This is a genomic window from Polaribacter sp. KT25b (assembly GCF_900105145.1).
GTDB lineage: Bacteria > Bacteroidota > Bacteroidia > Flavobacteriales > Flavobacteriaceae > Polaribacter.
Genome location: NZ_LT629752.1, coordinates 3,318,871 through 3,434,213, shown reverse-complemented (window position 1 = coordinate 3,434,213; position 115,343 = coordinate 3,318,871). Strand labels below are relative to the sequence as shown.

Annotated in this window: 102 protein-coding genes, 1 tRNA gene and 1 pseudogene (2 of these 104 only partly in view); 61 read left to right on the top strand and 43 right to left on the bottom strand. The window is 29.7% G+C overall.

Features of this window, described 5'->3' with window-relative positions; all coding sequences use genetic code 11:
- The 6 genes from BLT70_RS14830 to truB form a co-directional block, all read left to right on the top strand.
- Positions 1 to 2,503, top strand: the 3' portion of a protein-coding gene (locus tag BLT70_RS14830; protein ID WP_091896054.1) for a carboxypeptidase-like regulatory domain-containing protein. It extends 248 nt beyond the left edge of the window; the window shows 2,503 of its 2,751 coding nt (coding positions 249-2,751); its start codon lies beyond the left edge, outside the window; it ends in the stop codon at positions 2,501 to 2,503.
- A gap of 13 nt (positions 2,504 to 2,516) precedes the next feature.
- A complete protein-coding gene (locus tag BLT70_RS14825) occupies positions 2,517 to 3,941 on the top strand; it encodes a DUF5689 domain-containing protein (protein WP_231962743.1) in 1,425 nt (474 codons plus the stop codon).
- 169 nt (positions 3,942 to 4,110) lie between these two features.
- Positions 4,111 to 4,989 (top strand): ABC transporter permease, encoded by an 879-nt coding sequence (locus BLT70_RS14820; RefSeq protein WP_091896048.1) that lies wholly within the window; start codon positions 4,111 to 4,113, stop codon positions 4,987 to 4,989.
- Positions 4,990 to 4,993: 4 nt separating this feature from the next.
- Entirely contained in the window at positions 4,994 to 5,233 is a 240-nt protein-coding gene (locus tag BLT70_RS14815) for a DUF3098 domain-containing protein (RefSeq protein WP_091896046.1), read from the top strand.
- A 3-nt stretch (positions 5,234 to 5,236) separates the two neighbouring features.
- On the top strand, positions 5,237 to 6,031 hold the full coding sequence (locus tag BLT70_RS14810) for an undecaprenyl-diphosphate phosphatase (RefSeq protein ID WP_091896043.1): 795 nt from the start codon (positions 5,237 to 5,239) through the stop codon (positions 6,029 to 6,031).
- A gap of 15 nt (positions 6,032 to 6,046) precedes the next feature.
- Positions 6,047 to 6,745, top strand: a complete 699-nt coding sequence (gene truB / locus BLT70_RS14805) for a tRNA pseudouridine(55) synthase TruB (RefSeq protein ID WP_091896040.1) — start codon at positions 6,047 to 6,049, stop codon at positions 6,743 to 6,745.
- Here truB and BLT70_RS14800 read toward each other — a convergent pair.
- Complete coding sequence (locus tag BLT70_RS14800) at positions 6,742 to 7,572, bottom strand: universal stress protein (RefSeq protein WP_091896037.1); 831 nt, start codon at positions 7,570 to 7,572, stop codon at positions 6,742 to 6,744. The genes truB and BLT70_RS14800 overlap by 4 nt on opposite strands.
- Before the next feature lie 176 nt (positions 7,573 to 7,748).
- Between BLT70_RS14800 and rimP the strand changes: the two genes are divergently transcribed.
- From rimP to infB, 3 genes are all read left to right on the top strand, one after another.
- Complete coding sequence (gene rimP / locus BLT70_RS14795) at positions 7,749 to 8,210, top strand: ribosome assembly cofactor RimP (protein ID WP_091896035.1); 462 nt, start codon at positions 7,749 to 7,751, stop codon at positions 8,208 to 8,210.
- Positions 8,211 to 8,222: 12 nt separating this feature from the next.
- Positions 8,223 to 9,476, top strand: coding sequence for a transcription termination factor NusA (gene nusA, locus BLT70_RS14790; protein WP_091896032.1), 1,254 nt, complete (start codon positions 8,223 to 8,225; stop codon positions 9,474 to 9,476).
- A 67-nt stretch (positions 9,477 to 9,543) separates the two neighbouring features.
- On the top strand, positions 9,544 to 12,411 hold the full coding sequence (gene infB, locus BLT70_RS14785; protein ID WP_091896029.1) for a translation initiation factor IF-2: 2,868 nt from the start codon (positions 9,544 to 9,546) through the stop codon (positions 12,409 to 12,411).
- Positions 12,412 to 12,485: 74 nt separating this feature from the next.
- Here infB and BLT70_RS14780 read toward each other — a convergent pair whose 3' ends face one another.
- Positions 12,486 to 12,854: an SPOR domain-containing protein gene (locus tag BLT70_RS14780; RefSeq protein WP_091896026.1), complete on the bottom strand. Its 369-nt coding sequence runs from the start codon at positions 12,852 to 12,854 to the stop codon at positions 12,486 to 12,488.
- Between the two features lie 200 nt (positions 12,855 to 13,054).
- Between BLT70_RS14780 and BLT70_RS14775 the strand changes: the two genes are divergently transcribed.
- The 13 genes from BLT70_RS14775 to BLT70_RS14715 all read left to right on the top strand — a co-directional run bounded on the left by BLT70_RS14775 (position 13,055) and on the right by BLT70_RS14715 (position 29,432).
- Positions 13,055 to 14,344 carry a c-type cytochrome gene (locus tag BLT70_RS14775; protein ID WP_091896024.1) on the top strand — a complete coding sequence of 430 codons (1,290 nt, stop codon included), beginning with the start codon at positions 13,055 to 13,057 and terminating at the stop codon, positions 14,342 to 14,344.
- A 73-nt stretch (positions 14,345 to 14,417) separates the two neighbouring features.
- Positions 14,418 to 17,480 (top strand): TAT-variant-translocated molybdopterin oxidoreductase, encoded by a 3,063-nt coding sequence (locus tag BLT70_RS14770; protein WP_091896022.1) that lies wholly within the window; start codon positions 14,418 to 14,420, stop codon positions 17,478 to 17,480.
- 22 nt (positions 17,481 to 17,502) lie between these two features.
- On the top strand, positions 17,503 to 18,957 hold the full coding sequence (nrfD, locus tag BLT70_RS14765; RefSeq protein ID WP_091896019.1) for an NrfD/PsrC family molybdoenzyme membrane anchor subunit: 1,455 nt from the start codon (positions 17,503 to 17,505) through the stop codon (positions 18,955 to 18,957).
- Between the two features lie 2 nt (positions 18,958 to 18,959).
- On the top strand, positions 18,960 to 19,487 hold the full coding sequence (locus BLT70_RS14760; RefSeq protein ID WP_091896016.1) for a DUF3341 domain-containing protein: 528 nt from the start codon (positions 18,960 to 18,962) through the stop codon (positions 19,485 to 19,487).
- 9 nt (positions 19,488 to 19,496) lie between these two features.
- Entirely contained in the window at positions 19,497 to 20,045 is a 549-nt protein-coding gene (locus BLT70_RS14755; RefSeq protein WP_172824422.1) for a cytochrome c, read from the top strand.
- Positions 20,046 to 20,071: 26 nt separating this feature from the next.
- A complete protein-coding gene (locus BLT70_RS14750; RefSeq protein ID WP_091896013.1) occupies positions 20,072 to 21,532 on the top strand; it encodes a quinol:cytochrome C oxidoreductase in 1,461 nt (486 codons plus the stop codon).
- 37 nt (positions 21,533 to 21,569) lie between these two features.
- Complete coding sequence (locus tag BLT70_RS14745; protein ID WP_091896011.1) at positions 21,570 to 22,577, top strand: cytochrome c oxidase subunit II; 1,008 nt, start codon at positions 21,570 to 21,572, stop codon at positions 22,575 to 22,577.
- 33 nt (positions 22,578 to 22,610) lie between these two features.
- The gene (locus BLT70_RS14740) at positions 22,611 to 24,392 is read left to right on the top strand and encodes a cbb3-type cytochrome c oxidase subunit I (RefSeq protein ID WP_091896008.1); all 1,782 of its coding nucleotides are present in this window, start codon (positions 22,611 to 22,613) and stop codon (positions 24,390 to 24,392) included.
- A 107-nt stretch (positions 24,393 to 24,499) separates the two neighbouring features.
- The gene (gene ruvB, locus BLT70_RS14735; protein ID WP_091896005.1) at positions 24,500 to 25,522 is read left to right on the top strand and encodes a Holliday junction branch migration DNA helicase RuvB; all 1,023 of its coding nucleotides are present in this window, start codon (positions 24,500 to 24,502) and stop codon (positions 25,520 to 25,522) included.
- Between the two features lie 46 nt (positions 25,523 to 25,568).
- A complete protein-coding gene (locus BLT70_RS14730; RefSeq protein ID WP_091896002.1) occupies positions 25,569 to 27,296 on the top strand; it encodes a SulP family inorganic anion transporter in 1,728 nt (575 codons plus the stop codon).
- Positions 27,297 to 27,381: 85 nt separating this feature from the next.
- Positions 27,382 to 28,788, top strand: a complete 1,407-nt coding sequence (locus BLT70_RS14725; RefSeq protein WP_091895999.1) for a rhodanese-like domain-containing protein — start codon at positions 27,382 to 27,384, stop codon at positions 28,786 to 28,788.
- Between the two features lie 5 nt (positions 28,789 to 28,793).
- On the top strand, positions 28,794 to 29,159 hold the full coding sequence (locus BLT70_RS14720; protein WP_231962742.1) for a rhodanese-like domain-containing protein: 366 nt from the start codon (positions 28,794 to 28,796) through the stop codon (positions 29,157 to 29,159).
- A gap of 6 nt (positions 29,160 to 29,165) precedes the next feature.
- A complete protein-coding gene (locus BLT70_RS14715; protein WP_091895993.1) occupies positions 29,166 to 29,432 on the top strand; it encodes a heavy-metal-associated domain-containing protein in 267 nt (88 codons plus the stop codon).
- 53 nt (positions 29,433 to 29,485) lie between these two features.
- On the opposite strand, the gene BLT70_RS14710 is transcribed toward BLT70_RS14715, so the two are convergent.
- The 8 genes from BLT70_RS14710 to BLT70_RS14675 form a co-directional block, all read right to left on the bottom strand.
- Positions 29,486 to 29,923, bottom strand: a complete 438-nt coding sequence (locus BLT70_RS14710; protein ID WP_091895990.1) for a hypothetical protein — start codon at positions 29,921 to 29,923, stop codon at positions 29,486 to 29,488.
- A gap of 278 nt (positions 29,924 to 30,201) precedes the next feature.
- Positions 30,202 to 31,065: an RNA polymerase sigma factor RpoD/SigA gene (locus BLT70_RS14705; protein ID WP_091895988.1), complete on the bottom strand. Its 864-nt coding sequence runs from the start codon at positions 31,063 to 31,065 to the stop codon at positions 30,202 to 30,204.
- A gap of 288 nt (positions 31,066 to 31,353) precedes the next feature.
- Positions 31,354 to 33,675, bottom strand: coding sequence for a TonB-dependent receptor (locus BLT70_RS14700; protein ID WP_091895985.1), 2,322 nt, complete (start codon positions 33,673 to 33,675; stop codon positions 31,354 to 31,356).
- A gap of 524 nt (positions 33,676 to 34,199) precedes the next feature.
- Entirely contained in the window at positions 34,200 to 34,604 is a 405-nt protein-coding gene (gene arfB, locus BLT70_RS14695) for an alternative ribosome rescue aminoacyl-tRNA hydrolase ArfB (protein ID WP_091895983.1), read from the bottom strand.
- A 69-nt stretch (positions 34,605 to 34,673) separates the two neighbouring features.
- Complete coding sequence (locus BLT70_RS14690) at positions 34,674 to 35,330, bottom strand: AAA family ATPase (RefSeq protein WP_091895980.1); 657 nt, start codon at positions 35,328 to 35,330, stop codon at positions 34,674 to 34,676.
- The gene (gene pnuC, locus BLT70_RS14685; RefSeq protein WP_091895977.1) at positions 35,291 to 35,923 is read right to left on the bottom strand and encodes a nicotinamide riboside transporter PnuC; all 633 of its coding nucleotides are present in this window, start codon (positions 35,921 to 35,923) and stop codon (positions 35,291 to 35,293) included. The genes BLT70_RS14690 and pnuC overlap by 40 nt, the downstream gene beginning before the upstream one ends.
- A gap of 80 nt (positions 35,924 to 36,003) precedes the next feature.
- Positions 36,004 to 36,987: a hypothetical protein gene (locus BLT70_RS14680; RefSeq protein WP_091895973.1), complete on the bottom strand. Its 984-nt coding sequence runs from the start codon at positions 36,985 to 36,987 to the stop codon at positions 36,004 to 36,006.
- Between the two features lie 51 nt (positions 36,988 to 37,038).
- On the bottom strand, positions 37,039 to 37,665 hold the full coding sequence (locus BLT70_RS14675; protein ID WP_091895970.1) for a 4'-phosphopantetheinyl transferase superfamily protein: 627 nt from the start codon (positions 37,663 to 37,665) through the stop codon (positions 37,039 to 37,041).
- Positions 37,666 to 37,727: 62 nt separating this feature from the next.
- Here BLT70_RS14675 and ahcY point away from each other — a divergent pair, with 62 nt between their 5' ends.
- A complete protein-coding gene (gene ahcY, locus BLT70_RS14670) occupies positions 37,728 to 39,044 on the top strand; it encodes an adenosylhomocysteinase (protein WP_091895968.1) in 1,317 nt (438 codons plus the stop codon).
- 497 nt (positions 39,045 to 39,541) lie between these two features.
- On the opposite strand, the gene BLT70_RS14665 is transcribed toward ahcY, so the two are convergent.
- The 13 genes from BLT70_RS14665 to lpdA all read right to left on the bottom strand — a co-directional run bounded on the left by BLT70_RS14665 (position 39,542) and on the right by lpdA (position 55,853).
- On the bottom strand, positions 39,542 to 40,684 hold the full coding sequence (locus BLT70_RS14665) for a permease (RefSeq protein WP_091895966.1): 1,143 nt from the start codon (positions 40,682 to 40,684) through the stop codon (positions 39,542 to 39,544).
- Positions 40,685 to 40,687: 3 nt separating this feature from the next.
- The gene (locus BLT70_RS14660) at positions 40,688 to 41,878 is read right to left on the bottom strand and encodes a histidinol-phosphate transaminase (RefSeq protein WP_091895963.1); all 1,191 of its coding nucleotides are present in this window, start codon (positions 41,876 to 41,878) and stop codon (positions 40,688 to 40,690) included.
- A gap of 192 nt (positions 41,879 to 42,070) precedes the next feature.
- On the bottom strand, positions 42,071 to 43,606 hold the full coding sequence (locus BLT70_RS14655) for a YifB family Mg chelatase-like AAA ATPase (protein WP_091895960.1): 1,536 nt from the start codon (positions 43,604 to 43,606) through the stop codon (positions 42,071 to 42,073).
- Positions 43,607 to 43,732: 126 nt separating this feature from the next.
- The gene (locus BLT70_RS14650) at positions 43,733 to 46,333 is read right to left on the bottom strand and encodes a phosphoenolpyruvate carboxylase (protein ID WP_091895957.1); all 2,601 of its coding nucleotides are present in this window, start codon (positions 46,331 to 46,333) and stop codon (positions 43,733 to 43,735) included.
- 169 nt (positions 46,334 to 46,502) lie between these two features.
- A complete protein-coding gene (locus BLT70_RS14645; protein ID WP_091895955.1) occupies positions 46,503 to 46,880 on the bottom strand; it encodes a hypothetical protein in 378 nt (125 codons plus the stop codon).
- A gap of 47 nt (positions 46,881 to 46,927) precedes the next feature.
- The gene (locus tag BLT70_RS14640) at positions 46,928 to 48,895 is read right to left on the bottom strand and encodes a protein-disulfide reductase DsbD (RefSeq protein WP_091895952.1); all 1,968 of its coding nucleotides are present in this window, start codon (positions 48,893 to 48,895) and stop codon (positions 46,928 to 46,930) included.
- Positions 48,896 to 48,917: 22 nt separating this feature from the next.
- Positions 48,918 to 50,297, bottom strand: coding sequence for a TlpA disulfide reductase family protein (locus BLT70_RS14635; RefSeq protein WP_091895949.1), 1,380 nt, complete (start codon positions 50,295 to 50,297; stop codon positions 48,918 to 48,920).
- Positions 50,298 to 50,319: 22 nt separating this feature from the next.
- A complete protein-coding gene (gene tilS, locus BLT70_RS14630) occupies positions 50,320 to 51,642 on the bottom strand; it encodes a tRNA lysidine(34) synthetase TilS (RefSeq protein WP_091895946.1) in 1,323 nt (440 codons plus the stop codon).
- Positions 51,643 to 51,664: 22 nt separating this feature from the next.
- Positions 51,665 to 52,483 (bottom strand): alpha/beta hydrolase, encoded by an 819-nt coding sequence (locus tag BLT70_RS14625; protein WP_091895943.1) that lies wholly within the window; start codon positions 52,481 to 52,483, stop codon positions 51,665 to 51,667.
- 4 nt (positions 52,484 to 52,487) lie between these two features.
- Complete coding sequence (locus BLT70_RS17180; RefSeq protein WP_157691915.1) at positions 52,488 to 52,664, bottom strand: hypothetical protein; 177 nt, start codon at positions 52,662 to 52,664, stop codon at positions 52,488 to 52,490.
- 107 nt (positions 52,665 to 52,771) lie between these two features.
- Positions 52,772 to 53,005 (bottom strand): hypothetical protein, encoded by a 234-nt coding sequence (locus BLT70_RS14620; protein WP_091895940.1) that lies wholly within the window; start codon positions 53,003 to 53,005, stop codon positions 52,772 to 52,774.
- A 55-nt stretch (positions 53,006 to 53,060) separates the two neighbouring features.
- On the bottom strand, positions 53,061 to 54,362 hold the full coding sequence (locus BLT70_RS14615; protein WP_091895937.1) for an anthranilate synthase component I family protein: 1,302 nt from the start codon (positions 54,360 to 54,362) through the stop codon (positions 53,061 to 53,063).
- 90 nt (positions 54,363 to 54,452) lie between these two features.
- On the bottom strand, positions 54,453 to 55,853 hold the full coding sequence (lpdA, locus tag BLT70_RS14610) for a dihydrolipoyl dehydrogenase (protein ID WP_091895935.1): 1,401 nt from the start codon (positions 55,851 to 55,853) through the stop codon (positions 54,453 to 54,455).
- 136 nt (positions 55,854 to 55,989) lie between these two features.
- Here lpdA and BLT70_RS14605 point away from each other — a divergent pair, with 136 nt between their 5' ends.
- Positions 55,990 to 56,463 (top strand): heme-binding domain-containing protein, encoded by a 474-nt coding sequence (locus BLT70_RS14605; RefSeq protein WP_091895932.1) that lies wholly within the window; start codon positions 55,990 to 55,992, stop codon positions 56,461 to 56,463.
- Entirely contained in the window at positions 56,464 to 57,702 is a 1,239-nt protein-coding gene (locus BLT70_RS14600; protein WP_091895929.1) for a glycosyltransferase, read from the top strand.
- 30 nt (positions 57,703 to 57,732) lie between these two features.
- Here the strand turns inward: BLT70_RS14600 and BLT70_RS14595 are convergent, their stop codons facing one another.
- The 5 genes from BLT70_RS14595 to BLT70_RS14575 all read right to left on the bottom strand — a co-directional run bounded on the left by BLT70_RS14595 (position 57,733) and on the right by BLT70_RS14575 (position 63,244).
- Complete coding sequence (locus BLT70_RS14595) at positions 57,733 to 58,947, bottom strand: carboxypeptidase-like regulatory domain-containing protein (RefSeq protein ID WP_091895926.1); 1,215 nt, start codon at positions 58,945 to 58,947, stop codon at positions 57,733 to 57,735.
- Positions 58,948 to 59,008: 61 nt separating this feature from the next.
- Complete coding sequence (locus BLT70_RS14590) at positions 59,009 to 61,024, bottom strand: M3 family metallopeptidase (RefSeq protein WP_091895923.1); 2,016 nt, start codon at positions 61,022 to 61,024, stop codon at positions 59,009 to 59,011.
- A 56-nt stretch (positions 61,025 to 61,080) separates the two neighbouring features.
- On the bottom strand, positions 61,081 to 61,560 hold the full coding sequence (gene purE, locus BLT70_RS14585) for a 5-(carboxyamino)imidazole ribonucleotide mutase (protein ID WP_091895921.1): 480 nt from the start codon (positions 61,558 to 61,560) through the stop codon (positions 61,081 to 61,083).
- A 54-nt stretch (positions 61,561 to 61,614) separates the two neighbouring features.
- On the bottom strand, positions 61,615 to 62,778 hold the full coding sequence (locus tag BLT70_RS14580; protein WP_091895918.1) for a 5-(carboxyamino)imidazole ribonucleotide synthase: 1,164 nt from the start codon (positions 62,776 to 62,778) through the stop codon (positions 61,615 to 61,617).
- A gap of 58 nt (positions 62,779 to 62,836) precedes the next feature.
- Positions 62,837 to 63,244: a hypothetical protein gene (locus BLT70_RS14575; RefSeq protein ID WP_091895915.1), complete on the bottom strand. Its 408-nt coding sequence runs from the start codon at positions 63,242 to 63,244 to the stop codon at positions 62,837 to 62,839.
- A gap of 112 nt (positions 63,245 to 63,356) precedes the next feature.
- Between BLT70_RS14575 and greA the strand changes: the two genes are divergently transcribed.
- The 3 genes from greA (at position 63,357) to BLT70_RS14560 (ending at position 64,527) form a co-directional block, all read left to right on the top strand.
- Positions 63,357 to 63,833, top strand: coding sequence for a transcription elongation factor GreA (greA, locus tag BLT70_RS14570; protein ID WP_091895912.1), 477 nt, complete (start codon positions 63,357 to 63,359; stop codon positions 63,831 to 63,833).
- Positions 63,834 to 63,934: 101 nt separating this feature from the next.
- Entirely contained in the window at positions 63,935 to 64,324 is a 390-nt protein-coding gene (locus BLT70_RS14565) for an HIT family protein (RefSeq protein ID WP_091895909.1), read from the top strand.
- A gap of 2 nt (positions 64,325 to 64,326) precedes the next feature.
- A complete protein-coding gene (locus tag BLT70_RS14560; protein ID WP_091895907.1) occupies positions 64,327 to 64,527 on the top strand; it encodes a hypothetical protein in 201 nt (66 codons plus the stop codon).
- A 32-nt stretch (positions 64,528 to 64,559) separates the two neighbouring features.
- On the opposite strand, the gene BLT70_RS14555 is transcribed toward BLT70_RS14560, so the two are convergent.
- Complete coding sequence (locus tag BLT70_RS14555) at positions 64,560 to 65,717, bottom strand: HAMP domain-containing sensor histidine kinase (RefSeq protein WP_091895904.1); 1,158 nt, start codon at positions 65,715 to 65,717, stop codon at positions 64,560 to 64,562.
- A 79-nt stretch (positions 65,718 to 65,796) separates the two neighbouring features.
- Between BLT70_RS14555 and BLT70_RS14550 the strand changes: the two genes are divergently transcribed.
- Both BLT70_RS14550 and BLT70_RS14545 read left to right on the top strand, forming a co-directional pair.
- Entirely contained in the window at positions 65,797 to 66,657 is an 861-nt protein-coding gene (locus BLT70_RS14550) for a flavin reductase family protein (protein ID WP_091895901.1), read from the top strand.
- A 5-nt stretch (positions 66,658 to 66,662) separates the two neighbouring features.
- Positions 66,663 to 67,031, top strand: coding sequence for a DUF3127 domain-containing protein (locus tag BLT70_RS14545; protein WP_091897739.1), 369 nt, complete (start codon positions 66,663 to 66,665; stop codon positions 67,029 to 67,031).
- 124 nt (positions 67,032 to 67,155) lie between these two features.
- Here the strand turns inward: BLT70_RS14545 and BLT70_RS14540 are convergent, their stop codons facing one another.
- Together BLT70_RS14540 and BLT70_RS14535 are read right to left on the bottom strand one after the other, a co-directional pair.
- Positions 67,156 to 67,407 carry a DUF1456 family protein gene (locus tag BLT70_RS14540; protein WP_091895899.1) on the bottom strand — a complete coding sequence of 84 codons (252 nt, stop codon included), beginning with the start codon at positions 67,405 to 67,407 and terminating at the stop codon, positions 67,156 to 67,158.
- An 18-nt stretch (positions 67,408 to 67,425) separates the two neighbouring features.
- Entirely contained in the window at positions 67,426 to 68,058 is a 633-nt protein-coding gene (locus BLT70_RS14535) for a YqaA family protein (protein ID WP_091895897.1), read from the bottom strand.
- 84 nt (positions 68,059 to 68,142) lie between these two features.
- On the opposite strand from BLT70_RS14535, the gene aat reads away from it, so the two are divergent.
- Complete coding sequence (gene aat, locus BLT70_RS14530; protein ID WP_091895894.1) at positions 68,143 to 68,769, top strand: leucyl/phenylalanyl-tRNA--protein transferase; 627 nt, start codon at positions 68,143 to 68,145, stop codon at positions 68,767 to 68,769.
- A gap of 68 nt (positions 68,770 to 68,837) precedes the next feature.
- On the opposite strand, the gene tsf is transcribed toward aat, so the two are convergent.
- From tsf to rplM, 4 genes are all read right to left on the bottom strand, one after another.
- On the bottom strand, positions 68,838 to 69,809 hold the full coding sequence (gene tsf / locus BLT70_RS14525; protein ID WP_091895891.1) for a translation elongation factor Ts: 972 nt from the start codon (positions 69,807 to 69,809) through the stop codon (positions 68,838 to 68,840).
- A gap of 34 nt (positions 69,810 to 69,843) precedes the next feature.
- Positions 69,844 to 70,635, bottom strand: a complete 792-nt coding sequence (rpsB, locus tag BLT70_RS14520; RefSeq protein WP_091895888.1) for a 30S ribosomal protein S2 — start codon at positions 70,633 to 70,635, stop codon at positions 69,844 to 69,846.
- 169 nt (positions 70,636 to 70,804) lie between these two features.
- On the bottom strand, positions 70,805 to 71,191 hold the full coding sequence (rpsI, locus tag BLT70_RS14515; RefSeq protein ID WP_091895885.1) for a 30S ribosomal protein S9: 387 nt from the start codon (positions 71,189 to 71,191) through the stop codon (positions 70,805 to 70,807).
- Positions 71,191 to 71,646, bottom strand: coding sequence for a 50S ribosomal protein L13 (gene rplM, locus BLT70_RS14510; RefSeq protein ID WP_091895882.1), 456 nt, complete (start codon positions 71,644 to 71,646; stop codon positions 71,191 to 71,193). The genes rpsI and rplM overlap by 1 nt, the downstream gene beginning before the upstream one ends.
- Before the next feature lie 423 nt (positions 71,647 to 72,069).
- Between rplM and BLT70_RS14505 the strand changes: the two genes are divergently transcribed.
- The gene (locus BLT70_RS14505) at positions 72,070 to 72,276 is read left to right on the top strand and encodes a DUF2007 domain-containing protein (protein WP_091895879.1); all 207 of its coding nucleotides are present in this window, start codon (positions 72,070 to 72,072) and stop codon (positions 72,274 to 72,276) included.
- 125 nt (positions 72,277 to 72,401) lie between these two features.
- On the opposite strand, the gene BLT70_RS17450 is transcribed toward BLT70_RS14505, so the two are convergent.
- A complete protein-coding gene (locus tag BLT70_RS17450) occupies positions 72,402 to 72,608 on the bottom strand; it encodes a DUF6370 family protein (RefSeq protein ID WP_231962859.1) in 207 nt (68 codons plus the stop codon).
- Between the two features lie 6 nt (positions 72,609 to 72,614).
- Positions 72,615 to 74,300 (bottom strand): glutamine--tRNA ligase/YqeY domain fusion protein, encoded by a 1,686-nt coding sequence (locus BLT70_RS14500; protein ID WP_091895876.1) that lies wholly within the window; start codon positions 74,298 to 74,300, stop codon positions 72,615 to 72,617.
- A gap of 110 nt (positions 74,301 to 74,410) precedes the next feature.
- Here BLT70_RS14500 and BLT70_RS14495 point away from each other — a divergent pair, with 110 nt between their 5' ends.
- The 9 genes from BLT70_RS14495 (at position 74,411) to BLT70_RS14455 (ending at position 88,461) form a co-directional block, all read left to right on the top strand.
- Entirely contained in the window at positions 74,411 to 74,626 is a 216-nt protein-coding gene (locus BLT70_RS14495) for a zinc ribbon domain-containing protein (protein WP_091895873.1), read from the top strand.
- Positions 74,627 to 74,798: 172 nt separating this feature from the next.
- Entirely contained in the window at positions 74,799 to 75,155 is a 357-nt protein-coding gene (gene folB / locus BLT70_RS14490) for a dihydroneopterin aldolase (RefSeq protein WP_091895870.1), read from the top strand.
- 95 nt (positions 75,156 to 75,250) lie between these two features.
- Positions 75,251 to 75,321, top strand: a tRNA-Cys gene (locus BLT70_RS14485).
- Positions 75,322 to 75,431: 110 nt separating this feature from the next.
- A complete protein-coding gene (locus tag BLT70_RS14480; RefSeq protein WP_091895867.1) occupies positions 75,432 to 75,620 on the top strand; it encodes a hypothetical protein in 189 nt (62 codons plus the stop codon).
- 152 nt (positions 75,621 to 75,772) lie between these two features.
- Positions 75,773 to 81,316 carry an alpha-2-macroglobulin gene (locus BLT70_RS14475; RefSeq protein WP_091895864.1) on the top strand — a complete coding sequence of 1,848 codons (5,544 nt, stop codon included), beginning with the start codon at positions 75,773 to 75,775 and terminating at the stop codon, positions 81,314 to 81,316.
- Between the two features lie 94 nt (positions 81,317 to 81,410).
- Positions 81,411 to 83,759, top strand: coding sequence for a penicillin-binding protein 1C (gene pbpC, locus BLT70_RS14470; protein WP_091895860.1), 2,349 nt, complete (start codon positions 81,411 to 81,413; stop codon positions 83,757 to 83,759).
- Between the two features lie 352 nt (positions 83,760 to 84,111).
- The gene (locus tag BLT70_RS14465; RefSeq protein ID WP_091895857.1) at positions 84,112 to 84,954 is read left to right on the top strand and encodes an MBL fold metallo-hydrolase; all 843 of its coding nucleotides are present in this window, start codon (positions 84,112 to 84,114) and stop codon (positions 84,952 to 84,954) included.
- 5 nt (positions 84,955 to 84,959) lie between these two features.
- Positions 84,960 to 86,597, top strand: coding sequence for a S8 family peptidase (locus BLT70_RS14460; RefSeq protein WP_091895854.1), 1,638 nt, complete (start codon positions 84,960 to 84,962; stop codon positions 86,595 to 86,597).
- 22 nt (positions 86,598 to 86,619) lie between these two features.
- Positions 86,620 to 88,461: a M1 family metallopeptidase gene (locus BLT70_RS14455; protein WP_091897736.1), complete on the top strand. Its 1,842-nt coding sequence runs from the start codon at positions 86,620 to 86,622 to the stop codon at positions 88,459 to 88,461.
- Between the two features lie 55 nt (positions 88,462 to 88,516).
- On the opposite strand, the gene BLT70_RS14450 is transcribed toward BLT70_RS14455, so the two are convergent.
- The 6 genes from BLT70_RS14450 to pflB form a co-directional block, all read right to left on the bottom strand.
- Complete coding sequence (locus BLT70_RS14450) at positions 88,517 to 89,185, bottom strand: LysE family translocator (protein WP_091895850.1); 669 nt, start codon at positions 89,183 to 89,185, stop codon at positions 88,517 to 88,519.
- 147 nt (positions 89,186 to 89,332) lie between these two features.
- A complete protein-coding gene (locus BLT70_RS14445) occupies positions 89,333 to 90,379 on the bottom strand; it encodes a ferredoxin--NADP reductase (protein WP_091895848.1) in 1,047 nt (348 codons plus the stop codon).
- A 10-nt stretch (positions 90,380 to 90,389) separates the two neighbouring features.
- Positions 90,390 to 91,379 (bottom strand): aspartate-semialdehyde dehydrogenase, encoded by a 990-nt coding sequence (locus BLT70_RS14440; RefSeq protein ID WP_091895845.1) that lies wholly within the window; start codon positions 91,377 to 91,379, stop codon positions 90,390 to 90,392.
- 316 nt (positions 91,380 to 91,695) lie between these two features.
- Positions 91,696 to 92,475: a formate/nitrite transporter family protein gene (locus BLT70_RS14435; RefSeq protein WP_091895841.1), complete on the bottom strand. Its 780-nt coding sequence runs from the start codon at positions 92,473 to 92,475 to the stop codon at positions 91,696 to 91,698.
- A gap of 36 nt (positions 92,476 to 92,511) precedes the next feature.
- A complete protein-coding gene (gene pflA / locus BLT70_RS14430; RefSeq protein ID WP_302847814.1) occupies positions 92,512 to 93,225 on the bottom strand; it encodes a pyruvate formate-lyase-activating protein in 714 nt (237 codons plus the stop codon).
- A gap of 160 nt (positions 93,226 to 93,385) precedes the next feature.
- On the bottom strand, positions 93,386 to 95,641 hold the full coding sequence (gene pflB / locus BLT70_RS14425) for a formate C-acetyltransferase (protein ID WP_091895837.1): 2,256 nt from the start codon (positions 95,639 to 95,641) through the stop codon (positions 93,386 to 93,388).
- Positions 95,642 to 95,868: 227 nt separating this feature from the next.
- Here pflB and BLT70_RS14420 point away from each other — a divergent pair, with 227 nt between their 5' ends.
- The 20 genes and pseudogenes from BLT70_RS14420 to BLT70_RS14325 form a co-directional block, all read left to right on the top strand.
- Positions 95,869 to 96,900, top strand: a complete 1,032-nt coding sequence (locus BLT70_RS14420; RefSeq protein ID WP_091895834.1) for a rhodanese-related sulfurtransferase — start codon at positions 95,869 to 95,871, stop codon at positions 96,898 to 96,900.
- A gap of 4 nt (positions 96,901 to 96,904) precedes the next feature.
- Positions 96,905 to 98,152: a peptidase U32 family protein gene (locus BLT70_RS14415; RefSeq protein WP_091895832.1), complete on the top strand. Its 1,248-nt coding sequence runs from the start codon at positions 96,905 to 96,907 to the stop codon at positions 98,150 to 98,152.
- Complete coding sequence (locus BLT70_RS14410) at positions 98,152 to 98,382, top strand: ferredoxin (protein WP_091895829.1); 231 nt, start codon at positions 98,152 to 98,154, stop codon at positions 98,380 to 98,382. The genes BLT70_RS14415 and BLT70_RS14410 overlap by 1 nt, the downstream gene beginning before the upstream one ends.
- Before the next feature lie 161 nt (positions 98,383 to 98,543).
- Positions 98,544 to 99,590 carry a hypothetical protein gene (locus BLT70_RS14405; RefSeq protein ID WP_091895826.1) on the top strand — a complete coding sequence of 349 codons (1,047 nt, stop codon included), beginning with the start codon at positions 98,544 to 98,546 and terminating at the stop codon, positions 99,588 to 99,590.
- A gap of 119 nt (positions 99,591 to 99,709) precedes the next feature.
- A complete protein-coding gene (locus tag BLT70_RS14400; RefSeq protein WP_157691914.1) occupies positions 99,710 to 100,279 on the top strand; it encodes a sensor histidine kinase in 570 nt (189 codons plus the stop codon).
- Between the two features lie 3 nt (positions 100,280 to 100,282).
- Positions 100,283 to 100,981, top strand: coding sequence for a response regulator transcription factor (locus BLT70_RS14395; RefSeq protein ID WP_091895822.1), 699 nt, complete (start codon positions 100,283 to 100,285; stop codon positions 100,979 to 100,981).
- Between the two features lie 133 nt (positions 100,982 to 101,114).
- Positions 101,115 to 101,900 (top strand): hypothetical protein, encoded by a 786-nt coding sequence (locus BLT70_RS14390; protein WP_091895819.1) that lies wholly within the window; start codon positions 101,115 to 101,117, stop codon positions 101,898 to 101,900.
- 189 nt (positions 101,901 to 102,089) lie between these two features.
- Positions 102,090 to 102,404 (top strand): annotated as a pseudogene (locus BLT70_RS17610) (choice-of-anchor D domain-containing protein); the annotation flags it as partial.
- Between the two features lie 171 nt (positions 102,405 to 102,575).
- Positions 102,576 to 104,219 carry an FG-GAP-like repeat-containing protein gene (locus BLT70_RS14380; RefSeq protein ID WP_091895817.1) on the top strand — a complete coding sequence of 548 codons (1,644 nt, stop codon included), beginning with the start codon at positions 102,576 to 102,578 and terminating at the stop codon, positions 104,217 to 104,219.
- 60 nt (positions 104,220 to 104,279) lie between these two features.
- Complete coding sequence (locus BLT70_RS14375; RefSeq protein ID WP_157691913.1) at positions 104,280 to 104,882, top strand: T9SS type A sorting domain-containing protein; 603 nt, start codon at positions 104,280 to 104,282, stop codon at positions 104,880 to 104,882.
- 407 nt (positions 104,883 to 105,289) lie between these two features.
- The gene (locus BLT70_RS14370) at positions 105,290 to 106,897 is read left to right on the top strand and encodes a regulatory iron-sulfur-containing complex subunit RicT (RefSeq protein ID WP_091895811.1); all 1,608 of its coding nucleotides are present in this window, start codon (positions 105,290 to 105,292) and stop codon (positions 106,895 to 106,897) included.
- The gene (locus tag BLT70_RS14365) at positions 106,872 to 107,372 is read left to right on the top strand and encodes a gliding motility lipoprotein GldH (RefSeq protein WP_091895808.1); all 501 of its coding nucleotides are present in this window, start codon (positions 106,872 to 106,874) and stop codon (positions 107,370 to 107,372) included. Before BLT70_RS14370 ends, BLT70_RS14365 begins: the two co-directional genes overlap by 26 nt.
- A gap of 2 nt (positions 107,373 to 107,374) precedes the next feature.
- On the top strand, positions 107,375 to 109,645 hold the full coding sequence (locus BLT70_RS14360) for a penicillin-binding protein 1A (RefSeq protein ID WP_091895805.1): 2,271 nt from the start codon (positions 107,375 to 107,377) through the stop codon (positions 109,643 to 109,645).
- A gap of 55 nt (positions 109,646 to 109,700) precedes the next feature.
- Positions 109,701 to 110,402 carry a CoA transferase subunit A gene (locus tag BLT70_RS14355; RefSeq protein WP_091895802.1) on the top strand — a complete coding sequence of 234 codons (702 nt, stop codon included), beginning with the start codon at positions 109,701 to 109,703 and terminating at the stop codon, positions 110,400 to 110,402.
- Positions 110,403 to 110,598: 196 nt separating this feature from the next.
- Positions 110,599 to 111,252, top strand: coding sequence for a 3-oxoacid CoA-transferase subunit B (locus BLT70_RS14350; RefSeq protein WP_091897733.1), 654 nt, complete (start codon positions 110,599 to 110,601; stop codon positions 111,250 to 111,252).
- Position 111,253: 1 nt separating this feature from the next.
- Positions 111,254 to 111,481: a hypothetical protein gene (locus BLT70_RS14345; RefSeq protein ID WP_091895799.1), complete on the top strand. Its 228-nt coding sequence runs from the start codon at positions 111,254 to 111,256 to the stop codon at positions 111,479 to 111,481.
- Between the two features lie 49 nt (positions 111,482 to 111,530).
- Complete coding sequence (locus tag BLT70_RS14340; RefSeq protein WP_091895796.1) at positions 111,531 to 112,292, top strand: exodeoxyribonuclease III; 762 nt, start codon at positions 111,531 to 111,533, stop codon at positions 112,290 to 112,292.
- Positions 112,293 to 112,297: 5 nt separating this feature from the next.
- A complete protein-coding gene (locus BLT70_RS14335) occupies positions 112,298 to 113,830 on the top strand; it encodes a lytic transglycosylase domain-containing protein (protein WP_091895793.1) in 1,533 nt (510 codons plus the stop codon).
- 4 nt (positions 113,831 to 113,834) lie between these two features.
- Positions 113,835 to 114,818, top strand: coding sequence for a DUF4837 family protein (locus tag BLT70_RS14330; protein ID WP_091895790.1), 984 nt, complete (start codon positions 113,835 to 113,837; stop codon positions 114,816 to 114,818).
- Positions 114,819 to 114,931: 113 nt separating this feature from the next.
- Positions 114,932 to 115,343 carry the 5' portion of a DUF1761 domain-containing protein gene (locus tag BLT70_RS14325; protein ID WP_091895787.1) on the top strand. It continues 83 nt past the right edge of the window, so 412 of the gene's 495 nt are visible here — the first part of the coding sequence; its start codon is at positions 114,932 to 114,934; its stop codon lies beyond the right edge, outside the window.

Here is a 115,343-nt window from a genome sequence, read left to right as displayed (position 1 = left end):
TCCTTTAGATTTAAATGGCAAGCCAATAGACCTTGGCACAATTTATTTATACAAAGATTTTACCGAAGAATTAGATGCAAGTATTATTACAATTACAGACGATGAGTTAAGTGATGACACAAGTTCTGCAGATAATATTTCTGGACTTTTACAAGCGTCTAAAGATATTTTTTTAAGAACGGCTGCTTTTGAATTTAGTAGTTCGTTTTTTAAAATAAAAGGATTAGATTCTGGAAATGGTAAAGTTTTGATTAACGGAATTGAAATGAATAAAATCTACGATGGTAGAGCGCAATGGAGTAATTGGGGTGGTTTAAATGATGTTTTAAGAAATCAAGAATTTAGCAATGGTTTATCTCCTTCGGATTTTACTTTTGGAGGTGTTTTAGGTTCTACAAATATGAACACAAGAGCTTCTTTGCAAAGACAAGGAACAAGAATTTCGTATTCTTCATCAAACAGAAGTTATGAACACAGAGTAATGGCAACACATGCTACGGGTGTTTCTAAAAGTGGTTGGTCTATGACTTTTTCTGGCAGTAGAAGAGCCGGAAATGAAGGTTTTAATGATGGTACTTCTTATAATGCATATTCTGTATTTACATCCGTAGAAAAGAAAATTAACGAAAAACATAGCGTTAATTTTACTGGAATTTTTACACCAAATAGAAGAGGAAAATCGTCTCCTAACACTCAAGAAGTTTTCGATTTAAAGGGAATTGAATACAATGAATATTGGGGGTATTTAAACGGAAAAAAATTAAATTCTAGAATAAAAGAAGTGGTAGAACCTATTTTAATGCTTAGTCATTATTTTGATGTATCAGAAAATACAACTGTACAAACAAATGTATCTTATCAGTTTGGAAAAATAGGAAATAGTCGTTTAGATTTTAATGGTGGTTCTAATCCGAGTCCTACGTATTATCAAACATTGCCAAGTTATTTTTTAAGATATAATGATTTATCAGATGCTTATACTGCGCAAGAAAATTTTGTAAATAGTGGTCAACTTGACTGGAATAGAATTTATGACGCAAATGTTACTAACGCAAATAATGGTCAAAATAATGCTTATGTTTTATATGAAGATAGAAATGATGACAAACAAATAACAATAAATACTATTTTCGATTCATATTTAAATAACAATATTTCTATTAATGGAAAATTAGAATATAAGCGTTTACGTTCTCAAAACTTTGCAGAAGTTATCGATTTATTAGGCGGAAATGGGTATTTAGATATCAATAATTTTGCAGATTCAGAAGCGCAAATGCAAAATGATGTATTAAATCCGAATAGAGTTGTTGGTGTTGGCGATAAATTTAGATATAACTTTAATTTAAGTTCAGATTTCATGAACGCTTTTTTACAAGGGCAATTTACCTATAATAAAGTAGATTTTTATGCGGCGGTAAACGTTTCTCAAATATCAAATCAAAGAGAAGGTTTATATAAAAATGGACGTTTTGAAAATAGTTCTTTAGGAACATCAGATAAATTAAGTTTTACAAATTATGGTGTAAAAACAGGTGTAACTTATAAAGTTAATGGGCGTAATCTAATAGATGTAAATGTTGCTTATTTAACACAAGCGCCAACAATTAGAAACTCTTTTTCTAATTCTAGAGAAAATAATAATATTGTAGATAATTTACAAAGCGAGAAAGTGTTTTCTGCAGATGTAAGTTATATTAGAAGAAGGCCAATTATTACCTCTAGACTTACAGGTTATTACACATCTATAAAAGATGCAACAGAAATTTCTTTTTATTTTGCTGATGGAGTTGGTGGCGATAATACTGCTTTTGTTCAAGAAATTTTATCTGGAATAGAAAAGCAGCATTTAGGACTAGAATTTGGTTTAGAAGCACAAGTTACATCAACCATAAAATTAAAAAGTGCTGCTTCTGTTGGTAGTTTTATTTATGCTAATAATCCTGATTTGTATCTTACTTCTGATGTTACAAATGAAGGTATTTTTGACGAAAATGGACGTTCAGGAAATTACATATCCAACTTAAAGAATTATAAAATTTCTGCGGGTCCACACAATGCATATTCAATTGGTTTTGAATATCGTGACCCAGATTATTGGTGGTTTGGTGCAACTGCAAATTTTTTTAGTAACACTTATGTAGATATTGCGCCATTAACGAGGTCTAGTAATTTTTACACAGATGCAGATGGTTTAACTTTCCCAAATTATAATATTAATGTTGCAAGAGAATTATTACAGCAAGAAAAGTTTAATAACTATAAAGTTATAAATATTGTTGGTGGTAAATCTTGGAAAATTTCTCGTTATTATGTTAGTTTTTTTGCAACGGTAAATAACTTGTTAAATGCAGAATACAAATCTGGTGGATTTGAGCAAGGTAGAAACGCAAATTATAATGAATTAAAAATAGATAAATCAATAGAAAAACCAGTTTTTGGCAACAAATATTGGTACGGAAGAGGTACAACCTACTTTGTAAATGTAAATATTAGTTTTTAAAAAATAAATTGAAATGAAAAGAAATCAAACAATTATCATGCTATTTGCTATTAGTATGAGTATGTTTTTTACCGCATGTGTAGAAGATAATAATTTTAAGGTTCCAGAAAATTTAGGAGTTGAAGAGAACCTAAGTTTAAATGCATTATTAGATAGCATTCAAAATAATCAAGTAGAATTAAAATCGATAAAAGATTTAAAAAGTTTATACAATTCGGGTAACGATCCTTTAAAAATAGTTTCTGATATTGTTATAAAAGGATATGTAGTTTCTTCGGATGCAAAAGGGAATTATTTTAGAGAGTTTTACATGCAAGATGCGCCAGAAAATCCATCAGCAGGAATTAAAATTGCCATTAATTTAACCAATAGTTACAATAAATTTAGCTTCGGACGTGAAGTTTATATAAGGCTTAAAAACCTTTATTTGGGAGAAACAAATTCTGGTGATGGCGTAATTTCTATTGGAGGAAAAGTAAATTTAACAGATATAAGAGAGGTTGAAAGTATAACTCAAAATCAGATAGAAAATCATTTATTTAGATCTATAACAACAGAAACAATTGTTCCTAAAATAGTAACATTAGGCGGATTAGATGATATTTCTAATATTGGAACTTTTGTAGCGATAGAAAACGCTTTTTTTTCTTCGGATTTAAAAGGGAAAACATTTGTAAATCCTGTTGAAGATTTTGATACGAAACGTAAAATAGAAACTTGTCAAGGTCCAGGTTTTGTTTCGTCATTTGTAGAAACGAGTTCATTTGCTAGTTTTGCAAATAACGCTTTACCAGAAGGTGGCGGAACAATAAAAGCTGTTGTTTCTAGAGATTTTGGAGGGGATTTTACAGTTTTGGTTTTAAACACTGCAGATGATGTTTTTATGGCTGATTCAAGATGTACGCCATCAGAATTAACAGATTTTTCTACCATTTTGTTACAACAAGATTTTGAGGCAACTTCTGGTGAAATTGATATTCCGAATTGGACAAACTTTATAGAAGTTGGTTCTAAAAAATGGAGATCTTATACAGATGTAAATTCTTTAAGTATAGCAGCAAATATTGGTTCTTATAGATCTGGAGATGAAAGTACAATTTCTTGGTTAATTACAGAGGATGTAAATTTAGATGCAACTTTAGAAGAATATTTATCTTTTGAAACTTCAACTTCTTTTGCAGATGGAAGTACTTTGGAGGTTTTAATTTCTGATAATTGGAATGGAAATGAAGCAACAATTACAACTGCAAATTGGATGGCTTTACCAGCAAAAATAGCAGCAAATAATGATGATTATAATAGTTTTATAAATTCAACTTTTATAGATTTGTCTAATTATTCTGGTACAATTTATATTGCTTTTAAATATACTGGAAATGGCAACGATATTTTTGATGGAACATATGAATTAGATAATATTAATATTATTGCAAAATAATATTTTGATCAAAAGAAAAAAACAGAATACATTGGTATCGCATTATAAAATATAATTGATATCAATTATTTTTTATAATGTTTAATTTCTATACGTTAAAATACTGCTAACAGTTACTGTCAACTGGTTTCTAATTATTATCTTGCACCGATTTTAAAAGTGAAAAATAATGTCATCTAAGTTTGATTCTTATCAGAAAAGGCGCTTGCAATCTTCTTACATTTCTGTTGTAATTAGCATAGCTTTAGTGCTTTTTATGGTTGGTGTCTTAGGTTTAATCCTTTTAAAATCTACTAAAGTTGCTAATCATGTTAAAGAAAAAGTAGCAATTACGCTCTTTATAAAAGATAAAGTAACTCAGAAACAAATAAAGACTTTTAGAGAATCTCTTTTAGAAGAAGAATTTACTAAAAAAGCAGTTTATACAAGCAAAGAACAAGCTGCAAAAAAATATAGTAAAGAAATAGGAGAAGATTTCTTGCAGTTTTTAGGAGAAAATCCTCTTAAAAACGGAATTGATATTTACCTAAAAGCAGATTTTGTAACTCCAGAAAAAATGCAAGAATTAGAAACTCGTTTTCAAAAAAACGCATTTGTAGCTGATGTTTCTTACGATAAACCTTTAATTAATTTATTAACAAAAAATATTAAAAGAGTTAGTTTTTGGTTGTTAGTTTTTAGTGGCTTTTTTGCGTTGGTTTCTATGATTTTAATAAATAGTTCTATTAGGTTATCTATTTATTCTAAACGATTTAATATAAAAACCATGCAAATGGTTGGTGCAACAAAGAGTTTTATTAGAAAACCATTTATTTGGCGAAGTATAAAACTAGGTTTCTTTGGTGCTTTTTTAGCTTTAACAGGCTTAGCTTTTGTAATCTATTATGTAGATAAATATATACCAAGTTTAGCGCTTTTAGAAGATTACCTTACCTTAGGGTATTTGGTTGGTGGTGTGTTTTTATCAGCATTTATAATTACTTGGATTAGTACTTTCTTTGCTACTCAGCGCTTTTTAAATTTACAAACAGACGAACTTCATTATTAAAATTATGGAAAAAGAAAATATACAAGAAAAAGAATTTTTATTCGGCAAAAAGAATTACACAATAATGCTAATTGGTATTGTTTTTATAGTCTTAGGATTTGTTTTTATGGCAGGCGGAGGTAGTGATAATCCAGAAGTTTTTAACGAAGAAATATATAATTGGCAAAGAATTCGTTTAGCACCTACTTTAGTAATTATTGGGTTGGCAATAGAATTTTATGCTATTTTTGCAGAAAAAAAATAAACTATGGATTTATTAGAAGCAATTATACTTGGAGTTATACAAGGTTTAACAGAGTTTTTACCTGTTTCCTCTAGTGGACATTTAGAGTTGGCAAAAGCTATTTTAGGAGACACCTCTGTACCTGAAGAAAGTTTAACATTTACAGTGGTTTTACATTTTGCAACTGCATTAAGTACGTTGGTTATATTTAGAAAAGAAGTAGCAGAAATTTTTAAAGGATTATTTCAGTTTAAATGGAATGATGAATTAAAGTTTTCTTTAAAAATTATTATTTCAATGATTCCTGCTGTAGTTGTAGGGTTACTTTTCGAAGAAGAGTTAGAATCTTTTTTTGGCGGAAAAATATTGTTAGTAGGTATAATGTTGTTGGTTACTGCAGGTTTATTGTTACTTGCAGATAAAGCAAAAAGCACAAATAAAGAAGTGTCATTTTCTAATTCAGTATTAATTGGTGTTTCTCAAGCAATTGCAATGTTACCAGGTATTTCTAGATCTGGAGCAACAATTTCTACATCTGTTTTGTTGGGAATTGATAGAACTAGAGCGGCACGTTTTTCTTTTTTAATGGTTGTTCCTTTGATTTTTGGAAAAATAGGAAAAGATTTATTAGGAGGAGATATTAGTTTTGAATCTTCAGAAATTATACCTATTTCTGTAGGTTTTATTGCAGCTTTTGTTTCTGGTTTAGTAGCCTGTAAATGGATGATTGCTTTGGTTAAAAAGAGCAAATTATCATATTTTTCTATTTATTGTGCTGTAGTAGGTGTTATTGCAATAGGATATTCGCTTTTAAGTTAATATAAGATTAATTAAATGACAGAAGAAGACTTTAAAAATGGTCAAGTTTTATTAATTGATAAACCTTTAAAATGGACTTCTTTTCAGGTAGTTAATAAGCTTCGTTGGGAAATAAAGCAACGTTTTAAAATTAAAAACATTAAAGTTGGTCACGCTGGTACTTTAGATCCTTTAGCAACAGGTTTACTAATTATTTGTACAGGTAAACAAACTAAAAAGATTGGAACTTATCAAGGTCAAATTAAAGAATATACAGGTACAATTACATTAGGTGCAACAACACCGAGCTACGATTTAGAAACAGAAATCAATGAAACTTTTTCTATTGATCATATTTCTGAAGAATTATTAAAAGAAACTACAAAACAATTTATTGGCGAAATTCAGCAAAAACCGCCTATTTTTTCAGCAATTAAAAAAGATGGAAAACGCTTATATGAGTTAGCAAGAAAAGGTGAAACTACAGAAATTAAATCTAGAACTGTAACAATATCAGAATTTGAAATTACAAATATTAATTTACCAGAAGTAGATTTTAAAGTAGTTTGTAGTAAAGGTACTTACATTCGTTCTTTAGCTTTTGATTTTGGAAATGTACTAAATTCTGGCGCACATTTATCAGCCTTAAGAAGAACAAAAATTGGCAATTTTTCTGTTGATAAAAGTCTTTCTGTTGATGGATTTATTGATACATTAAAATTAGATGCTATCTAAACCCTTATAGTTAATATTGGTTTTAAAGCTTTATTTGATAGTTTTCTAGTAACACTCGCGTTAATTAAGTGAGATAAACCACTTCTGCCATGTGTGCTTAAGCTAATTAAATCGGCATTTACATCTCTAGAAAAGTTTAAAATCCCTTTTTCTATAGAAACATCATTATAAATATTTATAGAGTATTTAGGTAGTTGATATTCTTTTATAAACTCTGTAATTTTTTCTTTAGCATCATGAGTGCTTTCAAAGTTAGAAGCCGTATTTACTTTAAGTAAATGTATTTTACTATTAAATATATTTGCAAAATAAAGAAATTTTCTAAAAACTTCTTTTTTGTCTTCATTTTTAAAACTTGAAGCGAATACTAAATTCTTTAGTTTAAACTTTTTACTATCTTTTTTTACAACAATAACAGGTGTTGTAGAGGTTCTTACTACTTTTTCTGTATTAGAGCCAATTCGTATTTCTTTAAAATTAGAATGCCCTTTAGTGCCCATTACTATTAAATCTGCATCAATTTTATCAGCATATTTTATAATTCCTTCAAAAGGATTGTTTAGTTTTATAAAGTATTCAACTTGAATGTCTTTGTTGAAAAAATTTTCTTTAAATTCTAATACTTTTTCCCTAACTTTTCTAAGATAAAGCATGCTTTCTGGAATGCTAAATCTGCTAGCAAAACCCATATCTATTACTCCTTTCGGAAGTTCAATTAAATGAATAAGATAAACAGTTGCATCCATTTTTAATGCAATTTTTGCGGCCATTTTTGCAGCATATTCAGATGATTTAGAAAAATCTATTGGTACTAAAATAGTTTTCATATTCGATTAAGTTTTAATGATAATATCATGATTCTAAAGATATAAAAAAATAATTGAATGGAACTCTATTTGGTAAATCATAAACATTTAGTATATTTGCAGCGAAAATCATAATAAATGTGGAGATGAAGGGGACTAAAAAGTCCCCTCTTTTTATATTTTATGTTAAGGTTTATATGGATCAAAAACAGATAAAAGACTTAGTAGACGAGGCTTTAGCGCTAAATGAATCTTTGTATTTAGTAGATTTAATAATTTCTACTAATAACAAAATTCAGATTATTATTGATGGAGATAATGGGGTTCCTTTAAGTGAATGCATTAGAATTAGTAAAAGTGTTGATAGTAATTTAGATAGAGAAGTAGAAGATTTTTCGCTAGAAGTTTCTACACCAGACATTGCACATCCATTAAAATTAAATAGACAATACATAAAAAATATCAATAGAATATTAAAAGTAAAAACTGCTGAAGAAGAAATAGAGGGTACTTTATTGGAAGCAGATGATGATAAAATTGTTTTAGCTTGGAAAGCTAGAGAACCAAAACTAGTAGGTAAAGGAAAAGTTACTGTGCAAAAAACGGCAACTTTAGAGTATAAAGATATTAAAGAGGCAAGAGTAAAAATTTTATTTTAAGCAAAAAACTTAATGGAAAATATAGCATTAATTGATTCGTTTTCAGAATTTAAAGATAATAAAAGTATAGACAGAGTAACATTAATGTCTATTTTAGAAGAGGTATTTAGGGCAGCGTTAAAACGTAAGTTTGGTTCTGATGATAATTTTGATATTATTATTAATCCTGATAAAGGAGATTTAGAAATCTGGAGAAATAGAATTGTTGTTGCAGATGGTTTTTCTGAAGATGATAATGAAGAAATAGAATTAGCTGAAGCAAGATTGATTGAGCCAGATTTTGAAATTGGTGAAGATGTATCCGAAGAAGTAAAATTAATAGATTTAGGAAGAAGAGCAATTTTAGCTTTACGTCAAAATTTAATTTCTAAAATTTACGAACACGATAGTACAAACATCTTTAAACATTTTAAAGATTTAGAAGGAGAATTATATTCTGCAGAAGTTCATCACATTCGCCATAATGCAATTATTTTGTTAGATGATGATGGTAATGAAATTGTATTACCAAAAAGTGAGCAAATTCGTTCAGATTTCTTTAGAAAAGGAGATTCTGTAAGAGGTGTTATTAAAGCTGTTGAGTTAAGAGGAAATAAACCAGCTATTATTTTATCTAGAACTTCACCATCTTTTTTAAATAAATTGTTTGAACAAGAAATTCCTGAGGTTTTTGACGGTTTAATAACTGTTGAAGGCGTTGCAAGAATTCCTGGTGAAAAAGCAAAAGTTGCTGTAGATTCTTATGATGATAGAATAGATCCTGTAGGAGCTTGTGTTGGTGTTAAAGGTTCAAGAATTCATGGTATTGTTCGTGAATTAGGAAATGAAAACATAGATGTTATTAACTATACCAAAAACGAACAATTATATATCTCTAGAGCATTGAGTCCTGCAAAAGTGACTTCAATGGAAATAGAAATGTATGATGAAGTTAGAAATGGTAAAAAAGGACGCGTAAAAGTACTTTTAAAACCAGAAGAAGTTTCTAAAGCAATTGGTAGAGGTGGTGTAAATATACGTTTAGCAAGTGAGTTAACAGGTTATGAAATAGACGTTCAAAGAGAAGGTTTAGAAGAAGAAGATGTAGAGTTAACAGAATTTATGGACGAGATTGAAGATTGGGTTATTACAGAATTCAAAAAGATTGGTTTAGATACAGCAAGAAGCGTATTGGAAGCTAGTGTGGCAGAACTTGTAAAAAGAACCGATTTAGAAGAAGAAACTATATTAGATGTTCAGAGAATCTTGAAAGAGGAGTTCGAGTAATATTTAATTGTAATAAAATTAAAGTAAAAAGCATATTTTTACAGAATTAAAGGCTAAAAAATAATATATGTCTGAAGGCAAAACAATGAGGCTTAATAAAGTTTTAAGAGAATTAAATATTTCTCTTGATAGAGCGGTAGAATATTTAGCAAAAAAAGGTCATGAAATAGATTCAAGGCCAACTACTAAAATTTCTAGTGATGTCTATCGAGTTTTACAAGATGGCTTTGAAAAAGATGCAAATAAAAAAGCTGCATCTAAAGAAGTTGGTGAAGAAAAACGTAAAGAGAAAGAAGCAATTCGTTTAGAAATTGAGGCTAAGTTAGAAAAGAAAAGAGCAGAAGAAACTAAGAAGGAGGAGATCTTAATAAAAGCCAAAGCAGAAAAATTAGAATTTAAAACTGTTGGTAAAATAGATATCAATAATTTAGGTAAAAAATCTGTTGATGCAACAGAAGAAGTAGCAGAGACGCCAAAAGTTCAAGAACCTGAAAAAGTTCAAGAAGTAGAGGTTGTTAAAAAATCTGAAATTGTAGAGGAAGCTAAAGAGGTAAAAGAAGAACCTAAAAAAGTTGTTGTTGAACCTAAATTAGAAGAAGTTGTAGCTGAAAAGCAAACTGTTAAAAAAACTGTTTCTGAAATAGAAAAAGAAGCTTCTAAAGTTGATGCTAAAAACGAATCTAAAAAGGACTCTTCTAAGAAAGAAGAGAAACCCGAAGAAGTGACTGCAGAAAATGCTGAGGCAATTAAAACTCAGTATAAAAAATTAGATGGCCCTAATTTTACAGGTAAGAAAATTGATTTAAAACAATTTGAAAGACCTAAAAAGAAAAAACCAGAAGTTAAAAAGGACACTAATGCAGATGCGAAAAAGAAACGTAAACGTATAAATAAACCTACAACAGGTGGTAATGCAAACACTAGAACTGGTGGTGCTAAAAGAGGAACTTCTGGAAATACTAGAGGAGGAGTTGGTAGACCAGGTTTTAGAGGTAAAGCTAATCAAAGAACACCTATTAAGAAAGAAGAGCCTACAGAAGCAGATATTCAGAAGCAAGTTAGAGAAACTTTAGAAAAACTTCAAGGTAAATCTTCTAGAGGTAAAGGAGCGAAATATCGTAGAAATAAAAGAGAAGCTCACAGAGAACATACTGAGGCAGAATTAGAAGCACAAGCATTAGGTAATAAAGTCTTAAAAGTAACAGAGTTTGTTACTGTAAGTGAAGTTGCTACAATGATGGATGTTCCTGTAACTCAAATTATTTCTTCTTGTATGATGCTTGGTATGATGGTAACAATGAATCAGCGTTTAGATGCAGAAACATTAGTTATTGTTGCAGAAGAGTTTAATCATAAAGTAGAGTTTGTTGGTGCAGAAGTCGAAGAATCAATTGAAGAAGTAGAAGATAAACCAGAAGATTTAATTACTCGTGCACCAATTATTACTGTAATGGGTCACGTAGATCATGGTAAAACTTCTTTGCTAGATTATATTAGAAAAGCTAATGTTATAGAAGGAGAAAGTGGTGGAATTACGCAGCATATCGGAGCTTATTCTGTAAATGTTGGTGATCAGAAAATAGCATTTTTAGATACTCCAGGTCACGAAGCTTTTACAGCAATGCGTGCACGAGGAGCACAAGTAACAGATTTAGTAATTATTGTTGCAGCCGCAGATGATGATATAATGCCGCAAACAAAAGAGGCAATTTCTCATGCTCAGGCAGCAGGAGTACCTATCATATTTGCAATTAATAAAATTGATAAACCAAATGCAAATCCAGATAATGTAAAAACTCAATTATCTTCAATGAATTTATTAATTGAAGAATGGGGTGGAAGTATTCAATCTCAAGATATTTCAGCAAAAACAGGTGAAGGAATAGATGGTTTATTAGAGAAGGTGTTGTTAGAAGCAGAGATCTTAGAGCTAAAAGCAAATCCTAATAAAAATGCAATTGGTACTGTTGTAGAAGCACAATTAGATAAAGGTAGAGGTTATGTAACAACTATCTTGGTTCAAGCAGGAACCCTTAATATTGGTGATTATTTACTTGCAGGTAAACATAGTGGTAAAGTAAAAGCTATGTTTGATGATAAAGGTAATAAAATGAAAAAAGCTGGACCATCAACTCCAGTTTCAATTTTAGGATTAGACGGTGCGCCACAAGCAGGTGATAAATTTAATGTATTTGATGATGAAAGAGAAGCCAAACAAATTGCATCTAAACGTTCTCAATTACAACGTGAGCAATCTGTAAGAACTCAGAAAACGCTTACTCTTGCAGAAATTGGACGTAGAATTGCACTTGGAGATTTTAAAGAATTAAATATTATCTTAAAAGGAGATGTAGATGGTTCTGTAGAAGCTTTAACAGATTCGTTCCAAAAATTATCAACAGAAGAAATTCAAGTTAATATTTTACATAAAGGAGTTGGTGCAATCACAGAAAGTGATGTTTTATTAGCAACTGCTTCTGATGCAATTATAGTTGGATTTAATGTACGTCCTCAAGGAAATGCAAGAATGATTGCAGACAGAGAGGAAGTAGATATTAGAACTTACTCAATTATTTATGACGCAATCAATGACTTGAAAGACGCCATGGAAGGAATGTTATCTCCAGAAATGAAAGAAGAAGTTAGTGGTAATGTAGAAATCAGAGAAGTATATAAAATATCTAAAGTTGGTAATATTGCAGGTTGTATGGTAATGTCTGGTAAAATATTTAGAGATTCTAATATTAGAATTATTAGAGACGGAATTGTTGTTCATGACGGAATCTTATCATCTTTAAAACGATTTAAAGACGATGTTAAAGAAGTTGCTAAAGGATATGATTGTGGTTTACAAGTTAAGAACTACAATGATATTGTTGAAGGCGACATTATAGAAGCATATAAAGAAATAGCAGTAAAAAAGAAGTTGAAATAAATTTATTTTTAGTACATAAAAAAGCGTCAAAATTATTTTAATTTTGACGCTTTTTTTTATGATATTTTAGAATTTTACTTTCCCAAAGGAATAACTATTAGTCCAGAAAATTTTTCTGAAAAACCTACCATAGCTTTATCAGCTTCTAATCTTGTTTTATAATTTCCAACTTGAACTTTCCAATAAGGTTGATCATAATCAAGTTTTGTATAAACATCAGGAAAATTAAGCTTAAACTTATTTTGTAAACTTCTAGCTTCAGTTTCATTTCCATAAAAAATTTGAACCCTAAAACCAAAACCAAATTTACTATTAAATGCTCTTTTTTTTGCAATTAAGTTTTTTATCTGATTGCTGCTATTAGTAGTATTTTGGGCAGAAATAGAGTTACTACTAGCTAGTAATAAAAGGATAAAAGTTCCTAAATAAAGTTTGTTTTTCATGTAAAAAATATTTATACAAAAGTAACGAGAACCATTAGAATAAATTTCATAATAATGTTATTTAGAATTAGTATAAATTATTGTTTAACGTTCTTTTCCTTTTTTTAAACTTAGCAATATGTAGTACTTTTGTCAAACTGTTCAAAAAAAATGATTTTTTTGAACCATTTTATACACGATACTAAAAATAGTTTGTAAATATGAAAAGTGTAGCATTGCACAATAAACTAACCGGAGTACTATTTAAGGGTTTTGCAGTCATTCTGTTTTTTGCATTTAGCTTATCGTCTTATTCTCAAGATGTAGATGAAGCGCGTCAAAAAGAAGGAAGATCATTATTTAAATCTTTGTGTGCTTCTTGTCACAAATTAGATAAAAAGTTAGTTGGTCCTGCCTTAGCAGGAGTAGAAGAACGTAGAGAGAACGTTTGGTTAAAGGCTTGGATTAAAAACAATGCTGAGTTAAGAGCTTCTGGAGATAGAGATGCAAATTCAATTTTTGAGGAATATAAAGGTTCTCCAATGACCGCGTTTCCTCAATTAGGAGATCAGCAAATTGATGATATTTTATATTATACAACTGTTGGTGATCCTAAACCTACTGTTGTAGCGGGAGAAGAAGGTGTTGTTAGGAATTCTGCGGATGCTCCAGGTTGGTTAATTTATATCTTAGCTGCTGCAATTATAGTTGCATTTCTTATAATAGCAGGATTACTTAAAACAATTAGCGAATTAAAAGGAGCGCCAAAAACTAAAGGAGCTGTTGCAAGTTTAAAAGATGTTTGGATAGGTTATAAACAAAACACATTTTTAGTAGTATTGACTGTTATATTTTTTATGTTGATGGGTGCTTATGTGTTTTTTGGAACTTTATTTAAAGTTGGTGTTGATGAAGGATATTCTCCTTTGCAGCCAATTGCATTTTCGCATAAAATACATGCAGGAGATAATAAAATTGATTGTCAATATTGTCATACTTCCGCTAAGCATAGTAAAACATCAGGAATTCCTTCTGTTAATGTATGTATGAATTGTCATAAAAATATTTCTGAAGTAGCAGAAGATACTAAAGTTGAATGGGATGGAGTAACTTATGGTAAGCCAGAATTAGATAAAGAAATCGCTAAAATTTATGAAGCAGTTGGTTGGGATAATGATATTTTAGAATATACAGGAAATACGAAACCTGTTAAATGGGTTAGAATTCATAATTTGCCAGATTTTGTATATTACAATCACTCACAACACGTAACTGTTGCAGGTTTAGAATGTCAAAAATGTCATGGTCCTGTAGAAGAAATGGATGAAATGCGTCAGTTTTCTCCATTAACAATGGGTTGGTGTATCGATTGTCATAAGGAAACTAAAGTAGATTTAAAAGGTAATGATTATTACGAAAAAATCCACGAAGAGTTAGCGAAAAAATATAATGTAGATCAAGTTACCATTGCTCAATTAGGAGGTAAAGAATGTGGTAAATGTCACTATTAATAATGAAGAATGATAGTTTTGGCTATGGTGAAAACTAATAACTAACAACTAACAATTAATAACTAATAAATAAATGGCTTCAAACAAAAAATACTGGAAAAGTGTTGAAGAACTTAAAGGAAGTTCTATTGTTGAAACGCTGAGCAAAAATGAGTTTGTAGAAGAAATTCCTTCAGACGAATTTTTAGGTGATAAAGAAACATTAGAAAGTTCTTCTACTTCACGTAGAGACTTTTTAAAATATGTGGGCTTTACTACTGCTGCAGCTTCATTAGCTGCGTGCGAGGGTCCAGTTAGAAAATCCATACCTTTTGTTGTAAAACCTAATGATGTAACTCCTGGAATTGCAGATTGGTACGCTACTTCTATGGCAGATGGTTACGACTTTGCAAATGTTTTGGTAAAAACACGAGAAGGTCGTCCTATTCAAATAATGCCTAATAAAGATGCAAACGGAACAACTAGTGCAAGAGTACAAGCTGCTGTTTTATCTTTATATGATGAAAAATTACGTTTAAAAGAACCTACTAAAGGAGGTGAAGTAATTTCTTGGGCTGATGCAGATAGAGAAATTTTAGCGAAATTAAATGCTTTTAAAGAAGCAAATAAATCAGTCGTTTTATTAACAGGTACAATGGCGAGTCCTTCTACATCTAAAATTGTAGATGAATTTAATGTTGCTTATCCAAATGTAAAGCATGTTGTTTATGATGCGGTTTCAGAATCTGGTGCTGCAGATGCAATGTTGTCAATGTATGGTAAACGTGTTTTGCCAAATTATCATTTAGACAAAGCAAAAACTATTGTTTCTTTTGGTGCAGATTTTCTTGGAGATTTTCATGGAGGATTTGAAAAGCAATTTATAGCTGGTAGAAAACCAGAAACAGGACACATGTCTTATCATGTTCAGATAGAAAGCAATATGTCTTTAACAGGAGCTAATTCTGATAAAAGAATTGTTGTAAAACCTTCTGATCAAGTTTTTGCATTATTAAATTTATATAAAGCAATTACTGGAGATACTATTTCATCAAAAACTACAGCAATTGATGATACAGTTAAAAAATTAGCATCAGAATTAAAGAAAGCAGGTTCTAAAGGAGTTGTTTTAACTGGTTTAAATGATGAAAATGCACAATTAATTGCATTTGCAATTAACAAAGCAATAGGGAGTGAAATATTTGATGCGGTAAATACATTAAATATCCGTCAAGGAAATGATACAGAAGTTGCTCAATTAGTTTCTGATATGAAAGCTGGTAAAATTGCAGGATTAATTTCTTACAATGTAGATCCAATATATTCATTATCAAATTCATCAGATTTTTCTCAAGGATTAAAGAAACTAGAACTTTCAGTAGCATTATCAATAGAAAATAATGAAACTGTAAACGCTTCTAATTATGCGTTGCCAACTCCACATTTCTTAGAATCTTGGGGAGATACACAGTTTAATTCTGTAACATATGGTTTAGTACAGCCAACTATACAGCCTTTATTTAATACACGTCAAATTCAAGATACGTTATTAAGTTGGTCTGGAAATACAACAAAATATTACGATTATTTAAAAGCTTTTGCAACTGCAAATGTTTTAAATGGTTCTTCTTGGAATACAGCTTTACATAATGGTTTTTATAATATAGAAACTCTAGAAGATATTCAAAGTTTAGAGTCAACTGTAGTTATTTCTGATGTAGCAAGTCAATTATCAAATTCAGCAAAAAAAGCTACAGGTTTTGAGTTAAACTTATATACTAAAACTGGTTTAGGTGATGGTAAACAAGCAAATAATCCTTGGTTACAAGAATTTCCTGATCCAATTACAAGAGCTTCATGGGATAATTATTTAATGATGTCTATTGCAGATGCCAGAGAATTAGGTTTTTCAAATCCTGTAAAAGATAATGGAGCAATTGATGGAGATTATGCTAAAGTTTCTGTTAATGGAGTAGAAGTTGTTGTTCCTGTAATGGTGCAACCAGGTCAGGCAAAAGGTTCTGTTGGTTTAGCATTAGGTTATGGAAGAACTTTTGGCTTAAAAGAAGAAATGCAAGTCGGTGTTAATGGATATCCATTATATACTAAAGGAAACAATATTCAATACGGAGTTAAAATAGATAAAGTTTCAGGAACGCATCAATTTGCTTGTACGCAAGTACAAAAAACAATTGCAGGACGTCATGATATATTAAAAGTAGCTTCTTTAAAAGAGTACAATACTGTTGCTCCTAAAGATCACCATCATGGATGGAATAAGCCTTCAATGGTTTCTTATGATCATCAAGAAGTAGAAGCTAATACTATTGATTTATGGGATGAGCATAACAGAGAAGTTGGTCATCACTTTAATTTATCTATAGATTTAACCTCTTGTACTGGTTGTGGTGCTTGTGTTGTTGCATGTCATGCAGAAAACAATGTGCCAGTAGTTGGAAAAAACGAAGTAAGAGTTGGTAGAGATATGCACTGGTTGCGTATTGATAGATATTATTCTTCTGAAGTAGAAACTAGAGAAGAAGCTAAAGAGTTAGGTTTAAGTAGAGGTGAAATGTATGAAGCACTAGAAACTGAAGCTGAAAACCCAGAAGTTACTTTTCAACCAATGATGTGTCAACATTGTAATCATGCTCCTTGTGAGACCGTTTGTCCAGTTGCAGCAACATCACATGGTCGTCAAGGTCAAAACCAAATGGCATATAACAGATGTGTAGGTACAAGATATTGTGCAAACAACTGTCCTTATAGAGTTCGTCGTTTTAACTGGTTTAATTATGCAGATAATAACGAGTTTGACTTTAATATGAACAACGAATATGGTAAAATGGTTTTAAACCCAGATGTTGTAGTTCGTTCTAGAGGAGTTATGGAAAAATGTTCTATGTGTATTCAAATGACACAAGCAACAATTTTAAAAGCTAAGAAAGAAGGAAGAGCTGTAGATACAGATGAATTCGAAACAGCTTGTTCTTCTGCATGTACTACAGGAGCTATGGTTTTTGGAGATTTGAACAATAAAAAAGACAATGTTGCTGCATTAGCAATTGATAAAAGAGCTTATAACGTATTAGATTACTTACAGACAAAACCGAATGTAATCTATCAAGTGAAAGTTAAAAATACAAACGAAGCGTAATTTAAAATTAAGATATAAAAATATGTCTCATTACGAAGCACCCATAAGGGAACCTTTAGTATTAGGTGATAAAAGTTATCACGATATTACCGAAGACATTGCTAAACCTATAGAAGGTATAGCAAACAAGAATTGGTATATAGCATTTTATATTTCTTTAGCAGCAATGCTTTGGGGATTTGGATGTATTTTTTACACAGTTGGAACTGGTATTGGAGTTTGGGGATTAAGCAAGAACATTGGTTGGGCTTGGGATATAACAAACTTTGTATGGTGGGTTGGTATTGGTCACGCAGGGACTTTAATATCTGCAGTACTTTTATTGTTCCGTCAAAAATGGAGAATGGCAATTAACCGTTCTGCAGAAGCAATGACAATTTTTGCTGTTTTTCAAGCAGGATTGTTTCCAATTATTCACATGGGTAGACCTTGGAACGGTTATTGGGTTTTACCAATGCCAAATCAATTTGGGTCATTGTGGGTAAACTTTAACTCACCATTATTATGGGACGTTTTTGCAATCTCAACATATTTATCTGTATCATTAGTTTTCTGGTGGACAGGTTTATTGCCAGATTTTGCAATGATTAGAGATAGAGCTGTGAAACCTTTTCAAAAGAAAATATATGCTTTATTATCTTTTGGATGGTCTGGAAGAGCAAAAGATTGGCAACGTTTTGAAGAGGTCTCTTTAGTACTTGCAGGTTTAGCAACACCATTAGTGCTTTCTGTGCACACAATTGTATCTATGGATTTTGCTACATCAATCAATCCAGGATGGCACTCAACTATTTTTCCACCTTATTTCGTAGCTGGAGCAATCTTCTCTGGATTCGCAATGGTACAAACCTTATTAGGTATTATGAGAAAAGTAACTAATTTAGAAGATTACATTACTCGTATGCATGTTGAATATATGAATATAGTAATTATCTTAACAGGAGGTATTGTTGCCGTTGCTTATGCAACAGAGTTTTTTATTGCTTGGTATACAGGATCACCTTATGAAAATTATACATACTTATCTGTAGGTGCTGCTACAGGACCATATGCTTGGGCATTTTGGTCATTAATAATATTTAATATTATTACACCACAATTACTTTGGTTTAAGAAAATTAGAAGGAGTTTTATATGGACTTTTATAATTTCGATTGCTATTAATATTGGTATGTGGTTTGAGCGTTTTGATATTATTGCAATTGTATTAAGTAAGGGGCATCTACCATCTACATGGTGGCGTTTTGAACCAACGTTTGTAGATGTAGGTATATTTGTTGGAACGATAGGATTCTTCTTTGTATTGTTCTTATTATATGCAAGAACATTCCCTGTTATCGCGCAAGCTGAAGTAAAAACGATATTAAAATCTTCTGGAGAGTTTTATAAAAAGAGGAGTGAACAAGGTATACCAACTAAACCAGTAATTAATGTTGCTAAAGTAGCAGGTATATCAGATAAATCAGAAAAAGAATAATTATGGAATCATCAAAAGTTATTCACGCGTTTTATAATGATGACGAAGTTGTGTTAGATGCAGTTAAAACTGTAAAAGCAGATGGTCATCATATTGAAGAAGTATTTTGCCCTTTTCCAGTTCATGGTTTAGACAAAGCAATGGGATTAGCTCCAACTAGGTTAGCAATTACTGCATTCTTTTATGGAATTACAGGTTTATCATTTGCTATATGGATGACTAATTACATGATGATACAGGATTGGCCTCAAGATATTGGAGGTAAACCTAGTTTTTCTTGGTTTGATAATATGCCAGCATTTGTACCAATTATGTTTGAATTGACGGTGTTTTTTGCAGCGCATTTAATGGTAATTACTTTTTATATGAGAAGTAGAATTTGGCCATTTAAAGAAGCAGAAAATCCAGATCCAAGAACTACGGATGATCATTTTTTAATGGAAATTCCTGTTCATAATAATGTAGATGAGTTAAAAGCTTTGTTATCTAAAACAGGCGCTGTAGAAATTAATGTAGTAGACAAGCACTAATCAATAATAATGAAGAAATTAAAATTAATTATCGCTTTAGTTACTCTTACAAGTATTGTTTCTTGTAACGATAAACGTACACCTCAAGTACAATATATGCCAGATATGTATGTATCTGTTCCCTATGATCCCAATGGTGTTGATGGTATAAAAGGTGAACCTGTAAATCTAGAACCAGTTGCTGGTACTATCCCTAGAGGTGGTCATCCTGCTTATGATATCCCAAATACTAATGAAGGATATGAGAAAGCAAAGAATGAATTAAGGAATCCTTATGAGGCTTCTGAAGAAAATTTAGAAAACGGAAAAGCAATGTATACAATATACTGTATATCTTGTCATGGAAGTAAAGGAGATGGAAATGGTTATTTATCTCAAGCAGACAAGTTTGCTGGGATTCCTAACTATAAAGATAGAGATATTAATGCAGGTAGTATTTATCATGTAATTATGCATGGTAAAAACTTAATGGGGTCTCACGCATCTCAATTAACTTATAAAGAACGTTGGCAAATTGTACACTATGTTGAAAAACTACGTACTGATTTAATTCAATAATTACAAAAAGATAGAATACGAAAGATATGTATCAATTCTCCGGTAAATTAAAAACATTCTCAATTGCATTAATAATTATTGGTGCATTGGGTATTGGTTTAAGCTTTATGAATGTACCAAGTTCTTTAGATGAAGCTAAAGAAATTATTGCAAATCAAGCTTCACATGATGGTGGCTATGCAACTTCTCATGAAGAAGTTAAAAAAGACATTCATCAAATGGATGTTAAAGAGGAAGCTTTTTCTCATTCTGATGAAGCGCATCATGAAGTAACAAAAGAAAATCATGAAGTAGCAGATACTCATGGTGATAATCATGATGATGCACATGCAGAACATGTTTATCATCAACTAAAGAATAAACCTTGGTCTGCATTATACGTTTCTTTATTTTTCTTTTTAGGAATCACTTTGTTAGTTTTAGCTTTTTATGCTTCACAAAGAGTTGCTCAATCTGCTTGGTCTGTTGTTTTATTTAGAGTAATGGAAGCAATTACTGCTAATTTAGTTCCTACATCGATTGTAATGCTTGGAGTTATTATAGCTGCAGTTTTACATATAAACCATATGTTTCCTTGGATGGCAGAAGGTGTTTTTGATCCTACAAGCCCAAATTATGATGCAATAATTGATGGTAAATCTTGGTGGATGAATCTGCCTGGATGGGCAATTAGAAGTGTTTTGTATTTAGCTATATGGAATACATACAGATGGTTTATCCGTAAAAATTCTATTAAAGAAGATACTGCAAATGATGGTTATAAAACATTTAAATTAAACTATAATGTTTCTGTTGGATTCATATTTTTATTTATGATTTCAGAATCTATGATGTCTTGGGATTGGATTATGGGGTTAGATCCTCACTGGTTCTCTACATTATTTGGATGGTATGTTTTAGCAAGTTTATTAGTAAGTGCTTTAACAGTAATTGCATTTGTAACAATTTATTTACGTTCAAAAGGAGCTTTACCTGCTGTTAATGATAGTCATATTCATGATTTAGCTAAATTTATGTTTGGTTTCTCTGTATTTTGGACCTACTTGTGGTTTGCTCAATTTATGTTAATCTGGTATGCAGATATTCCTGAAGAAACTACATATTTTGCATTAAGATTTAATGAATATAAATTACCATTCTTAGCAATGTTAGGTATGAATTTTGTATTCCCAATATTGTTATTATTAAATAGTGATTTTAAGAGTATTCCATGGTTTGTCGTTATTGGAGGTGTTGTAATTTTAGCTGGACATTATGTTGATGTTTTTGTTATGATTATGCCTGCAACAGTTGGTGCACAATGGTCTTTTGGTATTCCAGAATTTAGTGCGCTATTGTTTTTCTTAGGTGTTTTCATTTACACTGTATTCAGCGCCTTTGCAAAAGCTAATCCAATACCAAAAGGGAATCCTTTCTTAGAAGAAAGTAAGCATTTTCACTATTACAATATAGAACACAGAGGAGAGGGTTCTGCAGATCATCATTAATAAATAAAGGAATTAAATAAATTAAGAAAAGATAAATATGTTAGCTCTATTTTATATTTTTATAGGTGTTGCAATAGGTGTAAGCTTATGGCAAATTACTAGAATCATGAATTTTAGAAGTGTTCTTGCTACGGATGAAGATAACACTAGACAAGGTAGAAATGCATTGTTATTTTTGGTGTTTTTCTATGCAATAATGATTTACTGTTTAATCTTTATGAATGTAATAATGTTACCTGAATCTGCTTCTATAGAAGGAGAACATGATGATAACTTATTTAATATTACATTTTGGTTAATTGGAATTGTACAGTTTGCAATGCAATTTTTAATTTTTTATTTTACTTTTAAATATAAAGGAAGTAAGGATAGAAAAGCTAAATTTTATGCAGATAGTCACCAATTAGAATTAATATGGACTGTTACCCCAGCAATTGTTTTAGTTGTTTTAATTGGATATGGTTTATGGCAATGGAACAATATTATGGATTTATCAGATGCTGAAGATCCGGTAGTAATTGAAGTTTATTCACAACAGTTTAGATGGGATGCTCGTTATGCTGGTGAAGACAATGCTTTAGGATTAGGTAATGTTAATTATATTAAAGGCCTAAATACAATGGGGGTTGATATGTCTGATAAAAATTCTTTAGACGATAAACAAGTTACAGAATTATATTTACCAAAAGGAAGAAAGGTCCATTTTAAATTCCGTTCTCAAGATGTATTACACTCAGCTTATATGCCTCATTTTAGAGCTCAAATGAACTGTGTACCTGGTATGGTTACCCAATTTGGTTTCACACCTAAATTTACTACAGAAGAAATGAGACAACAGTCTGAAGTAGTTGAAAAAACTGCAAACATTAATAAAATTAGAAAAGCTAAAGGAGAAGATCCTTATGAGTTTGATTATTTGCTATTATGTAATAAAATTTGTGGTGCTTCTCATTATAGTATGCAAATGAAAATTACTGTTGTAGAGCAAGATGAATATGATAAGTGGATTGCAGAACAACCAACTTTAGCAACAGTTATTCAATAATTATAATTTAAAAGATACAATACAAATAATATTATGTCAGAACATCATCATAAAGAAACATTTGTAACAAAATATATTTTTAGTCAAGATCACAAAATGATTTCTAAGCAATTCCTTGTAACAGGAATGTTTATGGGTATCATTGGTGTATTTATGTCTATGTTATTCCGTTTACAAATTGCATGGCCAGAAAAATCTTTTTCAATTATTGAAGCTTTTTTAGGACCTCACCAAACAGACGGGGTGATGAACCCAGATATTTATTTGGCGATAGTAACTATTCATGGTACTATTATGGTTTTCTTTGTACTAACTGCTGGTTTAAGTGGAACATTTTCAAACTTATTAATTCCTTTGCAGATTGGTGCTAGAGACATGGCTTCTGGTTTTTTAAATATGGTTTCATATTGGTTATTCTTTTTATCAAGTATAATCATGGTTATTTCATTATTTGTTGAAGCTGGACCAGCGTCTGCGGGATGGACGGTTTACCCACCTTTAAGTGCATTACCACAAGCAATTCCAGGTTCTGGAACAGGTATGACACTTTGGTTAGTTTCTATGGCTATATTTATTGCTTCTTCTTTAATTGGTTCTTTAAATTATATCGTTACAGTTTTTAATTTAAGAACAAAAGGAATGAAAATGACAAGATTGCCTTTAACTATATGGGCTTTTTTTATTACAGCTATTATTGGTGTGGTTTCATTTCCAGTTTTATTATCAGCTGCATTATTATTAGTTTTTGATAGAAGTTTTGGAACATCATTTTATTTATCAGATATCTTTATATCTGGAGAAGTTCTACACTATCAAGGAGGTTCGCCCGTACTTTATGAACACTTATTTTGGTTCTTAGGTCACCCTGAAGTTTATATTGTGTTATTACCAGCATTAGGTATTACATCAGAAATTATATCTACTAATTCTAGAAAACCAATTTTTGGATATAGAGCAATGGTAATGTCTATAATGGCAATTGCATTTTTATCTACAATTGTTTGGGGTCACCACATGTTTGTTTCTGGTATGAATCCTTTCTTAGGATCTGTATTTACATTTACAACATTATTAATAGCAATTCCATCTGCAGTAAAAGCATTTAATTATATTACCACTTTATGGAAAGGTAATTTACAATTAAACCCTGCAATGTTATTTTCTATCGGATTAGTTTCAACATTTGTAACAGGTGGATTAACAGGATTAGTTTTAGGAGATTCTGCATTAGATATTGCAATTCATGATACTTATTTTGTAGTTGCACACTTTCACTTAGTAATGGGTGTATCTGCAATTTTTGGAATGTTTGCTGGTGTATATCATTGGTTTCCAAAAATGTATGGTAGAATGATGAATAAAACTATGGGTTATTGGCATTTTTGGCTAAGTATTATTTGTGCTTATGGTGTTTTTTGGCCAATGCACTTTATAGGTTTAGCTGGTTTACCAAGAAGATATTATTCAAATACAGCTTTTCCATTGTTTGATGATTTAGCTGATATCAATAAAGTAATTACAATTTTTGCTTTAGTTGGTGGATTAGCACAAATTATATTTATTGCAAACTTCTTTATATCTATTTATAGAGGGCAAAAAGCAACACAGAATCCTTGGAATTCTAATACGTTAGAGTGGACAACTCCTGTAGAGCATGTTCATGGAAACTGGCCAGGAAAATTACCAGAAGTTCATAGATGGGCTTATGATTATAGTAAAAGAGTAGATGCAAATGATGATGATAGTGATTATTTACACGGTCAAGATTTTGTACTACAAACAACACCTTTATTAGATGGTGAAGAACCATCTTAGTAAAATATAAAATTTATAAAAAAACCTTTCCTATATCTGGAAAGGTTTTTTTGTTTTGTAACAAAAGGTACATTTAACCTGTTTTAAAATCTCTTATCTTTGTAGTTATGAACGAAAACTTAAATCCTGATAATAGCAATCTATCAAATGAAGATTTAGATGTAGAAAAAAAATTGCGTCCACTTACTTTTGATGATTTTACTGGGCAAGACCAAGCATTAGACAATCTCAAAATATTTGTTGAAGCAGCCAATCAGAGAGGAGAAGCTTTAGATCATACCTTATTTCATGGGCCTCCAGGATTAGGGAAAACAACTTTAGCTCATATTTTAGCAAATGAATTACAAGTTGGTATAAAAGTTACTTCTGGACCCGTTTTAGATAAACCTGGAGATTTAGCAGGTTTGTTAACAAATCTTGATGAACGAGATGTTTTGTTTATTGATGAAATTCACAGATTAAGTCCTATTGTAGAAGAGTATTTATATTCAGCAATGGAAGATTATAAAATTGATATTATGATTGAATCTGGTCCAAATGCCAGAACAGTTCAAATCAATTTAGAACCTTTTACTTTAATAGGAGCAACAACTCGATCTGGATTGTTAACAGCGCCAATGAGAGCACGTTTTGGTATTAGTAGTAGATTACAATACTATTCAACAGAATTACTAACAACAATTATTCAAAGAAGTTCTCATATTTTGGGAGTTCCTATTTCTATGGAAGCCGCCATAGAAATAGCTGGTAGAAGTAGAGGAACACCAAGAATAGCAAATGCATTATTAAGAAGAGTTAGAGATTTTGCACAAATAAAAGGAGACGGAACTATAACTATACAAATAGCAAAATATGCTCTAAAAGCCTTAAATGTTGATGCTCATGGTTTGGATGAAATGGATAATAAAATCTTAGAAACTATTATAGATAAATTCAAAGGAGGGCCAGTTGGTCTAAGTACAATTGCAACTGCGGTTTCTGAAAATACCGAAACTATTGAAGAAGTTTACGAACCATTTTTGATTCAGCAAGGATTTATTATGAGAACTCCAAGAGGTAGAGAGGTAACTGATTTAGCTTATAAACACCTAGGAAGAGTTAAAGGTAGAAATCAGGGAGAGTTATTTTAATAGAGTTCAAAGTTTTAAAGTAAAAAAAGTAGCAAAGTTTAAGAAAATGAACATAAAAAAAATAATACCAATTTTAGACTGGTTACCTAACTACAATAGATCTTTATTTAAAGGAGATTTAGTTGCAGGTTTGACTGTTGGTATTATTTTAATTCCACAAGGAATTGCTTATGCACTAATTGCAGGGTTGCCACCAATTTATGGTTTGTATTGTGCTTTAGTTCCGCAAGTAATGTATGCCATTTTTGGTTCATCAAGACAAGTGGCAATTGGTCCTGTAGCAATGGATTCTTTAATAGTTGCAACTGGTGTTTCTACTTTGGCTTTAGCAGGATCTGAAAGTTATATTTCTATTGCCATTTTATTAGCGTTAATGGTTGGTGCTATTCAATTTTTATTAGGAGTTTTTAGTTTAGGATTTATTGTAAACTTTTTATCAAAACCTGTAATAACAGGTTTTACATCAGCAGTGGCTTTAATAATTGGCTTTAATCAATTTAGAAATTTATTAGGAGCTGATTTTATCCAAAGTGATCAAATTCAATATATTTTAGAAGATGTTTGGTTAAAAATAGCCACTTTTAATAAGCATACAACAATTATCGGAATCATTTCTGTAGCAATAATTCTAATCTTTAGAAAGATTAATAAAAAACTTCCTAATGCACTAATTGTTGTAGTTCTTGGAATTATAATTATGAAATATTTTGGAAAAAGTTTTAATGATGTTTCTATTGTAAAAGATATTCCTTCTGGATTACCAGGTTTTGGTATTCCAGAATTCGATTTAGATCAAATTAAAGAGTTGTTACCAATAGCATTTACATTGGTTATGGTTGGTTATTTAGAAACGATTTCTATAGGTAAATCTTTAGAAGCAAAACAAGATGAATACAGAATTAGAGCCAATCAAGAATTAATAGCGTTAGGGTTAAGTAATATGGTAGGTTCTTTTTTTAAAGCTTATCCTGTGGCATCAAGTTTTTCTCGTTCGGCAATTAATCAAGAAAGTGGTGCAAAAACAGGAATGGCTGCATTAATTTCTGTAATTATGGTTGTAATTACACTTTTATTTTTAACACCTTTATTTTATCATTTACCTAAAACAGTTTTAGCTGCAATTATAATTGTTGCAGTTTTTGGATTGATAAATTTTAAAGAAGCGGCCTTTTTATGGAGAGCTAATAATTTAGATTTCTGGTTGATGTTATCAACTTTTTTAGCAACTTTATTATTAGGAATTGAATACGGAATAATGGTAGGTGTTGGTTTATCTCTAATAGTTTTAATTTATAGAACTTCTAGACCTTATGTTACTGAATTAGGAAAAGTGCCAGGTTCTAATTTTTACAGAAATAAAAATCGTTTTGAAGAAGTAATTATTGATGATGATATTTTAATTTTTAGGTTTGATGCACAGATATTTTATGCGAATTCTAATTATTTTAGAGATAATTTAGACAAAATGGCAGCCAAAAAAGGAAAGGCTTTAAAATTGATTGTTATTGATGCAGAAAGCATTAATAGAGTTGATAGTACAGGTGTAGAAATGTTAAAAGAACGAATAAAATTTTATCAGAAAAAAGGAATAATGTTTTATTTTGCAGGTGTTAAAGGACCTGTTAGAGATGATTTGTTTAGAAGTGGAGTATTACAAATTATAGGTATCAATCATTTTTTTATGCGCGCAAATGAAGCTGTAAAATTTTATAAAACAGGAGACAGACAACATCAAGAAAAATATGCAAAATATATACATCAAGCATATAAATAAAACTAATTAAAAAGCTGACATAGATCATTTAGAATAGATTGCTTTTAAAGTAATTTAATAATTTAAAATCTTAAGAATAAAGATTATGATAATAGAACAAATTTACACAGGTTGTTTAGCACAAGGTGCTTATTATATAGAAAGTAAAGGTGAAGTTGCAATTATAGATCCGTTAAGAGAAGTACAAGATTATATAGATAGCGCAGCAAAAAATAATGCAAAAATTAAATATATTTTCGAAACCCATTTTCATGCAGATTTTGTAAGTGGTCATGTAACTTTAGCGGAAAAAACAGGAGCAAAAATTGTATACGGACCAACAGCAAAAACAAATTTTGATGCAATTATTGCTAAAGATAATCAGGTTTTTAAAGTTGGTGATATTTCAATTACGGTTTTACACACACCAGGTCATACAATGGAAAGTTCATGCTATTTATTAAAAGATGAAAAAGGTAAAGATTATGCTCTTTTTAGTGGTGATACTTTATTTTTAGGAGATGTTGGTAGACCAGATTTAGCACAAAAAGGAGACATTACAGAAAAAGATTTAGCGGGTTTTTTGTTTGATAGTTTACGAAATAAAGTAATGACTTTAGCTGATGATGTTATGGTATATCCTGCGCATGGAGCGGGTTCTGCTTGTGGTAAAAATCTAAGCAAAGAAACTGTAGGTACAATTGGTAATCAAAAAGAAACCAATTATGCTTTAAGAGCAGATATGACAAAAGAGGAATTTATAAAAGAAGTTACAGATGGTTTATTGCCACCGCCAGCATATTTTCCTTTAAATGTTAAGTTGAACAAAGAAGGATATCAAGATATAGATGAAGTTATAGAAAATAGCGTAAAACCGTTTTCTGTAGAAGCATTTGAAATTCATGCAAATGAAACAGATGCATTAATTTTAGACGTTCGTCATCAATCAGAATTTATAAAAGGGTTTATACCAAATTCTATTTTTATAGGTTTAGGTGGCACATTTGCACCTTGGGTTGGCGCTTTAATAAAAGATATTAGACAACCAATTTTGTTGGTAACACCAGAAGGTGAGGAAGAAGGTACAATTATACGTTTGTCTAGAGTTGGTTTTGATAATGTGTTAGGGTATTTAGAAGGAAGTTTCGATTCTTGGCAAAAAGCAGGAAAGGAAATAGATACAATTACGTCTATTACTGCAGATACATTAGCAAAAAAAATGGACGAAAACCCATTAATTTTTGATGTTAGAAAACCAGGGGAATATGCAAGCGAACATATTAAAATAGCAGAAAATACACCTTTAGATTTCTTAAATAATTATATTTCTGAATTCCCTAAAAAAGGTAATTTTTACGTGCATTGTGCAGGAGGATATCGGTCTGTAATTGCTGCTTCTATTTTAAAAGCACGCGGATTTCATAATGTTATTGATGTTGATGGTGGTTATGACGCAATTAAAAATACAACTATAGAAAGAACAGCAGCCGTTTGCCCATCAACTTTAAAATAAATAAAATGAAAAATGTTTTTTGCCTTTTACTGATGAGTTTCTTTTTTATCAATTGTAATTCTCAAGATGAAATAAAATCTATTTCAACAAGTGAATTAAAAGTATTGTTAGATAAAGGAGAAATTCAATTATTGGATGTAAGAACTCCACAAGAAATTAAACAAGGTTTTATAGAAACAGCAAAATTTGCTAATTTTTTTGATACTGATTTTAATACAAAAGCAACATCAAAATTAGATAAAAATAAACCAGTTTATTTGTACTGCAGAAGTGGAAATAGAAGTGATAAATCAGCAAAAAGATTACAAAAAGAAGGTTATGAAGTCTATAATATTTTAGGCGGATATAATAAATGGAAACAAGAAAATTAAAAAATTATGACAACAGATATTCAAATAGAAAATTTAAAATGTGGTGGTTGTGCAGCAACTATTAAAAAAGGATTATTAAGTTTAGAAAATATAGAAGACATTACAGTTGATGTTGAAAAATCAATAGTTTCTGTAACGTCAAACAAAGATGTTTTAGAAAGTGTAAAAGAAAAATTATCTAAACTTGGTTATCCAGAAGTTGGTGATAAAAATACTGTTTTACACAAAGCAAAATCGTTTGTTAGTTGCGCCGTTGGTAGAATGGATTCTTAAAAATAAAAGGGAGCAATTTTGCTCCCTTTTTTATGCTTTATTGTAAATTATTACTACTGTTTAAAGGTTTTTAAATCTGTTGAATAGCCTTTGTATATAGAAAAATCTATATTATCTGGTTGTGTTATTTTTAAGGCTAACAAACTGCCATCACTGTCAATTTTTATTTCGTAAAAATATTTATTACCAGAAATTCCTGATAGAGCTTCGAATTTGTAAATAGTGTTTCCGTCATTAATTAAAGTTTTATCATTTTCAATTTGATAAACTTGAGAATTATTAATGCTTCCATCTGAGAAAATTAAATGCGTAAAAATTTTATCCGAAAAAGATACTGCAAAAACTTGGTCTGTGTCTCTACTTTTTGGCTCATCATTTTCTATATATAATATTTTATTAGCATGTACAGTTATTCCTTTAAGATTAGAATTTTGGGCGTTTGTATTAATTCCGAAGATTACTAGCAGCGTTGTTAGAAAGATTAGTTTCATGTTTTTATTGATTTAATTAGGCATGCGATATTCTATTTTCAACTCTCTCAATTAAATTTCTTTTTTAGATAAAGCGTATTAATTTTACTATTGATATAACTTTTATGATAACAACTAATATCAATAAGCTATCAAATCTATAATATATTTAAAAAGTATACAATACCTAATAATAGGTATGTCTAAATTTTAATTTGTTAACTACTTTAATTTCTTTAAATTTATATATAAATTAGATAAAATGTTTTCTTAGGTTAGTATTTTCTTATAAATGAATTTTATCCTAAGTAAGATTTTAAAAGATGAGCTCTAGATTTAGATTGCAAGGTTTTAATTGCTTTCTGTTTTACTTGGCGAACTCGTTCTCTAGATAAGTCAATTACTTCACCAATTTCTGCTAAACTAGAAGCAGAAGGTAGATTTATACCGTAAAACATTTTTATTACTTTAGCCTCTTTGTTAGAAAGGGTTTCTAAAGCCCTATCAATTTCTATGCTAAGAGATTGTTGCATTAGGTTTTTATCTGGTCTTGGAGATTCATCAGACTGTAAAACATTGTATAAGTTAGATTCTTCGCCTTCTTTAAAAGGCGCATCCATAGAAAGGTGTCTCCCAGAATTTTTTAAAGATTGTGCAACTTCCGTTTCTGTCATATCTAACTGTTTTGCAATTTCTTTATTTGTTGGCATACGTTGCTCATTTTGTTCTAAACGAGCATATATTTTTTTGATTTTATTAATACTTCCAATTTTATTTAAAGGCAAACGAACAATTCTAGACTGTTCTGCTAAAGCTTGCATAATCGATTGACGAATCCACCAAACGGCGTATGAAATAAACTTAAAACCTCGTGTTTCGTCAAAGCGTTTTGCAGCTTTTACCAAACCTAAATTGCCTTCGTTTATTAAATCGGATAATTTTAAACCTTGACCTTGATATTGTTTTGCAACAGAAACCACAAATCTTAAATTTGCTTTTACAAGTTTATCTAATGCTTTATCATCTCCTTTTTTTATTTTCAAAGCCAATTCTACTTCTTCATCTGCAGTAATAAGCCCAATTTTACTAATTTCTTGAAAATATTTTTCTAAAGATTTTGCATCACGATTGGTTACCTGTTTTACAATTTTAAGTTGTCTCATATGTTTATTTTGTGTTTTTAGATTTAAATGAAAGTAAAAAGTTTAAAAGCGATAAATTCTTTTAAAATAATAGGAAAGTATTAGCTGATGTGAAAAAAATTAGAAATCAGGAAGTTTAAAGTTGTTCAATCTATTAGGAGTTGTAAGATTAATTGGAGTAACTTTTGTGGGAAAAATAGGAGTGTTTTGCATCGATTTTTAATATACGAAAAAACGAGCGATTTTTCAAAGAAAATGCTCGTTTTGTGCTAATTTTAATCAAAAATGATTAAAAAATGGTGTTTTTTACTAAAATTTCATAGTAACCCCAACTAAAAAATTTCTTGTTGCTTGCGGAAAATATCCTTGAACTTCAAAAGATGTTGGTCCTGACCAATAATCTAAATAGGTATAACCTCTATCTTCATATTCTTTATTAAAGATGTTATTTACAACACCCGTAAATGTTATAGATTTAAAAATAGATGATGTTTTAATTTCATATACGAAATTTAAATCACTTGTAAAATAACTATCTAATTTAGAGGCTTCAGTATCTGTGTTACTTAAATATTGTTCTCCAACAAATTTAGATAATAATGAAACTTGAAAATTTTCTGTTGGATAATAAACAAGAGCATTACTTGCAATAACATCTGGAGAAAAAGCAATATTAGTTGTGCCAATATTTGTTATTGTTCCATCTCTATCTAGCATAAAATTGTTAATTTTATTACTACTTAAGGTTAGGTTTTGATTTATACTAAATTGGCCTGATACTTTAACATTTGCATCAATTTCTAAACCTAAACGATAACTATCTTTTACATTTTCACGTAAATAATCTCCAACATCATTTAAACCACCAGTTTGTATCAATTGATTATTATAAGACATATAGTATAGATTGGTGTTTAATTGTATCGTATTATTTTTTAAACGCCAACCAAGTTCATAATCATTTAAAGATTCGTATTTTACATCTTCTCCATTTTTATAATCATTTCTATTAGGCTCTTTATTTGCTTTTGCATAAGAAATATACAAACTATTATTTTTGTTAATTGTATGTGTTAATCCAATCTTCGGATTAAAGAAGTTAAATTTCTCTTCAACATTTAATGTGTTTCTATCAGAAGTTAAACCATCTGTTTTATAATTTACAAAACGTCCTTGTAAATCAACAAAAGCTTTAAATTCATCAGAAATATTAAAAGTAGCTTTTGAAAAAACGCTAAAGTCTTTTTTAGAGGCATCACTAAAATAATATTGATCTCTAATATTTGCAGTTGGAGCAAATTCTTTAGCCCAAATTACTTCTCCAAAATGGTCTCCTTTATAGTTACTGTAAGAAAAACCAGATACAATTTCTAGTTGTTCTTTTTTGTACGTTGTATTTCCATTAAATACATAAAAATGATTGTCTAACCAACGACGAACAATAACGTCTGTTGCAGGTTTTTCATCCCAAGTTACTGTTGTTGGGCTTACAATATTATTATATTTAGATACAGCACTTTCGCCTTTAAATTGTTCAAAATATCCTTTTCCACTTGTATAATTTAAACCAATATTAGTAGACCAATTATCATTTAATTTTTCATTCCAATGTAATTGATAATGATCTTGCCAATAGTTATCAGTTTCATTATCGTAAGTATATGGATTTTGACGTCTGTTTTCTTCTAATTGATCTGCTTCTAAACCGTACCAAGCTTGATAAGTTTTTTCGCTTCCACCAAATGCAAGTGCTTTTATTAATGTGTTTTCATCAGAATAACTTCCTTGTAAAAAGTAAGATTTTAAATCTGCAAAGGCTCTATCTACATAACCATCAGAATAAATATTAGATAAACGTCCTGCAAACTCAAAATGATCGTTTACTTTTCCTGTAGTAAATTTTACCGTATGCTTTCTAGTTCCGTAAGAACCAAAAGAATTAGAGATTTCTCCACCAGCTTCTTCAGAAATAGCATCAGTTAAAATATTTAAACTTGCTCCAAATGCACCAGAACCGTTAGTAGATGTACCAACACCACGTTGTAATTGTAAACTTTGAGTAGAAGAAGCAAAATCGCCCATATTTACCCAAAAAGTACCTTGACTTTCTGCATCGTTATAAGGAATTCCGTTTACAGTAACATTTACACGAGAAGCATCAGAACCACGAACACGAATGTAAGTATAACCAACACCAGCACCAGCATCTGAAGAAGAAATTACAGAAGGCATGTAATTTAATAACACAGGAATATCTTGACCTAAATTACGTTTTGCAATTTCTTTTTTAGATAAATTAGAATGTGTAACAGGTGCATCTGCTTTTACACGAACTGCAGAAACTAAAACTTCTTCTAAAACTGTTGAATTTGGTAATAAAACAATTTCGATTTCATCATTTTTGACCAAAGAAATTTCTTTAGTAATCGTTTTGTAGCCAATAAATGAAACTTTAATTGTGTACTCTCCTTTTATAAGATTTAATTGAAATTTACCATTAAAATCTGTAGAAGTTCCTTGGTTGTTTTCTTTTACCAAAATAGTTGCTCCTGGTAAAGATTCATTGTTTTCATCTACTACTTTTCCTTTAAGTGTAAATGTCTGGGCGTTTGCAAGTATACTTGCAAACAAGAATAAAAAAAGATGTTTTTTTTCATTTTAAAGAATTTAAAACGAATAAAAAGAGGTAATTATTCTTGTAATTAATATTGAATAATTAGTGTGTATAATTACATAAAAAGTAACAAACAAAATACTATTGTTTTACTTTAAATGCAATTATTTGTTTGCAAAATGGCGATTATCGCCTCCCTAAACAGCATTATCTGTTCTAGGTTCATTGGGTATGATCTCAGCCTTTTAAAAGTTAAAAGTTAAAAAGTTAAAAGTTGTAAAGCCTATTAAGACTAAAAACTAAAAACTAAAAACTGTAATTAGCACCCCTTTATGAGAACGCTGCAAATGTATATTGTAAAAATTTAATAGAAAACAAAAAAGTGATTTTATTTTTTTAGAAGCTATTTCCTGCTTTCCACTATATCTTTTTTACTTCTGTTCTCGATACAAATTTTTCATTCTTCAAAATTCACTCGAACTGACAGTAAAAAAGGATGCCGTTTCAATCTGGGCTAAGTCTCTTTACCAGCTTTTTTAATTTACTCGAATTTTGGTTTTTTTCTTAAGTTTTTTTTAAGCGAATTTCTTTTATTCTTTTCTGCATTTTTTAAGATAGAAGATTTACTAGGTTTAGTAGGTCTTCTTTTTTTTGGTCTAATTAAATTTGTTTTTATCAACTCTAAAAAACGTTTAATAACAATATCTTTATTTCTGTGTTGAGAACGAGATTCATCACAAAATAAAATTAATAGACTTTCATTTGTTAATCTTGATGAAAGCTTTGTTTTTAAAAGAATTATTTCATCTTCAGACAAAGAATTAGAGCTTTCTAAATCAAAAGTGAGTTCAATTTTAGAAGACGTTTTATTTACGTGTTGCCCGCCAGCACCAGAACTTCTAATGGCTTTAAAACTAAGTTCTTTTATAATTGTTTCTGAATTCATTTTTTTCTGAAAAGAGTGTAGAAATAGTTCAAATAAAATTGAAGATTCTTTTCTTTAATTTCTTTTTATTTAATAATCTAAATTAGTGCCAAAATCGTTATTTTGATGTAAAAAATGCATGTCTATATCTAATAAAGAATCAGAAAAAGAATGTAAGTTTTCTTTCTCAGAAATAATTTTATCAATAGCTTCAGTTGCATTTTTTAAACGCGTTTCTCTATCTCCTTTTAACAAAATATAAGGTCTGTTATGTGTTTTTAAAGCAGTTTCAAAAGCATTAAACATTTCTAAACGTTGTTCTGGTCTGTCTCGTAAATCATCTTCTTCCCAAGGTGTATCTATATATGTTAAAAGATATAAATCATATTTATTTTCGTTTGCAGCTTTGTTTAACAATTCATCAACAAAACCACCATAAAATTCTTCTGAATATACTTTGGTTTCTAGTAAATCGGTGTCGCAAATTAAAATTTTATCAGCTCTTTTAGCCAATTTATTTTCCAATTTCATTTGCCCAATTGCAATAGGAATTAAATCTTCTGCTTCACAAGTTTTACGTTCGTTATTCCATTTATTTTGTAAATATTCACGTGCATATTCTGGCGCCCAAACAGTGTGGTAATAACGTGCTAATTGACGAGAAAGTGTTGTTTTTCCTGAAGATTCAGGTCCAAATAAAACAACCTTTACAAGGTTGATGGGTTTTTGTTTAAGCTTTTTTTCCATGCTAAATAACCAGATATTGCTATAAATGTAAATATTAAATATTGAAAACTAGTAAAAGTAAATCCTTTATAAAAATATAATGGAGCAGAGATAATGTCTCCAATAATCCAATAAATCCAGTTTTCTATTTTTCGTTTTGCCATTAACCACATTCCTACAAAGAAAATTGCTGTTGTAACTGTGTCTACATAAGCAGTCCAACTTGTCCATTTTTCAAAATAAGAATACACAGCGTACACAAAAATAAGTGTTGCTATAAAAATGAAAACACTTAATTTTTTTTCTTTTGTTGTCGTTGTCGAAATCGGAGTTTCATGTTCGCCATCGCTTTTATATGTCCAAATATACCAACCATAAACGCTCATTATAAAGTAATAACCGTTAATTAACATATCTCCTAAAAGTTCCCATTTTAAAAGTAAGTAAACAAAAATTAAGGTGCTAATCATTCCTGTAGGGAAAACCCAAATTTTATTTTGTTTAGAATACCAAACTGATAAAAATCCAAAGATTACTGCAATAATTTCTAGTACAATGTCTATTGTTTCATAGGTTTTGTATTGTCCAAAAAGTGAATTAAAAATTTCTGACATTTATTTTATGAAGATTTTTTAAAAAATCAAAAGTAAGGAGTTAATTGTAGAATTCTATTATAGCTTGTCAAAAATGAAAACTAATTATTTATAATTGATACTAAATTTTTGATACTAATCTCTTTCATGTTTAAAATGATTTCAGAATTATTTAAGCCTTTTTCGAGTTCAATTTTATCATAATATAAGATACCTTTTTGTTCTCCAATTATAGTGATCCAAGTTTTACCACTTAAAGGAATGTTATCAAATTTTAGGTCATCTTTTAATCGACTATTATAAATAAATGACTTTAATTTATCATAAGTGAAATAGATATTGAAACCTGGAAATTTAACTTTTTTATCAAGTAAACTAAAAGTTATTTTATCCTTGATATTTATTAATTTATCAATATTTATATATCCAAGGTCATCGTTTGCTAAAAGAAAATATGCTGGATACTTAGATTTAATAAAAGAATTATAATTTTTAAACTTCGATAGTTTTTCATTCTGTTTTTTGAAATAATCTACAGAATCTTTCTTTACTATAGTTGAAACCCAAACACCTCCACCTTTGTAAATAGGGAAAATCGTATCAACTTGTTTCAGTAACTCCCATTTAATGTTCTGTAGAGAATCTGTATTTGTTTTGAAAACATCATTGTCAAGTAGCTTTCCTTCAGCTGGATAAACAACAATTTTTTTATTTAACTTTAAGTCAATTTCTTTTTCATCAGATTTAAAAGAAATATATAAAACCCCATTGGTTTCTAAAAGCTCGTTATCTGTAGTTATTGTGTTAATATTTTTATAGATAATTTCGTTAAAATCGTATAACTCAATTAATTCTAAAGATATTTTTTTATTTTTAGAAATAATAAAATCATTTCTATTAAAAGAGATTTTTGTTCCATTTTTACCTATAATCTGTTTAAAGGATAAAGTATCTAAATCAAAAATTTGAATTTTTTCAGTTTGAAACTTTTTAAAGTGATTTTCTGGAATAAAAATATGTTTTTCATCCTTTTGGCAGCCAGTAATAATAGCAACCGTAAATAAGAATATAAATAACTTTTTCATATTGATTGATTTTGTGAATGATTCTAATATCAATTAAGATGCCAGTAGTTACTAATACGCATAAACACAAGTAAAACCTTCAAACTCTAAAAACTCAATAGTATAAGAATCTGTTTTACCATCAAAACGAATTTCACCAATAGTTTTATTATCAGCAAAATTAAAATCATCAACATAAATATGATGCAGAAAACGGATTTTTTTCTTTCCGAAAATTTTGTATAAACTCTCTTTTGCACCCCAAACAATGGTTAATTTACTTATTAAAGCATCAACATTTGCAATGGTTTTGTACTCTTCAATTGGTGTGAATTTATGAGCAATCTTTAATATTTTTTCACGCTGTTTTTCAACATCAATTCCTACAGGTCTTTCATCAGAAAAAATAATTGCAGTAAAATTAAAAGAATGTGTAATAGAAATATAGCTTCCGTTTGTTAAATTAGGTTTTCCAAATTCGTCATAATAAACATCAGCATCGGTTAAATTAAGTTCTTTTAGTAAATGTCTAATGCTTAAAAAACCTTTTTGGTGCAAATTAGACTTCATAGCATCTAATCGTATTTTACTATTTTCAGATAAAGTAATTCCTGTTTTTAATTCATTTATAGTTTCTTCTATCTTCCAAATTAGGACTTTAGTAGTTTTGTTAATCGTTAATGTTTTGTAAAGAGCCATATTTTTAAAAATCTATGTTGTAACTTTGCAGTCGCAAAAAATAGAAATTAAATATACAAAATATGAGCACAAAAACCGCTACTTATATACCTTTTAAAGTAAAAGATATTTCTTTGGCAGATTGGGGAAGAAAAGAAATTAATTTGGCAGAAGCAGAAATGCCAGGATTAATGTCTTTAAGAGAAGAATTTAAAGATAGCCAACCTTTAAAAGGTGCTAGAATTGCTGGATGTTTACACATGACAATTCAAACAGCCGTTTTAATAGAAACTTTACAAGCATTAGGAGCAGAAGTTACTTGGAGTTCTTGTAATATTTTTTCTACACAAGACCAAGCTGCTGCTGCAATTGCTGCAACAGGAACGCAAGTATACGCTTGGAAAGGTTTAAGTGAAGAAGAATTTGACTGGTGTATAGAACAAACTTTATTCTTTGGAGAAGATAAAAAACCATTAAATTTAATTTTAGATGATGGTGGAGATTTAACAAACATGGTTTTAGATAAATATCCAGAATTAGCTGCAGGAATCAATGGTTTATCAGAAGAAACAACAACAGGAGTTCACAGATTGTACGATAGAGTTAAAGCAGGAACTTTACCAATGCCAGCAATTAATGTAAACGATTCTGTTACTAAATCTAAGTTCGATAATAAATATGGTTGTAGAGAATCTGCAGTAGATGCAATTCGTAGAGCAACAGATATTATGTTAGCGGGTAAACGTGTTACTGTTTGTGGTTATGGTGATGTAGGTAAAGGTACAGCTGCTTCTTTTAAAGGTGCAGGTTCTATTGTTACAGTTACAGAAATCGACCCAATTTGTGCATTACAAGCTGCAATGGACGGTTTTGAAGTTAAAAAATTAGAAACTGTTATAGCAAATTCTGATATTATTATTACAACAACAGGTAACAAAGATATTATTCAAGGTCGTCATTTCGAAGCAATGAAAGACAAAGTTATTGTGTGTAATATTGGGCATTTTGATAATGAAATTGATATGGCTTGGTTAAATGAAAACCACGGTAAGACTAAAGATACAATCAAACCACAAGTTGATAGATATAATATTAACGGTAATGATATTATTGTTTTAGCAGAAGGGCGTTTGGTAAATTTAGGTTGCGCAACTGGTCATCCAAGTTTTGTAATGAGTAACTCATTTACAAACCAAACTTTGGCTCAAATAGAATTGTGGACAAATAAAGATGCTTACGAAAACGACGTGTATATGTTGCCAAAACATTTAGATGAAAAAGTAGCAAAATTACACTTAGCAAAAATAGGAGTAGAGCTTACAGAATTAAGACCAGATCAAGCATCTTATATTGGTGTAACTGTAGAAGGTCCTTTTAAACCAGAACATTATAGATACTAAAATAGTTGTTGGTTTTTAGTCGTTAGTTATTAGTGACAACAACTCTAAACAACGTTGTCATTCCGAAATGAGCTTTTTTAAGCGTTTGAGGAATTTCATAAAATAGATAAATCCCTTTCATTCATTTGAAAGGGTTTTTCTTTATCTGTCATTTCAGCTTTTTTCATTTTCTGTCATTCCGAAATTAGCCTTTTTTGGCGATTAAGGAATCTCATTTTTTTGGGCGTTTTAACAGGCTTTCACTACTCGCTTTTTTGTTGAAAAAACAAAAAGAGCTCAAACAGATCGTTCAATCCTTAACGCGAATTTTAGTTTTTTTTTAAAATTTTATTAAGCTAAAATGTAACCAATCAAATAAATGTAAAAAAGACAATTTTATATTAAAATTGATTGATACAAGTACATTTAAAGGAAAAATTGGCTGTAATTTTAAATATTACTTCATTAGTTTATTAATTTTATTTTATCAGTTTGTATTTCTTCTTTTCTTATGATTTTTATTTATCAGCTAAAAACTCAACAGATCTTTTTTTTGAAGTTTTACCATCAATTTTAGAAACAGAAAATCTAGATTTTATTTTTAAAATTATTGGATAAATTATCCCTATAAAAGATAAACATACGCCTAAAATCAAGATATTATTTATGCTTGTAAAAGTATTACCTGCTGTTAAAATTCCTAAAATTAAAATTACAGAAATAGGCAAAGAAAGAGCAAGAATAGATAATGCAAAATTTGGGTCGAAAGTTTTTTCGCAGTTGTTTTCTTTTTGTTCTCTAAAATTTACTGCAGAAATATGAGCAAATGGCCAAAAACTAGCTGAGCTTAATGAAAAAGCAATCATTACTAAGATGTCTTTTTTTATAGAAATATCTGCAAAAAATACAATACCAGCAATTAAAAGTAACGTAAATCCTGCTCTTAAAAGTAATAAAGAAAACAATTGAAAAAATTGTTGTTTTTTAAACTTTACAGCCAAACCAATAAAAAGTAACACCAAAGGCGTCATTATATAACTCAATCTTGTGAGAGTACTTGATAAAAAGTTAGGAATTTTATCTAAAGTAATTCCAAAGGAAACTAGAATTAATGCTACTATTATAAAGATATTAACAGGCTCGTATAACAATGTTTTTGTTAGCGATTTTAGTTTTGTTTTAAGCGAGTTTGCTTCGAAATCTGCATTTTTATAATGCCATTTTAAAGCCACTAAATAAAGTAGAAATAAGACAAAAAACTTGTTTCCTAAATCAGCCATTGCAGCTTTTGCCAAAGAATTATCACCTAAAAATTCTAAAATAAAAGGAAAGCAAGATAAGCCAGGTGCTAAAGAAGGTAGTAATAATCTTGCACTTCTTCCTTTATCAGAATTTCTATTTATGCCAATTAACGAAAGCAAAACAGGTGTAATTGCAAAGAGAATTACATTTAAACCTAAAGCCAATATTGGAAAAAGGATTAAATTTCCATCAATTTTAACCTTTAAAAGCGCTATAAAAATGGTTGCAGGTAAAGCAATAGTTAGAATTAAACTTTTTATTCCATTCGTCTCATCTCCAACAGATATTTTCTTTTTTAAAAGAACTCCTATAAAAATAAACAGCAAAAATGAAATGGATTTTTCTAAAGCTCCATCCATAAATTAGGCAAAAATTTCTGTGATTGCGTTGGTAAAGGTTTTCATTTCATCCATAGTACCAATACTAACTCTACACCAATTTTTATCCCAAAATTTAAAAGCTCTTACAGCAACGTTTTTGCTATAAATTTCTTTTAAAAATTCTTTTCCTTCCATAGGAATTTCAAAGATGATAAAATTGGTTTCTGATGGTAAATAAGAGTATTTATTTTCTTTTAAATAAGACATTGTGTAGTTTCTTGCATTTGCAATTTTTGTTTTACACATATCTAAAAAATCGGTATTTTCTAAACTGGTAGTTGCAGCAGCTATTGATGGCCCAGTTATACCCATTCCACCTCTTGTAATTTTAGAAATAGAATCTAAAGTTTCTTTTTTACCAATTGCGTATCCAATTCTTAAACCAGCCATTCCATGAATTTTAGAAAAAGTTCTAGCAACAATTACGTTTTTACCTTCTGCAACTAAAGAATTCATAGAATCTTTAATTCCGTTTTTAGATAATTCAATATAAGCTTCATCTACAAAAACAGGCACTTTTTCAGAAACTCTACTACAAAATTCTTTCAATTTTTTTGCATCTGTTATAGAGCCAGTTGGGTTATTTGGGTTACAGATATAAACTAGTTTTGTGTCTTCGTCAATACCGGCTTCCATTGCATCTAAATCGTGCTGAGCATCATCTAATAATTTGTAAGATTTCCAATTACCACCAACAGATTTCGCAACCACAATTAAAGACATATAACTTGGGTCTGCACTAACTACATTACCTCCGTTTTGAAATAAAACCATTGCTACTTTTTCTAATAAATCAGAAGAACCAGGTCCCATTAATATTTGATTTGGGTTTATACCTTCGTTTTTAGCAATTTTAGCCTTTAAATCGGTTAAAGTTTTCCAAGAATATCTATTCCCTCCAAATACTTCTTTCTGAAAAGCTTCTGCAGATTTTGGTGGCGGTCCGTAAGGGTTTTCGTTAGCTCTTAAAATAGTTAAAGAATCTGCTTCTTTAATTAAAGGAGGTGTAAACTCGTTAAAATAGTTATTAGAATTGTATAGAAAGGTGCTATTTTCTTTTTGAGAAATTTCTACATTGCTACTCCAAATTTCATGAGGAACTAGTGCTAAAGCACCTAAAGTTAATGTTCCTTTTTTTAACCATTCGCGTCTGCTTAAGTTTGTTGTTTTCATTGTTGGATTTTATTTGAATTTACTCCAACTAAATTATAAAACTATTTCTTTTTATAGGTGTCAAAAATTTAATAATTGAGCTTATATTTATTGATATGATAATAAAAATAGCTATAATTAAAAATATTATATTGATAATTGACTAATATCTTTAAATTGATATGAAAAATGTATTGTGTGTTTTTTTGTGTATTACCCCAACCAACCATCTCTATCTAAACTTCTATATTGTATAGCTTCAGAAATATGATCTGGAGAAATATCGTTAGAATTGCCTAAATCTGCAATGGTTCTAGAAACTTTTAAGATCCTGTCATACGCTCTTGCAGAAAGGTTTAGTTTTTCCATGGCAGTTTTTAAAAGTGATAGACTTTCTGGAGATAATTTACAAAACTCACGAATTTGTTTTACATTCATTTGTGCATTATAATGTACGTTTTCAAAGCCTTTAAAACGTACTGATTGTATTTCTCGAGCTTCTGTAACTCGTTTTCTAATTGCTACAGATGATTCTCCTTTTCGTTTTTCAGTTAATTTTTCGAACGGAACGGGAGTTACTTCTATGTGAATATCAATTCGGTCTAATAAAGGACCAGAAATCTTACTTAAATAGCGCTGCATTTCTTGTGGCGAAGAGGTCATTGGTGAACTAGGATCGTTAAAATATCCAGAAGGACTTGGATTCATACTTGCAACCAACATAAAACTACATGGATAGGTTACTGTAAATTTAGCTCTAGAAATCGTAACATCTCGATCTTCTAAAGGCTGACGCATAACTTCTAAAACAGTGCGTTTAAATTCTGGTAATTCGTCTAAAAATAAAACACCATTATGTGATAAAGATATTTCTCCTGGCTGTGGATATTGTCCGCCGCCAACTAAAGCAACATCAGAAATGGTGTGATGCGGACTTCTAAAAGGTCTTTGAAATAGTAATCCGTTATTTTTTGTTTTACCAACTACAGAATGAATTTTTGTAGTTTCTAATGCTTCATGTAAAGTCATTGGTGGTAAAATACTTGGTAACCTTTTTGCTAACATTGTTTTTCCTGATCCTGGAGGACCAATTAAAATAATATTATGTCCGCCAGCTGCAGCAATTTCCATACAACGTTTTATAGATTCTTGTCCTTTTACATCATAAAAATCAAATTCTGGAAAATCGATGTTTTTATAAAATTCTGCTCTTGTATCTACAATTGTAGGTTCAATCTTTTTATCATCATTAAAATGATTGATAACTTCCATAATATTTTCTACTCCTAAAACTTCTAGATTGTCTACAATTGCAGCCTCTTTAGCATTTTCTTTAGGTAAAATAAAATATTTGTAACCTTCTTCTCTTGCTTTTATGGCAATTGGTAAGGCGCCTTTTATAGGTTGTAAACTTCCATCCAAAGAAAGCTCTCCCATAATAATATATTCGTGAATATTTGTAGATTTTATTTGATTAGAAGCAGTAAGAATTCCCATTGCTAAAGTTAAATCGTAAGCAGCACCTTCTTTTCTAATATCTGCAGGAGCCATATTTATGATGATTTTTTTACCAGGAAGTTTGTAGTTATTGTTGTTAAGTGCAGCAGAAATTCGATAAGAACTTTCGCTCACTGCTTTATCTGGCAAACCAACTAAATGGTATCCAATTCCTTTATCAATATTAACTTCTACAGTAATTGTGGTGGCTTCAATGCCAAAAACGGCTGAGCCATAAACTTTAACAAGCATTTTTTTTCTTTAAAGATAAAGAAACTTAACGAATAAAAAAATGCGAGCAAAATATTTTGCTCGCATTTTATACTAAACTTTTAGTTTTATTTGTTATTTCTACTTTCGAAGAAATGTAATTTTATGTTAAGCAGAGTTTCTACTTGCGTTAATATTACCAAATAAAGAACGCATTACCATTTTTTCGTAAATCTCAATTTCTTTCTCATTTCCTTCTGTTTTTTGAAGTTCTTGAATTTTCTTTAAAGCAAATTGTTGAATTGTTAACAAAGGTAAAACAATGTCTTCTCTAATGGCAATAGATGCTTTTCCTACTGGGTGATTTTCCATCAATTCTGTATGTCCTGCAAGTTTTAATAACAAACGTTTTGTGGTTTTGTATTCTTCATGAATCAATTGCCAGAATTCACCAAAAACAGGGTCATCTGCCATATAAGAAGTTAAGCCAAAGAACGATTTGGTTAAACTCATCATACTATTTTCTAGTAAGGTTTTAAAGAAATCAGACTCGTTGTAAAAGTCAACAATTTCATCAAATCTACCTTCGTCTTCATATTTTTTTAATGCAGTTCCTACACCGTAAAAACCTGGTACATTTTGTTTTAATTGACTCCAACTACCAACAAAAGGAATTGCTCTTAATGCAGAAAAATCTAAAGTATCAGAAGTTGAACGTTTACTAGGTCTACTACCAATATTGGTTTTAGCATAGTATTTTAACGTACTCATTTTTTCTAAATACGGTAAAAATTGTGGATGATTTTTAAAATCGACATAGGTTTTATAACTTAATGAAGCTAAATCTTCAATAATTTTTCTGTCTTTATCATTTAACTGATCTTTAGTAAACATGTCGTTTTTAATACCAGAACTTAATAATTGTTCTAAGTTATATTGCGAAGAATCTAAAGTTCCGAAATTAGAACTAATTGTTTGACCTTGAATTGTTAGCTGAATTTCTTTGTCTTCAATTGTTGGACCTAAAGAAGCATAAAATTTATGTGTTTTTCCTCCTCCTCTTGCTGGTGGTCCTCCACGTCCGTCAAAGAAAATTACATCAATATCAAATTCTCTAGAAACTTTTGTAAGCGCTTCTTTTGCTTTAAAAATTCCCCAGTTTGCCATTAAATATCCACCATCTTTTGTTCCATCAGAAAAACCTAACATAATAGTTTGCTTGTTTTTTCTTTTGGTTAAATGATATCTGTAAGCGTTATTTGTGTATAAAGTGCGCATTACGTCACTAGAGTTTTCTAAATCTTCTACAGTTTCAAAAAGCGGAATTACATCAACCGGTAATTCGTTTTCAAAGCCACATAAATGTAACATTGCAAAGGTTTGCATCACGTTTAATGCACTTTGATTATTACTAATAATATATCTGTTAGCACCACGTTCTCCATTTCTTTGTTGAATGGTTTTTAATGCATAAATAGATTCAATTGTTTTTACAGACATTTCATCTGTTAAAATTTTAGGATCAATATTACCTTTTACTAATGATAAAATTGCAATCTGTTCATCTTCTGATAAACGATGATAATTTTCTGGAAAAGTAGTGTCTCCAGTTGCAATTAAATCTGTTACAATTTGTGTAAATGCTTTATGATGAACTCTGCTATCTTGTCTAATATCTAGTGTTGCAAAGTGAAAACCAAAGATTCTAACTTTGTTTATAAAGTCGTTTAATTCTTCTACAAATAAAGATTGATGTTTGTTAATTACAATTTCTCTTGCAGCATAAAGTTCTTCTAAAAGAATTTTTTGAGAAAAATTAACTTTTGCATAACTTCTAACAACGTGTTTGTACAAACGTTTTTCTAAGCCAGCTAAAATTTCATGAACACCATCAAAAGTAAAACGTCTTTTTAAACGTCTTATATCTCTGTAATAATTTCTTAAAATGGTTTGACGCAATCTTTCTGCAACATCTAACGTAATTTGTGTTGTTACAAAAGGATTACCATCTCTATCGCCACCAGGCCAAAAACCAAGATCTATAATCTCGTTGTTCATTGTGCCGCCATCATATATATTTTGTTGAATATAATTGTATATTTTACTTACAGAGTGATAAAACACATTTTCTAAATACCAAATTAAACTTACCGCTTCATCAAAAGGTGTAGGTTTCGATTTTTTGTAAAATGGTGTTTTTCCTAATTGTGCCAATAATTTTTTAATAAGTAATAAATCATTATTTTGAATGGCTTTGTCTAAATCTGTAATAATACCTAAAACAGAACCAGGATAAAACTGTGTAGGATGCGCAGTTAAAACAATACGTACTTTAAAATCTTCTAAGTGTTTTTTTAAGTCTTCTTTTTTACCATTTAATATTGCCGTTTCTCTAGAGTTACGAAGTGTACCAAAACCATCCATATTATTTACAATAGGAAAAGCTGCATCTTCAACGGCATCAAATAAAACTACTTGTCGCTCGATGTATTGTATAAGTTGAAAGAGTAAATCTATTTTATCATTTTCTGTAGGATTTTGATCGTCTTCTGCAGGATTTTCTAAATATTTCTTAAAAAATTTTTCTACAATTTCTGATGGATTTAATCCTTTTTTAAATCCTTTATTACAAATTTTATGAAAAAGAGGTAATAAAACCCCAGTATTGTTAATGGTATCAAAAGGAAGTGTGATAAAAATACTGTTGTAAATTTGATATTTTGACAGTACATTATCGTTAAATCTTGTTATTTTTGGGAATCCAGACATTTCTTCAAATATTTATGATGTGAATTTACAAAAAAGCAAAAATAAAGAACCTAGGTTTTTGAGAATAATCGTTTAAATAATTGCGAAAACGATATAAATTTAATACGATTTTTTCTAAATGTATAAATTTTGATGAAGCCTCTTGTTTTTTATCTTTTTTAAAATAAATTTACGGTTGTAAATTGTGTTGTTGGTTTTGTAAATTCCAACGAGTTGGATCGTTTTTAAGCAAAAAACCTTTTAATAAATTTCTATCTTGATATCTTTGATAATCATCATAAATAAAAGCCGATGGTGTTTTACCTATATCTTTAAAATCAATAGAAAATTGATTTAAATCTAAATTAATAGCATCAACAAAAACAAAGCTGAAATTGGCTAATTTCAGCTTTTTATTTATTGCAGAGAAACTATTTTTGTCATTAGATAAAGCCGAAAAAGTATAAATACTTGCTGGTTTTTTTAATAAATTTTTATCAGATTTTTGTGCATTTATAGAAATACTAAAAAGAAAAAAGAATGCAATAAAAAAGTGTATATTTCTCATAATATTAGCCGTTTTAAGTTAATTTTAAAACACGACTAAATATACAATTATTTTTTATTAAAAGCCTGTAAACCTTCTTGCAGCCAATTATAAAATGTATCTCTATCGGTATATTGTTGTGTGTTATTTAAAACCTCTAAATCTGGACTTAATAAAACATAAAAAGGTTGTGATGCGTTTTTAAAATTTATTACCTGAAAAGTAGACCATTTATCACCTACAGTTTCTATCTTTTTAACCTTTCCGTTTTTCTTTAAAAAATCGAATTGTTCTTCTTTTGGTAACTCTTTTTCGTTGTCATCAATATATAGAGAAATTAAAATATAATCGTCTTTTAATGTTTGATAAATGTCTGGTTCGCTCCAAACATTTTCTTCCATTTTTCTACAATTTACACAAGCCCAACCTGTAAAATCTAATAAAATTGGTTTGTTAGTTTCTTTAGCAGCAGCAAGACCTTCGTCAAAATCTTTGTAGCAATTTAAGCCTAAAGGACAATTGCTTTCTTGCTCGTAAATACTATAAAATTGTGGAGGTGGAAATCCACTTAATAAGCTTAAATTCCAAGTAGGATTTTTTAAAACTCCAGGAGAAATATAAATAATAAAAGAGATGATTAAAACGCCAAATGAAATTCTAGAAAATGATAATTTTTTGATTGGAGAATCATGCGGGAATTTAATTTTTGCAAATAAATACAAGGCTAAACCTATGAAGATTACAACCCAAATACCTATAAAAACTTCACGTTTTAATAAATCCCAATGTGCCACTAAATCTGCATTTGATAAAAATTTAAATGCCAAAGCTAATTCTAAAAAACCTAAAACAACTTTGGTTGTATTTAACCATCCGCCAGATTTTGGTAAAGAGTTTAACCAACTAGGAAACAGTGCAAATAAAGCAAAAGGTAATGCTAAAGCCAAGCCAAAACCAGTCATTCCTGCGGTTAATTGTGTTGCGCCTCCATCCGAAGTTAAAGAACCTGCAAGCAATGAACCTAAAATTGGTCCTGTACAAGAAAATGAAACAATTGCTAAGGTTAAAGCCATGAAGAAAATTCCAATAATTCCGCCAACAGAAGAAGCCGAATCCATTTTGTTTCCCCAAGAACTTGGTAATGTTATTTCGTAAAATCCGAAGAAAGAAAACGCAAAAAAGACTAAAACCACAAAAAAGAACATATTTAGCCAAACATTTGTAGAAATTGTGTTTAAAATTTCTGGATCTAAATTATCTAAAAAATGAAAAGGGAGACTTAATAAAATGTAAATTAAAACAATAAAAACGCCGTATAAAATGGCATTAAAAACCCCTTTCTTTTTATTTTTTGATTGTTTTGTAAAAAATGAAACCGTTAAAGGAATCATTGGGAAAACACAAGGCGTTAAAAGGGCTAATAAACCACCAACAAATCCTAAGAAAAAGATACTGAATAATCCATTAGAACTTTCAGATTCTTTTTCTGTAGAATTTTTTAAAAGTGATGTGTTTTTTAAATTAAGCTGTAATTTATTGGTAAGATTTTTACTTTTATCATCAATAGAAACTTTCTCTTTTATGGTGTTTCCTGATAAAGAAAAACTAAAATCTTCATCAATATTTATACAAGCAGTTTCACAAACTTGACCAAAGAAATTTAATTTTATCTGTGTAATATCTTTGTTTGTAAGTTCAATTCTTTGTGTAATAAGTGCCTTTTCTTTAAATACAATTTCTACTTTCTCCCAAATATCAGAATATTTTTTAAACGTATCTTTTTCGTCTGCTTTTCCTACTAATTTATAGCCAGTTTCACCTTGTTGAATTGTAATTTCTAAAGGTAAAGAAGCTTCATCAGGATTGTATTGCGAATATAAATACCAACCTTTAAAAAGTGTTGCGCTAAAAACAATATCATATTCGGTTTCTGATATTTTTTTTACAGAAGTCTCTATTTTTATAGGCTCATCTGCCGTTTGACTAAAAGTAGAAAAAGATAAAAATAAAACAAAGATTAAAAAGAATTGTTTCATAAAAGTGAACTAATTTGTGTTATTATATTTTTAATTCGTCAAATAATGCTATTAATTTTTCATTAGAAGGTCTTGGCGCATTTGCAGAAACAATATTTCCTTGCGGATCTAATAAAATAAAACGAGGAATTCCTTTAATTGAATAATCTTCAATAAATTGAGACTCCCAATTATTGTCTGCAAATAATTGAATTCCACCTAATTCTTTATCAACAATCATTTTTTTCCATTTTTCATGATCTGCTTCTTTATCAATAGAAATGCTTACAAACTCAATATTTTTACCGTGATATAACTTTTCGATCTTTTTTAAAAAAGGAATTTCGCCAATACAAGGTCCACACCACGTTGCCCAAATATCCATATACACATATTTCCCTTTTAAATCATCTAACGAAGTTGTGCCGCCAGCATTATTTTCATAATCTGTAAATTTTGGTGAAGCATTTCCTTTCGTTAACGTTTTTAAATTCCTATAAATTTCTGTTATTTTATCATTATTGTATTGATTTGTAGATGCTTTAGAATATAATGAATAATAATCTTCTAAATTTTTTGTAAACGTAATTCCATATTTTGCATCATCAAATAATAGCTTATTTCTAATTTTATCACTTTTAATAGTAGCTAAGGTTTTTAAGTATGCAATATCACGTTCTATAGAATCTGCTTTCACTAAATCTGCAGTTTCATTTTGGTAATTTTTTGTTACTAGACTTCTAAAATTAGAAGAGAACTGAAAATCGTTTTCATTTTCATAAGTAAGATCTTTTAATTTGCTTGTAATTTTGTCTGATGCTTTAAAGCCGCCTTTTATTTTTGCAAAATAAGTATGATAACTTTCGTAATTAGAGATTGTAGCTAAATATTCATAATTAATATTTGAAGTTTCATTTTTTATAAAACTTTCAGGTAAACTAGTAGCATTGTATAAAAAGTCTTCTTGTGCTTTTTTAACCTTTAAAACACTAGTAATAAAGTCGTCTTCGTTAAGAGAATATAAGTCTTCTGTGTTAAGTTTTATATCTTTATTATTGATTTTTTTCTCAACTAAATAAGTACTAATAGCACTATTATTGCCTGTGAAAGTTAAAGTTGAATCAACTTTATTAGCATCATAGCTAAAATTTAATTTATCGCCTTCTGTTAAAAAAAGACTTACATTATTTTTGCCTTGTATTAAATAGAATTGATTACCGTTATTAATTTTTACTGTATCTGTAAATTGACCATTTTCTAAAGTCAATTCTTTTTTGTCACTCCTCTCATAACTATTGTAAAGTGTAATTTTTTCTGATGCCGCATTTTCAATTTTACCAGATAAAATGGCATAATCTACTTTTACCTCTTGTTTACAAGAGAAAATTGTTAATGCAATAAAAAATAAGGCTAATTTTTTCATATTTGTGTTATTTAAGTTGGTTTTAATTTTCTTTTAGGCTGATTTTTAAATTATTTTCATTTACAAATCGTCTATCTTGTCTGTAATTTATTACCCAAATAATTTCATTTTCATTGTTACAAAGCAACCAAGTGTTTTCTTTTTCTAAAAGAGATAATTTCTCATCTTTAAAATATTTGCTTAATTTCTTTTTTCCTTGCATTCCTAACGGATAAAGATAGTCACCATTTTGCCATTTTCTTACGATAAGTGGATATTTTAACAAATCTTTATCAAGGTAAATGGTTTGTTTATTTTCTGTTGATTTTTGCTGAACATCCTCTAAAATCAAATGAATCGGATTTATAATCTCTTTTTCATCTTGATAAATAAAATAATGTTCATCTTGATGATTTTTATCCTCATCTGTTTTACTTAATAATAAAAACGCTCTGTCTTTTAATAACCTGTGGGTTTTAGAAAAAACTTGTTTTCCAGATTGTGCAGAAACTAAGTTGTAAACGTCGTTCCATTCTGTGAAGTTGTATTCTTTTAATAACTGATACAAATATGCTTTCGGACTTGAAAGTTGATTTAATTTATCAATATTTATTTTTGTTACTTCGAGAGCAGTTGAAACATCGGTTTCAATTACTTTTTGTGAAATATCAGCAATTTTATCTTCTATAATTTGTTTGCTTTCCTGTAAATTTTCTACTGTTTTTGCAAATGTTTTTAATAAATTAGGATTTATTTCCTTTAAAACTGGAAGAACTTTATGTCTAATTTTATTTCTGATATATTTTGTAGATGCATTACTTTTATCTTCTCGCCAATCAATATTATTTGCTTTTGCAAAAGCTAAAATTTCTTCTCTAGAAAAAGCTAAAAGCGGACGAACAATATTGCCATTAATTTTCGGAATTCCTGTAAAGCCATCTAAACCAGAACCACGAGTTAAATTAATTAAAAAAGTTTCTAAATTATCATCTGCGTGATGTGCAGTTAAAACATAATCAAAATTGTTTTTTTTGATGATTTTCTGAAACCAATTATAACGCAATTCTCTTGCTGCAATTTGTGTAGAAAGTTTGTTTTTTTGTGCAAATTCTTGAGTATTAAATTTTATTGTAAAAATCTGATTAGACGTTTTTTGTGCTAATGATTTTACAAATTCTTCATCTAAATCACTTTCTTTTTCGCGAAGTTTAAAGTTGCAATGCGCAAGTGAAATATCAAAATTTAAATCAGAAAATAAATGCGTTAAAACAACAGAATCAATTCCGCCAGAAATGGCAATTAATAGTTTTTTGTCCTTTAGAAAAGGAAAATTAAGATTGATATGTTCTTTAAATTTCTGAAGCATTTACGCTTCAAAAATACGGAATTTATAGTTGAGAATTTAGCCAATTAACAACATCTTGTAGCATTTCTTCTTTACATAAATCATTTTGTAATTCATGATAACCACCTTCGTATAATTTAAGAGTTGTTTTATCAGAATTATTGGCAAATTCTTGAGTTCCTTTATAATCAATTATTTTATCGTCCGTTCCATGTAAAAGTAACATTGGTGTTTGTAGTTTGCTAGCATTTTTAATTGCCCATTGTCCTGTTTCAATAAAGGTTAAAGAAAAATTAGGGCTAATTTTATTATGTACTAAAGGATCATGTACATATTTATTAACTTCAATTTTATCTCTAGAAACATCATTTGCATTCAATTCATTTCCCATGGTTATAGATGGCGCAATTTTTTGCAATAATTTGCCAACAATTAACTTAATTTTTGGTGGCTGAAAAGCTAGTTTTAAAAACGGACTTGTAGCAATAATTCCTTTTAAATTATGTTTTTTTCTGATAGAATAATTAATAACAACATTTCCGCCCATAGAATGCCCATATAAAAAAACAGGTTTGTTTGGATACAATTCTTTTGCTTTTTCAATCGTTTTTGAAACACTTTCTAAAACCGCTTCAAAGTTTGGATTATGACCACGTTTACCAGAAGTTTTTCCATGACCAAAATGATCAAAAGCAACAACAGAAAAATCATTTTCATTTAATTTTTTTGCAACATGTTTATAGCGCCCAGAATGTTCTCCCATTCCGTGAACCAAAACAACAACAGCTTTTGTTCTTTTTGCCTCCCAAACTTGGCCGTAAAAAGTGGTCTTGTAAATGTTAAGATTAAATTCTTTGTGCATTTGTTTAATCTGGTTTTTCTAAAACGGATTGTATAGAATTGGCAATGTCTTTTGCGTAAAGAGAAATTTGTTCGCTAGCCGTAGAAATATCATCAGTTTTTTCTATTAAAGCAGGGCTAATTTTTAAGGCAATTTCTATAACTAGTTTTTTGTAATCTTTCTCTGATAATTTAATATTCATCTTGTTTTTTTGCCAAATTACAAGATAAATGCTTTTAAAATTACAAAGAAAAAATAAGAAAACATTAAATTATCGTAAACTTATTTTTACTTTTCATAAAGGATATGCTATTGCTTTTTTAACCAAACCCTAATTTCTTTGCGTAAAGAAACTTCTGGTTTAGGTAACGGAATGGATTTTCCAAATTGTTTACTTCTGTTAAACTTAGAGAACGTTATTTTTAGTTGTTTCCATTCTGCAGGATATACTTCTAAAAACGTATTGAACATATTTTGTTCTGTTTGTTTTTCTTGAATTTTATCAAAAATAAGTTTAAATTTTTCCTCTTGATCTATTATCATTTAGTAAATATATAAAATAGATTTCGCTAATTTAATAAAGTTAAAAAAAGATTTTTTATTTAGAATTTAATAGCACATATTTCATTGCTTTTGCTTTTAATAAACATTCTTCATATTCTTTTTCTACAATAGATTTTGCTGTAATTGCGCCACCAACCGAATATGAAATGTATTTTTTTTCTTCATTGTAAAGAATACTTCTAATAATTACATTAAAATCAAAATCGCCATTTGGTGTAAAATATCCAACAGAACCAGAGTATAAACCACGTTTTGTTTCTTCTAATTCTTCAATAATTTTCATTGCAGAAAATTTTGGTGCTCCTGTCATACTTCCCATCGGGAAAGTGCTTTTAATAATGTCTACAGGATGCGTGTTTTCTTCAACTGTAGAAACTACTGTAGAAATCATTTGATGCACTTGTTTAAAAGTATATACTTTGCAAAGTTCTTCTACTTTTACACTGCCTTTTTTTGCTGATTTAGATAAATCATTTCTAACCAAATCTACAATCATTACATTTTCTGCACGCTCTTTAATGTCTCTAGATAAATCTGATGCAATTTTAGCGTCATCAATCTCACTTAGTAAACGTTTTGCAGTTCCTTTTATAGGTTGCGATATAATTTTTGTTCCTTCTTTTTTAATATATCTTTCAGGTGAAGCAGATAAAATATACTGATGTTCATTTTTAAAAAAAGTTGCAAAAGGAGGCTCAGAAATTTTATTTAAATGATTGTAAACTTCCAACGGATTTATAGTGCTATTTTCTGCGTAAAATTCTTGACAAAAGTTAGCTTCGTAAAGATCCCCTCTTTTAATATCTTGTAGCAGTTTTGTTACTTTTTGATGATATTCATCTTTATGAATTCTTAGTTTTATTTTGATATCATTTTCAGATTTTTGGATTTTTGGATTTTTAGATTTTTGGATTTCTTCAAAATCACTTTCAATCTCATCATCAACCATTTTTAAATAATTGAATTCAATATCATTTCCTTTGATAAGAAAAAGTTTCTGAGGTTGAAAAAAATACAAATCGGCAAAATCTAAACCATCAAAATTTTTGGAAGAAAGTTGTTCAACATCATTTTTAACATCATAAGAAATGTATCCAAAAATATAATCGTTAGTTATAGTTTGATATTCTTTTAGTTTCTCAAAAGCGTTATAATAATCAGTTTTAATTGCTGTAAATTCATCAGCAGCTAAAGCACAATCAAAACTAGAATACTGTTGTTTATAGTTGTTAGAATCTAGCCATAAAACAGTATCAAATTGTTGAGACCAAGCCAATAAATTTTGTTTGAATTTATCAATATCATCAACAGAAAAAGTTTGGATTGTTCTTTGCATAATTGCCGCAAAAATACTTGAAAGTTTTCTAAATAAAAAAGACCTCACAAGTTTTTAAAACCTGTGAGGTCTAATATAAGATAAATAATTTTATGCGTTTAATGGTTTTCCATCCCAAGCAGCTTTTGCAGCTTCTTTAACAGCTTCTGAATATGTTGGATGACCATGACAAATTCTTGCTAAATCTTCTGCCGAAGCTCTATATTCCATAGCAACTGCAGCTTCCATAATTAAATCTGCAACACGCGCACCAACCATATGAACTCCTAAAATTTCATCAGTATTTTTATCTGCTAAAACTTTTACAAAACCATCTATATCTCCACTTGCTCTAGACCTTCCTAAAGCTCTCATAGAAAATTTACCAGATTTATAATCAATTTTAGCGTCTTTTAATTCTTGTTCTGTTTTACCAACTGCAGCAACTTCTGGCCAAGTGTACACAATTCCAGGAATTAAATTATAATCAATATGTGGTTTTTCGCCAGCTAAAAATTCTGCAACAACAACACCTTCTTCTTCTGCTTTATGTGCTAACATTGCGCCTTTAACAACATCTCCAATTGCATAAATATTAGCAATATTTGTTTGTAAATGATCATTTACATCAATTTGTCCTCTTTCTGAAACTTTAACACCTGCTTTTTCTAAGCCTAAACCTTCTGTATACGGTTTTCTACCAACAGCAACTAAACAATAATCTCCAGTAAAAGTAACTTCTTCGCCTTTTTTATTGTTTGCTTTTACAATTACTTCATCACCATTTCTTTCAACAGAAGTAACACCTGTGCTTACGTTAAACTTCATTCCTTGTTTCTTTAAAACTTTTTGAAGTTCTTTAGAAACATCAGCATCCATAGTTGGTGTAATTTTTGGAGCATATTCTACAACGGTAACATCTGCGCCCAAACGTTTGTATACAGAACCTAATTCTAAACCAATAACTCCACCACCAATTACCAATAAATGTTTAGGAACTTCTTTTAATTCTAAAGCTTCTGTAGAGGTAATTATGCGTTCTTTATCAATAGAAATAAAAGGCAAAGTAGATGGTTTTGAGCCAGTTGCTATAATAATATTTATTCCTTCAATTATTTCTGATGAACCATCATTTTTAGTAATTTTAACATGAGTTGCATCTTCAAAAGAACCTAAGCCTTCATAAACATCAACTTTATTTTTGTCCATTAGGTATTTAATTCCGCCTGTTGTTGTTTCTACAACTTTTGCTTTTCTTTCAACCATTTTTGCGAAATCGAAAGAAGGCTTTTCTACTGTAATTCCATGTTCTTCAAAATGATGAACAGCATCATAATAATGGTGAGAAGAATCGAGTAAAGCTTTAGAAGGAATGCATCCAACATTTAAACAAGTTCCTCCTAAAGTTGAATATTTTTCAATAATTGCTACTTTTTTTCCTAATTGAGAAGCTCTAACTGCAGCAATATATCCTCCAGGTCCAGAACCAATAACAATAATATCGTATTTCATGTTTGCGTTTATTTTGCGTATTATGTAACCTTTCGGTTTATTTTATAGTAATAGTTTTCAAAAATACGGATATTTTTACAGAATAAAGTAGGAATTTCTTAGATTTACTGTGAAATCAAATCTAAAAATATATACAATGAAAATTATAAAAAAAATAGCAATTATTTTATTAGTAGCTTTTGTCATTGCGCAGTTTTTTGGGCCAGAAAAAAATGAAGGAGATATTGCTTCTGTTCCGGTTTTTTTAGCAGAAACAAATCCGCCAGAAAATGTAAAAAAGATTTTAACAGAAAGCTGTTATGATTGTCATTCTAACAGTACAAGATATCCTTGGTATAATACAATTACACCCGTAAATTTTTGGTTAGCAGATCATGTAAAAGGCGGTAAAAAGCATTTAAATTTTTCTGATTGGAGTACTTATTCTTTAAAAAAGAAAGAACATAAAATGGATGAATTGTATGAAGAAGTTGAAAAAGGTGAAATGCCATTAGATTCTTATACTTGGACGCATTCTGAAGCAAATTTATCACAAGAACAAATAAACGAAATTGTTACTTGGGGCAAAAAAGTACAAACCAATTATCAGCAACAATTAAACTCTAAATAATTGAGTAAACAACAGGTTTTAATTATTGGGTATGTTTGGGTAGAACCAAATTCTTCTGCGGCAGGAAGTAGAATGTTGCAACTTATTAAACTGTTTTTAAAGCAAGGTTATAATATGACTTTTGCTTCTCCCGCTCAAAAAAGTGAAAAAGCATCTAGTTTAAAATCTTTAGGAATTGATGAAGTTTCTATTGATTTAAATAATGCTTCTTTTGATGATTTTATAAAAGAATTACAACCAACAATTGTGTTATTCGATCGTTTTATGATGGAAGAACAATTTGGTTGGCGTGTTGCAGAAAATAGCCCAAATGCAATCAGAATTTTAGATACAGAAGATTTACATTTTTTAAGAAAAACCAGACATCAACAATTAAAAAAGGGAGAAGAGTTTGCAACAGAAGTGCTATTAAAATCTGATGGTGCAAAAAGAGAAATTGCTTCCATTTTACGTTGTGATATGAGTTTGATTATTTCATCTTTTGAAATGGATTTATTAAAAACAGTTTTTAAGATTGATGAAAAAATCCTTTATTACCTACCTTTTCTGTTGGATAAAATTGATGAATATCAAATAAAAAAATGGAAGTCTTTTGAAGAAAGAGAACACTTTATTTTTATTGGTAATTTCTTTCATAAACCAAATGTTGATGCTGTTTTAACTTTAAAAAAAGATATTTGGAATAAAATTAGAGAACAGCTTTCAAAAGCAGAAATTCATATTTATGGAGCCTATTTAAATCAGCAAATACAAGAATTACACAATAAAAAAGAAGGTTTTATTATTAAAGGTTTTGCAGAAAATGCACAAGAAGTTGTTGAAAATGCAAGAGTAGTTTTAGCCCCTTTACGATTTGGAGCAGGCATAAAAGGGAAATTAACAGAAGCTATGATTTGTGGAACGCCAAGTGTTACAACCTCAATTGGAGCAGAAGGAATGTGCAATAATTTATCTTGGAATGGTTTTATTGAAGATGATTTTTCTAACTTTTCAGAAAAAGCGATTCAATTATATACAGATAAAAAGCTTTGGAAAACTTCACAGGAAAACGGAATTGAAACCATCAATCAAATCTATGATAAAGAACTTTTAGGTTCATCTTTTATCAACCAAATAAAAGAAATTCAACAGAATTTAGAACAGCACAGAACTCAAAATTTTTTAGGCAGTTTGTTACAACATCAAACTTTACAAGCTACAAAATATATGAGTAAATGGATTGAAGCTAAAAATAAGTAGGCTTTTTGTAAAGTTGCTCGCTAAGAACAATTATTCAATAGGAATATAATCTAAAGGCAAAGAATCTGCAAACTTTTCATAAGACCAATAACCTTCGTAAAAAACGTCTAAAGGATTTACTAAAGCTCCGTCTTTGTCTAAAATACTTGGAAATTTTAAAGGAATAATAGCAGAACTTTGTGGCAAAGGGTTTCTTATTTTACTAAATGCATTCCTTGTAATAAAACCTGTTTCTTCTAATTCTTTTGTGTAAACTACACTAATATTATTTTCAAAATCAAGATAAAAAACACCATTTTTTTGAGAAATAATTTCGTTGACAGGAATTTTAGATTTGTATAAATAATCTATAAATTTTGGTAGTTTAACCTTGTTTAAAGTTGATATAGCATTGGTTAAAGCAGTGTTTGATGTATCAATTATTTTAAAAGAATTTATAATTTCTTTATTTAATTGTACAAACTCTCTAGCTTTTTTAATTTCTTCTTCACTTGGTCTTTCTGGGTTGGGAACTCTTTTAAACTGATGCACTAAAAAGCCATCTTTGTACGTAGTATTTTTTACAAGAGATTGATAAAAATGCATTGAAGAACCGTTATATGCTTTTACTCTTTTTTTTCTCCATTTACGATGTTTTCTTTTGCTTCCATCTAAGTTTTTATATCTCGAATAACCCAAATAAGTAACTCGATTTTTGTTAATTGTAAAATCTTCTAATTCATACGTTATTTCGTAACCTAAACCCTTGTTTTTTATTATTAGAGGTTTTCTTGCAATAGCAGTAAGAACATTATTTTTTGCATCATAATCAAAATGTAAAACTTCCGGATTTAAAATTTTGCAATCTTGTGCTAGTTTTGTAGTACCAATAAATTCTTTTTTAAACCTAGAAACATTGTATTTCCAATCTTCATCATAAACTGTTTTTCTGATAATAATTTCGTTTAGTTTATTGTTTTCTTCTTCTAAATTAAAAATAAGTGGTTTTTTATAGGTTGATGTATTTAAGGTGTAGTTTATTTTTTTAAATCCTAAATAAGAGATAATTAAATCATGTTTTCCTTCTTTAATTTTTATAGAAAAATCGCCGTTTAAATCTGTTGTAGTTCCTATAGTTGTATTATTAAAATATACGGCAACACCTTCTAACGGATTATTTTTTTCGTAAACAGTTCCGGTTATTGTAACTTGAGCAATAGAAAAAAATGAAGTAAAAAATAAAAGAAATAAAAATCGATTTTTCATCTGATAAAAATAATCATTGAAAAATCGATTTCATTATAATCTATGTTAATTAGTGTTAACTTTAAACCAAACCCGCTCTTTTTAATAAAGCATCTGGTTTTGGTTCTTTGCCTCTAAAACGTTTGTATAAATCCATCGGTTTTTCTGTTCCACCTTTTGATAAAACGTTTTCTTTAAACTTTGTGGCTACTTCTTTGTTGAAAATTCCTTCTTCTAAAAAGTATTCAAAAGCATCTGCATCTAAAACTTCTGCCCATTTGTAAGAATAATATCCAGCAGAATATCCACCTTGAAAAATATGAGAAAAAGCAGTACTCATGCAATTTTCTGCAACATCTGGATATAATTTTGTATTTGAAAAAGCGTCATTTTCAAATTCTTTTATAGATGTAATTCCTGATGGATTTTGTCCGTGCCATTGCATATCTAACAACCCAAAACTTAATTGACGTAACGTTTGCATTCCCTCGTGAAAACTTGCAGATTCTTTTATTTTTTCAACATATTTCATCGGAATAACTTCGCCAGTTTCATAATGTTTTGCAAACAATTCTAACGCTTCTTTTTCGAAACACCAATTTTCTAAAATCTGACTTGGTAATTCAACAAAATCCCAAGAAACAGATGTTCCAGATAAGCTATTATAGGTTGTGTTTGCTAACATGCCATGAAGCGCGTGACCAAATTCATGAAACAAAGTTGTAACTTCAGTAAAAGTTAATAATGATGGTTTTGTAGCTGTAGGTTTTGTAAAATTACAAACGATTGAAACTTGTGGCCTTTCGTTAATTCCATTTTTAATTTGTTGTGATTTGTAACTTGTCATCCAAGCGCCATTTCTTTTCCCTTTCCTTGGATGAAAATCAGCATAAAAAACAGCAACAAAGTTTCCTTCTGTGTCTGTTACATTATATGTTTTAACATCTTCATGATATTTGTCGATATTAAAAACTTCTTCAAATTTTAAATCATATAAACGATTTGCAATTTCAAAAACACCATCAATTACGTTTTCTAATTTAAAATAAGGTTTTAAGATTTCCTGATCTAAATCAAACAATTCTTTCTTTAATTTTTCTGAATAATAAGAACCGTCCCATTTTTGAAGTTGATCAATTCCGTCTAATTTTTTAGCAAAATTTTCTAAATTTTCAAATTCTTTTAAAGCAGCAGGTTTTGCTTTTTCTAACAAATTATTAGAAAACTCAATTACTTTTTCTGGGGTTTCTGCCATTCTTTCTTCTAAAACAAAATGAGCATGCGTTTTATAGCCTAATAAATTTGCTCTTTGCTGACGAAGATTTACAATATTTAAAACTACGTTTTCATTATTGAATTCATTGTCTTGAAACGCTTTTTTACCAGCAGCAATTGCCATTTTTTTACGCAATTCTCTATTGTCTGCATACGTTAAAAAAGGAATGTAACTTGGATAATCTAAGGTGAAAATATAACCTTCTTTCTCTTTAGATTTTGCAACTTCTTTTGCAGATTCTTTTACGCTTTCTGGTAAACCTGATACGTCATTTTCATCTGTTAAATGCATTTCAAAAGCATGAGTTTCTGCTAAAACATTTTCGCCAAATTGTAAAGATAATTTAGAGAGTTGCGCATCAATTTCACGAAGTTTAATTTTAGCTTCTTCATTTAAATTTGCACCATTTCTAGCAAAACTTTTGTATTGCTTATCTAAAAGCATTTCTTGTTCTGGAGTTAAATCTAAATTTTCTCTAGTATCATAAACAGCTTTTACTCGTTTAAATAGATCTTCGTTTAAAGTAATATCATTGCTAAATTCACTTAGCCAAGGAGAAACTTCTTGAGCAATTTTCTGAATTTCATCATTTGTTTCTGCAGAATTCAAATTGAAGAAAATACTAGTAATTTTATTTAGTTTTTCGCCAGAAAAATCTAAAGCAACTGTTGTGTTTTCAAAAGTTGGAGCATCGGTATTATGTATAATTTCATCAATTTCTGATTTTGCAATTTCAATCCCTTTTTTAATTGCAGGTTTGTAATCTTCATTAGAAATTTTAGAAAAAGGAGGTGTATTAAAATCTTGTAAAAGTGGGTTCATTTTTAAAAAATGTATAATTGTTATTTGTTAAAAAGTGTAATTGTAGAAGAATAATATTATTTTCTAACTCTTTCAGAAGCTTGCTCAACTTTTAATTTTAAACCTTCTTTGTAAGCAATAATTTTATCTAAAACATATTTGTCTGAAGCACCAATAATTTGTGCTGCTAAAATCCCTGCATTTTTTGCGCCATCTAAAGCAACAGTTGCAACAGGAACGCCACCAGGCATTTGTAAAATAGACAAAACAGAATCCCAACCATCAATAGAATTTCTACTTTTTACAGGAACTCCAATTATTGGTAACGGACTCATACTTGCAACCATTCCTGGTAAATGAGCTGCGCCACCAGCACCCGAAATAATTACTTTTATTCCGCGTAAATGTGCGTTTTTAGAATAGTCAAAAAGTTTCTCTGGTGTTCTATGAGCAGAAACGATATCAACTTCTATTTGAATATCAAAACTTTCTAAAATATCTATTGCTTCTTGCATTATTGGAAGATCAGAATCACTTCCCATTATTATTCCTACCATATTTTTTCAATTATCAATTATCAGTTATCATTGATAACTGATAATTGTTTAATGTTAATTGTTTTTACTTATTACTCTAATTGTTTCTTTAACTTGTTGTGCTATTTTTCTAGCTTTATCAATATCAGTATTTACAATTGTAACATGACCCATTTTACGAAAAGGACGCGTTTCTTTCTTACCGTAAATGTGAGGTGTAACTCCGTCAATTTTTAAAATTTCTTCTATATTCTGATAAATTACATTGCCAGAAAATCCTTCTTCACCAACTAAATTTACCATAATTCCGGCAACCTTACTATCAGTATTTCCTAAAGGAAGATTTAAAATTGATCGTAAATGTTGCTCAAATTGATTGGTATAACTTGCTTCAATTGAATAATGCCCAGAATTATGTGGTCTTGGCGCAACTTCATTTACCAAAATATCATTGGTTTCTGTTTGAAACATTTCTACTGCTAATAACCCAACAAAATCTAAATCATTCACAACTTTTAAAGCCAATTCTTGTGCTTTTTTTGCAACAGATTCTTCAATTCTTGCAGGACAAATTACATATTCTACTTGGTTTGCTTCTGGATGAAATTCCATTTCTACAACAGGATATGTTTTAGTTTCTCCATCAGCATTTCTTGCAACAATTACTGCTAATTCGTTTTTAAACGGAATTAATTGCTCTGTAATACACTCAACATTTGGCAAAGATTCTAAATCAGAAAAATTTCTAACAATTTTTACACCATTTCCATCATAACCAAAACGTGCAGCTTTCCAAACAAAAGGAAAATTAATGATATCATTTTCTAAACAGTGATGTAATTCTTCTAAATATGCAAAATGAGAAAAAGGCGCTGTCGGAATTTGATGATCAAAGTAAAAATGTTTTTGTCTGGCTTTACTTTGAATAATGCGTAAATCTTTAGGTTTTGGATAAATCGTTAATCCTTCTGCTTGTAATTTATCTAAAGCATCAATATTTACGTTTTCTATTTCAATTGTTAAAATGTCTACCGTTTTACCAAAGTTGTAAACGGCATCAAAATCTAACAAATCTCCAACTTCAAAATGATTGCAAATTTGCGCACAAGGTGCATTTGGATTGCTATCTAAAATAGAAGTGTAAATATCAAATTTTTGAGTTTCGGTAAGAAGCATTCTTCCTAATTGACCACCGCCTAAAATTCCTAATTTAAAATCAGAAGAAAAATAATTTTTCACGTTTAATGTTGTTGTGTTTAAGCAAAAATAAGCATCTTATTTGGTAGTAAGCATTGTTTTATCTAGTTATTTGAAGTGTGCTGTTATTTGTTTGCATTACATTGTATTCTAAAGCAAAACACCCTTCGCCATCTATTGGAGAACCATTTAAAGAGTTGTATTCTTTTTTACTACAAGGGCAAATTAATTTTAAACCATCAAAAGTCATTTTATCGCTACAGTCTGCCTCTGGGCATTCTAAATCGTATGCTTTGTAAGAAGATGTACTTTTTATAATTAATAAATCTCTACCGTCTATAGTTGCTGATGCGTATCCTAACGGAACTTGTAAATTTAAAAACTGAGGATTGTTTAGGTTTATCGTTCCGCTTATATAAACATTAAGAAAGCAATTATTTATAATTGTTGTATTGTCTACACAGCCCGATAACAGAAGAAAACAAAAAGGGATAATAAGTTTTTTCATAATTTACAAATTATTACAAAATATGTAACGATGCAAATTTACAAATATTTTGTACATTTGTAATCTAATCTCATTCCTGTTAAGGCAATGGGATTTTTAAATTATAGAAATTATGAGTAACATATCTTATTATTCACCAGAGGGATTGAAAAAATTGAAGGACGAATTGCTACAATTAGAGCAAGTTGAGCGCCCTAGAGTTACACAAGAAATTGCTGATGCAAGAGATAAAGGTGATTTGAGTGAAAATGCAGAATATCATGCAGCAAAAGAAGAACAATCTCATTTAGAGTTTAAAATAGCTAAATTAAAAAACGTGGTTTCAAATGCACGTATTTTAGATGAAAGTCAATTAGATACTTCTAAAATATTGATTCATTCTATCGTGAAAATTAAAAATACTACAAACGGAATGGAATTTAGCTATACTTTAGTTGCTGATTCAGAAACTGATGTTAGAAATGGTAAATTATCTGTAAACTCGCCAATTGGTAAAGGTTTATTAGGTAAGAAAGTTGGAGATATTGCGGAAATTCAAGTTCCGAATGGAGTTATGAAATTTGAAATTATGGAGATTTCTAGAAAATAAAAAGTTTTAAACACAAATAAAAGTTTGAAGAAATTCGGGTTTTGGCAATGTCAAAATCCGAATTCTTTTTTATATTTACTATCAATTAATAAAGTTTTAAGATGAGCATATTCACCAAAATTATTACAGGAGAAATACCAAGTTATAAAGTAGCAGAAGACGCTAATTTTATTGCTTTTTTAGATATTAATCCGAATGCAAAAGGACACACTTTAGTAGTTCCTAAAAAAGAGGTAAATAAGCTTTTCGATTTATCAAAAGATGAGTATTTACAATTAATGGATTTTTCTTACAGAGTAGCAAAAGCGTTAGAGAAAACAGTTGCTTGTAACCGAATTGGAATGAGCGTAATTGGTTTAGAAGTACCTCACGTTCATGTTCATTTAATTCCTTTAAACGCAATGTCTGATATACAATTTTCTCAAAAAGTAAAATTGACAAATGAAGAATTTGTTAGTTTAGCAGAAAGTATTTCAGATAATTTTGAGTAATTATGAAAGGTTGGGTTAAAGTTGGATTAGGGTGGGGCGTTTGGATGTTTTTGGCTATGGCATTTATTTGGCCATTAATTGATGGAGAGGGAATTACACTAAAAACAGTCATTATAAAATTAATCTTTTGGATTATAGCAGGGCTTGTATTTGGATATTTATCAGCTAAATACAAAATAGCTAAAACCAAGTTTAGAAAGTAATCTCTTTGTCATTTCTGATGATGCAATAAAAACTAAACGCGATTTAATAAAATCTCAAAAGTAGTTCCTTTATCGATTTCAGATTTTTTTACAAATATTTTTCCATTATGATAATCTTCTACAATTCTTTTTGAGAGCGATAAACCTAATCCCCAACCACGTTTTTTTGTGGTAAAACCAGGTTTAAATATTTGCTTAAACATTTTTTTAGGCATTCCTTTTCCGGTATCAGAAACAGAAATTTTTACCTTTTTGCCAAAACTTTCTATTCGTAAAGTTAATTCGCCTTTTCTTAACATGGCGTCAATGGCATTTTTGATGAGGTTTTCTATAACCCAACCAAATAACTCTGAGTTTAATTTTATTTGAATATCTTCATCCGTAGTAAAAAAAGAAAATGAAATTTGTTTAGAACTTCTAGATTCTAAATAATCGAAAGCCTGTTTAGAAATATCTACAATATTTTCTTCTTTTAATTCTGGAATTGACCCAATTTTCGAAAATCGATTTGCAATAGCGTTCAATCGATGTACATCTTTTTCAATTTCAGTAATATAGGTGTCATTTACTTTTTCCATTTTTAAAATGGCAATCCAGCCAAGTAAAGAAGATAATGGCGTACCAATTTGATGCGCAGTTTCTTTAGCCATTCCAGTCCAAAGTTTATTAGTTTCTGCTGCTTTGTTAGAACTGTAAAACAGATAAATTACGGCTAAGAACAGTACTAAAATCAGTAAAAAAGCAAGAGGATAATAAGTTAGTTTATCTAATAAATCGGAATCTCGATAATAGATATAATCAGTTTTACCCAAATATTCAACCAAAATTGGTTGGTTTTGGCTTTTCATAATTGCCAGCTGTTCTTTTAAATATTCTGGATCTTTTTCTTTAATTGTATCTAAATTATTAGAACCTTTAATATTACCATCAACATCAACTAAAATAAAAGGAATATCTTTTGTTCTACTGATAATTTTTAAAGGTAATTCTGATATATTTTGATCTAATTCTTCAATACTTACGGTTCTTAATTCTTTAATAGCTTCGCCATGAATTTCCATTTTTGCTCTTTCAGCTTTTTTAAATTTCTGAAAAAAAGTATAGGTATTCCAAAGAATTAAAGAGACAATTATAAACGAAGCAGCAATTGTAAATCGTTTAAAAAATAGTGTTTTAGAGTAAACTTTCATCAAAACAAATATAAAGATTTCTAGTATATAACTCATTTCAAGATTTGATAGTATCTTTACATACCTAAAAATTTTTCAAATGCTTACTATAGATCCAAAAGAAATTTCTACAGGCAAATTACATGGTTATTTATTAGGTGCAATTGCGCCAAGACCAATTGCGTTTGCAAGTACAATTGATATAAATGGAAATCCAAATTTATCTCCGTTTAGTTTTTTTAATGTTTTTGGCTCAAATCCGCCAATTTTAATATTTTCTCCAGCAAGAAGAGTTAGAGATAATACTACAAAAGATACTTTAGATAATGTTTTAGAAACGAAAGAAGTGGTTATAAATGTTGTAAATTATGCTATTGTACAGCAAATGTCATTAAGTAGTACAGAATATCCAAAAGGAGTAAATGAGTTTGATAAAGCTGGCTTTACAATGTTGCCTTCGGATAAAATTAAACCCTTTAGAGTGGCAGAATCTCCAGTGCAATTTGAGTGCAAAGTAAAAGACGTGATTTTTACAGGAGATGAAGGTGGAGCAGGAAACTTGATAGTTTGTGAGGTTGTAAAAATTCATATTTCTGAAGCTGTTTTAGCTGATGATGGCAGCATCGATCAACATAAAATTGATTTAGTAGCAAGAGCTGGAGGTAATTATTATACAAGAGCAAAAGATGGTTTTTTCGAAATTTCGAAACCAGTTTCTACTTTAGGTATTGGAGTTGATGTAATTCCCATAGAAATTAGAAATAGTGCTGTCTTAACAGGGAATAATTTAGGCATGTTAGGTAATGTAGAGCAACTACCTACATTAGAAACTGTTAATAACTTTGGGAAAGATCATCCTGAATTTATTGGGATAGAAGTCACAAAAAAACATACATTTGCCAAACGGTATTTAAGTAAAAATGATGTAGAAAGTGCTTGGAAAGTACTTTTATTAAAATAGAAATTATGGAAGTTATTGGTAAAGTAAAAATAATTGGAGATGTTCAAACTTTTGGAACAGGTGGTTTTAGGAAAAGAGATTTGGTTGTAACGACTGATGATCAATATCCTCAAATGATAAGTATTGAATTTCACCAAGACAAAACAGATTTGTTAAACAATTATAAAGTTGGACAAGATGTAAAAGTATCTATTAATTTACGTGGTAGAGAGTGGATTAATCCAGAAGGACAGGCTAGATATTTTAATTCTATTGTTGGTTGGAGAATTGAGAATTTATCTCAAGGAACATCATCACAATCTGTGCCTCCAGTAGATAAATTTGAATCTGCTTCTAGTGTTTCTGATGAAGAACCAGATGATTTACCATTTTAGTAAATAAAATTAAATCATAGAATTTTTGATTTTGTGATAAAATAAAAGAGCGAATTCAGTTATGAATTCGCTCTTTTTTATATAATAAATTTACTTTCTTTATTCTGTTTCTAAAAAAAACATTTTAAGAAGTTGGTTTTTGCTTCTTTGGCGGCATTGGTCCGCGTAAATGAATAATTAATCCATTTAAAAAATTACGTAAAATTTGATCGCCACATTCTACATATTTTTCATGCTCTTCGTTTCTAAACAATGCACCTAATTCTCCTTTTGTAACTTTAAAATCTACTAAGGCACAGATTTTTACAATATCTGTATCTCTTAATTTGTGAGCTACTCTTAATTTTTTTAAAATATCATTATTTGTTAATCCCATAGTACAAATGTAAGTTTTTTAACTGACTACACTAAAAATTGCCCAAGCATAAATTGCAAATCTACCAAATCTAAATAAACCAAAAAGCACCACATTTTTAAAGGGATATTTTATCATTCCGGCAGCAACACATGCAATAGAAAAAGGAAGCGGTAATAAAGCACCCACTAAAATTAGAATTCCACCCCATTTACGAGTATTCTCTAAATTTTTAGCCATTTTAACTTCTAAATATTTTTTTACAGATTGTATTTTTAAAGCTGTTTTTCCTATAAAATAAGATATTAATCCTCCAGAATATGAGAGTGTTGCTAAAATTGCTAAATTTAAAATTGGATCATCTGTTTTTTTAGACCAAGCAATAAAAATTTCTGGTGGAATTAATCCTAATAAAGTTTCAGAAATAAAAAAAGTTATTAAAACGCCTAATCTAGAAAAAGTTTCGGTAAAATGATGTAAGCCATCATTAATATTATATACATATTTGTTAAATAAGAAAATAGCAACTACAATACCAATAATTGGTAGTATTGCTTTTTTTAAATTATTGCCAACAAATTGATAAAACCCCGTTCTAGCATAATAATTATGTATTAACGTTGCTTTTTCTTTTTTTGTTTTTATTCTTTTTTTTCTTTTTAACTTTCGCATTTTATGAGTTCTAACAAAATTAAAACGGATTGCAAAAATAAGAACAAAATCGTTATAAACATTGGTAAAAAATAAATATAAAGTATGATTTGGCTTACAGATAAAATTATTTTTCCTGACTATCAATTTACAACCAAAGACGGCATTATTGCTCTAGGTGGAGATTTATCTGTAAAAAGATTAGAATATGCGTATAAAAATGGCATTTTCCCTTGGTTTTCTGATGATGAACCTATCGTATGGTATTGTCCTTTTAAAAGAATGGTTTTATTTCCTGATGAATTAAAAGTGTCTAAATCCATGCGTAAAATCATCAATAAAAAAGAATTTGTAATTACTGAAAATATTGCTTTTGAAGAGGTGATTTATAATTGTAAAAACATTGATAGAAACGATGGTTTTGGAACTTGGATAACAGATGATATGCAACAAGCTTATATAAATTTACATAAAAAAGGAATTGCTAAATCAATAGAAGTTTGGTTAAATAATGAGTTAGTTGGTGGTTTATATGGCTTAGAAATTAATGGTATTTTCTGCGGAGAAAGTATGTTTAGTAAAGTGTCTAATGCGTCAAAAATTGCATTTATCCATTTAGTTAATAACCATGATTATAAGCTGATTGATTGTCAAGTTTATAATAATCATTTAGCTAGTTTAGGTGCAAGAGAGGTAGAAAGAGATTTGTTTTTAAAAATGTTAAAAGAGTAGTAGTTTTATTTTAAAAATAAAAAAACCTCGCAAATTTGCGAGGTTTTTAATAAGTATAGAATATAATGTTATCCTAAAGTAACTCTCTTAAAAGAACTTACTTCAACATCACCATATGTTTTAACATATTGTGCAACATTTTTCTTTTCATCTTTAATAAAAGCTTGGTCTAAAAGACATTGCTCTGTATCTAGAGTTGTGTTGTCAGAAATGAATCTTTCCATTTTTCCTGGTAAAATTCTATCCCAGATTTTTTCTGGTTTTCCTTCAGCAGCTAATTCAGCTTTAGCAGCTTCTTCAGCTTTAGCTAAAACTTCTTCAGATAATTGAGACATAGAAATAAATTGAGGAACATTTTTTAAAGTTTTTCCTAATCTACCTAATTCAATATTATCTTTTTCTATAACAGCAATTCTAGCTTCAGTTTCTGCAGCTACATAAGCAGGATCAAAATCTTTATAAGATAATGATGTTGCTCCCATAGAAGCAACTTGCATTGCAACATCTTTAGAAAGTGTTTCAGCGTTGTCTACAACAGCAGATAGACCTACTAAAGCAGCAATTTTACCAATGTGAGTATAAGCACCAACATAAGCAGCTTCAATTTTTTCGAAAGCTGTAATTTCTAATTTTTCACCAATAACACCAGTTTGTTCAACTAATTTATCAGCAACAGACATACCTCCAAAATCAGCAGCTAAGAAAGATTCCTTAGTATCATGATTTAAAGCGATATCAGCAAATTGACTACCTAAGGCAACAAAAGCATCGTTTTTACCAACAAAGTCAGTTTCACAAGCTAAAACGATTGCTACACCAGCAGTTTTTTCGTCGTTAATTTTTGTAACTGCAACTCCTTCTGTAGAATCTCTATCAGCTCTTTTTGCAGCAATTTTTTGACCTTTTTTACGTAAAATATCAATTGCTTTGTCAAAATCGTTACCAGCCTCAACTAATGCCTTTTTACAGTCCATCATTCCAGCTCCAGTAGCTTCTCTTAAGTTTTTAACATCAGCAGCACTTACTTTTACTGTTTCCATGTTACTTTATATTTTTAAGATTATAATTTATTGTTTATTCGCTGTCTTTTTCAACACTTTCTGTAGCTTCAGCTTTCGCTTTTACTTTTTTTGGTGCTGATTTTTCTGCTTTTCCTTCTTTTCCTTTTTCTTTATCAGATTTTCTTTCTGATAAACCTTCTGCAATTGCATCAGAAACATAAGATAATACTTTGTTTACAGATTTAGAAGCATCGTCGTTTGCTGGAATTACAAAATCTACTAATCTTGGATCAGAGTTTGTATCAACCATAGCAAAAATAGGAATGTTTAAGTTTCTAGCTTCTGCAACAGCAATGTGTTCTTTTTTGATGTCAATTATAAATAATGCACCAGGTAAACGAGTCATATCAGCAATAGAACCTAAATTCTTTTCTAATTTTTCTCTTTGACGATTAATTTGTAATTTTTCTCTTTTAGATAATGCATCAAAAGAACCATCTTGCTTCATTCTATCAATATGAGCCATTTTTTTAACAGCTTTTCTAATAGTTACAAAGTTAGTTAACATACCACCTGGCCATCTTTCTGTGATGTAAGGCATGTTTACTGCTTTTGCTCTTTCTGCAACAATATCTTTTGCTTGTTTTTTAGTTGCAACAAATAAAATTTTACGTCCAGAGTTTGCAATCTTTTTTAAAGCCTCTGCAGTCTCTTCTATTTTAGCAGCTGTTTTATACAAATCGATGATGTGTACACCATTTCTTTCTGTATAAATATAAGGAGCCATGTTAGGGTTCCATTTTCTAGTTAAATGCCCGAAATGAACACCACTTTCTAATAATTCTTGAATGTTTACGTTTGCCATTTTTTAAATGTGTTTACTTTCTGTTGTTAAATCAATATATAAGTAGTCTTTTAAGAGTCTTATATATTTAGATACTAAACTGTTAATTTTAATTTATAACAGTCTCTTAAGGTTAAAAAAATCTGAATATATGCTAAAAATGAATTCAGCATATATTGCAGTAATAAGATTAACGTTTCGAGAACTGGAATTTTTTACGTGCTTTTTTCTGACCGAATTTCTTACGTTCAACCATTCTTGGATCACGAGTTAATAAACCTTCTGGTTTTAAAATAAGTCTGTGTTCTGGTTCTATAGCAACTAAAGCTCTAGTAATTGCTAAACGAATTGCTTCTGCTTGACCTGTAACACCACCACCATAAACATTTACTTTAATATCGTAAGATGTTAAGTTTTCTGTTAACATTAAAGGTTGTTGTACCTTATATTGTAAAGTTGAAGTTGTAAAATAGCTTTTATAATCTTTTTTATTAACTACAATAGTTCCTGTTCCTTCCGAAAGATAAATACGAGCAACAGCTGTTTTTCTTCTACCGATTTTGTGTACTATATCCATTATTTATAATCGTTAAGGTTAATAGCTTTAGGTTCTTGACCTGCATGTTTGTGCTCTGTACCTGCATATACATACAAGTTTCTAAATAAAGCGCTACCTAAAGTGTTTTTTGGTAACATTCCTTTTACTGCTTTTTCAATAAGTCTTGTAGGATCTTTATCAAACATTTCTGTAGCAGTTAACGATCTTTGTCCTCCTGGATAACCCGTATGACGGATGTAAGACTTTTCAGTCCATTTTTTACCAGTTAGATTAATTTTTTCTGCGTTGATAATAACCACGTTATCTCCACAATCTACGTGAGGAGTAAAGTTTGGTTTGTATTTACCTCTAATTAGCTTTGCTATTTTAGAAGCTAGACGACCCAACGTTTGCCCGTCCGCATCAACTAAAACCCACTCCTTGTTTACGGTAGCGCTGTTTGCTGATACTGTTTTGTAACTTAATGTGTTCATAATTACACTATTAGTTTTTGTCTTATTAATAATATTTAACTTTTCCTTAAAAAAGGAGTGCAAATGTACTATTATTTATTTGATTGACAAATAGTGCTTTAGTTTATTTATTTGCTATTATCATATCTTTAATAATTTACAAGTTTTTAAGCAAAGAAGAAGCTGTTTTTGTAAAATAGCTGAATAATTTTTAGATAAAAATAAATGTAATATCAAGTTGTTTTACTGATAAGGAGAGTAATAATCTTTTAAAAGTAGTTGTAATTCGTAGTTTAGAATAAATAATGTTGGGGGAAATTGTGGGTTCATTATAAAATAAATCAAATTTTAAACTTTAAATCCTTGATATATTTATGTAACTTTAAAAATTAAGATAAGGATTTTTATATTTTACCCAAAATACTAATTTAAACAAATGAAAAGATGAGCTTAATTACAATTAAAAAGTCTAATAATGAATCTGAAATATTTATTTTAAAGGGTAGATTAGAATCAGAAGGAGTTAAGTGCTATTTGCGAAATCAATTTTCAACTCAAATAATGCCACAAATATCTTCAGTTGAACTTCAGATTTCTGAAGTAGATTCCGAAAAGGTTAAAGAAATTTTAAGTCAAATTAATCAAACTTAAACAAATTAAAAACATACATAAAACTGAAAAGTAATCGATATACCGAATTGAAAAAATATAACACAAAAATATAGCTTGCCTTTTTTAAAAAGGCAAGCTATATTTTTATTTTAAAAAGGAGTTGATTAATCAACCAACTTTATATAAGAAGCAACAACTTCACCTTTTTTTATTACTTTGTAAAAACCAGTGTGTTTGTCATATGCATCGCCAAAATCATCAATTTTAAAACCTTCAACAAAATAGACTTTATCATCTATACGAACAGCTAAACTGCATCCGTTTTCTGAATCTAATTCAAACTGACATTGTTCACAAGAAAATTCTGCGATTATTGTTTATTTTTTTGCCCAAGAATCACGTAAACCAACCGTTTTGTTGAATACTAAATTGTCTGTAGTAGAATCATCATCTACATTAAAATAACCTAAACGTTGAAACTGGAAACGTTCTCCAATTGTTGCATTTTGTAAACTTGGTTCTAAATAAGCTTCTATAATTTCTAAAGAATTTGGGTTTACAAATTCCATATAATCTTTGTCTTTATGAGAATCTGGTGCTTCATCTAAAAACAATCTGTCGTAAGCTCTAACTTCTGCTTTAATAGCGTGTTTTACAGAAACCCAGTGCAATGTACCTTTTACTTTACGTTTACTTTCTTCTGTATCCATTCCAGATTTTGTTAACGGATCATACGTACAATGAATTACGGTAATTTCTCCATTTTCATCTTTTTCACAACTTGTAGCTGTAATAAAATATGCATTTTTTAAACGAACTTCTTTACCTAATTTTAAACGGAAGAATTTTTTATTCGCTTCTTCTCTAAAATCTTCTCTTTCAATATAAATTTCTCTAGAAAAAGGAACTTCTCTGCTGCCAAAACCTTCTTCATAATCATTATAGCTAGCATCTAGCATTTCCTCTTTTCCTTCTGGATAATTATCGATAATTACTTTTACAGGATCTAAAACTCCCATAACTCTTTTAGCTGTATTGTTTAAATCTTCTCTAATTTTAAACTCTAAAAGAGCAACATCAATAATGTTTTCACGTTTAGAAACCCCAACAGTTTCTACAAAACTTCTAATAGCAGCAGGCGTGTAACCACGTCTTCTTAAACCAGAAATTGTTGGCATTCTAGGGTCGTCCCAACCAGCAACAATATTTTCTTCTACCAATTTAAGTAACTTACGTTTACTCATAATGGTGTAACTTAAATTTAAACGAGAAAATTCACGTTGTTTTGGTGGATTTGGATATTCCGATTTACTAAAATCAAAAATATGATCTCTAAACCAATTGTATAATTCTCTATGAGGTTTAAACTCTAAAGAACATAAAGAGTGCGAAATTTGTTCAATATAATCACTCTCACCATGTGTCCAATCATACATTGGGTAAATGCACCAATCATCACCAGTTCTATGATGAGATTTGTACATAATTCTGTACATTAAGGGATCACGCATTAACATATTCGGAGATTCCATATCAATCTTTGCACGCAAAGTATGTTCACCTTCTTTAAATTTTCCGTCTTTCATCCCTAGAAATAATTCTAAGTTTTCTGCAACAGAACGAGTTCTAAAAGGGCTATTTGTTCCAACTTCTGTTGGCGTACCTTTTTGAACTCTCATTTCTTCTGAAGATTGAGAATCTACATACGCTTTACCGTCTTTTATCAGTAAAACTGCCCAATCAAACAATTGCTGAAAATAGTCTGATGAATAACATTCATTTGCCCAAGAATATCCTAACCAAGAAATATCTTCCTTAATTGCATCTACATATTCTTGCTCTTCTTTTGCCGGGTTTGTATCATCAAAACGCAAGTTTACTGGCGCATTGTATTTTAATCCCAAACCAAAACTAATTCCAATTGCTTTTGTATGACCAATGTGCAAATATCCATTTGGTTCTGGTGGAAAACGAAAACGTAAATCCTCTTTTGGCATTCCGTTTGCCAAATCCTCTTCAATAATTTGCTCTAAAAAATTGAGCGATTTCTTCTCTTCAGACATCATTTTATTCGAAAAAATTAAGCTGCAAAATTACATAAAATACTTTATAGCAGCGGAATCTTTGTAACAAAATCTTAAATTGAGCTTCTAATAATTAAACACTATAAATTATGAGCAATCAAATAAGAAATTACTCGTGTCCTAAATGCAATAATAAAACCTATAAAATTGGTGAGTTAAGAGCAACAGGCGGAACATTATCTAAAATTTTTGATATTCAAAATCAGAAATACACAAGCGTAACTTGCGAGCGTTGTACTTATACAGAGTTTTATAAGACCAAAACAAGTGCAATAAGTAACGTTTTCGACTTTTTTACGAGTTAATTTTTTTGGGTGTTACTTTATCTAGAAAGCATTCTAGATTAAAGTCGTGCTTTACACTATATCTTTTTATTCGTTCCTCTTAAAAAGGATGCCGTTTCAATCACTAACACAACTGGCTTATAATTAATAAAAATCCGTTAATAAAAGTATATTTGCACTTTTAAAATACAAAATGGGAATAATTAAAGTAAACAATATTAAACTCTATGCAAATCATGGATGTTTAGAAGAGGAAGCAAAAATAGGTTCAGAATATAGAATTGATGTCGAGGTAAAGGCTAGTTTAAGAAAATCGTCTAAAACCGATGATTTAGTAGATACTGTAGATTATGTTCATTTAAATTATATAGTAAAAGAAGAAATGGCAATAAGGTCTAAGTTATTAGAAGAAGTTGCGCAAAGAATTTTAAATCGTTTTTTTAGAGAATTAAGAATGATTAAAAAAGCTACTGTTTCTGTTGCAAAACTAAACCCACCAATTGGCGGAAATGTAGAAGAAGTTGCAATTATTTTAACAAAAAAAAGATAAAATAAAAAAAGTCTTGCAGTACTTGTAAATTTGCGTAAATTTGCAATCCTTAAAACAACTGTCCAATTTATTGGGAACTAGTTTTAAAATAAAAAGGTGTCTTGGCCGAGTGGCTAGGCAATGGTTTGCAAAACCATGTACAGCGGTTCGAATCCGCTAGACACCTCGAAAAACGTTTCAAGAAATTGAAGCGTTTTTTTTATTTTCTTAAAAAATGTTACAATAATAATATTATCTAGTTATATAATCGAAGTACAAATTGGCTTCATTAGTATTATGTATAATAGATTATATAAAGGAATGGAAATTCAAGAAAGTAGAATTTTAAATGAGACAACAACAATTGTCCGCTTTAAAGAAGGTGTTTTACACTTAATACATCAAGAAGGGATCTTTAAAACACATTTTTTTGAAGAAGTGCCAATTTATTTCTTTGAAGGAGATAATATTCCAGATATGAGATAGATTTATTTAGAATTTTTGACGCTTTATGGTTGGGGAGTTAAGAACCATTTTTATTTTCTTCAAATTCTAAAAAAAGCATAACGAATTCTCATTTACTTTATGTTAAGCTATTTAAATGTGTATTTTTGAGTTGTGCTTAAAATGCTTCAACTATGAAAACCCAAAACCTACTCTCAGCTTTCTTAATTCTGTTTCTATTTTTTTCTTGTAAAAATGAAGATGTTAAAACAGATAATATTTATAAATTCAAAGAATATATAAGTTATACAACATCAGGAATCGTTTCTAAAACAGAAAAAATTACTGTAAATCTAACTAAAGAAGTAGAAAATTGGGAAACAGATCAAGATATTTCTTCGGATATAATTTCAATAAAACCTTTTGTAAACGGTAAGATTAAAACACTAAATAAACACGCTTTTGTTTTTATTCCGGATGAAGATTTAGATGCAGATACCGAATATACAGTTACTTTAAAATTAGGTAAACTTTATAAAAATATTCCTCAAGAATTTGAAGATTACACATTTCAGTTTAAAACGATTACACCTAATTTTACGATTAAAACAGGCGCTTTGCAATCGTATTCTAAAGAATATCAATATTTAGAAGGTGTTGTAAATTCTGCGGATGTAATTTCTTTAGAGAATGCTAAAAAGCTTTTAAATGCTTCACAAAAAGGAACATCCAAAAAAATAGTTTGGAACGAATCGTATAAAAACAACAGGGTTTTTGAATTCAAAATAGACAGTATTCAACGTTTTGAAGAAGAAAGTAAATTAGCAATTAGTTGGAATGGAAATTCAATAAATGCTGATTCAAAAGGTGAAAACGAAATTAGCATCCCAAGTAAAAATAATTTTAAAGTTTTAAGTGTAAAAATATATAATGAAAATGAACAATATATTTCTATTAATTTTTCTGATGCGCTAAAAAAACAACAAAATTTTGATGGTTTAATCACTGTAGAAAATGTAAAAACTCCTCGTTTTATTGTTGATGGAAATGAAATAAAAATTTTCTCAGAAGCTAGATTTCAAGGAGCTATTTTGGTATCAGTTTTTCAAGGAATTCAAAATTCTGATGAATATAAACTCAAAAACACCTATACAGAAACGATTTCTTTCGAGCAGAAAAAACCTGAGATTAGAGCAATTAGTAACGGAACAATATTACCAAATTCCAAAGATTTAAAATTCAATTTTGAAGCAGTAAACGTAAAAGAAGTTGATGTTAGAGTTATAAAAATTTATCATAAAAATATATTACAGTTTTTGCAAGAAGAGGACATAAATAGCAATAGTAATTATGCAATAAAAAGAGTGGGTAGACGTGTTGCAAAACAAACAATTACATTAATTGATAAAAAAGAAAATAACACCCAAAAATGGAAAGCTTTTAGTGTAGATATTTCTAAAATGGTTGCTACAGAACCTGGTGCAATTTATAGAATTGAGCTTAGTTTTAATAAAAATCAGGCGCTTTATGATTGCTCAGAAAATACATCTTCAACAGAAAATAATGACAATTTTGAAGACAGAGATTTTAATTTTAATGAATTTGACGATGAAGAAAAACGAGAAGAATTGTATTGGGATGATAAATTATATAGCTACAAAAACTATAGTTATAATTGGAGTCAGAGAAATAATCCATGTTATGACGCATATTATAATGAAGGCAGAATAATTTCTCAAAATTTGTTGGCTTCTAATTTGGGTGTAATTGCCAAAAAAGGAACAGATAACACGTATTTCTTTGCTGTTACTAACATTTTAAACACAAATCCTGAAGCGGAGGCAACTGTAAGATTGTTCAATTTTCAGCAACAAGAAATCGCATCAAAAAACACAAATATTGATGGATTTGTTTCCATCAAATCAAAAAAGAATGCAGCATTTGCAATCGTTTCTAAAGGAAAAAATAAAGCATATTTAAGGTTGTTGGATGGTAATTCTCTATCATTAAGTAAGTTTGATGTTTCTGGAAGCAAAACTCAAAAAGGCTTAAAAGGCTATATTTATGGAGAACGAGGCGTTTGGAGACCTGGAGATTCTTTGCATTTAACTTTTGTACTGAATGATGCTGATAATAAATTGCCGAAAAATCATCCTGTAAAAATGGAAGTTACCGATCCGAGTGGGAAATTAATTTATAAAAAAGTAGCCTCAGAAAATCTACATAATTTTTATACTTTTAAAGTAACTACGTTGCCAGAATCAAAAACGGGAACTTATTCAGTCAAAGTTTCTGTTGGTGGTGCAAAATTCTACAAATACTTAAAGATTGAAACAGTAAAACCAAATCGCTTAAAAATTAAGATTGATTTTGATGATGAAATCCTAACCAGTAAAAAACCAATTAACGGAACGTTAGATGTAAAATGGTTGCACGGAACGCCTGCTAAAAACCTAAAAGCGGAAGTGAAAGCAAAGGTTTCTTCTACAAATTACAGTTTTAAAAATTACGAAAAGTATGTTTTTTCTGATCCATCAAGAACTTTTGAATCCGAAGAATTGACTGTTTTTGAAGGTAAATTAGATGAAAACGGATTTGCAAAAATCAAGAGTAATTTAACGATTGATAAAAATGCTCCAGGAATGTTAAATGTTCAGTTTTTGGTTAGAGCTTTTGAAAATGGTGGCGATTTTTCTATGGATGCATTTTCTAAAAAATACGCTCCTTTTAATTCTTTTGTAGGACTAAAATCACCAGAAGGAAATAGATATGGTTCTTTTTTTACGGATGAAAATCAAACTTTTTCAGTGATTTCTGTAGATGAAAAAGGAAATCCAGTTCAAAGAGACGAATTAGAAGTAGAAATTTATAAAATTGAATGGCGTTGGTGGTGGAGTTCATCCGAAGATAATTTATCGAGATATACTTCTAGCACGTATCATAAACCGTATTTAACTTCTACAATTAGTACAAATTCAAAAGGAGAAGGAAGTTTTAAATTGCATATTCCAGAAAGAGATAGAGGTCGATATTTAATAAGAGTTATTGATAAAAAAAGCGGACATTCAACAGGAAGAACTGCTTATTTCTATAAAAATTGGTGGCAAAATTCAAGTTCTGGCGATAAAGAAGCTGCAAAAATGTTAGTGTTTTCTGCGGATAAAGAAAAGTATAATGTTGGCGAAACTGCAAAAATTACATTTCCATCAGGAAGTGAAGGTCGCGCATTAATCAGTATTGAAAATGGCACAAAAGTTTTGGAAACAAAATGGGTTAAAACTACAAAAGGAACGACTTCTGTAGAAATCCCGATTAACAAAAACATGGCGCCAAATGTGTTTGTAAACATTTCTTTATTGCAACCACATCAAGTTTCAGAAAACGATTTGCCAATTAGATTGTATGGAACAATTCCGATTTTCGTAGAAGATGCTGCTACTAAATTAGAGCCACAAATTGTGATGCCAAAAGAAGTTGCGCCAGAAAAGGAGTTTGTTGTAAAAATATCAGAAAAAAACAACAAAGAAATGACGTATACCTTGGCAATTGTTGAAGAAGGATTATTAGATTTAACACGATTTAAAACACCAAATGCCTTTGATGTTTTTTACCAAAGAGAAGCTTTAGGTGTAAAAACGTGGGATATTTTTGATGATGTAATCGGTGCATATTCCGGAAGTGTAGATCAAGTTTTTGCGATTGGTGGAGATGGAAGTTTATCAAAAGGGAAAAACCAAAAAGCAAACAGATTTAAACCTGTTGTAACTTATTTAGGTCCGTTTTTTCTAGAAAAAGGAAAAACAAAATCGCATAAAATTACCTTGCCAAATTATATTGGTGCTGTTAGAACGATGGTTGTTGCTGGAGATATTAATAATGAAGCTTTTGGAAATGCAGAAAAATCTGTTCCGGTTTTAAAACCTTTAATGGTATTGGCTTCTTTGCCAAGAAAATTATCGCCAAAAGAAAAAGTTACGTTGCCAGTTGCTGTTTTTGCAATGCATAAAAAAGTGAAAAATGTTAAGATTGAAGTAAAAACATCCAACGGAATTAAAATTATTGGCAACAAAACGCAAACAATCAATTTTGACAAACCAGATGAGAAAATGGTCTATTTTGAGTTGGATGTTTTAAAAGCAAATGGCATCAATTCTGTTGAAATTATTGCAACAGGAAATGGCGAAAAATCTACCCATAAAATTGAATTGGATGTTGTAAATCCGAATTTAATTACATCAAAATTAATTGATAAAACGGTAGAAGGAAATCAAACACAAACGATCAATTTTGACACTTTTGGAGTAGAAGATTCTAATGCTGCAATTCTGGAGTTATCTACAATTCCGTCTATCAATTTTTCTAGCAGATTAGCCTATTTAATTCAATATCCACATGGTTGTGTAGAGCAAACAACGTCGAGCGTTTTTCCTCAATTATTTTTGAATGATATTTTCGATTTAACTTCGGATAAAAAGAAGGAAATTCAAAAAAATATAGAAAACGGAATTCAGCGTTTAGGTAATTTTCAAAAAGCAAACGGAGGTTTAAGTTATTGGATGGGAGAAAATGATGTTGATGATTGGGGAACAAGTTACGCTGGTCATTTTTTACTAGAAGCAGAAAAAAAAGGATTTGTTTTGCCACTTACATTTAAGAGTAATTTTATAGAATATCAGAAAAAAGCAGCACGAAATTGGCGACAAGGTTACAATACATATTCATCCGATTTAGAACAAGCTTACAGATTATACACGTTGGCTTTAGCGGCTAATCCAGATTTATCTGCCATGAACAGATTGCGAGAATTTAAGCAAATTTCTAACGAAGCAAAATGGAGATTAGCTGCAACGTATGCTTTGGTTGGACAAAAAGAAGCAGGTGAAGAAATTATGAATTCGGCCAATTTAAATTTCTCTGGTTATAATTATTACAATTATGGTTCAGAAACTAGAAATAGAGCGATGGCTTTAGAAACCATGCTGTTAACAAATAATAAAAACGCAAAAGATGTTGCCAAATCAATTACCAAAGAATTGTCTAGTAACAACTATATGAGCACTCAAACTACCGCTTTTAGTTTGTTGTCTATTGGTAAAATGGTTGTTAAAAATGGAGGAAAATCTATCGATATTAAGTTTACTAATGATGGAAAATCAGAAACTGTAAAAACGTCAAGTGCATTTGTTCAACGAAGTTTAAAAGTAAGAAATGGTACTAATTCCATCACTTTAAAAAACAATGAAAACAATATTGTTTTTGCAAGGATTATCAATGCTGGGAAATTGCCTTTAGGTGATGAAATATCCGAAAGTAGAGGTTTAAGTGTTTCACTAAAATATATAGATTTAACGGGTAAGATTATCAACATAAATCAGTTAAAACAAGGTCAGGATTTTGTGGCAAAAATAACTGTTAGTAATCCGAAGAATGAGACTGTTAAAAACATTGCTTTAACTCAAGTTTTTCCTTCGGGATGGGAAATTGTAAACACACGTTTTACCGATTTTGGAACCACCACAAAAAGCGATGCACGTTATACAGATATTAGAGATGATCGCGTTAATTTTTACTTTGATTTGAATCAACAATCAAAAAAATCAGAAACAAAAACGTTTACCGTTTTATTAAATGCAGCTTATTTAGGAACGTATTATTTGCCAGGAATTCAAGTAGAAGCAATGTATGATAATGATTATTTGGTTAGAACAAAAGGGAGTTGGGTTGAGGTAGTTAAATAAAAAAAAGTTACGTCATTGCGAGTTTACGAAGCAATCTTTCTATTATAATAACAGATTGCTTCGTGCCTCGCAATGACAAAAAAATCATTAAAAGTTGAAAATAATAAATTATCTAAGACAACATAAAAAGAAAACAATATTTGTTGTTATTCTGCTGATTTTCTATGCGTTTTGTTTACCAAAAAAGTTATTTACGAAACCAACATCAACCGTAATTACAAGTGCTTCTGATGAATTATTGGGCGCTTTAATTGCAAACGATGGTCAATGGAGATTTCCTCATAACGACAGCGTTCCAGAAAAATTTAAAACCTGTTTAATTCAGTTTGAAGACGAATATTTTTACAAACATTTTGGATTTAATCCGGTTTCTATTTTAAAAGCAGTAAAACAAAATTTACAAGCAAATGGAGTTAAACGAGGAGGAAGCACAATTACGCAGCAAGTTATTCGCTTAAGTAGAGATGATAAACCAAGAACGTATTTTGAAAAAATAAAAGAATTAATTTTAGCCACGCGTTTAGAATTTCGATTTTCGAAAGAAAAAATACTCTCATTTTGGAGTTCTAATGCGCCATTTGGCGGAAATGTGGTTGGCTTAGATGCTGCTTCTTGGCGATATTTTAATAGAAAAGCAGCCAATTTATCTTGGGCAGAATCTGCAACTTTAGCGGTTTTACCAAATGCACCAAGATTGATTTATCCAGGAAAAAATCAACAGAAATTATTGGAAAAAAGAAATCGGTTATTAGAAAAGTTGTTGGATAAAAAAATAATCGATTCTCTTACTTTTGATTTAGCTGTTTTAGAAGAATTGCCTCAAAAACCCTATTCTTTGCCTCAAGAAGCACCACATTTATTGCAGAAAATAAATAAATTGAAAAAGGGCGAATATGTAAAAACAACAATTGATAGAAAGTTGCAAGAACAAGTAAATTCAATTGTAGAAAATCGATATAATATTCTTAAAAATAACGAAATACATAATGTTGCTGTGTTGGTTTTAGATGTAAAAAGCAGACAAGTTTTAAGCTATGTTGGGAATTCTAAAACAACTCAAAAACATCAAAAAGATGTTGATATCATTGATAAGCCAAGAAGTACAGGAAGTATTTTAAAACCTTTTTTATATGCAGCAATGTTAGATAATGGCGCTTTATTACCAAATACTTTGGTAGCAGATGTGCCCACTAATTTTGGAAGTTACAAACCAGAAAATTATGATAAAAAATATGCTGGCGCAGTTTCTGCGAAATTGGCGTTGTCAAAATCGTTAAATGTGCCAACTGTGAGGATGTTACAAGAATTTGGATTAGAAAAATTTTACAATTATTTACAAAAATTGCACTTAAAAGACATTAATAAAAACGCCAGTTATTATGGATTAACATTGGCTTTAGGTGGCGCAGAAAGCAACTTGTGGGATTTATGTAAAAGTTATGCGTCAATGGCTTCAACTATAAATCATTTCTCAGAAAATTCTAGCAGATATTTTAAAAATGAATTTTCTGAACCTACTTTTTTTAAGGATAATAAAATTGATTTTGGTAAAAAAACATCAGAAAAAATAATTTTTGATGCAGCTTCTATTTATCTAACTTTTGAAAGTTTAAAAGATGTAAACAGACCAAATGCAGAAGAGAATTGGGAGTTTTTTGATTCATCCAAAGAAATAGCATGGAAAACAGGAACTAGTTTTGGTTTTAGAGATGCTTGGGCAATTGGTGTTACCAAAGATTTTGTGGTTGGTGTTTGGGTAGGAAATGCAGATGGAGAAGGAAGGCCTGGTTTGGTTGGCGTGCAAACTGCAGCGCCTATTTTGTTTGATGTGTTTGATAAATTACCAAATTCAGTTTGGTTTGAGAAACCTTTTGATGAAATGACTCAAGTAGAAATTTGTACAAAAAGCGGTTATAGAGCTACAGAAATTTGTGAAGACATAAAGTTCGAATTTATTCAAAATTCTGGATTAAAAACTGCGCCTTGTCCGTTTCATGTTTTGGTAAATGTTGATAAAACAGCTTCTTATCAGGTAAATACTTCTTGTGAAAGTTTCGAGAGTATTCAGCAAAAATCATGGTTTGTTTTACCGCCATTGATGGAATATTATTACAAAGACAACAATCCGTTTTATAAGTCTTTACCAAAGTATAGAATGGATTGTTTAGGGAATTCTAATAATAGTATGAAGTTTTTATATCCAACAGAAAAAAGTACCATTTTTTTACCCAAAAACTTTGATGGAACTAAAAATGAACTCATTTTAAAAGTAGCACATTCAAATAAAGATGTTACCTTATTTTGGTCTGTAAATAACACATTTCTAGGAACTACAAAAGAAGTACATGATTTTGCCATAAAACCAACAATTGGTACTTATTTACTTACTGTTACAGATAATTTTGGAAATGAAATTCATCAGGAAATAGAAATAAAAGAATAATTATTTTCTTTTTTTAACAGCTTTAATTCATCGGAAAAATGGTTCCTTTTATCGAAAATAAATAGTAGAGATTAATGAGTGTCATATTTTTGTTTCATTATAAAAAGACACCTATTATGCTTTTAAAAACGAATCTTTCAGTAAAAGTTAAATCAAGCTTAAATTCAATTTCATTAGAGTTTAAAAACTTTTTAAATGAATATTCCTGTATAAACCTTTAGATTTTTTTAACAAAAAAACATCTTTTTTTCTTCATCTTTGTAAATATTAAAATCTCTTTAGTTTTGATGCTTCTATAAATCATTAATTGATTATTTTTATAGATAATTTTTAATGATTTTAATTTCTTATAATGAAGATATATCCTATAGAAACGGGCAATTTTAAATTAGATGGTGGTGCAATGTTTGGTGTTGTTCCTAAATCAATTTGGCAAAAAACAAATCCAGCAGATTCTAATAACTTAATAGATATGAGCATGCGTAGTTTGCTTATAGAAGATGGAAATCGTTTAATTTTAGTTGATACAGGTTTAGGCGACAAACAATCAGAAAAATTCTTTAGTTATTATTATTTATTTGGTGGTTTTTCTTTGGATGCTTCACTTGCAAAACATGGTTTTCATAGAGACGATATTACAGATATTTTTTTAACACATTTACATTTTGATCATTGTGGTGGAGTTATCCAAAGAGATAAAAATGGATTATTAATTCCGGCTTTTAAAAATGCAAAAGTTTGGTCTAATGATAAACATTGGAAATGGGCAACAGAACCAAACCCTAGAGAAAAAGCATCCTTCTTCAAAGAAAACATCAATCCAATAAAAGAAAGCGGACAATTAAATTTTATCCACAGAAATGCAAAAGATCAAGTTGGTTTTGATGTGTTATTTATGGACGGGCATACAGAAAAACAAATGTTGCCAAAAATAGAATATCAAGGCAAAACATTAATTTTTATGGCAGATTTATTGCCAACTGTTGGGCATATTCCTTTGCCTTACGTAATGGGTTATGATACAAGACCTTTACTTACTTTAAAGGAAAAAGCGGCTTTTTTAAATGAAGCTGCAGATAATAATTATTACCTTTTTTTAGAACATGATGCAAGCAATGAAATTTGTACAGTAAAACATACAGAAAAAGGAGTACGATTAAACGAAATTCATAAATTTACAAACATATTTAATTAAACAAGATGAAAACAAATAAACTATTTTTATATTCTGCTTTAGCAGTTTTATCATTTACAGGGTGTAAATCCATAGCAAAAATTTCTGTTCCAACAGGATCTACAGATGCTATTTCTGCAACAGCAAAAAAAATGCCGTTAACAGAAGCTGAAAGTCAAAATTGGCAGCATTTAGATTTGGTAAAGGATTCTATTCCGGGAATGAGCGTTGACAAAGCATATGAATTTTTAACAGGAAAAAAAGGAACTACTGTTGTTGTGGGTGTTATTGATTCTGGAACAGATTTAACTCATGAAGATTTAAGTGGAAACGCTTGGGTTAATTCAAAAGAAATTGCAGGAAATGGAATTGATGATGATAAAAATGGTTTTATTGATGATATTAATGGATGGAACTTTTTAGGATCGATCTATAAAGAAAATACTGAGTTAACTCGTATTATTGCAAACCCTTCTATTGCAGATACAGAAACAGCAGAAAGAGCAAAAATAGCTTATGATAAAACTGTTGAGGAAGCAAAAATGAACAAGCAAAGATATGGCCAGATGTTAGCTGGTGTTCAAAATGCTGATGAAACTATCAAAAAAGAGTTAAATAAAACAGAATATACTAAAGAAGATGTTTTAGCAATTACATCTACAGCGCCAGAAGTAGTGCAAAGTGTAACAGTTGCTAAGCAGATGTTTGGTTTTGGTTTAAATTCTTTGCAACAAGCTATAGATGAGCTTTCTAAATTAGTTGAAACTGCAGATGATTTATTAAGTGGAGATGGTCTTAAAAAGAATTATAGAACTGCTATAGGTGATGATGAAAACACTATGGAAGTTACTATATATGGAGATAATAAAGTAGGTAACACTATAAAATCTGAAGCTCATGGTTCTCACGTTTCTGGAATTATTGCAGCAGTTAGAAATAATGAAATAGGAATGAACGGAGTTGCAAATAATGTAAAAATTATGGCGGTAAGAGCAGTTCCTGATGGAGATGAATATGATAAAGATGTTGCTTTAGCAATTCGTTATGCAGTAGATAACGGTGCAAAAGTTTTAAATACTAGTTTTGGAAAAGGATATTCTCCAAAAAAAGAATGGGTTTGGGATGCAATTAAATATGCAGCTTCTAAAGATGTTTTAATTGTAAATGCAGCAGGAAATGATGGTAAAAATATTGACGAAGAATTAACGTACCCTAATGATTCTAAAGATTTAAAAACAGAAATTTCTGATAATGTTCTTACAATTGGAGCTATGAGTTCTAATTATAATGAAAACTTACCAGCAAGTTTTTCTAATTATGGTAAAGTAAATGTAGATGTTTTTGCTCCAGGTGTTCAAATTTACTCTACAACTCCAGGAAATGAATATCAAAAGTTTAGTGGAACATCAATGGCAGCGCCTTCAACAGCTGGTGTTGCAGCATTAGTGCGTTCTTATTATCCTAAATTATCAGCAAGTCAAGTAAAACATATTTTAATGAATTCTGGAACTTTAATTACTATTGATGTTGTGAAACCAGGTTCTCAAAGTAGAGCAAACCCAATAGGAGAAAAAGTACCGTTTACAGATTTGTCAGTTTCTGGTAGAGTAGTGAATGCTTATAATGCTTTATTAATGGCAGACAAAATGGTAAATGGTAAATAATCAACCTAAAAGACGATCAATTATGAGGAAATTTTTATCAATAATTTTTGCTTCTTTGTTATTTGCTTCTTGTAGTGAAACAAAAAACGTAATAAATAAGCAAAATGCTTCAAATGTAACATCAGCATATTGGCAACAGCATGTAGATTATACTATGGACATTGATATGGATGTAAACAACTATCAATACAAGGGGAAACAACAACTTGTTTATACTAATAATTCGCCAGATGAATTAGATAAAGTTTTTTATCATTTGTATTTTAATGCATTTCAGCCAGGTTCTCAAATGGATGTTCGTTCGTTAAATATTAAAGATCCAGATGGTAGAGTTGGTGATAGAATTAGTAAATTAAAACCAGATGAAATAGGGTATATAAAGGTAAATGAACTAAAACAAAATGGAGCAGCAGTTAGTTTTGAAACTGTAGGTACAATTTTAGAAGTTACTTTAAATAAACCAATTAAATCTGGTGAAAGTGTAACTTTTGATATGAATTTTGATGCGCAAGTTCCTGTTCAAGTTCGTAGATCTGGTAGAAATAACAAAGAAGGTGTTGCGCTTTCTATGGCGCAATGGTATCCAAAAATGGCAGAATATGATTTTCAAGGATGGCAAACTCCACCTTATATTGCTAGAGAGTTTCAAGGAGTTTGGGGAGATTTTGATGTAACAATTCATATTGATAAAAGCTTTACAATTGGAGGTACAGGATATTTGCAAAATCCGCAAGAAATTGGTCATGGTTATGAAGATAAAAGTGCTGCTTTAAGTTTACCAGAAGGTGATAAATTAACTTGGCATTTTAAAGCGCCAAGAGTTCACGATTTTGTGTGGGCCGCAGATCCAGCATATATTCATGATATTTTAAAGATTAAAAACGGTATTGATTTACATTTCTTTTATAAGAAAACGTTAGATGAAAAATATCTAAAGGATTGGAAAGATCTTCAGCCAAAAACGGCTGAGTTAATGGATTATTATAGCAAACATGTTGGGCAATATCCATACAAACAATACTCTGTAATTCAAGGTGGTGATGGTGGTATGGAATATGCAATGGCTACTTTAATTACAGGTCAAAGAGGTTTTGGAAGTTTATTTGGTGTTACAGCTCATGAAATGGCGCACACGTGGTTTCAGTTTTTATTAGCTTCCAATGAAAGTTTACATCCCTGGATGGATGAAGGTTTTACAACTTATATTTCTAATAAAGCATCAAATGAAATTCTAGAATCAGGTAAAGAAAACCCACATTCAGGTTCTTATAGAGGTTATAATTATGTAGTAAATAATAACTTAGAAGAGCCACTTACTACACATGCAGACAGGTATAATACAAATACTGCCTACAGTATTGCAAGTTATAGTAAAGGAAATATTTTCTTATCGCAATTAGAATATGTTATTGGTAAGGAAAATGTTGCAAAAGGATTAAAACAGTATTTTACTAATTTTAGTTTTAAACATCCAACACCAAATGATATAAAGCGTACTATGGAAAAAGTTTCTGGTATTGATTTAGGTTGGTATTTAAATGAATGGACAGAAACTACGCATACTATAGATTATGGAGTAAAATCTGTTGAAGGAAATGAAATTACCTTAGAAAGAATTGGTCAAATGCCAATGCCAATTGATATAGAAGTAATTTATACTGATGGTACAAAACAGAGCTATAATATTCCTTTAGAAATGATGAGAGGTAATAAGCCAACAACAGCTACAATTCTTAAAGATTGGGGTTGGGCGTATCCAACTTATACTTTTAAAGCTGCAAAAAAAGTTAAATCTGTTGAGATTGATGCCTCTAAATTAATGGCTGATATTAATGATGAAAACAATGTTTTTGAAGTAAAATAAATACAATTTTAAATTGATTTAAGACCTTTCAGATGTTAAAATTTGAAAGGTTTTTTTAATGAATAAATTCATCAATTTTATCATTTGGGATAAATCCTTTTAAGATTAAAAACACACCACAAATAATTAAAATAACGCCCATAATTCTTTTTATTCTGTAGGTTAAAGTGGGTGTCATTTTATCTTTTAGCTGTTTTGCTAAAAATATTTTACCTAAATCTGTAACAAAATACGCTAAAATAATTACTGCAAAATAAGTAAATATAGCATTTTGATCCATGTTTAAAGTTGGACCAATTACTAAAACTGTTCCTAGCCAAAAAGCTAAAACACCAATATTTATAAAGTTTAAAAAGTATCCTTTTAAAAATAATTTTAAGTAGTTATTTTTAACAATTGGTATTTCTATAGATTTTGTTGATTTTAGATTTTCTTTTTTATTCTCTTTATCAAGATAGGTAATTACACCATAAATAATCAACACTAAACCACCAATAAAAAATAAACGAGGATCGTCTTTAATTTTTTCTAACAAAGATCTACTGCCATAATAAGCAATTAAAATAAAAGAAATATCACCTAAAATAACACCTAAATCAAAAACAATTGCTGCTCTTGCGCCTTTTAAAATACTGGTTTGTATCAGCATAAAAAAAACTGGGCCAATCATAAAAGCCATGAAAAATCCTATAAGAATAGCATTCTTAAAATCGTAAATATCCATTGCCTAAAAATACTATTTTTTAATTGAAGGATAAAAAAAAGGGCGGAAAAACCACCCTTTCAACTAAGAATATTTTTTAAAAAACTGTATTTTAATCGTTATATAAACATTATCAAACAGTTAATGAAATTAGTAATTTAGAAGCTTTTAAACATCATCAAAATCAATCGTTATTTTTGATGTTGTTGGATATGCCTGGCAAGTTAAAACTAATCCTTCTTCAACTTCACTATCTGTTAAAATAGAGTTTTTAACCATCACAGCTTTTCCTTCTGTAACTTTAGCTAAACAAGAACTACAAACGCCACCTTGACAAGAGTAAGGGGCATCTAAATCATTACGCAAACTAGCAGCCAAAATATTATCTGTTTGTTGCATTATAAATGTCGTTTCTTCATCGTCTAAAAGAACTTTTACTTGAGTAGTTCCTTCTTTAATTTCAGAGATAGCTTCTTCATCTACAGAGGTTGAAAATAATTCAAAATGAATATTTTCCTCAGCAATTTTGTTACTTTTAAGTGTTTTAGAAACATCAAGAATCATTTCTTCTGGACCGCATAAAAATGCAGCGTCAAAAGTAGTTTCTTTGTACATATTCTTTACAAAATAGTTAGTAACGTTGCCGTCAATTCTACCTCTTAAATCGTTTTTTACATTTTCTCTACTAAAAATATAATGCAGTTTAAACCTACTAGAAAAAGATTCTTTTAATGCATTTAATTCAGTATAAAAAATAGTATCAGCAACAGATTTGTTACCATAAACCAATGTAAAGTTTGATGTTGGTTCAGTTTCTAAAACTGTTTTTACCATAGATAAAATTGGCGTAATTCCAGAACCAGCAGCAAAAGCAATATAGTTTTTGTTCGCTTCTGGATTCAATAAAAATCTACCTTCTGGAACAGAAATTTCAATTTCATCACCAGCTTTTAAATGGGTAGTTGCGTAGATAGAAAATATTCCGTCTTCAACTGCTTTTATTGCAACTCTAATTTCATCGCTTTTTGGAGTTGAGCAAATAGAATACGCTCTTCTTATTTCTTCTCCTTTAATTTCTTTTTGAAGTGTAATGTATTGCCCCGCAGTAAAATTAAATTCTGATTTTAAATGTGGAGGTATTTTAAACAAAACAGAAACCGCATTTGCGGTTTCTTGTTTTACTTCTTGTATGGTTACTTTATGAAATGTTGACATAACTTGTATTTTACACCAAATTATTTGCTATTAAATATTCGGCAATTTGAATTGTATTTGTTGCAGCACCTTTACGTAAGTTATCGGCAACTATCCACAAATTTAAGGTATTTTCTTGAGATTCGTCTCTTCTAATTCTACCAACAAAAACTTCATCTTTATCATGCGCATTTATTGGCATCGGATAAATGTTGTTTGCTAAATCATCTTCAACAATTATTCCAGGAGTTTCACTTAATAATTTACGAACATCAGCTAAATCAAAATCATTTTCGAACTGAATATTTACAGCTTCAGAATGCCCGCCTGCAGTAGGAATTCTAACAGCAGTTGCGGTTACAGAAAAAGAATCGTCACGTAAAATTTTCTTAGGTTCTTTTACTAATTTCATTTCCTCTTTTGTGTATCCATTTTCTAAGAAAACATCACAATGAGGCAATGCATTTCTACCTATTTTATGTGGATATGCCATTTCGCCTTCAATACCAGCTTCTTCATTATCTAATTGCTGAACTGCTTTTACACCAGTTCCTGAAACAGATTGATAGGTAGAAATAACAACACGTTTCATTTTATATTTTAAATGCAAAGGCGATAAAGCCATCACTAATTGAATTGTTGAACAATTTGGATTTGCAATAATTTTATCATCCGCAGTTAAAACATCACCATTAATTTCTGGAACAACCAATTTTTTGGTTGGATCCATTCTCCAAGCAGAAGAATTATCAATAACAGTAGTACCAACTTCAGCAAATTTTGGAGCCCATTCTAAAGATGTATCTCCACCAGCAGAAAATAAAGCCACATCTGGTTTCATTTTTACAGCATCAGCTAAGGTTACAATGGTGTATTCTTTTCCTTTATATGATAGTTTTTTTCCAGCAGATCTTTCTGATGCAACAGGAATAAATTCTGTTATAGGTAAATTGCGTTCTTCTAATACTTTTAACATTACTGTGCCAACCATTCCAGTTGCGCCAACTACAGCTATTTTCATCTTTTTTGGTTTTAGATTCCTTTTTTAGGAAATATATTTTACTTGTCTTTTAAGAAATTCTCAAAAGAATATTTGTTCTTAATTATGCTGCAAAGATGCTAAAAAAAAGGGTGAAATAAATCAGGTAAACTATTATAAATCAACTAAAGTTTAAAATTTTAGCATAAATTTTTCTGATGTTTAAAATTAAACAATTTGATATAATTTTACATTTAAAGAACTATATCTTTATAAATTAAAAATGATACTGAATTAAGCTGTGATGCTTAAAACAGTATCATTTAATACTTCAATTTAATTGTTAGATCTTAATTTCTTATTTTTCTTTTCCAAATAAATAACCATAAGGTAATCCTACAAAAAGTGCGCCACCAACAATATTTCCTAAAGTTGCCGGAATTAAATTTTTAAAGATAAAAGTAGTCCAAGTAATGTCTGCACCTTCAAAAATTGCAAGCGGAATAAAATACATATTAGCAATACTGTGTTCAAAACCAATAGCTACAAAAGCCATTACTGGTAACCAAATTGCAAATATTTTACCTATTGTATCTTTAGCAGCCATACCTTGCCAAATGGCTAAACATACTAGCCAATTTGCGCCAATACCTTTTATAAAAGTCACTAAAAAAGTGTGACTTGTTTTACCTTCTGCAATGTTATAAACAGAATTAATATAAGGTTCGCTATGTACAATATGTGTTAAATGTGTAATTACGTAAGCAAGAAAAAGTGCACCTATAAAGTTACCTGTATACACTAATCCCCAGTTTTTAAACATATCAGAAATTGGTTGCTTTTTTCTTAAAAGGTTTGGTATAAAGTAAGCGTTGTTTCCTGTAAAAAGTTCTGCGCCTACAACTACAACAAGTATCAGTCCGATAGGGAAAGTAGCGCCAAAAATAAATTTTACTAATCCTGGATTGTTTGCTGCCATTTCTGGAGATCCTCCTGCTACTATTATGGCTAGTAATCCGCCAAAGGCTACATAAGCACCTGCTAAGATTGCAAGAATTAATGTTTTTTTTGTTTTATATTTTCCTTTGTTTAAAGCTAATTGGTTAACTAAATGTATAACTTCTTTAGGGGTGTTCATTATTTTTTTAATTTTGAGCTTAATAAAAATTAAGTTCTAATTGATTTTTACTTTTTTAAAATAGTTACTTAAAATATCTGATGCTTCTTGTAATTCTTCTTTTGTGTTTTCTCTTGCATCTTTCAATTCATACTCCCAACCTAAAGCTTCCCATTTATGGATGCCTAATTTATGATAAGGTTGTAACTCTATTTGTTCTATGGTTTTGTAATCTTTAAAATGATTACCTAATTGATGTAATAATTCTGGAGAATTTGTAATTCCGGGAATTAAAACATAACGTAACCACATTTTTTTGCCAGATTCTTCTCTGTGTTTTGCAAAATTAAACGTAGTTTCTTTGTTTCTTTTACCTGTAAGATATTGAAAACCATCTTCTGTCATGTGCTTAATATCTAGCATTACCAAATCTGCATACTCGTCTAGCAACTCAATTGTTGGATGATTTAATAATCGTCCATTGGTATCTAAATTAGTATTAATTCCTTCTTCCTTTAATCTTTTAAAAAAAGGAATAAGGTTTTGAGCTTGTAGTAAAGGTTCGCCACCAGAAACAGTAACGCCACCTTTATCACCAAAATAAGATTTCATTTTTATGGCTCTTTGTACTAAATCTTCAATATGATGTTCTTCTCCTCCATGGGTATCAATCGTATCCGGATTATGGCAGTACAAACACTTTAATTTACAGCCTTGTAAAAAAATAACCATTCTAATTCCTGGGCCATCATGAGTACCAAAAGACTCAATTGAGTGAACGTTTAATATGTTTTCTAAAGTTTTAATTTTCGTAAGATTTAAGTGAATAAAAAAAGGGATTCAAAAAAATGAAATTACTTTTTTTAAAAGCAGGCTATATAAAACCGTATTTCTATTTTTTGAACCCCTTAACAATAATACATAAAAAAGGTTACATAGATTCGTGGAAAGAACGTGAAATAACTTCCATTTGTTGTTCTCTTGTTAATCTTATAAAATTAACTGCATATCCAGAAACTCTAATTGTTAATTGTGGGTGATTTTCTGGATGCTCCATTGCATCTAATAAAGTTTCTTTGTCTAAAACATTTACATTAAGGTGTTGTGCGCCATGGTCAAAATAACCAGTTAAAGTAGCTGCTAAATTGTCTATTCTTTCTTCTTCTGTAGCTCCTAAAGATTTAGGAACAATTGAGAATGTATTAGAAATTCCGTCTAAAGAATCTTTATAATCTATTTTAGCAACAGAGTTTAATGAAGCAATTGCACCATTATTATCTCTACCATGCATTGGGTTTGCACCAGGAGCAAAAGCAACGCCCATTGCTCTACCATCTGGAGTTGCACCGGTTTTTTTACCATACACAACGTTAGATGTAATTGTTAAAACAGACATTGTTGGTTCTGCGTCTTTATAAACTTTTAATTTCTTTAAATCATTATTAAAATCTTCAACAGCATCATGAGCAAAAATATCTACTCTATCGTCGTCATTTCCATACTTAGGAAACTCTCCTTCAATTTTAAAATCTACAGTTAAACCTTCTTCATTTCTAATAGGTTTTACTTTTGCATATTTAATTGCTGATAAAGAATCTGCTACAATTGATAACCCTGCAATACCATAAGCGATATTAATTTGTGGATTTGTATCAATTAAAGCCATTTGAGCTTTTTCGTAGTAGTATTTATCATGCATGTAATGAATAATGTTCATTGCATCATTATAAACACGAGCTACTTCTTTCATGGCAATTTTAAAGTTGGCCATTACTTTATCAAAGTCTAAGTATTCACTATTATCAGCTTCAATTCCATCAACCATTTTAGTTCCTGTGATTTCACATTTACCACCATTAATAGCTAATAATAATGTTTTAGCTAAGTTTGTTCTTGCACCGAAAAATTGAATTTGTTTCCCAATTTCTTGATAAGAAACACAACAAGCAATTCCATAATCATCAGAACCTCTTGAAGTTCTCATTAAATCATCATTTTCAAACTGTATAGATGAAGTATCAATAGCTACTTTAGAACAGAATTTTCTAAAATTTTCTGGTAATAAAGGAGACCATAAAACGGTAATATTTGGTTCTGGTGATGGGCCTAAGTTATATAAAGTATGTAAGAAACGGAAAGCAGTTTTTGTTACTTTAGATCTACCATCGTTTAACATACCACCAATAGCTTCTGTTACCCAAGTAGGATCTCCAGCAAAAATTTCATCATAAGCAGCCATACGTAGGTGACGTACCATTCTCAATTTCATTACAAATTGATCAATGTATTCTTGTGCTTCAACTTCTGTAATTGCTCCACTTTGTAAATCTCTTTCAATAAAAATATCTAAGAATGTAGACACATTACCTAAAGACATTGCAGCTCCATCTTGTTCTTTTACAGCAGCTAAATAAGCCATATAAGTCCATTGTACTGCTTCTTGAGCATTTTTAGCAGGTCTATTTAATTCTAAGTTATAATGGTTACCCATTACAATCATATCTTTTAGAGCTTTAATTTGTTCTGCAACTTCTTCTCTTAAACGAATAACAGCATCAGTCATTGGGCCGCCAATATTTGCTAAATCGTTCTTTTTAGCTTCAATTAATCTATCAATACCATATAATGCAATACGTCTGTAATCTCCAATTACACGTCCACGAGCATAATTATCTGGTAATCCTGTTAAAAAACCTAAAGATCTAAATTTTTTGATTTCTGCATTGTAAGCAGAGAAAACACCATCATTATGTGTTTTTACATATTTAGTAAATAATGTATTAATATCTTCGCTAGGTTTTAAACCTTGTTCTTCTAATGCTTTTTGAACTACTTTGTAACCTCCAAAAGGTTTCATAGCTCTTTTTAAAAGTGAATCTGTTTGTAAACCAACAATTACTTCATTTTCTTTATCTATATAACCTGCTTTAAAATTTGAAACACCAGAAATAGTTTCTGTATCTACAGAGTGAACTCCTCCGTTTTTTCTTTCAATTTCAGTTCCTATTTTACAAACGTTCCAAAGTTTTTGAGTTTTTTCACTTGGGCCAACTAAAAAACGATCATCACCATAATAAGAAACAATGTTTTGTATAACAAAATCTCTAACGTTGATAGATTTATTCCAAACTCCTTCGTTAAATGTAACTCTTTTTGGTTTTTCTAAGGTTAATTCTTGTACTTCCATTATTATATATTTTTTATGTATTCAATTATTGTTTATGCAAATTTACTGTTGAACCTTTTTTGAAAATATGATAAATATTAGTTTTTCAAATTATTTAAGAAAACGATTTAGTTGATTATGGCTTGAAAATCAATGAAATATAAGTGCTAAATTTTTGAAGAATTCAATTTTTTTAAATTAACTATATTTGCAAAAAAAAATATTTTGTTTAACCTAATTAGTATAGCATGCAACTGTACAATAAGTTAAGCGCAATAGAACGCGCTGCATTAATTGATGAAGCTGGCAAAGACCGCCTCACAATATCATTTTATCAATATTATAAGATAGAAAACCCACAATTATTTAGAGATAAGTTATTCCTAGAATGGAATGAACTCGACGTTTTAGGTCGAATTTATGTTTCTTACGAAGGCATAAATGCTCAATTATCTGTACCATCCGAAAACTTTTATGCTTTAAAAGATCAATTAGATAGTATTTCTTTTTTGAAGGATATTCGTTTAAATGTTGCTGTAGAACAAGACAATAAATCGTTTTTAAAGTTAAAAGTAAAAGTTAGAAACAAAATTGTTGCTGATGGTTTAAATGACGATACTTTTGATGTTACTAATAAAGGTGTTCACTTAAATGCCAAAGAATTTAATGAAATGTTGGCAAATCCTGATACGGTTTGTGTAGATATGCGTAATCATTACGAAAGTGAAATTGGTCATTTTGATGGAGCTGTAACTCCGGATGTTGATACATTTCGTGACTCTTTAGATATTATTGAAGAAGATTTAAAAGACAATAAAGAAGATAAAAATTTATTGATGTATTGTACAGGCGGAATTCGTTGCGAAAAAGCATCAGCTTATTACAAACACAAAGGATTTAAAAATGTTTTTCAGCTAGAAGGCGGAATTATAGAGTACACACGTCAAGTAAAATCCGAAGGAATAGAAAATAAATTTATTGGTAAAAACTTTGTGTTCGATCATAGAAGAGCAGAACGTATTACAGACGACGTAGTTTCTAATTGTCACCAATGTGGTAAACCTTGCGATACACATACAAATTGTGCTAATGAAGCATGTCATTTATTGTTTATTCAGTGTGATGAATGTTCAGAAAAGATGGAAAATACCTGTTCTACAGATTGCCAAGAAATTATAAAACTTTCTTACGAAGAGCAAAAAGAATTAAGAAAAGGAAAAGGAAATAGTAATAAAATATTTAAAAAAGGACGTTCTGAAGTTCTAAAATTTAAAAAATAATAGCATGCAAAAAATCGAATTAATGGCGCCAGCAGGAAATTTTGAATCTATGCAGGCTGCTTTAGACAATGGTTGTGATTCTATTTATTTTGGAGTAGAGCAACTTAATATGAGAGCAAGAGCTTCTATCAACTTTACGTTAGATGATTTAGAAGAAATTGCAAAAAGGTGTTCAGAAAAAAATGTAAGAACCTATCTTACATTAAATACAATTGTTTACGATCATGATTTATCAATAGTAAAAACATTGATAAAAAGAGCAAAAGAAGCTAATATTACGGCTGTAATTGCGATGGATCAAGCGGTGATTTCTATGGCTAGAGAACAGCAAATGGAAGTTCATATTTCTACGCAAATAAATATTACAAATATAGAAACGGTTAAGTTTTACAGTCTTTTTGCTGATACAATTGTTCTAAGTAGAGAGTTGAGTTTGCGTCAAGTAAAAAAGATTACAGAAGATATTGAGAAAGAGCAAATAAAAGGACCTTCAGGTAGATTAATTGAAGTAGAAATTTTTGGACATGGAGCTTTGTGTATGGCAGTTTCTGGTAAATGTTATATGAGTTTACATTCTGCAAATTCATCAGCAAATAGAGGAGCTTGTAAACAAAATTGCAGAAAAAAATATACTGTTATCGATCAAGAAACTGGTTTTGAAATGGAGTTGGATAATGAGTATATTATGTCCCCAAAAGACTTATGTACTATCGATTTTTTAGATCAAGTTGCAGATGCAGGAATCAAAGTTTTAAAGATTGAGGGAAGAGGAAGAGCGCCAGAATATGTTGCCAAAGTAATTAAATGTTACAGAGATGCAATTGATAGTTTAGCTGCAGGAACTTACGATAAAGAAAAAGTAATTTCTTGGATGCAAGAATTAGAAAAAGTCTACAATCGTGGTTTTTGGAACGGATATTATCTAGGTCAAAAACTAGGAGAATGGAGTAAAGAATCTGGTTCTCATGCAACACAAAAGAAAGTCTTTTTAGGTAGAGGAGAACATTATTTTGATAAAGCTAAAATTGGTCAGTTTAAAATTGATGCTTATGATGTAAATATTGGTGATACAATTTTAATTACTGGACCAACAACTGGAGCTCAAGAAATGGAATTAAAACAAATGTTTGTAAATGATAAACCTTCAGAAAAAGCCACAAAAGGAGATGAAGTTACTATGAAATTGGACTTCAAAATTAGAAGATCTGATAAATTGTACAAGATTGTTAAAACTGAATTCGCAGAAAACTAATGGTTGTAATTACGTTACAAAGAAATAAATGTATTGGTTGTAATTACTGTGTAGAGGTTGCTCCAGAGCAATTTCAAATGTCAAAAAAAGACGGAAAAACAGTGTTGTTGCATTCTAAAGAAAAGAAAGGTTTTTTTACCATAAAATCTTTTGATGAATCTATTTACGACTGCTCTGTAGAGGCAAAAAAAGCCTGTCCTGTTAAGATTATTGAAGTCAAACAAGTGTAAATAAATTATTGAGGTTAAATTTAAAAAAAAACTTTTTAATAGATAATTTATTAAAAACTAGACTTTAAGCACAAAAAAAAGCCTTTCTAGAACATAATTTTGTAAATTTCATCCTTTTAAATGAAATTAGACAAGAAAACTTATTTCACGATATAATTTTAATGTTAAACAAAACCCTCATAAAACATAAATCAATCTTTTTAGTACTTCTTTTTTTTATAAAAAGCACCACTATTTTTGCTCAAAATTATGAATTACTTTACAAAAAATTAGAAGGTGATTTGTTGTTAGGGAATTTTGGTGTTGTTATAAGATTAGTTGATAGTATAAATGCGGATAAAAATTTAACAAAAATTATTTCTAATGATTTTACTACTTTAAAAGTAGTGGCATTGTCAAAAAATAATAATTTAACAAGTTCACTAAAATTAATAAATCAAACATTACTAAATCCACAAGAAATAAATGAGCGATCATTAGTACGCCTTTATTTAGCTAAAGCACTAATTTTAGAGATTTACAACAAAAGGGAAGCCTCTGAATTAGAGTTTAAAAAGGTTGAAAATATTTATAAAACAAGACCTAAAGATAGGCTTTATGGGCAATACCTTTACAGAAAAGCATCTTATTTTAGGGTTATGAAGGCTATAAAAAATAATGATAGTTTGTCTTTAATTTATGTGAATAAAGGTATAAAATTTGGAGAGGAAAATAAGTTTTATGAGGTTAGTGCAACGTCTAAAATGATTTTAGCTTTTTTGGCAGAAAAAGAGAGTCAAGACCAAAGAACTTTTTTGTTAAAAAATTCTTTAAAAGATTTTTTATTGTCTAAAAACCAGCTTAATATTAGCAATATGTATAAGAATATAGGGTTTCATTTACTTTACAATAATAAATTAGATGAAGCTGATAAATATTTAGATTCTTCTTTGTTTATAATAAAAAAAAGAAAAGACTTACAAGTTTTAAGTTGGCTTTATGAAGCAAAATCTAAATTGAATCAAAAACTAAAAAGGATTGATTCTGCATTATTTTATTACAAGAAATTTCATGAAAATGAAATGCTAAAAAATGATAAAAAACAAGAAAGAGAAATATCATTAATAAATTATAAGAATCAAATAGAAGGTGAAAAACAAAAAAGTATTGTTTCAAAGAATTTATTAGAAGAAACTGAGAAAAAAAACAAGATTTTGTTTTTTTTATAATTGGTGTTATACTTCTTTCAATTTTTATTGGTCTTTTATATAGGAGATTAAATAAAAGAAAAAAGAAAATAGATATACAGAATAGTTTATTAGAAGAAAACATAACCAAAAAAGAAATATTGTTAAAAGAATTAAATCATAGAGTAAAAAACAATTTATCACTTATTATAAGTTTAATAAAATTTCAATCGCAAGAAATAAAAGAACAATTTTATAAAGAGAAATTTAAACATTTAGAAAATAGAATTAATACCATTGCTATTGCCCATGAGCAATTTATTTATTCTGATACAAAAACAGCAGGTGAGTTTTATAATTTAGAGGAGTATTTACAAAAAATAGCAGGTTTAGTAAATGTATCTTCAAGAAATGTAAAATATGTACAAAATATCGTAGCAATTCAACTTAATATTGATACAGCTTTGCCAATTGGTATTTTAATTAACGAGTTGATAAGTAACAGTATTGAGCACGCAGTTTCAAAAAACCCGCTAATAATAAATGTACAAATAAAAAAGAAACGTAATTTAATTTATATTACGTACGTAGATTCTGGCACTATTTTTAGTAAAGATTCAAAAAAGGATACACTTGGTTTATTTATTATTGAGAGCATGGTTGCTCAGCTAAATGGGAAAATAGAACGAGAAAAATCAACATTTAAAATAGTTTTAGAACATAAAAATTAAATTATGATTGATGAGGATATAAAAAGTGTATTAATCGTAGAAGATGAACTACTCATTGCTGGTCAATTAAAAATAGCACTTTTAAATCATGGTTATCTTTGTGCAGGAATTGCTATAAATTATAATTCAGCCAAAGCAATTTTAGAAACAACGAAAGTAGATTTGGTTTTGTTAGATATTAAAATCTCTGGAAGAAAAACAGGATTAGATGTGGCTTTACTTTTAAATACAATATATGGTATTCCATTTTTATTTATTACCTCTTATAATGATGCAAATTCTTTACATAAGATTAAAGAACTTTCCCCAAAAGGATATATTAATAAACCTATAAACGAAATTACTGTTCTAACTACAATCGATATTATTCTTAATGCTAAAAGATATGAAACGAAAAAATTTGTTAGTATTCATATCGGCGCAACAACATATAATATTAATCTTTCTGAATTAATTTATATTGAAGCAGAGCACGTATATGTAAGGTTGTGTTATAAAACAAAAAAGAGTTTGGTAAGAACATCTTTAACAAATATTGTAGAATTGTTACCAAATGAGAGTATCTTAAGAATTTCAAGAGGTATTGCTATCAATCCAAAATTCATAGAAAGTGTAACTTCAACTAGTATAAAAGTAAACAGAGAAGTTTTTAAATTATCAAAAAAATACGGAAAAGATGTTGAAAATTTTCTAAATATCTAAAAAACCTATCTAAATTTTACATTTTTAATTAAAATTAGATTTTCAGAACAAATCTCAACTATTCAGAACAAATTTATTATTCTAGTTTTGGTTTTCTTTAGTTTTATCTCCTATAAATAATATTAAAAAAGCTATGAAACTAAAATTACTATTTATTTTATCGATTATTATTGGGCTAAATGGATTCGTCCAAACAAGTTCTGCACAAGTTAGTGCAGAGAGTTTTAAATTTACTAGATTAACAAACTCATCTACACAAGGAGTATTTGCTTCAGGTTCTACAGTATACATTGGTACAACTTCAGGGTTGTTAATTTCTACAGATGGTGGAACTACTTTTACAACTAAAACTATTACAAATGGCTTAGGTGCCAACAATGTGAAAAATGTTTTTGTAGATGGTTCAACAATTTATGCTGCAACAAGTGGTGGAGTATCTGTTTCTACAAATGGTGGAAACAACTTTATAAACTATGCACCAGCATCTTTTACTTATGGAAATGACATGAATGATGTCTTTGCAGATGGAGATGCTATTTATGCACTTGCTTCTAATAGATTATGGATTTCTAATGATGCAGGAGCTACATTTATAGAGAAAACTGAAAGTGATGGAATAGGTTCAACTATTTTTAGAGAAATTGTGGCAAATGGATCAGATGTATATGTGGCAACTGATGGAGGTTTGTCAATCTCTTCAGATGGTGGAGCTACATTTATCAACAAAACAAATACAGATGGTTTAGCAAATGAAGGTGCAAATGGAGTATCATTTAGTAATGGAGTTTTATATGTAGCTTCAGAAGGTTTTGATCCAGTTGGTGGTTTATCAATTTCTACTGATAAAGGAAATACGTTTACTGTAGTACAACAAGCAGATGGTTTAGCAGCTAATTCTGTAAATACTGTTTATAGTTAAGGAGTTAATGTTTTTGTTGGAGTAAGTAGTTCTATCATTTCCGTTTCTAATGATAGTGGAGCAACTTTCACTAGATATGATTTTGATGATGGAATTATAGGAGTCGTAAATCAAATATATTTTGATAGTGGTAAAATTTATGTTTCTACAAACTAAGGTGTAGTTTTTGGAGAAGAAGCTTTTCCAGAAATAGATATAAAAGGTAATAATGTTTCTATTGTAAATGGAGATACAACACCAAGTACTATTGATAATACAGAATTTGGAGTTTCAGTAAATGCAGTAACAAAATCTTTTACAATAGATAATAGTGAAGGTTTTGCTGATTTAAGTTTAACAACACCTTATCCAAACTATGTTACAATTTCTGGTTCTTCAGATTTTGCAATTAGTGTTCAGCTAAACTCAAATATAATTGCAAAAGGTAATTCAAAAACTTTTCAAGTTACATGCACTCCAAGTTTAGAAGGAAATCAAGCAGCAATTGTTAGTATAGCAAATAATGATTCAGATGAGAATCCATATTCATTTTCAGTAAAAGGTAATAAAGGAGTATTCAGTAATTTTACAACAACTTTTGAGCCTCAAGTATATAATCCAAATGGATTAACAGGTATTGGTATATTCTCAAACGCAAATTTTGCAGATTTAGAAAATGATGGTGATTTAGACTTAATGTCTGGAGGAAGAGGAACAAGTTTTTATTATTTTGAAAATACAGGAGATGATGATGCACCTGCTTATGCAGCTGTTCAAAATAATCCTTTTGGATTAATAAATATTCCAAATAATCCTTCTGGATCATCAGATTCAGATTCATTTCCAACGTTTGTAGATTCAGACGGAGATGGAGATATGGATATTATTTCTGGAGATACTTATGGGGATTTCCATTATTATGAAAACACAGGTTCAAGTTCAGTTCCACAATTTGCGAATCCTGTAAAAGATCCTTTTGGATTGACAGATGAGATTACTTTTTCTTCATATCCAACTTTTGGGGATATAGATAATGATGGAGATTTAGATTTACTTTCTGGAGCTGCAAGAAGTTCTTCAGGGAATCCAGTTTTTTATTATTTCGAAAACACAGGTTCATCAACAGCACCACAATTTTCAGCACCAATATCAAATCCTTTTGGGTTAACATTATCTACACCTTATATAAGGATTCAGTTAGGTGATTTAGATTCAGATGGTGATTTAGATATTATGATTGGTGGAAGTGGAGGTAATTTTAGATATTTTCAAAATGGACCATCACCAAGCTACACACAAATACCAGATGCAAAATTTGAGCAAGCTTTAATAGATAGAAATATTGATACAGATGGTATTATTAATGGTAGAGCATTAACTTCAGATTTAGAAATAGTAACAGGTTTAGTAACTGTTGGATTGGAGATTGAAGACTTTACAGGTATAGAGGCATTTAGAGATTTAGAAGTGTTAAATATTTACAACAACTTCAATACGAGTATTGATTTATCAGGCAATGGAAAATTAAGAGAATTGTATGCATCCAATGAAACTAAAGATTCAGAAACGCTTTTAAATTCGCTAGATGTAAGTAACAATCCGTTATTAGAAAAGTTAGAAGTCTTGAATAATAACATTTCAACTTTGGATTTGAGCAACAATCCATTATTGACAGAAATAAACGTAGGAGGAAATAATTTAACAAGTTTAGATGTTTCAAATCAAACAGCTATATTAGAGTTAAATTTTGTGAGCAATGCTATTAGTACTATTGATGTAAGTCAAAACACAGCATTAACCTTTTTACAAGGAAATGACAATGGTTTAAGTACTTTAGATGTAAGTTTAAATACGAACTTAACAAGTTTAGCTGTGAATCAGAATCCTGAGTTAGGAAGTTTTTCAACAGCTGCTAATTTAAGTTTAGTGTATTTAAACGTTGCAGATACAGGAATTTCAAGTATCGATGTTTCTGCAAATACAGCTTTAACAGAATTATTTGTAGGAAGTAATAGTTTAACAAGTATCGATGTAAGTAACAATCTATTATTAAAAAGGTTAGGGGTAGCCTTTAATCAAATCACGAATATAGATGTAAGTGCGAATAACAAATTAATTTCATTTAGAGCAGAGAACAATGCTCTTGTGAGTTTGAATATAAAGAATAGTGCAAACAATCTAATACCAAGTACTTTTATAGCTTTTGATATTAGAAACAATCCAGCTTTAGAATGTGTGTTAGTAGACAATGCTACAGCAGCTACAGCTAATTGGGGAGTAAAAGATGCAGGAACCACTTTTTCAGACACAATTTGTTATTCCGCTTCCAATTATACGTAAATTCCAGATATTGCAAGAAATAATAAATTAGTAAGTGTAGATGTTTCAAATAGTACAAATTTGGAGGAATTATCTGTTCAGATGAATTTTATAACAAGTTTATCAGTCGCTAATAATCCAGTACTAAAAGTTTTAAATTGTGAAACAAATGAAATCTCAAGTTTAGATGTTACTACGAATCTATTTTTAGAGGAGATGAGTATTGGTGCTAATAATATCCCAAATATCGATATTTCAAATAATACCGAATTAACTACTTTAAATTTAAAAAATGCAAACAATGCTATTTTAGATAAGTTAGATGTTACAGGAAATTCTAATTTAAGCTGTATAGAGGTTGATAATGTTGCTGATGCTTTAGCAAAAGCTGATTGGAAGAAAGATGTAACAGCAACGTATAACGTTTCTTGTAAAGCGTTATCTAAAGAAGATTTCTTAAAAGAAAATGTTGCAGCATATCCAAATCCAGCAAGTTCTTTCGTAGAAATTTTATTATCAAATGGTTTAGAATTGAAAAAAGTAGAAATTTTTAATGCAACAGGTAAAAAAATAACTACGGCTAAAAACACTCTTTTAAATGTTGAAGAATTATCAGCAGGAATTTATTTTATTAAAATTACTACAGATAAAGGAGCAATTAATAAAAGAATTATAAAAGACTAAATACAAAGTGATAAAGTGGAAATAAGGAATTAGATTTTAATAATAATTTCAATTTTAAAAAGACCTCAATTTTGAGGTCTTTTTTTATGCTAAAAAATCAAACTTTAAACGAATTCTAATTCAATCAAAGCAAATTCTTAAATAAACAAAAATTACGCAAACATTACAATTACATTTGGTTTATCATTAAAAAAAATAGTTATAAGAACTTTGCATGAACCAGTTTTTTCATTCTTTGAGAATGCGTATATTTACGAATTAGTGAAGATTAGGTTGTGTTTGTGTATCAATCTGATAATCAATTTATGAACCAAGAGGTTTTTAGATTTTATGATGTGTTTTTTTAGTGGGTTTGCTGCTGAAATTAAATCATAAAGACTATCAACTATAAAAATATATATACTTACATGGCATGTGGAAGTTGTGGTACAACAGAAAATGGAGTACCAAAAGGTTGCAAGAGTAATGGTAATTGTGGTACAGGTACTTGTGGAAGTGGAAGCGAAAAATTAGCAGTTTTTGATTGGCTTTCTAACATGACTTTACCAAGTGGAGAAGAGCGTTTTAATATTTATGAAATCCGTTTTAAAAACGGAAGAAAACATTTTTTTAAAAATACAGAGAATTTAACAATTTCTATGGGAGATATTGTTGCCGTAGAAAGTTCTCCAGGTCATGATGTTGGTATCGTTTCTTTAAGCGGCGAATTGGTAAAAGTACAAATGAAAAAGCGTAAAATTTCTGTAGATCATGAAGATGTTAAGAAAATTTACAGAAAAGCTTCTCAAAAAGATATAGATATTTGGCAAGCATCTAGAGATAAAGAAGAAGAAACGCAAAGAAGAGGTAGAGAAATTCTTGGAAGATTAGGTTTGCAAATGAAACTTTCTGATGTCGAATATCAGGGAGATGGAAATAAAGCTACTTTTTATTATACAGCAGAAACAAGAGTAGATTTTAGACAATTAATTAGAGACTTAGCTAGCGCATTTTCTATTCGTGTGGAAATGAAACAAGTTGGCGCAAGACAAGAAGCTGCAAGATTAGGAGGTATTGGTTCTTGTGGTAGAGAATTATGTTGCTCAACTTGGTTAACAGATTTTAGAAAAGTATCAACTTCTGCGGCACGTTATCAACAACTATCTTTAAATCCCTTAAAACTAGCAGGGCAATGTGGAAAACTTAAATGCTGTTTAAATTTTGAGTTAGACACATATTTGGATGCTTTAAAATCTTTTCCAAAGCAAGATGTAGTTTTAAAAACAGAAAAAGGAGATGCAGTTTTTGTTAAAATGGATATCTTTAAAAAACATCTTTGGTACACATATAAAGAAGAACGATTTAAATGGTTTAGATTATCATTAGATCAGGTTCAAGAAATTATAGAACAGAATAAAAAGAACGAGAAATCTATTTCGTTAGAAGAATATGAATCTGAGATTGAAATTCCTGAAAAGGTTAATTTCGAAGATGCTGTTGGTCAAGATAGTTTAACTCGTTTTGATGTTCCAAAATCTAGTAAACGAAGAAAAAATAATAGAAAGAAAAAAGCTGTTGCTGTAGCAAATTCATCATCAGAAAATACTAGAAAACCTCAACAAAATAGAAAACCAAATCAGAATAGAAAACCTAGACCAGCTTCTAATGATGCAACTTCTACACAGAATGTTGCAAGAAGAAAACCACAGAGAAGAAAATCCAGACCTGTAGTTAATGATGCAAACATAACAAATGAAGTTGCTAAAAAGAAACCTCAGAAAAGAAAGCCAAGGCCTAATGCTGCTAATGCAAAAATATCAGATAATGTTACTAAACAGAAACCACAACAAAGAAAGCCAAGGCCTGTAGCAAAACCTAAAGGGGAAACAAAAACAAAACCAGAGGTAAACCCGAAGGTTAAAGGACAGCAGAATCAGCCAAAAGCTGAAGGAACTAGAGCAAATAAACCAAGAAGGAATAACAGAAATAGAAAAAATAATAAACCTAAAAATGGAGATAATTCTCAGGAGAAATAGAAGTTTTATTTATTTACTTGTGCTTCTTTTTTTTGTTTCTTGTAATGATAAAATAGAGTTTACAAAATATAAATCATTACCAGATGCTTCTTGGCAAGCCAATAAAAACATTTCTTTTGAGTTTACAGTAGTAGATACAATTTTACCAAAAGATCTATTTATCAATATTAGAAATAATAATAACTATCCTTTTAGTAATTTATATGTAATTACAGAATTAAATTTCCCCAACGGTAACAAAATTGTTGATACTTTGCAATATGAAATGGCAGATGAAACAGGTAAGTTTTTAGGCAAAGGATTTACAGAAATTAAAGAAAATAAATTATTCTATAAAGAGCAAAAAGTATTTCCTATATCAGGAAAATATAAGTTAAATATTCGTCATGCAATGAGAAAGAATGGAGAAGTTGAAGTTATTCCGTTTTTAGAAGGAGTGCAAGATGTTGGTTTTAGCATAGAAAAAACAAAATAAAAATGGCAACGAAAAAAACAACAAATTTTAAAAAATACCTTATATGGTTTTGGGGTATTGTCTTAGGTGGATTTACAATTATAATATTTACTTTTTTGTTTGCGTCTTGGGGTTATTTAGGAGAATTACCAACTTTTAAAGATTTAGAAAATCCAGAATCAAATTTGGCAACAGAAGTAATTTCTTCGGATGGCGTTACGATTGGTAAATATGCAAAAGAAAATAGAACTCCGGTAAAGTTTAACGAGTTGCCAGATAATTTGGTAAATGCACTAATAGCAACCGAAGATGAACGTTTTTATGAACATTCTGGTATTGACTTTAGAGGAACTACAAGAGCAGTTTTAAAACCTGGAAGTGGTGGTGCAAGTACAATAACACAACAACTTGCAAGAATGTTATTTACGGGCGAAAAATCTAGAAATAAGTTTAAAAGAGTACTCGAAAAAGTAAAAGAATGGGTTGTGGCAATAAAACTAGAAACCCAATATACAAAGCATGAAATTATTGCAATGTATTTAAATAAGTACGACTTTTTAAATCAAGCAGTTGGTATTCGTTCTGCAGCAAGAATCTATTTTGGTAAAGAACCAAAAGATTTAGTAGTAGAAGAATCTGCAATGTTAATTGGTATGCTAAAAAACTCATCGTATTATAATCCATTAAGAAGAGAAGCGCTAGTAAAACAAAGAAGAAACGTTGTTTTGCTGCAAATGGCTAAAAATGAATTTATTACGGAGTCAGAAAAAATTAATTTGCAACAATTACCGTTAAATGTAAATTATACTCCAGAAAGTCATAGTGATGGTTATGCAACTTATTTTAGAGCACATTTACAAAAAATGATGCGTACTTGGGTAAGAGAAAATCCGAAGCCAAATGGAGAACAATATAATATTTTTAGCGATGGATTAAAAATTTATGTAACGATAGATTCTAGAATGCAAAAATATGCAGAAGAAGCTGTTAGTGAACACATGGCTAATTTACAAGAATACTTTTTTAACGAACAAAAAAGAAATAAAACAGCACCTTTTTACGATTTAGATGCTGGTGAAATAGCTAGAAGTTATGAAAGAGCAAAAAGGAGTTCAGAAAGATATCGTCGTCTTAAAGCTGTTGGAAAATCAGCTAAAGAAATAGATAAAATTTTTAAGACAAAAACAGAGATGAGCGTCTTTACTTGGAAAGGAGACAAAGACACAATTATGTCTCCTATGGATTCTATTAAATATTATAAATACTTTTTACGATCTGGATTATTATCAATAGAACCACAAACTGGGCATATTAAAGCTTGGGTTGGTGGTATAGATAATAAACATTTTAAATATGATGCAGTAGCGCAGCAAAAAAGACAAGTAGGTTCTACATTTAAACCATTTGTGTATGCAACAGCAATTAATCAATTAAGAATGTCTCCTTGTGATGAGTTACCAAATACACCATATACAATTCCTAAAGGGAAATATGGAATTCCTAAAGATTGGATGCCTGAAAATTCTGATGGTAAATATGGAGGAATGATTACTTTAAAAGATGCATTAGCAGGTTCTGTAAATGTGATTTCTGCAAATTTGATGGATAAAGTTACCCCAGAAAATGTGGTGCGTTTAGCAAAAGCAGCAGGAATTGAAACAGATATTCCAGCAAATCCATCCTTAGCATTAGGAGCTGTAGAGTTATCATTATACGAAATGGTAAGTGCTTACAGTACATTTGCCAATAAAGGTTTACGAGTTAGACCTATGATTATTACAAGAATTGAAGATAAAAACGGAACTGTTTTAAAAGATTTTACACCACAAACACAAGAAGTTTTAAGTGAAGAATCTGCGTATGTTATTTTAGATTTATTAAAAGGGGTAACAGAATCTGGATCAGGAATTAGGTTGCGATCAACATATTCTTCCGCAGGAAAAGCTGCTACAGGTTTTCCATATTTATTTACAAATCCTATAGCTGGTAAAACTGGTACAACTCAAAATCAATCAGATGGTTGGTTTATGGGAATTGTGCCAAATTTAGCAACTGGTGTTTGGGCTGGTGGAGAAGATAGAGCAACACATTTTGCAGGTATTTCTAAAGGTCAAGGAGCAACAATGGCATTACCTACTTGGGCATTATTTATGAAAAAATGTTATGAAGATAAAACTTTAAATATTAGTAAAGAAGATTTTGAAAAACCAGAAGATTTAACCATTAATATAGATTGTATAGATAAATCTGATGAAGAAATAAACACAAATACTGGCGGAGATATAGATTTTTAATGTATTCTAAGTTTGTATTTTACATTGTGCCAAAATCAGTCATAAAACAATAAAAATGATAAACAAAAAAGTAAATAATGTTCAAGAAGCTTTAGTAGGCGTAGAAAACGGAATGACTTTTATGTTAGGCGGGTTTGGTTTATGTGGAATTCCTGAAAATGCAATTTCTGAGCTTGTAAAATTAGATGTTAGAGAAGTTACCTGTATTTCTAATAATGCAGGTGTAGATGATTTTGGTTTGGGTTTATTGCTTCAAAATAAGCAAATTAAAAAAATGATTTCTTCTTATGTTGGCGAAAATGAAGAGTTTGAGCGTCAAATGTTGTCAGGAGAATTAGAGGTAGAGTTAACGCCTCAAGGAACTTTAGCAGAAAAATGTAGAGCTGCTCAAGCAGGATTTCCTGCATTTTATACGCCTGCAGGTTATGGAACAGAAGTTGCAGAAGGAAAAGAAACGAGAGAGTTTGATGGAAAAATGTATGTATTAGAACCTGCTTTTAAAGCAGATTTTGCATTTGTAAAAGCTTGGAAAGGAGATGCTGCAGGAAACTTAGTTTTTAAAGGAACCTCAAGAAATTTTAATCCAAATATGTGTGGCGCAGCAACAATTACAGTTGCAGAAGTAGAAGAAATGGTTGAGGTTGGGGAGTTAAATCCTAATAATATTCATATTCCTGGAATTTTTGTGCAACGTATTTTTGAAGGAAAAAATTACGAAAAAAGAATTGAACAACGAACTGTACGTAAACACAATTAATTAATTGAAGTTGCATTACAGGCAATTAACTATTGTGAAGCTTTACAAGTAGAGAGAAAATATGTGATTTCTCGTCAATTATTAAATTCAGGAAAAAGTATTAAATCTCGAAATTAGAATTGATACATTTTTGAAATTAAATATTAATTTTTATAATATTGGTATTATCAAATTAACAAATTTTCAAATTAAAATTATGTTAGATAAGAATGGCATTGCAAAAAGAATTGCACAAGAAGTTCAAAACGGGTTTTACGTAAATTTAGGAATCGGAATCCCTACTTTGGTTGCCAATTATGTAAGAGAAGATATAGAAGTTGAGTTTCAAAGCGAAAATGGAGTTTTAGGAATGGGACCTTTTCCTTTTGATGGCGAAGAAGATGCAGATATTATAAATGCAGGGAAACAAACGATAACAACAATGCCTGGAGCAAGTTTTTTTGATTCATCTATGAGTTTTGCTATGATTCGTGGTAAACATGTAGATTTAACAATTCTGGGTGCTATGGAAGTTTCAGAAAATGGCGATATTGCCAATTGGAAAATTCCAGGTAAAATGGTAAAAGGTATGGGAGGAGCTATGGATTTAGTTGCTTCCGCAGAAAATATTATTGTAGCAATGATGCACACTAATAAAGCAGGTGAATCTAAAATTTTAAAACGCTGTTCTTTGCCTTTAACAGGTGTTGGTTGTGTAACAAAAGTAGTTACAAATTTAGCAGTATTAGAAGTTAAAAACAATGCATTTCATTTATTAGAAAGAGCTCCAGGAGTTTCTATACAAGAAATTAAAAATGCTACAGAAGGAACATTAGTTGTAAGTGGGGAAATTCTTGAAATGAATATTTAATATGAAATTATTTAAAAAAACATATTGGTTAATTTATCCAATATTAATTATTGTTTTTATGTCGATTTTTGATTTGGTTTATATTACAGATAACTTTATCTTAAAAATAGGAGTTTGTAGTGTTCTCGCTTTTATTGTATCTCCAAGAAAGAAATTAATTCTTACAGAAACAGGTAAAACAAAACAAATTACTTGGCTTTTTTTAAAGAAACCAATTAGTTTAGATTAATAATTAAAACAAGAATATCTTCCATTTTTGGGAAATTAAAAGAGTATAAATGAAAATAATATCATACAACGTAAACGGAATTAGAGCTGCATTAAAAAAAGGCTTTTTAGATTGGTTACAAGCTGCAAATCCAGATGTAATTTGTATTCAAGAAACCAAAGCACATAAAGAGCAACTAGATCTTTCTGAATTTGAAAACGCTGGTTATCCTTATCATTATTGGTTTTCTGCACAAAAAAAAGGCTATTCTTCTGTGGCAGTTTTTTGTAAAGAAAAACCAAATCATATAGAATATGGAACAGGAATTGAGTCTATGGATTTTGAAGGTAGAAATTTACGTGTAGATTTTGATGAAGTTTCTATAATGAGTTTGTATTTACCTTCGGGAACAAACTCGGAAAGATTAGATTTTAAGTTTACTTATATGGATGAATTTCATGAATATATTAATAATTTAACACAAGAAATTCCGAATTTAGTAATCTGTGGAGATTATAATATTTGTCATGAAGAAATAGATATTCATAATCCAAAAATGAAAGGAGTTTCTGGGTTTTTACCAGAAGAAAGAACTTGGCTTGGCAATTTTATTAATAGCGGATTTGTTGATAGTTTTCGTTTTGTAAATCCAGATGCGCAAGAATATTCTTGGTGGAGTTACAGAGCAAATTCTAGAGCAAATAATAAAGGTTGGCGTTTAGATTATGCGATGGTATCTAATCCTTTAAAGGAAAAAATTAGCAGAGCCTATATTTTATCCGAAGCAAAACATTCAGACCATTGTCCAATAGCATTAGAATTAGATATATAACTTATATGAACAAATTTTTATTCCTGTTACTTTTTAGTCTTTCTGTATTTTCTCAAAAACCAAAGGGTGTTGTTTTAGAGCCAATTAGAGATACTTTATGGCCAGACGATAATGTGAAAAGAACAATTAAAGTTGCTAATATCATTGAAAAAGATACGTTTTCTAACCAAGATTTAATAATAATAGATAGTTTGTTGGTTGATGAAAAATTTAATTCGTCATTAATTGATAGTTTAGAGTTTGTTTTAAATGATATTGATATTACAGGTAATACTTCTACAGTTTTAACTACAGATTTATTAAAATTGCGTTTATCGCTTTTAAATGAAAAAACACCTTTTAATTTAGCGTACAATACTACCTTAGAAAAGGTAATTAATAGTTATTTATCATCTAGAAAAAAATATTTTCCTCAGTTGTTTGCAAGAGCTAAATATTACTTTCCTATGTTTGAGCAATATTTAGATGAATACGATATTCCTTTAGAAATGAAGTTTTTAGCAATTGTAGAATCTGCATTATTGCCACAAATAAAATCTAGAGCAGGTGCAACAGGTTTATGGCAATTTATGTATGGTACAGGAAAACAGTTCGATTTAAAAGTAAGTTCTTATGTTGATGAACGTCAAGATCCTGTAAAATCAACAATTGCTGCGTGTAAATATTTAAGTCAGTTATACAGAATTTTTGGCGATTGGGATTTGGCTTTAGCAGCTTATAATTCTGGTCCAGGAAATGTATCAAAAGCGATAAAACGCTCTGGAGGTAATAAAAATTATTGGAATATAAGACCTTATTTGCCGAGAGAAACAGCAAGTTATGTGCCAGCATTTTATGCTACTATGTATATTTTTGAATATGCAGAAGAACACAATATTTACTCAGAACTCCCTCAGTTTTTTAATTTTGAAACAGATACAATTCGTGTAAAAAGAACCATTGGTTTTGATCATATTACAGAAATATTAAAGGTAGAAGAAGATGTTATTTCTTTTTTAAACCCAGTTTATAAATTAGATATTGTTCCTTTTATTAAAGATCATAATTACGCAATAAGGTTGCCAAAGGATAAAATTATCGAATTCTTAGAAAAAGAAAAAGAAATTTATGCATTAGCAGAAGCAGATGAAGCTTCAAGAGAAAAGCCATTGCCTAAATATTTTGAAATGGATAATAGTATTCGTTATAAAGTAAAAAATGGTGATTTTTTAGGGAAAATTGCACAGAAATTTGGCGTGAGAGTTAGTGATATTAAACGTTGGAATTCGTTAAAAACCAGTCATTTAAAAATAGGACAAAGACTTACTGTTTTTTCTGGAAAATTGAGTGTAAATCGAACATCATCCACAATTAAAAAAGTCTCTACTTCTATAGCAAAAGGAGATTATGAAGTTTATACAGTTCAAAAAGGAGATTCTCTTTGGACGATCTCTAAAAAATTTAAAAATGTTTCTATAGAAGAAATTAAAAAGTGGAACAATATTTGGAGTGCTAAAAGTTTAAAAACCGGAACTAAACTAAAAATATATAAAAGCTAAACTCATGAAAAAAATTCTTTCAATTCTATTAATTACTTTTCTATTGTCATCTTGTGTTGGTCATGATAAAGTTATTTTAAAAGAATCTATAGGTAAAATTAACAAAGTAATGGTGGTTGCTAAAGTTAGCGATTGGACAGGAGATGTTGGTAAAGAAGTGCGTAATTCTTTCGGAGAATTAATGGTGGGTTTGCCACAACCAGAACCTATTTTAGATGTTTCTCAAGTTGCTCCTAATGGATTTAGTTCTATGATGAAAGCAAGTAGAAATATTTTAATTATTACAGAAAGTACTAATGAAGGTTTTACTGTAAAGAATAATATTTATGCACAACCACAAACTATTGTGTATGTGCAAGCAAAAGATGATGAAGGTATTATAAAACTTTTACAAAAGCACAAAAAACAAATTAGAAGTATCTTTTTAGAAGCAGATATAAAGTTTACACAAGGTATCTTTGAAAAAGACAAACAAGATAATTCGAATTATAAAACACTTCAAAATTTAGGCATTTCTTTAACGATTCCTAAGAAATTTAATACTGTAGATGATACAGGAGAATTTCTTTGGTTAAGAAACCATTTAACAAGCGGAATTGCAAAAACAGGAAGCAATAATATTTTGGTATATTCAATTCCTTTGGGTGATGAAAGTAAAGTTGCAGATAATATTGTGGCGGTTAGAGATAGTATAGGAGAAAAATATATACCTGGTACAGATGCAGAAACACAACACATGATTACAGAAGAAGCGTATACGCCTTTTACTTTTGATGCAACGATTGATGGAAAAAAAGCCTATGAAACTCGTGGAAAATGGGAAGTAAAAAATGATTTTATGGCGGGGCCTTTTTTAAATTATTCAGTTATTGATAAGAAAAATAACAGATTAATTGTTTTTGAAGGATTTACATACGCGCCATCAGTAAACAAAAGAGCTTTTCTTTTTGAGTTAGAAGCAATTGCAAAATCAATGAAAATTCAATAATAAAGTTTATAAAATATAATAAAGTCGGAAGTAATAACTTTCGACTTTTTTTATGCGATTAATTTTCAGAAAGTTATTTCCTATATTTGGTATTCAACTTAAAAACTTTTATCATGGAAATTAATTTTTACATCTTTTTTTTAGCGGCTTTAGTTCCTTTAGTAACTGGTTTTATCTGGTATGGTCCTTTATTTGGAAATACTTGGATGAAAGAAATGGGATTCACTAAAGAATCTTTAGCAGACAAAAATATGGCGCTGACATTTATACTAAGCTATGTGTTTAGTTTTTTAGTTGCTTTCTTTTTACAGTTTATAGTAATTCATCAAGGAGGAGTTTTTTCTACACTTTTAGAATCTGGTTCAACAGAATTACAAGGTGAAACTCTAGCTTATTTTGAAGATTTTATGGCTAAGTATGGTACTAATTACAGAACTTTTAAACACGGAGCTTTACATGGTACAATGTCTGGGGTTCTTTTTGTTTTACCAATTTTATCAATTATTGCAATGTTTGAAAGAAAAA

What these genes read in the sequence shown, in the direction of transcription:
- BLT70_RS14825 (WP_231962743.1), top strand. Translation starts at nt 2,517, where the DNA reads ATGAAAAGAAATCAAACAATTATCATGCTATTTGCTATTAGTATGAGT.
- BLT70_RS14820 (WP_091896048.1), top strand. Translation starts at nt 4,111, where the DNA reads ATGTCATCTAAGTTTGATTCTTATCAGAAAAGGCGCTTGCAATCTTCT.
- BLT70_RS14815 (WP_091896046.1), top strand. Translation starts at nt 4,994, where the DNA reads ATGGAAAAAGAAAATATACAAGAAAAAGAATTTTTATTCGGCAAAAAG.
- BLT70_RS14810 (WP_091896043.1), top strand. Translation starts at nt 5,237, where the DNA reads ATGGATTTATTAGAAGCAATTATACTTGGAGTTATACAAGGTTTAACA.
- truB (WP_091896040.1), top strand. Translation starts at nt 6,047, where the DNA reads ATGACAGAAGAAGACTTTAAAAATGGTCAAGTTTTATTAATTGATAAA.
- BLT70_RS14800 (WP_091896037.1), bottom strand. Translation starts at nt 7,572, where the DNA reads ATGAAAACTATTTTAGTACCAATAGATTTTTCTAAATCATCTGAATAT.
- rimP (WP_091896035.1), top strand. Translation starts at nt 7,749, where the DNA reads ATGGATCAAAAACAGATAAAAGACTTAGTAGACGAGGCTTTAGCGCTA.
- nusA (WP_091896032.1), top strand. Translation starts at nt 8,223, where the DNA reads ATGGAAAATATAGCATTAATTGATTCGTTTTCAGAATTTAAAGATAAT.
- infB (WP_091896029.1), top strand. Translation starts at nt 9,544, where the DNA reads ATGTCTGAAGGCAAAACAATGAGGCTTAATAAAGTTTTAAGAGAATTA.
- BLT70_RS14780 (WP_091896026.1), bottom strand. Translation starts at nt 12,854, where the DNA reads ATGAAAAACAAACTTTATTTAGGAACTTTTATCCTTTTATTACTAGCT.
- BLT70_RS14775 (WP_091896024.1), top strand. Translation starts at nt 13,055, where the DNA reads ATGAAAAGTGTAGCATTGCACAATAAACTAACCGGAGTACTATTTAAG.
- BLT70_RS14770 (WP_091896022.1), top strand. Translation starts at nt 14,418, where the DNA reads ATGGCTTCAAACAAAAAATACTGGAAAAGTGTTGAAGAACTTAAAGGA.
- nrfD (WP_091896019.1), top strand. Translation starts at nt 17,503, where the DNA reads ATGTCTCATTACGAAGCACCCATAAGGGAACCTTTAGTATTAGGTGAT.
- BLT70_RS14760 (WP_091896016.1), top strand. Translation starts at nt 18,960, where the DNA reads ATGGAATCATCAAAAGTTATTCACGCGTTTTATAATGATGACGAAGTT.
- BLT70_RS14755 (WP_172824422.1), top strand. Translation starts at nt 19,497, where the DNA reads ATGAAGAAATTAAAATTAATTATCGCTTTAGTTACTCTTACAAGTATT.
- BLT70_RS14750 (WP_091896013.1), top strand. Translation starts at nt 20,072, where the DNA reads ATGTATCAATTCTCCGGTAAATTAAAAACATTCTCAATTGCATTAATA.
- BLT70_RS14745 (WP_091896011.1), top strand. Translation starts at nt 21,570, where the DNA reads ATGTTAGCTCTATTTTATATTTTTATAGGTGTTGCAATAGGTGTAAGC.
- BLT70_RS14740 (WP_091896008.1), top strand. Translation starts at nt 22,611, where the DNA reads ATGTCAGAACATCATCATAAAGAAACATTTGTAACAAAATATATTTTT.
- ruvB (WP_091896005.1), top strand. Translation starts at nt 24,500, where the DNA reads ATGAACGAAAACTTAAATCCTGATAATAGCAATCTATCAAATGAAGAT.
- BLT70_RS14730 (WP_091896002.1), top strand. Translation starts at nt 25,569, where the DNA reads ATGAACATAAAAAAAATAATACCAATTTTAGACTGGTTACCTAACTAC.
- BLT70_RS14725 (WP_091895999.1), top strand. Translation starts at nt 27,382, where the DNA reads ATGATAATAGAACAAATTTACACAGGTTGTTTAGCACAAGGTGCTTAT.
- BLT70_RS14720 (WP_231962742.1), top strand. Translation starts at nt 28,794, where the DNA reads ATGAAAAATGTTTTTTGCCTTTTACTGATGAGTTTCTTTTTTATCAAT.
- BLT70_RS14715 (WP_091895993.1), top strand. Translation starts at nt 29,166, where the DNA reads ATGACAACAGATATTCAAATAGAAAATTTAAAATGTGGTGGTTGTGCA.
- BLT70_RS14710 (WP_091895990.1), bottom strand. Translation starts at nt 29,923, where the DNA reads ATGAAACTAATCTTTCTAACAACGCTGCTAGTAATCTTCGGAATTAAT.
- BLT70_RS14705 (WP_091895988.1), bottom strand. Translation starts at nt 31,065, where the DNA reads ATGAGACAACTTAAAATTGTAAAACAGGTAACCAATCGTGATGCAAAA.
- arfB (WP_091895983.1), bottom strand. Translation starts at nt 34,604, where the DNA reads ATGAATTCAGAAACAATTATAAAAGAACTTAGTTTTAAAGCCATTAGA.
- BLT70_RS14690 (WP_091895980.1), bottom strand. Translation starts at nt 35,330, where the DNA reads ATGGAAAAAAAGCTTAAACAAAAACCCATCAACCTTGTAAAGGTTGTT.
- pnuC (WP_091895977.1), bottom strand. Translation starts at nt 35,923, where the DNA reads ATGTCAGAAATTTTTAATTCACTTTTTGGACAATACAAAACCTATGAA.
- BLT70_RS14680 (WP_091895973.1), bottom strand. Translation starts at nt 36,987, where the DNA reads ATGAAAAAGTTATTTATATTCTTATTTACGGTTGCTATTATTACTGGC.
- BLT70_RS14675 (WP_091895970.1), bottom strand. Translation starts at nt 37,665, where the DNA reads ATGGCTCTTTACAAAACATTAACGATTAACAAAACTACTAAAGTCCTA.
- ahcY (WP_091895968.1), top strand. Translation starts at nt 37,728, where the DNA reads ATGAGCACAAAAACCGCTACTTATATACCTTTTAAAGTAAAAGATATT.
- BLT70_RS14665 (WP_091895966.1), bottom strand. Translation starts at nt 40,684, where the DNA reads ATGGATGGAGCTTTAGAAAAATCCATTTCATTTTTGCTGTTTATTTTT.
- BLT70_RS14660 (WP_091895963.1), bottom strand. Translation starts at nt 41,878, where the DNA reads ATGAAAACAACAAACTTAAGCAGACGCGAATGGTTAAAAAAAGGAACA.
- BLT70_RS14655 (WP_091895960.1), bottom strand. Translation starts at nt 43,606, where the DNA reads ATGCTTGTTAAAGTTTATGGCTCAGCCGTTTTTGGCATTGAAGCCACC.
- BLT70_RS14650 (WP_091895957.1), bottom strand. Translation starts at nt 46,333, where the DNA reads ATGTCTGGATTCCCAAAAATAACAAGATTTAACGATAATGTACTGTCA.
- BLT70_RS14645 (WP_091895955.1), bottom strand. Translation starts at nt 46,880, where the DNA reads ATGAGAAATATACACTTTTTTATTGCATTCTTTTTTCTTTTTAGTATT.
- BLT70_RS14640 (WP_091895952.1), bottom strand. Translation starts at nt 48,895, where the DNA reads ATGAAACAATTCTTTTTAATCTTTGTTTTATTTTTATCTTTTTCTACT.
- BLT70_RS14635 (WP_091895949.1), bottom strand. Translation starts at nt 50,297, where the DNA reads ATGAAAAAATTAGCCTTATTTTTTATTGCATTAACAATTTTCTCTTGT.
- tilS (WP_091895946.1), bottom strand. Translation starts at nt 51,642, where the DNA reads ATGCTTCAGAAATTTAAAGAACATATCAATCTTAATTTTCCTTTTCTA.
- BLT70_RS14625 (WP_091895943.1), bottom strand. Translation starts at nt 52,483, where the DNA reads ATGCACAAAGAATTTAATCTTAACATTTACAAGACCACTTTTTACGGC.
- BLT70_RS17180 (WP_157691915.1), bottom strand. Translation starts at nt 52,664, where the DNA reads ATGAATATTAAATTATCAGAGAAAGATTACAAAAAACTAGTTATAGAA.
- BLT70_RS14620 (WP_091895940.1), bottom strand. Translation starts at nt 53,005, where the DNA reads ATGATAATAGATCAAGAGGAAAAATTTAAACTTATTTTTGATAAAATT.
- BLT70_RS14615 (WP_091895937.1), bottom strand. Translation starts at nt 54,362, where the DNA reads ATGCAAAGAACAATCCAAACTTTTTCTGTTGATGATATTGATAAATTC.
- lpdA (WP_091895935.1), bottom strand. Translation starts at nt 55,853, where the DNA reads ATGAAATACGATATTATTGTTATTGGTTCTGGACCTGGAGGATATATT.
- BLT70_RS14605 (WP_091895932.1), top strand. Translation starts at nt 55,990, where the DNA reads ATGAAAATTATAAAAAAAATAGCAATTATTTTATTAGTAGCTTTTGTC.
- BLT70_RS14595 (WP_091895926.1), bottom strand. Translation starts at nt 58,947, where the DNA reads ATGAAAAATCGATTTTTATTTCTTTTATTTTTTACTTCATTTTTTTCT.
- BLT70_RS14590 (WP_091895923.1), bottom strand. Translation starts at nt 61,024, where the DNA reads ATGAACCCACTTTTACAAGATTTTAATACACCTCCTTTTTCTAAAATT.
- purE (WP_091895921.1), bottom strand. Translation starts at nt 61,560, where the DNA reads ATGGTAGGAATAATAATGGGAAGTGATTCTGATCTTCCAATAATGCAA.
- BLT70_RS14575 (WP_091895915.1), bottom strand. Translation starts at nt 63,244, where the DNA reads ATGAAAAAACTTATTATCCCTTTTTGTTTTCTTCTGTTATCGGGCTGT.
- greA (WP_091895912.1), top strand. Translation starts at nt 63,357, where the DNA reads ATGAGTAACATATCTTATTATTCACCAGAGGGATTGAAAAAATTGAAG.
- BLT70_RS14565 (WP_091895909.1), top strand. Translation starts at nt 63,935, where the DNA reads ATGAGCATATTCACCAAAATTATTACAGGAGAAATACCAAGTTATAAA.
- BLT70_RS14560 (WP_091895907.1), top strand. Translation starts at nt 64,327, where the DNA reads ATGAAAGGTTGGGTTAAAGTTGGATTAGGGTGGGGCGTTTGGATGTTT.
- BLT70_RS14555 (WP_091895904.1), bottom strand. Translation starts at nt 65,717, where the DNA reads ATGAAAGTTTACTCTAAAACACTATTTTTTAAACGATTTACAATTGCT.
- BLT70_RS14550 (WP_091895901.1), top strand. Translation starts at nt 65,797, where the DNA reads ATGCTTACTATAGATCCAAAAGAAATTTCTACAGGCAAATTACATGGT.
- BLT70_RS14545 (WP_091897739.1), top strand. Translation starts at nt 66,663, where the DNA reads ATGGAAGTTATTGGTAAAGTAAAAATAATTGGAGATGTTCAAACTTTT.
- BLT70_RS14540 (WP_091895899.1), bottom strand. Translation starts at nt 67,407, where the DNA reads ATGGGATTAACAAATAATGATATTTTAAAAAAATTAAGAGTAGCTCAC.
- BLT70_RS14535 (WP_091895897.1), bottom strand. Translation starts at nt 68,058, where the DNA reads ATGCGAAAGTTAAAAAGAAAAAAAAGAATAAAAACAAAAAAAGAAAAA.
- aat (WP_091895894.1), top strand. Translation starts at nt 68,143, where the DNA reads ATGATTTGGCTTACAGATAAAATTATTTTTCCTGACTATCAATTTACA.
- tsf (WP_091895891.1), bottom strand. Translation starts at nt 69,809, where the DNA reads ATGGAAACAGTAAAAGTAAGTGCTGCTGATGTTAAAAACTTAAGAGAA.
- rpsB (WP_091895888.1), bottom strand. Translation starts at nt 70,635, where the DNA reads ATGGCAAACGTAAACATTCAAGAATTATTAGAAAGTGGTGTTCATTTC.
- rpsI (WP_091895885.1), bottom strand. Translation starts at nt 71,191, where the DNA reads ATGGATATAGTACACAAAATCGGTAGAAGAAAAACAGCTGTTGCTCGT.
- rplM (WP_091895882.1), bottom strand. Translation starts at nt 71,646, where the DNA reads ATGAACACATTAAGTTACAAAACAGTATCAGCAAACAGCGCTACCGTA.
- BLT70_RS14505 (WP_091895879.1), top strand. Translation starts at nt 72,070, where the DNA reads ATGAGCTTAATTACAATTAAAAAGTCTAATAATGAATCTGAAATATTT.
- BLT70_RS14500 (WP_091895876.1), bottom strand. Translation starts at nt 74,300, where the DNA reads ATGTCTGAAGAGAAGAAATCGCTCAATTTTTTAGAGCAAATTATTGAA.
- BLT70_RS14495 (WP_091895873.1), top strand. Translation starts at nt 74,411, where the DNA reads ATGAGCAATCAAATAAGAAATTACTCGTGTCCTAAATGCAATAATAAA.
- folB (WP_091895870.1), top strand. Translation starts at nt 74,799, where the DNA reads ATGGGAATAATTAAAGTAAACAATATTAAACTCTATGCAAATCATGGA.
- BLT70_RS14480 (WP_091895867.1), top strand. Translation starts at nt 75,432, where the DNA reads ATGTATAATAGATTATATAAAGGAATGGAAATTCAAGAAAGTAGAATT.
- BLT70_RS14475 (WP_091895864.1), top strand. Translation starts at nt 75,773, where the DNA reads ATGAAAACCCAAAACCTACTCTCAGCTTTCTTAATTCTGTTTCTATTT.
- BLT70_RS14465 (WP_091895857.1), top strand. Translation starts at nt 84,112, where the DNA reads ATGAAGATATATCCTATAGAAACGGGCAATTTTAAATTAGATGGTGGT.
- BLT70_RS14460 (WP_091895854.1), top strand. Translation starts at nt 84,960, where the DNA reads ATGAAAACAAATAAACTATTTTTATATTCTGCTTTAGCAGTTTTATCA.
- BLT70_RS14455 (WP_091897736.1), top strand. Translation starts at nt 86,620, where the DNA reads ATGAGGAAATTTTTATCAATAATTTTTGCTTCTTTGTTATTTGCTTCT.
- BLT70_RS14450 (WP_091895850.1), bottom strand. Translation starts at nt 89,185, where the DNA reads ATGGATATTTACGATTTTAAGAATGCTATTCTTATAGGATTTTTCATG.
- BLT70_RS14445 (WP_091895848.1), bottom strand. Translation starts at nt 90,379, where the DNA reads ATGTCAACATTTCATAAAGTAACCATACAAGAAGTAAAACAAGAAACC.
- BLT70_RS14440 (WP_091895845.1), bottom strand. Translation starts at nt 91,379, where the DNA reads ATGAAAATAGCTGTAGTTGGCGCAACTGGAATGGTTGGCACAGTAATG.
- BLT70_RS14435 (WP_091895841.1), bottom strand. Translation starts at nt 92,475, where the DNA reads ATGAACACCCCTAAAGAAGTTATACATTTAGTTAACCAATTAGCTTTA.
- pflB (WP_091895837.1), bottom strand. Translation starts at nt 95,641, where the DNA reads ATGGAAGTACAAGAATTAACCTTAGAAAAACCAAAAAGAGTTACATTT.
- BLT70_RS14420 (WP_091895834.1), top strand. Translation starts at nt 95,869, where the DNA reads ATGCAACTGTACAATAAGTTAAGCGCAATAGAACGCGCTGCATTAATT.
- BLT70_RS14415 (WP_091895832.1), top strand. Translation starts at nt 96,905, where the DNA reads ATGCAAAAAATCGAATTAATGGCGCCAGCAGGAAATTTTGAATCTATG.
- BLT70_RS14410 (WP_091895829.1), top strand. Translation starts at nt 98,152, where the DNA reads ATGGTTGTAATTACGTTACAAAGAAATAAATGTATTGGTTGTAATTAC.
- BLT70_RS14405 (WP_091895826.1), top strand. Translation starts at nt 98,544, where the DNA reads ATGTTAAACAAAACCCTCATAAAACATAAATCAATCTTTTTAGTACTT.
- BLT70_RS14395 (WP_091895822.1), top strand. Translation starts at nt 100,283, where the DNA reads ATGATTGATGAGGATATAAAAAGTGTATTAATCGTAGAAGATGAACTA.
- BLT70_RS14390 (WP_091895819.1), top strand. Translation starts at nt 101,115, where the DNA reads ATGAAACTAAAATTACTATTTATTTTATCGATTATTATTGGGCTAAAT.
- BLT70_RS14380 (WP_091895817.1), top strand. Translation starts at nt 102,576, where the DNA reads ATGTCTGGAGGAAGAGGAACAAGTTTTTATTATTTTGAAAATACAGGA.
- BLT70_RS14370 (WP_091895811.1), top strand. Translation starts at nt 105,290, where the DNA reads ATGGCATGTGGAAGTTGTGGTACAACAGAAAATGGAGTACCAAAAGGT.
- BLT70_RS14365 (WP_091895808.1), top strand. Translation starts at nt 106,872, where the DNA reads ATGGAGATAATTCTCAGGAGAAATAGAAGTTTTATTTATTTACTTGTG.
- BLT70_RS14360 (WP_091895805.1), top strand. Translation starts at nt 107,375, where the DNA reads ATGGCAACGAAAAAAACAACAAATTTTAAAAAATACCTTATATGGTTT.
- BLT70_RS14355 (WP_091895802.1), top strand. Translation starts at nt 109,701, where the DNA reads ATGATAAACAAAAAAGTAAATAATGTTCAAGAAGCTTTAGTAGGCGTA.
- BLT70_RS14350 (WP_091897733.1), top strand. Translation starts at nt 110,599, where the DNA reads ATGTTAGATAAGAATGGCATTGCAAAAAGAATTGCACAAGAAGTTCAA.
- BLT70_RS14345 (WP_091895799.1), top strand. Translation starts at nt 111,254, where the DNA reads ATGAAATTATTTAAAAAAACATATTGGTTAATTTATCCAATATTAATT.
- BLT70_RS14340 (WP_091895796.1), top strand. Translation starts at nt 111,531, where the DNA reads ATGAAAATAATATCATACAACGTAAACGGAATTAGAGCTGCATTAAAA.
- BLT70_RS14335 (WP_091895793.1), top strand. Translation starts at nt 112,298, where the DNA reads ATGAACAAATTTTTATTCCTGTTACTTTTTAGTCTTTCTGTATTTTCT.
- BLT70_RS14330 (WP_091895790.1), top strand. Translation starts at nt 113,835, where the DNA reads ATGAAAAAAATTCTTTCAATTCTATTAATTACTTTTCTATTGTCATCT.